Source organism: Hyphomicrobium sulfonivorans (genome assembly GCF_013306565.1).
Taxonomy (GTDB): domain Bacteria; phylum Pseudomonadota; class Alphaproteobacteria; order Rhizobiales; family Hyphomicrobiaceae; genus Hyphomicrobium_A; species Hyphomicrobium_A sulfonivorans.
The window spans coordinates 1-115,343 of sequence record NZ_PZPO01000007.1 but is presented as its reverse complement, the minus strand read 5'-3'; the positions used below and the strand labels follow the sequence as shown (position 1 = coordinate 115,343).

Sequence of the window (115,343 nt, the reverse complement as noted above, 5' to 3'; positions counted from 1 at the left end):
CGCCCGCTCAAGATGAGGAGGAATAGGCTTGCGATTCTTGTCATCGAGCCCTCGTAACAACAGGGCTGCGGCATGCTCACCAATAGCACCAGCAGATTTCAACACCTCTTGGAAGGCGAGAGGGCTATCAAAATGGGCAATCGCCCACCTGCACAGCGCCCAATCTGAGCCGCTGTTGGGCTTGACGAGATTGTGGCTCCTGACGAACTCGATCCACTGAGGTGAGAAGGGGAGGTGCTCCAGCAGATCCATGCCATCCTGCTGGCTCAACATCCAGATCGCCTGGTCCCGCTCCCAGGGTTGAACTTGGTCGATCTGCATGCCGGCGAGTTCGGCAAGTCTCTCCTTGCGCCATCGGCGAGGCAGCTCAACAAGATCAGCCCAGGCGCCCATATCGGCCCAGAATTGCTGAAAGCTGACGGTGAAGAGGATCGGTTCAACGGCTATCGCGTCCCAAGCGGCCGATGGACTGGGAGTGTCGGGCTTTGCCTGATCGAGCACGTATATCGTCTTGAGATCGGGGAAACGCTCTCGATCCGCCTCAAGAATGTTGAGGATGTAGCGAACAGGTGCATCGGACGCGCTGTAGCCCACGAGCACGATCATTCGTGTCCTCGCAAGATCGTACAGGAAGCGGGCCGCCCATCCCGAGCGGAGGTAGGCGTCACCATAGTCGGCGCTCGTGAGCACCAGATCGCTTTCGTCAAGTCCAAGCTTCGTGTCGGCGAGCCTGCCATGCAGGTGGATGATGCCTTCGAAGCGCGGTCCTGCTGGAGCCGGAACTTGAGCGCTCGCGAAGCTCTTGTCGCGGACCTGCTCTTTGGTTAGCTCGTTCAAAGCCCGCTCAAGGAGCGTATCGAAATTCGTGGTCACGAGCGCGGGCCTGCCCTCGAAGTCGCGCGAGAGCCTCAAAAGCGTTGCATGCGCTTGCGTGCCAGCTGCCTTGTCCGCGTCAAGCTCAATGGAAAGTGCGTCGTACAGACTTCTCCGATCGGCAAGGCGTCTCGAAAGCGAGCCGAGGGTTTCTTCGTAGCGCTTCGTCCCGAACGAATGCTGCTCGGCGGCATCCATCGCCAAACCTAGATGAGCGAACACTCTCTTGGTCAAGTCCTCGAAGTTCGGCAGACCCGACGGCGATGAGACTCCAGCGCCGCAAAGGAAGACGACCTCCCCGCGAAGCGCTGCATCGATAAGCTTAGAAGGGATATCAGGGCCGTTTTCGGAGAATCTCATGAGGCTGCCTTAAGTGTGCTATGACCACCTGACTATAGCTATCACGTGACTATCCACTTCGATCGGGCCGCGCATTCTTGGACGCCACACTGATGACGGAGTCTCCTCTCAGCGATCTCGAGAAGCTTCGACGCCTGGTCATCGTCATACATACCGCAGCCCGCAATTTGGGCTACTTCCGCGGCGCGAGAACGATGACGCATAAGGATGTGTCAATCCACCTACAAGACATCCAGCGGCGCATCGACAACAACTTTTTGGATATTGGCGTATTCGAATGGTGCAAGCTCTTCGCGGACCGGGAAAACCAGCATTGGACGCGAACGCTTCCAACCGCGCAGCATCACGACTTTGCTTGTGGACTCTATGCCTTGGCGGGCACCGACGAGGCTGGATGGCGAGGGTACGTCGATGAGTTTCTGATCTACCGCGACAAGTTCCTCGGTCACCTCGACAATAGACGCACGATGAACATCCCGAAGCTCGACAGAGCACTCGAAGCACTGCATTACTACGCTCAGCATCTGCGGCAACATCACCCTATGGCGTCTACTATTCCGCGATCGGAGTTCGACGTCGATAGAATTGTCTCTGACGCAATGCAACAGGCGCAACAGTATCTTCCTTAGACCTTCCCAGTGCGCAGCCGTCCGTGAGCTAGGTTTACGAGCCGCCGAAAGCAGGTCAACCGCTCATCGGTGGCGTGCTCACTCCCACCGTTTCTCTGTCAGCGGTGAAGGGCGCTAGAGTATACGCGCTCGCCTCGGGCCAGCTTCAGCGCTCCAACTTTGCGCCTGTGAGAGGATTTCCTTGGACGCATCACGACAGCCGGTTGCCTTCGGTGTCCGGCATCAACACCTGTGAGACAGAATTGGCGTTTTGACGACTGGAGGATTTCGGGATCATCGCAGCGACTGAATAAAGAGCGAGAAAATCAATTTCGCCGAGACCACGTTCGATACGAATGGCCATACGATCACTCTCAATCGTCGGTTACATGGGCTCGGAGGCATAGCCCGTCGGAACGGCTCATGCGCGATATCCGGCGGGCCACGCGCAAACAGTATTCGGCCAAAGAGAAAATCTGCATTGTGCTCGATTGCCTGCGCGGCGAGGTCTCGATCGCGGAGCTGTGCCGACGCGAAGGCAACGTCACCGATACGTTGCAGCTGGCATTATCCGCATCAGGTTGCGACAGCGCCCGTGTAGATTGACCCACTTCAAAACAGCAGCATAAATCTAAACTCAAAATGACCCGGAAGCCTCCAGGCCATCAACCCGAAAACTGTCTCAAAAAATTCGACGACGAACAACCGCGACGAGAACCAAATGCCGGCAGAGGACTCCCGTGAGTTACGCAGAAGCGCCTATTCATGGCTATTGCACAGCCTGCTTGGGAGCCCGCTTCGGAGCATCCGCCTCAACGCTTCCGGTATCGAACTCTCCGGAGATAAGCGCCCTCAAATCTCCTTTGCCGAAATGGAAGGTTGCGCGCGGGATGCGGGTCGCGGGACAATTGTCTTGCTGCTCGCGGATGGTACGGAATGGCGTGCGTCCGGTTTCAAGGCAGCAGACGTTCCGCCCTTCGTGCAGGCGGCAAATGAAACCCGCAACCGTTACATAACTACACTGTTCGAACAGGCGGAGACCGAACTCCGAGCGTTGGCGCTGATAAACGAGCGGTTGAAGCAGCCAAGACGCTACCCAGCCGCTTGCTTGTTGAACCCTTTCATAGAGCGGGCTCAGGATATTTTTGAATTATTGCCTAAGTCGGCGCCAAGCGATCTGATGTCCGACGATCAGATGCGCATATTTGCCGCCGCGGCAGAAGTCCGCGACGAGCCCGCGAAGCTTCGCGAGACAGCGATAAAAACCTTTCTCGAAACAGAACTGATCGAAATGAGGGAGTTCTTCGATGCAATCGAGGCTCATCCGCTGACAGATGAACAGCGCTTGGCAGTCGTCACGGATGAGGACGCCACACTTGTTCTTGCGGGCGCCGGGTCCGGCAAAACGAGCGTCATCGTCGCCAAGGCCGCGTATCTAATCAAGCGCGGCATTCGACCTCCCAATGAGATCCTCCTGCTTGCGTTCGGCAGCGACGCTGCTGAGGAGATGGCCGGAAGGATCAGGCAGCGATGCGGAGCTCCTGTCGATGCAATGACATTCCATTCGCTTGGTTATGAGATCATTCGGCAGGTAGAACGTCAGGCGCCAGCCCTTGCAGCGCATGCAAGCGATGACGTGCAGTTTTTTGCTCTGTTGCGTGATGTCGTGATGAACGAAGTTGCGACTCAACCCAAGGCTTGCGCGCTTCTGCTGCGCTGGTTCGGAGAGTTCTATCGGCCCTGGAAGACAGAATGGGATTTTAACTCAGAAGATGAGTACGCCCGCTACGTTGACGACAACGAGCTGCGGACCCTTCAAGGTGAGCGAGTTCGCAGCTACGAGGAACTGCTGATTGCGAATTGGCTATATCTCAACGGGATCGAATACGAATACGAGCCGGACTACGAGCACGAGCTTTCCAACAACGACCGGCGCGCTTACACGCCTGATTTTCGGCTGACCGAAAGCGGCGTCTATATCGAACATTTTGGGGTTCGCAAGGAGCGTGGTCCCGGCGGCGACGTGCGCCTGACGACGGCACCCCATATTGACCGTGACATCTATCTCGAAGGTATGGCGTGGAAACGCCAAGTGCACGAGACACACGGCACCATACTGATCGAAACGTATAGTTACGAGAACGTCGAAGGGCGGTTGCTTCCCGGACTTGAGAAGAAGCTTGAACCTTACACGAAGACTGCTCCAATTCCGCCGGAGAAGACATTTGAGAGGCTGTCCCAGCTGGGACAGTTGGACGCCTTCACACAAACGATCGGCATCTTCCTGCGGCACTTCAAGAGCTGCAAATTGTCGGTGGAGGAATGCCGTCAGCAAGTCGGACCACTCTCCGATGCCCAGCGGGAGCAAGCGTTCCTCGAGATCTTCGAGCTTGTTTTCGAAGCGTATCAAAAGCGTCTTGGAGACAGGATTGACTTCGAGGACATGATCAGTCGCGCCACTGACCATGTAAGATCTGGACGGTATACCAGCCCATACAAACACCTGCTGGTCGATGAATTCCAAGACATATCGGACGGCAGAGGCGGATTACTTCTAGCTCTGAAGGCGCAACATTCAGACGCCCGCATCTTTGCCGTTGGTGATGACTGGCAATCAATTTATCGCTTCGCTGGCTCCGATCTCAGCCTGATGCAAAAGTTCGGCGACGTTTTCGGCGGGACCTTCGCAGGCTCGGGCGGCGTGCACCACGTGGTGGATCTTGGCAGAACGTTCCGCAACTCCGACCGGATCGCGCTCGCAGCGCGCAAGTTCGTACTGCAGAATCCAGCGCAGCTTAAAAAACGAATGGTTCCTGCCGCAGAAGCTCACGCCCCAGCGATCAAGATCGTGCACTATACACGAAGCACCGAAGCCAAAGCCTTGCGGGGGGCGTTGGACGAAATCCAACAGCGGTCGACTGGAAGAGCGAGCGTTCTTCTTCTCGGGCGTTATCGGTTTGTGCAGCCGGACAATCTGGCAGCCCTGGCATCGGAGTTCCCAGAACTCGACATGCGCTTCTTGACGGTCCATCGCTCGAAAGGACTTGAAGCCGATCACGTAGTCATCTTGCGGGCTGCACGCGGTCGAATGGGCTTTCCATCTCAGATCGTTGATGACTCGCTGCTCGAACTTGTACTCCCAGCGCCCGAGCGCTTTGAACATGCCGAGGAGCGAAGACTTTTCTATGTGGCCTTAACGAGGGCGCGGCATTCGGTAACGATATTGGTCGACCGAGACACGCCGTCTGCCTTTGCCACTGAGCTTCTGGCAGACAACGCTTACGGCGCCACCATTTTACGCAACAATTTGAACACCCCAAACGTCCTCAGATGAGCTGCCGCGTGGATTATGTCAGAGGAACAGAGACGCGTGCCCGCTTTCAGAGAGCGAACTGTCTTCCTGCCAAAGGCGATATCAAAAACCATCCGTTCCAACTTCGCTTTGCCGAGGAAGCGGACATCCAGTACGGATCGAGCATCGGCCATGTGCCGCCGTCAGCGAGGACTGTTGCTGTCCCTCAAGCGGACCTACCCTGCTGTGAAGCATCTGGAACTGGAGTTTCGCTGGCCCTTCAGGCGCACGCTCATGCCACTTGAAAGAATATCGTGAAGTCGCGAAGCACCTGAGGCCGCGTTGAGATCAATGAGAGTTTTCTACAGAGGCATCCGCGAGATGACCACAACAGTCAGCGCCTAAAGCCGGTCCTCGTCATCGCTGGTCTGCTCGCGCTCAATTTCGCGCTCCAGCGCACTGTGGGTCTCGCGCGCCCACATGGCCAGCTCTGGAGTCGGGTGAGAAAACCAGGACTCAAGTGGGGCGAGTATAGCGTTCAAAAACGGAACTCTCGACCCCCACCAGGAGGAAGGACGGAGTCTGGCGGCGAGGCCCACCTGAAACGCTTTCCACTTCCCGAATTCATCAGCGAGCCGCTGCATAGATGGATGCCAGTGCGCGTCGCCTGCCGCATCAGTTTCCAATATCGGATAGAAATCGCATGGGAAGCCGGAGCGGAGCCTCGGATCCCCCCGCACCCAGTCGAAAACCGCGGATTCTGGCACTCCAAACAGGACACCCGCGTTTTGATACTCCTCTGCACTCTCAGGCGCCCCGACAAGCGCATCGAGTTGATTCCGTTCGATAGGACTCGCATTCTCATAAAACCGCGCCAACTGATGCCAAATCACTAAAGGCGTCGTCCGCACGAGTAGCACGGTTACACTCCTGAACGGTCCATCGAGTGCCGAAAACACATCGTAGTCTCGGGTCTTGCACAAGGCGATGATCTGATCACACAACGCGCCCACGAACGCCTCGTCCAGGGTGCCCCTCTTACTGACAATCTCGAGTAAAGACTCAAAAACGAACCCGTCTCGATTCGTTTCCACTCCTTCTGCGACAACTACCGGAGACGCGAGCAGGTGCTTGATCGTCGTCTCAATAATCGGGTCCAGTCGATCACGACCTAGCTGATACATCTGCAGCACCTGCATCGTGCTCCAGATTCCTTCCGCGTCGTTGCGGCGGGCGAGCGCGTCCAGGAAGGGCTGAAGCTCGTTGGCTGCAAGTCCGTCAAGTCCGCGGCCATAAGAGAGCACAACACATTCGCCCGGGTTGAGACTTCCGTTATCCAACGCTTCAACGATCTCAGCAAGGCGGGCTGGTGTTATCGATACTGCTGTATATGCGCGTATCAGATCGTTCTTGAAGGTTTCGTAATCCCTCAGCACCTCTAGCGCACGGGTACCTTCATCGGGATTTCGCTTATCGATACCGTGCAAAAGTCCCCTTATGAACTGCAGACTTTTTTCGCTCGTCGAGGCTTCGTATGTCTGGACAGCTAGCTCCAGCAGTTCGACCGGATTCGCCGCCCGCAAAGCCAACTCGTTCGAGAACTCAAATCCACTATTTAGCTTCTGACCGGCCATGACTTCGACAGCACGTCTTGAGAGCGAAGCATCAACTGATATCTCTACTGCAATCTTCCGCGCCATGCGGGTAGAATAGTCGAAATCCTTAGTCCCATCCGATCCTGATCGGTAGCGAGAGTCGGGATCACGAATATCGGCGCGCCAGAACTTTGTGTAGAGCAATGCTTTATCGACGACGTCAGTAGGCATGAGGTCGTCGTATAGAGATCTTACCTTGTCGACGAATTCCTGGGGCGTGCCCTCCGCATCAAAATACAACCAGTCTCCTACAGCCTCTAGCGCCTCAAACCACTGTTCCTTGACAGTCCGAACCTCCGCGATGAATGCTTTGATGTCGTTGAATAGACCATCGGAGAGTAACCCGCGTAGATGCGTAGTGAAGATCGTCTCGCAGCGAGGCGCGCGGCCATCACCTCGCCTCCAAACGGCCGTAAGCCGAGAAAGTCCTTGACGGTGAAATTCAAAAATCTCGCCCCAGGTGGTGGGCCGCCAATCAACTAGCGCGGGCCGTGTACCGATTTTCTCAGCTCCGCTAGCTCGATTAAAGTGTGCTGTTTCGAACGTTCGAGCGAGCGCCTCAAGGCAGACATCGATCACCGCATCCTCGCTGGATGCGAGGCCTTCGTCCAAGACCACAAACCTCTCACTTGGGCCTGCCTCCGTGCCGCTCAATTGGAGCTGAAAAAGTTGCTTAAACTGACCAAGTGCGTTGTTGCCCCACGACTCATTCTCAGCGGCTGCCAATCGCATCAGAAGCCGGGCGGCAATCGCAAACGTCTGGCGACGAAAGGCTAGCTTTTCTAGAGCCCAGACTATCTGCCTGCGTCCAACACGGGACGCATTCAACTCGTCCAGGGAGGTTTGCCTAAAAACACGGTGTAGCGTGGCAGCGACCGCGTCCGGCGCGACATGGACAAGCGCGTTTAGCGATGACGAGCCTCGCTCCGAATCCAGTCCCTCAAAGGTGCCAAGCATCGATTCGGGTTGAAGTAGCCGCTGAGCTACTGTGGGCGCCAACCTGGTTTCATCGAAGTAGCGCCATTGCTCGAAGAAGAGGGCGAGAACTCTATCTGGCGCCTGTTGAACAAAACTAAGAACGGTTGTGGCGCGACTGGCGTCGAGACGCCTTCTACCAAGAAATCGTGCGATAGGTTCCGGTTGAGCGACAAAGAACCTGCCTCTGCGGTCAACAACGTGACCATTCCTAGCCGCTTCGACCAAGTACTCGTACATTCGGTCCCCATCCAAGCCAGCCAGCTTGGATGCTATGGTGTTGAATATTTCCGTGTCGTCGTCGTCCGCACCCAATCTTGCGAATAGCGACAAACATTCAACGGCCCGACGATGGTCGCGCTCAACAACGCCGGATCCCTTCAGCACGCGCTCAACAACATCTTCGATCGACTTAAGGTTTGGCGGCTTTCCTTCATTGCTCTCCGTCGCTAGGACAGCAATTCGAGGAAACCCGCCGCAGAGGTCCGCAACGTAGTCGACCGTTGCGCTGTCTGCACTGTTCAGGCGCTCCCTAATTATTGCCTCCACAAGAGCCCGATCACTCGGTCCGATGTTGAGGCTCAGGAAGTTGCTTCCTTGAAGTTCCCTCTCCTCGATATCAATCGTGACGATGCGAAGCTCAGAGCCCTCGTACGCAGCGATATCAGACAGTTCGCTCGCAACCTCGCGCGGACATTCGTCAACAACCAAGATTGCCGACGAGGAAGCATGGGCGATGGACTGCGCCACCTGAACGAGCTGATGATATCCAACAATCCTGTAGTCACAGAAGATCGCTGCATTTTCCGTAACAAGTTCCGCGATGTCAGAAGCGCCTTTGAACGCTTCGGACACGAAGCGGCTTTTTCCGACGCCCGAAGGACCGACTACTCTCACGCAGTTGCCGGATGTGAGAAGGTGGGCAAGAAGGCGTTCCCTCGCTTGCTCAGCGTTCACCGTGTTTCTAGCGGGATCTCTTCTCTCCGTCGTGCGTATCTCTCCTCCCAGTGAAAACCTTGCGCATTCATCGGCTACGTATTTCACGTTGGCGCGGTTGACCTGCTTTTCCCATCCATCGCGTGTCGTGAACCCCGCGAGAGGAATTCCGAGGACACGCGAATTCAGCCAGACCGCTACTGAAGGATGTTGCGAGGCCCAGGCCGCAATCTTGTTAGCGTCGTAGATGTCGATTCCTGACAAGACCGTGGGATCGCCGTCGGCTTCTGCGATGCCGTCTCTGATCGCTTGAATCCGCTCATCGTATGCAGGCCCCACTAGTCCCGTGGAAGTGAAGCCAATGTATGAGGCGCCGTTCTCAACCGCACTGATCAACGCCTTGGAGAGTTTTCGCTTTGCGTTTGTCTTGCGGCTCGATTTGGTCCAAGCCTCTTTCTTCCAACCCGAAGGGCCGGGGTCGCCCGCCTTTGCCTGGAAGATGCAATAGCGCGATGGAAGATAGTTGGTCTGCTCGTGGCCACCAGTCCAGTATATCCGAGCGTCCTCGCCACCGTCAGCCACAGTAATTTGCAGCGGAACCGATACTGAGCGCAGTTGGATTCCCGCCAACTGTGCTTCGGCATGCAGAAGCCTTCGAAGAACCTCGACAAGCCCGTTTGCGTCGAGTCCCTCTATGCGCTGCGGCGAGACATCGAAAATCATCGTTGGCCTCAGGTATGGATCGACAAAGGCCTCGCCTCGAAGCCGTGCGAGGAAGCTAACGGCAACAATGGCCGGGTGGACTTACGCGCGTCTAAGTCTAATTTCGCGTCACCCACACCAAAGTGCGCCTGATTGGGTGGAGATCATGCGACTGCCGCTATCGGGATCCCGCTACCCTTACTCATTCGGGCGTTAGCGGATACGCATGCCTGCCTTGTTCCAGGGCGGCTGGATCATCTTTATCAGTCCAGCCTCAAGTCCTGCTGCCGTGACGACAGGAAGGCCATTCCATTGAAGAGCAGGAGGTGTGGCGACATAAACTTCGACAACTGTTCCCGCTGCGACGTGTTCGTTGATAATTTGGTTTACACGCGCGCTAGTCCTCTGGCCTTTCTGCCCTACGCGGTAGTTTGCCATGCGGGTGCGGATGCCGGCACGGCTTACTCCCACGTACTTGATCAAGCCTTGCACCACGAAGGCGTAAACCCCCGCATCTCTAGGCGCCCCGGTGTCGAGCGCAATTCCTCCGACTCCGTCGCCCACCCAGGTACCTACCTTTTCGAACCCGGCGTCGACCAGCACCTCTATGGCGACGTCCTCCCTAACCTTCGAGATAGACTTGGCCTTCGACACCACGGCAATGCCGCGGTGAACGCCGTCTTCGATCCCGGCATCGACGGCAACCTTGCGGACGTGCTGGTATCGGATGTCGAGAAACTGAGCGATCTCAGTTCTTAAGTAGCCTTCACGAAGCAAGGCGCGAATCTTGTCGCTTGTCGTCTTCAGGTTCTCGACGACGACGGAAATTGGTCGCTTGGTCACCTCGCATCCCCCCGATCTAGCGCTGAACCACAAAAGCCGGAGAGCCCCGCGATGGCGCGCGCAATCATACCTTTGCCTTAAGGGCTGTCGGCGCTGGTCATCCGCTCGCCACCTCGATACGGACCACTACGCGGTCGGCTCCAACGGGACTCACCGGGGCCGACGTAATGAAGTGGGCTCAGCCATCCTTCCAGTATCGGCCGGCCTGATTAGAAAGTCCCACAACCTCACCAGTAAGTTGGGTCGGCGGAATGAAGAAGAACTTCGAGCGAATATCAAGTGAAGCACAATCTCTCATCGCTTCGATGACGCGCAGCGCTTCATCGATCAAGGTATCGACCGTCATTGGCCAATGCTTCAGGTCGGCCCTCCAAATGTCGGCATCCGCATCAACATGAGCCGTCACCTTGTTCCGTGTTTGCTGCCATGCACCGAGATCCGGATGCGGATTGTTCTTCAGCGCAGCAAGGCATGATGCCCCGCACCAGCCATCGCTGGTCCAATGGTCCAGTACGCAAAGATCGACCTTTCCGTGCTCATTCTGCACGCCTGAAACGAAGAGCAACTCCCACAGCGCGCAATAATCATTCAGCATCATCTCCGCGAACAAACGCTCGACCTCGCATCCTCGGCTAACGGCCTGCAACATGATCCGCACCTGCCGTAGAAACGTTGCAATGCCGGTTGCCCGGATTGTCACGTCTTGGGCTGGATGTCCTCCAGGCAGCGACGCCACGATCCCTGCCGTTCCGATCCCCGGATAAATGTTGGCGAGTCTGGGGCGATTTGGATCTCCAAGATAGGTGTCATTGCGCCATACCTCCTGCCACGTTTGCTCGACAGAAAAAGTGAACGCGCCGGGATAAGCTAGCGCAGCAGGATAGCTGTTTGCGATCCTCAACAGTTCGGCATCGATCTCCTTGAGGTCAGAAGCCAGCACGGCATAGGTCGTTTCTCCCATGCATTTCCAGGCATCGACGATCCGCATTAGGTCGAGGTGCAAGGCATGCGCTGCGAGGGCATCACGGCCGGTCGCCATGTCGCTCTTTTCGAGATCTTTGCGGAGTCGCGCAATGAGGTCCTCCAAACGCCCGATCTCCTTCTTCTGAGTGGGCGGAAGGGCGTCACGAATGCTGTTCTTTAGGCGCGCCACCAGGGTCAGGAGCGCATCCAATTTGACAAGCCCATGCCGCGCAACAATGCGCTTTTCCATCTCGTGTTCGATCAACGTCGTCAATTCGCCGATCGTTAGGAAATCCGAGATGAGACGGGCAACCTTTCCAGGAAGATGTTGGGCCATGAGGCCTAATCTACACGATGCGAATACTCATTGGAAGCTTGCCACCCAAGTGGCGCGCTCAGGTTCTTGAGCAGCGAATGCGGTCATGTGAGCACCAGCTCGGGGGATGGTGTTGGTGACTTGTCAGAATTCCCTCGGACCGCTGAACGTCACGTCTGGGTCGGTTTTTCACCGGGAGCGGCCCTGCTCTAACCCGCTTCTGGGCTGTTCAATATCGCCGCTTAAATGTCAGCTTCTGGGACGAACTCCCGTCGTCTACCCGCGCATTGTTGGCTACCGGCGCGTAGCCGCACGGCTAACGCTGTGCCAGGCCCCCCTTGGCCAGCGCTTCGATGACACGGGCCGCCAGTCGGCGTAGGTTGAGCGCCTTCATCCGAACTTTGCGGTCCAGGCGCCATGGCATCCCTACCGAAATTCGATGTCGAGCACATGCTCAGCATGTACGCGACGAGCTTCGTGATCATGCCTGCTTACGGCATCTACGACGAAGAAGTCGTTGAGCATTTCAAAAACCGTTCAAAATGTTCTCGGAGAGCGTTGCGAAGGCGCAGTATCATGAGGCCCGGTTTGAGCTGACTAATGACGCCGACCGCAAGGCATTTTTAGCTAAGCCCTAGCGGCTAAATCGAACCGATCACGGCCAGATTTTCATCGTTCGGTTCGGCGCCCCGCTCAGAAATGAGCAGCGGCATTGCGGTCGCGGGGCGACAGGGATGTGAGCGACTTCCGCGGGTGGAACCGAGCATCAGAAGCGCTCCGTCGCGCGCCATGTCAGCAGCAATCTGTGAGCGGACCTGGTCGGCGATCGCATCAGAATGTCGACCACGATTCGGCCGACTTCCGCTAATGGGACCGACCACCTACGCTGGGCTCTCGTCGCGTAACTTCGGGTTGGCCAGAACCAGTCGCCGGCCTGTCGGTGCTCACGCCATTAGCGGAAGCGATCTGCCCCAACCCAACCGACGTCATTGTGCCACTCGGGCTTTAGGGTTCCGAGAACGAGGCCCATCCAGCCGAACCGCTCATCGGAACCGAGATTGGCAAACTCTTGACGGAACGCCATGGCCTGCCACGCTACAAGATCACCAACTGTGATTGTTGGGCCATCCTTCGATGCCGTTTGCGCCATGACGCGAAAGCCACCGTCTCGACTGCATACGAGAAGAAGCGCCGTTTGAATCCCCTTCGCATCGGTTGCAACTGCCTTCTGCGTGCCGAATTCCTTCGATGCGTCAAGAACTATGGCTGGCAGGAATACTCCTTCGGCGAGATCACTTTGCATTTGATGGCAGGCGTATGCGAAAGCGGCGTCGTTCGACTTGAAAGCGAGCGGCCCAATTGGACTGACGCTTGAAGCCGCTCTCTTCTTGCCACGCAACCAGTTAAACATAATGACCTCACGTAATGTGAGTTCGATCCTACCGAGTGCCGTGAGCAGACTCAATGAGCTGCCGCGCGGCGGCCTCGATTCGCACACGCGCGAAATTATGAGCCCGCCTTTCTCGCGCATCGACTTCGCAGCTAAGCTTGCTTGTATGCTCGTGATGCTTCTTGCGGGTCAAAATGGACGGGCAGTACCAATAGTTGGAAGAAGTTGGCCGAGACAGGTCGTGAGATCAGCAGGTTAGATCGCGGAGGCGCATGCCGGTTTGTCTCTCAGCAAAGGAGACAGACCATGGAAGACCATCCTAATGCACCTACTGTCACCGAACCGGCTGCCAAGCCCGCTCGCGTCCCCTGGAACAAGGGCAAGCTCGTCGGAGCCAAGCCACCACTGCGGCCAAGTCACGTCTGGTCAATCCGGACGAAGCTCCAGATCGAGGGCAAGAAAAGGGATCTGGCCCTCTTCAACCTGGCTATCGACAGCAAGCTGCGCGGGTGCGACGTGGTCGCTGTCCGTGTCGATGATGTTGCGCCAAAGCGGCTACGCCATGGATCGCGCAACGATCCGCGAAATTCGGCACCCACTCACTACGCCGAACCAAGGCCGTGCTCATTTACCGGCGCACGGGAAATCTACGCGCAGTGCAACTGTTGCTCGGACATTCCAAGATCGAAAGCACGGTCCGTTATCTCGGCATCGAGGTCGACGACGCCATAGAGATTGCGGAGAAGATCGACATCTGACACGTCGACGCGATTCTTCAGATTCCGGACATGGTCGGCGGCGCTCGCTGCGTCGCCGACCACTGCTATGCGGATGGCAGCTATTGGGACATTTCGTATTTGCTCGACGGCCATTCCCGGCTCACTTTTTCAACGTCCTGACCACAGCGCGCCTGAGCGTTGATCTTGAAACTGAGAGTCCGGTCGCGACGTCGCGAACCGATCGGCCAGCGTGAGTGATCGACCGGCGAGCCGAAACGATGTCAGCCGTGGAAAGTTTAACCGGTCTCCCCAAGACAGCACCGCGTGACTTGGCTGCCGCCATCCCGGCTCTTGTGCGCTCGCTGATAAGAGCACGCTCGAACTCCGCCAGCGCCCCCATGATGTGGAAGAGAAGGCGGCCTCCTGCCGTTCCAGTATCAATGGCCTCCGACAGACTGCGGAAGGCGACGCCGCGCGCTTCCAGCTGCGATATTAGCGATATCAGGTGCGAGAGGCTGCGCCCGAGGCGATCGAGCTTCCATGTGACCAGCACATCTCCGGACCCCAACTCAGCGAGAACCTGATCCAGCGCAGGCCGGGTCGTGCGCACACCCGATACATAATCAGTGAAAACCCTATCGCAGCCGGCGCGTTGGAGCGCATCAAACTGCAGAGCGGGGTTTTGCTCGTCGGTGGAAACGCGGGCGTACCCGATCATCATGCACACAAACCCCAGATACCTTTCCACGCCCGGCCGAGCCAAACGCGATCGTCAGGGCTGTGCATAAGTATCAAAAAGGGTCCCTTTTGCTTCAGGCATGTCGCGCTGGTTTTCGAAAGCTCGACTGCCCGTTTTTAAAGGGTAACTCACGCTAACCACGTCGCAAACAAGGCTGCACAGAAATGCACCCTTTTTGAAACGAGGAGCTTCGGCGCCCCCATGAAGAGTGAATTGCTGGGTACACAAAACTTGGCTTACGACCTTGCGGCTGCCATCGAGAAAAACCTCGGCCCTCTACTGCGCAGCCTCAGCGAAGGGGCCCCAGGTCTGCAGGGACGATCCTTCTCGCCAGTTGGCGGGTTGTCTCGATTGCCGAAGGATCTAAGGGTTTTAGGAATGCCCAACGAGTATGAGCGCATCAACGCTACGGCCATGGCGAGAAAATCCGCTCATCAACTTCGTAAGTGGCGCGTCGAACGCGCGACAAGCGTCGAAATCTTTGCCAACGCAATCGGAGGCAACTACCTCGTGCGCGAGCTGACACTCGAACACGCCCATATTCTGCATCGCTTCTGGCAGCAGCGCGCACTCGCCGGCGAAGTTCGTATCAACTCAGCCAATCGGCTGATGAGAAATCTATCTGGTCTTTACGGAACCATCCACGCTCACTATCGGCTGGAGTTTGAAAATCCATTCGCCAAGCTGAACCTGCGTGGAGGTCGCGAGGGGAAGCGTATAGCATATCGTGCGAGCTTCGTACGCGACCAGCTATTAGCTGAGGGTGCGCTTGACAGCCTCAACCCCGAAGCTCGCCGTATCGTCTACCTCATCATTGAAACCGGCCTGCGTCCGTCCGAGGCCTGCGCGCTCGATCGCTCGACGATAAATCTCGAAGGATTGATCCCATTTGTGCAAGTGACCGACGATATGCGCCAGACGAAAACTCCCGGCTCGGTTCGTGCGGTTCCCCTCGTCGGAGTGGCCTTGGCCGCAATGCGCTTGCAGCCGGATGGATTTCCACGATACCGGGATCGCGCCAACGTTGCTTCTGCGACAATTAACAAGGCCCTCTCGGTCAGAAACCTCAGGCCGGCCGGAAAGCTGCAAACTCTTTACTCTCTCCGCCACACGCTGGTGGATCGATTGCGTACTGCCGAGGCTCCGAAAGACATTCAGGAGGACATCCTCGGCCATGTGCATATGTACGGTGAGGGAACCTCGCTAGAGCATCGCCAAACGTGGTTGCAGCGCATTGCGTTTGAGGTGCCGGCAAGGCTTTGACAGTCGAAAGCCATCCTGCCGCGAGAAGTCGGCACCGGAATTCTGAGCTCATTGAGCTTCGGCGCAATGCGCCAGCGACGCAATCATCACACATGCACCAACGCGGCAGGCTCACGAATGGTGATGGAACCAGCGCAGCAAGTACGCTCTTCCACGCTATTGCCCCCGCATCCCCGCCATTTCACGAAATCCTCTCGACTGCCCGTCATGAGTGCGTCATCACATCTGCATGCTACAGAACCTGGACGCACAGCCAATTTTGACATCCGCATCCACGCGCATAGATGCGGCGCGATGCGCTGGCCTGAACGTCGGTCTACGAAGTCTTTCGCATCTCATCGCGCTGATCGCTAGGCTGGGGCGGCGCGGGATAACTTTCAGATCACTATGCGAGGCGAACGATACGCAGAGCCCGGCAGGCCGGCTCATGTTTCACGTTCTGGGGGCGCTTGCAGAGTTTGAGCGCTCTTTGATTGTTGAGCGGACGACAGCCGGATTGGCTGCCGCCAGGGCGCAAGGAAAGGTTCTCGGCCAACCGTCCAAGCTATCGGCTGCGCAAGTTGCGATAGCCATGCGCGATCACGGCGCCCGCTCGCGGAAATCGGGAAGTGCTATCGATTTCCCAGGCGACTCCTGCGGCGAGTGCTCAAGGAACACGGGTCGAGCGTCGACCAGGAACGCGAGAAATTCGCACGTGGACAGAGACCTATTGTTCCACATGATTTCGCCGCGCCTACTGCAAGGCATTGAAATGACTTAGCAGGTTCGAATCCGCCGGCGGATTCGAACCTGCTAAGTCATTGATTTATAAGGGTTTTTGGCTCCGCGGGTAGGATTCGAACCTACGACCATCCGATTAACAGTCGGACGCTCTACCACTGAGCTACCGCGGAATACTGCCTTGAAGGGCGAGCGCGCCTATTAGCAGAAAGCTACGGGGTGGACCAGCATTTTGTGGCAGCCAGTCCCCGTCGGCACGGCCCTTGAGGTCTCACAATCGGACTTTTTAATCAAGGGGTTCTGATGAATTCTTCGATGTTATTTTGCCCGAGCCCCGCTTTTGTAGAATGAGGGGGGCAGACGCGGCACCGACAATGGGCGCGGAACGCCTTGAAACCGGCTGAGAAATGCCTGCACGGGGCAACAAACACCGCGGCTACACCGCGTCGTGATTATCCGGTGCGACCAAAATGCCCGAGTAGGAAAGCGCGCTGCTCCCTGCTTCACAATCCCCGACGCCGACCGATGTCACGCCTGAAACCATGATCGCTTCGGCCCCCTTATCAGTCCGAAGCGATGAATCATCAGCCCGTCACGAAGCTAAGGCGCGAGACTTGAAGCTAAGGTGCGAGACTGGCCGCCGGCATAGGATCGTTGGGATCACGGTCCATCTCGGCGATCTGATCGGCAGCGCCGTCACGGCCGTAGATGTCCGGCCGGAACTCCACATCGCCGTCACGCTCAGCCCAGGCCGTGATGTAAGTGAAGAAGACCGGAACCGGCCGGCTCAACGTAATATCGACCGCCTGGCCATTCTCCACGATCCGCTGAGATTCGCCCGCGCCGCCCCAATTCGGTTCGTATGCTGCCAGCCAGTCAACGAGGTTGAAAACGCCCTCCACGCGCACGCAGCCGGCGCTGAAGGCCCGCGAGCGTTGACGGAACAGTTCCTTCATCGGCGTATCGTGCAAATAGACCGTGTGCTCGTTCGGCATGTCGATGCGCACCAGTCCGAGCGCATTCTGTGGCCCGGGGTCCTGACGGAAACGCAGGCGCCGCGATTCCGGCAAATCCCAGTTGACGGAATGCGGATCGAATTCGGTCGTGCTGCTGGGATCAAGCACGCGGATCTTTTCGTTGGCCAGATAATCGGGCTCTTTCTTCAGCCGCGGAATGAGATCGGCATGCGCGATGCTGTCTGGTACGCGCCAATAGGGAAAGAAGTTCAAGCCGCGGATCGTTGCCTTCAGCGACGGTGACTCGCGCCCCGCGCGGCCAACAATAACGCGATGGCGCTGCTGCACTTCAAAGCGCTCAACGGCTTCAAGCTGGAACCCCGGCACATTGATCAGGACGTAGCGATCTTCGCCGCCCATCGACAGCAGATCGCGAATGCGATTCAGATTGAGCCGCAATTGCTGGATGCGCTCGTCGACCGAAGCGTTCAGCGCCGGATAGGTGGAACGCTCGACACGCCCCGTTGGACGCAGGCCGTGGCGGCGCTGGAAATTGCGCACTGCGTCGGCAAGATCGCCGTCGAAGCTGTACGAGTTGTAGTAGTTCGAGCGCGGCTTCAGATCGCCGGATGCAATCAGCCGCTTGCGCAGAATGGCAACGCGGTCGTCGTCCTCGCCTTCGCGCATCATGCGGCCCGGCGGAACCACCGGCCAACCGCCAGCGGCAGCAATTTGCTGATAGCGGGCGATCGCCGATTCCATGAACAGAACCATCTCGTCAGAACGCAGCGGCACGGCGTCAGGACGCAAGTCGTCCAGCACCTCCGTCGCCTGCGCCTGTCGCTGGCGCGCGCGCTCTTCCTCGCGGCGACCGGAATAATCGGGCGTGCCTGAACCGGTCAGACTTTCCCACCAGTTCGATTGCGCCTTCGCCGGTGTCGGCAACGTCGCCAGCAGAACGGCCAGCACAGCGACGACAATACCCACGCTGAGATTGAAAGCCTTCACCCCAAGCGGAGTAAAATCCAGATCGAAGTGCCGCGCACGGGCGCGATATACCTGCATAAAGTCGTCCTGCTTCTGCCCGACTGCTTCAGCCCATTCACTTTACACTGAATGAGCACAAGTAGTTGTCGATGCGCCACTGGCGTCAGCGTCGCACGAGCTGTCTCAATAGTCGCCAGGATATGGCTAAACCAAGACACCAATGTGTTGGCTAACTATTCAAGAGAAAAAGCCGCGACGCCAAACACTGGATATCTAAGCCAACGCATTGATTGGCGCTCATGCAAAATGATCCCAACCCTTATGCAGAAAACGGAGAGGCCGGTTCGTCGCATCAACCGCTGAAACGCCAGTATCAGCCGGCGTGATGTGCCCGATATGCGTCACACATACGCGATGCTTATTTGCTGCCGCCTCAAATTCAGCGGCATGCGCTTCCGGCACGCAGGCCAGCACTTCATAATCTTCGCCACCGCTGAGCAAATCGAGCAGCGTTGTTTCGCCTGCAGCCAGCAATGCGCGCGCAGGGGGAGAGAGCGGCACCGCCTCTGCCTGCAGTCTGCCGCCAACACCTGACGTCCGACACAGGCGCTCGAAGTCCTTCATCAGGCCGTCGGAGATATCCATTGACGCGGAGGCAAACCCGCGCAAAGCCGGGATGACATTCAGCGGCGGCTGCGGCTTCACAAGCCGCGCAATCAGATGCTGCGCCGTACCTGCCGGATTATCCCAGCGCGCCAGCATTGCTGCATCCCGCTTCAGCGCAAGCCCTAGGTGGGCATCACCGATCGTGCCCGTCACATAAACGCGGTCGCCGACACCGGCACCGCTGCGGCGGATCATTTGACCTGCGGGCACTGTGCCAAATGCGGTGATCGAAATGCTGAGCGGGCCGGGCGTACGGTCGGTGTCTCCCCCCGCCAGATGACAACCGAACGCCGCCTGCGCTGCGCTGAGACCATCTACGAACGCCTGCAACCACTGCGACTGCGGCCGTTCAGGGAATGCGATGTGCATGAGGTAGGCGAGCGGCGTAGCGCCCTTGGCGACGAGATCGGAAACGTTGACGGCCAGCGCCTTCCAGCCAATAGAGCCGGGATCTTCGTCGGCAAAGAAATGCACACCGGCGATCAGCGCGTCGGTACTGACGATGAGCTCTTCGCCCGGCGGCACCGCAATGGATGCCGCATCGTCCTTGAGATCGTAAGCGCCGGCATAGCACTTGGCCAGCGGCGCCCAGAATTCGGCAATCAGCGTTTCTTCATCGCTGTTGAGGTGCAACGGTCCCGCGTCGTCACTTGGGTCGGTTGTCATTGCGGTTGAACTCCGTCGCGCGCAGGGAGCGCCCCAGTTTGTCCAACACGCCGTTGACGACTTTTGGCTCGTCCTCCGAGAAGAACGAGTGCGCCACGTTGATGTACTCGTTGATCACGACGCGGCCCGGTACATCCCGGCGTTCCATTAGCTCAAACACACCGGCACGCAGAATAGCGCGCAGGATGGCGTCAACACGCACAAGCCGCCAGCCTTCGGCAAGCTGCTGATCGACCAGCGGATCGATGTCGCGCTGCCGACGCACGACACCACGGATCAGTTCGGCAAAAAACGCCGCGTCCGCACCAGCGGCTGCCTCATCGCCCGGCTCCAGCGGAAAGCGCAGGCGGACGAACTCATCGATCACGGCGTTGAGGTCGGTACCCGCCATATCCATCTGATAAAGGCCCTGCACGGCAGCCACCCGCGCCGCCGTGCGCGGCTGTAGCGCGATCTTGCCCGGTTGCGGCGTCACGTTACCGGTGGATGTCATGCACTTTCTCCCCCGGCGCGTCTCGTTTCAAACGCGCGGCCAATCTCAATCAGTTGCATGCAGGCGTTTGCAGCGTCGGCGCCCTTGCCGCCGTTGGCGCGCGCCAACGCCTGCTCCATGGTGTCCACCGTCAGGATGGCGTTGCCGACCGGCGTCGCATGCCGTGCCGCCGTTTCCATCATCCAGTGGTTGGCGTTGTTGCATACAATATCGTAGTGCGATGTCTCACCGCGAATGACACAGCCCAGCGCCACAACGCCGTCAAAACCGTTCGCCGCATCCCGGGTCAGCAGGCCCCAGTTCGCCGCCTGGATCAGCACCTGCGGAATTTCCAATGCGCCCGGCACCACAATGTGCTCATAGGCGACACCGCGCTCGGTCAGGGCCGCAACCGCATGCTCCAGCAGCAGGTCGCCGATGTCTTCGTAGTACCGGCCCTCAATGATCAGCACGCGCGCATCAAGCTTGCCGCGCGGCGCACGCTGCTTTGACTGGCTATCGGCTTTAACAATCATGTTTCACTCAATCCCGCGCGTTTCAACGACGCGCAAACCAAACCCTTCAAGCCCGACATAAACGTGCGCCGGCGAATTGGAGAGCAGGACCATGTCGCGCACGCCCAGATCGCGCAAGATCTGTGAGCCGACGCCGATCTCGACCTGCCGCCGTTCCTTCGCGCCCTGTTGTACAGCTTTCGGCTGCCCCCGCGCCTTCACCCATTCGGACAACGAATTGGAACGCAGGTCGCGGATCAACACCACAACGCCGCGGCCCGCCTGCTCCACCATGCGTAGCGAGTTCAGCACATGGCCATCGGACTGTGCGACGCCGACCACGTCACCCAGCACATTGACCGCATGCACGCGCACCAGCACCGGTTCCGGCCCCGAGATATCGCCTTTGACCAGCGCCAGATGCTCACTTGGCTCAACGGTCGTTTCATAGATGTGAAGATCGAAGCGGCCCGCCGTTGTGTCGACGCTTGTTTTGCCCGCAGCGCGCACCAGATGTTCGTTGCGCAGGCGATGGGCGATCAGTTCCTCGATCGCGCCGATCTTGAGCCCATGGCGCTGTGCAAACGGAACCAGATCCGGCAGCCGCGCCATGGTGCCGTCGTCGTTCATGATCTCGCAGATCACAGCAGCAGGATAGAGCCCGGCCAGACGCGCCAGATCCACCGACGCTTCCGTATGACCAGCACGGATCAGCACGCCGCCTTCACGGGCGACGAGCGGAAAGACGTGTCCGGGCGAAACGATATCGTCAGCGCCACGCGTCGGATCGATCGCGGTTGCAATCGTGCGCGCGCGATCGGCAGCGGAGATGCCGGTGGAGATACCTTCTCGCGCTTCGATCGATTGTGTGAACGCGGTGCGATTGCGCGAGCGATTGGTGCCGACCATTGCCTGCAACTGCAGCTCACGGGCGCGCGCGCCAGTCAGCGTCAGGCATATGAGACCGCGCCCATACCGCGCCATGAAGTTGACGGCGTCGGGCGTCGCCATTTGCGCCGGGATAACCAGATCGCCCTCGTTCTCGCGATCTTCCGCGTCAACAAGCACGACCATGCGTCCGTTGCGCATGTCCTCCAGGATCTCGGAGATCGGGGACAGGCAGCTACGGCCTTCGGAGATAGCGTGTTCGCCAGCACTGTTCGTCACGTTCTGAACTCCAGCAGGCGCGCGATATATCGCGAGAACAGATCAACTTCGAGATTGATCGATTGGCCGGCGGTTTTCGCGCCCCACGTCGTCACCGTCAAGGTGTGCGGGATGATGTTGACCCCGAAACAATTGTCGCTGACCTCGTTCACTGTCAGCGACACTCCGTCCAATGCAACGGAACCCTTGGGCGCGATGTACGGCGCCAGATGGTCCGGCGCCTCGATGACAAAGCGGCGGCTGTCGCCGTCAGCGATGATGTCGGCAATGCGCGCGACGCCATCGACATGGCCGGTGACGAGATGCCCGCCCAGTTCCTGCCCCATCGCTAAAGGCCGCTCAAGGTTGATGCGCGTGCCCGGCTGCCAGCTATCGATCGTTGTCTTGGCGCTGGTTTCGTTGGAAACGTCGGCGGTGAAGATGCTGCTGCCGGCAACAGCGCCAGCATCGTCGACGCGGATCGACGTCATGGTCAGGCAGCAGCCGTTGCACGCCATCGAGCCGCCGATTTCCAGCGTCTCCGCCGCATAGGGACAGCGGATGGTGAAGCTGCCGCCGTCCCGTCCGATCACCTCGCCGATGCCGGTGACGATACCCGTGAACATGCCGTAGCGTCCTCGCAATTTTATCTGTCTGCGCCTGCCAGCCGTGTGGCTTCACGCATCCATGGCCTGCGGAGCGTAATCATATCGTCACCGCCCAGACTTCGCCGCCCACAAATGCTGAATTCTGCCGTTGAGATGTAGGGATCGAGAGCGGCGCAAACAGCAGCGGCGGGCAAAAATACTTGCTCCGCACCGGTCGCCGCGGCTGCCGCAGCGGAACCGCGCGACTTGTATAGGACAACCTCGTCGATGAGGCGCGCCCGCGAGAAACGACGCCATGTCTCCGGGCCACCCTCCACCAGCAGGCGGGTGATGCCGGCCTCAGCCAGCGCCTCAGCGACGCCCGGCAACCACAAAGCGCCATCGACCAGCGGCAACGGGAAGATACGCGCGCCCATGGCTTCCAGCACGGAAGCATCTGCGCCGTGCGCGCAGATCACCCATAGCGGTATCCGGTCCGCCGAGCGCGCCAGTCGCGACGTTTCCAACCCTGCCGGATCGCGTGCCAGCACGACCCGCACCGGCGAGCGATCCGCCAGCCCCGGCAAACGACAATCGAGCATCGGGTCGTCATCCAGCACCGTACGGTGGCCAACCAGGATCGCGTCGGCGCGGGCGCGCAACAGATGGCCATGGGCGCGGGCAACCTCGCCCGTAACCCAGGTCGGCTGACCTGCACCGCCCCTCGGCACGTCGCCATCGGCACCCAGCGCCAGCTTTGCCGTTACCAGCGGGCGGCGCTCTGTGACACGCAGGATGTGCCCTGCGGTCAGCCAGTGGGCCTCGTCCGCCAGCACGCCGCGCGTCACCTTGATGCCCGCAGCGCGCAAGCGCTCCAGCCCCCGCCCAGCCACACGCGGATCGGGATCTTCGATCGCGCATACGACGCGGCCCAGCCCTGCCTCGACGATAGCATCGGCGCACGGCCGGGTGACGCCGTGATGGGAACAGGGCTCAAGCGTGACGTAAAGCGTAGCGCCCCTTGCCCGCCCGCCTGCCTTGGCGATGGCCGCCGGTTCAGCGTGCGGGCGCCCACCCGGAGCGGTGACACCGGTTGCGATGACTTCACCGCTTGCCTCGTCGGCAATCACCGCGCCGACGGCCGGATTGGGCGCGGTTCGCCCCAGCCCGCGCGCGGCCACCCGCAACGCAAGGCGCATCATCTGCGCGTCAAAGCGTGAGTAAGCGGCGCTCGGCATGGCGATCAATGCTTTTTCAGCGGCGCAACGCCAACAACGGCGCCCTCAAACGGAATGTGCGGAGCATCCGGGTCATCCGCCACCGGCTCGGCGATTTCGCCCAGAACCTCATGAAAATCGGCGGCCTCGCGGAAGTCGCGATAAACGGAAGCGAAGCGCACGTAGGCAACCGGATCGAGACCACGCAGCGCCTCCATTACCAGATTGCCGATGGTGTCCGAGGCGACTTCAGTTTCGCCGGAGCTTTCAAGCTGACGCACCAGCCCCGAAACCATGCGCTCCACCCGCTCGGTATCGATCGGCCGCTTGCGCAGCGCCACCATCACCGAGCGCACCAGCTTATCGCGGTCGAACGGCATCTTGCGGCCCGACCGCTTCACGACGATCAGCTCACGCAACTGCACCCGCTCGAACGTTGTGAAGCGCCCTCCGCAATCGGGGCACACGCGCCGACGCCGGATGGCCGCGTTTTCCTCGGTGGGACGGCTATCCTTCACCTGGGTATTTTCGCCAGCGCAGTACGGGCAGCGCATAGGGGCCTCCCTCGCCGCCGGTCAGGAGTGGGATGGTCTCGGCGGATCATGTTTTTAGATGGCTTCACCCGGCGAGAAAACCGCTATTCCAGCGGAAAAACGCATAAAGCCGAAGCGCAGATGACGCGCCTTCCGTTGGGCCAGCGAAATCCGCACCCGATCGCAGCGCTGAAACGAACACGGCGCGCCCGGCAGAACCGGACGCGCCGCGAATTTCAGGCTGAGAAGCCGATCAGGAGTAGATCGGGAAGCGCTGGCACAGAGCGATGGTCTCTGCCTTCACCTTCTCTTCGACGGCCTTGTTGCCCTCTTCGCCGTTGGCGGCCAGGCCTTCAAGAACCTCAGCGATCATGCGGCCGATCTGCTGGAACTCGGCAACGCCGAACCCGCGCGAAGTGCCGGCCGGTGCGCCGAGACGGATGCCCGACGTAACCATCGGCTTCTCCGGATCGAACGGAACGCCGTTCTTGTTGCAGGTGATGAACGCGCGGCCCAGGGCCTTCTCGGAGATGTTACCGGTCAGCTTCTTGGGACGCAGGTCAACCAGGATGAGGTGGGTGTCGGTGCCGCCGGAAACGAGGGCGAAACCGGAATCAACCAGCACCTGGCCCATGGCCTTGGCGTTGTCGATCACGCTCTGCGCGTAGACCTTGAAGTCCGGACGCAGTGCTTCACCGAATGCAACGGCCTTACCGGCAATCGCATGCATCAGCGGACCGCCCTGGATGCCAGGGAAGATGGCCGAGTTGACCTTCTTGGCGATTTCTTCGTCGTTCGTCAGGATCATGCCACCGCGCGGACCGCGCAGCGTCTTGTGCGTCGTGGTGGTGACGACATGCGCATGCGGGAACGGATTGGGGTGCAGACCGGCTGCGACGAGACCGGCGAAGTGGGCCATGTCTACCATCAGGTAGGCGCCGACTTCGTTGGCGATCGCGCGGAAAGCTGCGAAATCGATGTGGCGCGGATAGGCCGAACCGCCAGCGATGATGATGGTCGGCTTATGCTCGACGGCGAGCTTGTAGACCTCGTCCATGTCGATCAGGTGGGTATCGGGACGCACCTGGTAGGACACCGGGTTGAACCACTTGCCCGACTGATTGACCTTCGCGCCATGCGTTAGGTGACCACCGTGAGCCAGGTTGAGGCCCAGGATCGTGTCACCCGGCTTGGCCAGCGCATTAAAGACGCCCTGGTTGGCCTGGCTGCCAGAGTTCGGCTGCACGTTGGCGAATTCGCAACCGAAGAGCTGCTTGGCGCGGTCGATCGCGAGCTGCTCGACGATGTCGACGTACTGGCAACCACCGTAGTAACGGCGGCCCGGATAGCCTTCGGCGTACTTGTTGGTCAGTACGCTGCCAGCGGCATCAAGCACAGCCCGAGAAACGATGTTTTCGGAAGCAATCAGCTCGATCTCGTTCTGCTGACGGCCGAGCTCCTTGTTGATCGCATCGGCAATCTCGGGATCGCTCTCAGTTACGCGGGCGGTGAAAAATCCGCTGGTCATAGGTCTTTGTCCTTGGTTTTCGTAGATAACAGATATTCGCTAAGGCGCGTGGGCGCGCCCATGGGACCCATCCGGCTCAATCGGATACAGCTTATTGGACTTTTGAACTAGCCGTTTTTTGGGGGTGCGCGCAAGCGCAGCGGCCAAGCTCTACTCGGCCGCCAAGCGAACGTACTCCCCCTTCGCCAGTGGGCAGGCCTGCCACAGCGCCGAAAGCGACGCCACCAGATGATCGATCTGCTCGGGCGTGTGCACCGGCGACGGCGTCAGGCGGATGCGCTCGGTCCCGCGCGGGACCGTCGGATAGTTAATGGGCTGCGCATAGATGCCGTAATGCGTCATCAGAGCGTCCGTCACTGCCTTGCAGTGCACCGGATCGCCGACCAGCACCGGCACGATGTGGCTGGGGCACGGAATGACCGGCACATTCGCGGCCATCAAGCGACCGCGCACTTCACTGGCGCGCTGCTGAAGCTGCTCGCGCTCGATGGTGCTGGACTTCAGATGCCGGATGCTGGCGACCGCGCCAGCAGCCAGCGTGGGAGCCAGCGAGGTGGTGAAGATGAAGCCGGCGGCGTAGGAGCGGATGGCGTCGCAGCAATCGCGCGAGGCGGCGATGTAGCCGCCCATGACGCCAAAGCCCTTGGCCAGCGTGCCGTTGATGATGTCGACGCGGTCCATCACGCCGTCACGTTCGGCGATGCCGCCGCCGCGCGGGCCGTAAAGGCCGACCGCGTGCACTTCGTCCAGATAGGTCAGCGCGCCGTACTTGTCGGCCAGATCGCAGATTTCAGCGATCGGCGCGATGTGGCCGTCCATCGAGTAGACGCTCTCGAAGGCGATGATCTTCGGCGTCGCGCGGTCGTACTGCTTGAGCTGGGCTTCCAGATCCTCAAGGTCGTTGTGGCGCCAGATACGCTTGGGACCACGGCCATGGCGGATGCCGGCAATCATCGAGGCGTGGTTCTTCTCGTCCGAGAAAATCACCGCACCGGGCAGCATCTGCGCCAGCGTCGACAGCGTGGAATCATTGGCGACGTAGGCCGAAGTGAACAGCAGCGCCGCTTCCTTGCCATGCAGGTCAGCGAGCTCCTGCTCAAGCTGGACGTGATAGCGGGTGGTACCGGAGATGTTGCGCGTGCCGCCTGAGCCTGCGCCAACGGTGTCGATGGCCTCGTGCATAGCCGCCAGCACCGCCGGATGCTGACCCATGCCGAGATAATCGTTGGAGCACCAAACGGTGATCGGGCGCGAAGCCTCCGGACCGTTGTTGTAGTGCTGAGCTGCTGGGAAGGAGCCGCGTACGCGCTTCAGATCGGCAAATACACGGTAGCGTCCTTCGCGGTGGACGGCGTTGAGCGCGTCCTTAAAAATTCCAGCGTAGTCCATTCGCCGACTTCCACTCCCCAGGATCAGTGCATTACATCAGCCGTTTTCGACTTTGTTTTTCCGTTTCCCTTAGCATCGCCGGTCATTGGATGGCCAGCAACGTATCTGTTGTCGCGTGGAATTGAACATTGGCACCCGCGCGAACAACATCATGGCCAATAAATGAGGGCTAACCTTGACGTTGGTCAACCATCCAGCGCGCGATCTAATACGCCGCAGCTACTTTTCCGACGCCGTCTTTCAAATAAAGATCGGGGCGGAACTGGATAACGCCATCCGGCGTCGCCCATGCTGTAACATACGCAAAATAAAGCGGAACTGGTCTACGTAGCCGCACCGTGCGCGTCTCACCGCTTTCCCGCAGGTGTTCGACCTGATCAGCAGTTCCCTGCCCCGCCAATAGCCACGTTGCAAGATCGGCAATGTTTTGCACGCGCACACATCCCGAGCTAGCAGCTCGGAAATTGCGCCCGAATAGAGATTCTTTCGGGCTGTCGTGCATGTAAACCGACTCCGAATTGGCGAAATTAATTTTCAAGAATCCGAGCGGATTTTCTTTGCCGGCAATCTGGCGATATGTGAGCTGAAATGGCCGATTGCTGGCCCAATTGATTGCTTCAGGATCGAGCTTCTTTCCGCCCTCGTAGGCATCGATGCCGTACTTCACGAGCACGTTCTGGCCCTTGCTCTGCATGTCGCGACCCTTGGGGATCAGGTCTTCCTTGATAACCGTTGGCGGCAGCGTCCACGGCGGATTGAACGCCAGATCGGTTATGGTCGACCGCAGCAGCGGGGTAGGGCGATCTGGTTTGCCGACCACACCCGAATACCGCATCGCAACCGCGTTATTCTCGACCGCTTCAATCTGCGCGGCCGGAATGTTCACCATGACGTAGCGCTTTCGCACCATGCCCGAGAGATCATTGAGCCGCGTGAGATTGGTCTTTAGTTGAGCCAGCCGAACCTCGGACGGGACGTTCAAGGCCGCGATGGTGCGCCGGTCGACGACACCGGTCGGCGCCAGACCGTTCGATGCCTGGAAGCGCTTCACGGCCGTGACGAGATCGGAGCTATAGTGCTCAGGATAATTGGTCTCGGCCGCATCCAGATCGCCGGAACGCTGCAGACGGCGCCGCAGCACGCTGACAGCCGCGTCGGTCATGCCCGGCTCCACCTCAACCTGCGGCACCAGCGGAAAGCCGCCGGTGGCAACAATCTGCTCATAGCGCGCCACTGCTTTACGCGTCGGCTCCAGATTGGCTTTGTTGAGCGTCGGATAGCCCTTGGGCGGGTTGGCCTGCCATTCGCGGATGAAGCTACGGTCATAGCCGCCGCTGCGCGCCTGCGACGGCCCCTCACCGGTCGGTCCGAAGCGCAGAAATTCCTGAGCACCCGCATGGCTTGCCGCCAAAACGCCGCCTGCAACAAGCACTGGCGCGGCCAGCGCTGCCCATCGCTTCAAGCTCACATATCCCTCCCGCAGATCCGGCATCAACCGTCGCAGCCAGCCCTAAGACGGCAAAACACGGAAAGCCCCGGCTTTTCAAGCCTCACGGCGAAGGTAAGCCGGGCACTGAGGCAATGGCAAGGATGAGCGAGAACAGACGCGCCGCTCGGGCACGACATGACGGACGTGTGTGACGTTGGGCGCACGGATGTTGCGGCGCACGTGCCTCTAAGCATGACGCGATTTTGCGCGATCGAGGCGATGGCAGTCCCTAGTCCGCGTTGCGCTGCACCGCAATTTGTGGCGAGACCGGCCGCCAAATGAAACCGCGTAAAATGAAAAAGAAGCTGCGGGCAGATGCTCACAGCTCCTTTTAAAACCGGCGCCCGGGCTACTGCCCTGGCCTTCAGGAGGAACTACAGCCGGTAACGGATCTGATCCGACCAGAACCGCTCAAGACGAACGAGCGCCTTGTTCAAACCGCGGAAATCCTCTTCGGACACTTCGCCAACCGTCTCGATCGAACCGAGCTGACGGTTATAAAGCTTCTGCACGACTTCGCAGGCGTCCTTGCCCTTTTGCGTCAGGCTGACCCGCACGCTACGGCGATCGGTCTCCGAACGCTTGTAGTGCAGGTAGCCCATGTCGACGAGCTTCTTGAGATTGTAGGAAACGTTTGAGCCAAGATAGTAGCCGCGCGTTTTCAGTTCGCCGGCAGTCAATTCGCTATCACCGATATTGTAGAGTAGCAGCGCCTGCACGCTGTTGAGATCTGCTCCGCCGAGACGATCAAACTCATCTTTGATCACATCGAGCAACAAGCGATGGAGTCGTTCAACCAGACGCAGAGCCTGAAGATATTCGGAGCGAAAGTTCTCTTCGGCACTGTCGGTCTGCACTGGCGCGCGATGGCGCGCCACATCAAGCGCAATACTCATAACTGCCTCACACTGTTTGACGCCGGTTCCGGATGTTTTTTGTTTCTCCGGGTTGCATCGAGAGGTAAGGCATAAAACTAAAAGTCACCTAAATACCTATAGTAAAAGAATAGTAACGGGGGTGCCGCGGAACGGTTCATTCATCAATTTGGATCGCGAAGCAGCAAGAGAGATCACATCATACAAATGTTCGAAAACACGCTACTTACACCCGTGCAGCTTGCATTTGCTGACGTGTCAGCAAGATCATTTCACTATCACCAAGCGATGCAAAGTAATCATCAACCATAACGTCAGAGACATCCTCCAAACGGTGAGGATTCCAGCGTGCTCGTCCGTCTTTATCTATGAGGACAGCGCGAACGCCCTCATAAAAATCCGCTCCTTCCAGAAATCTGCACGCAAGACGGTAGTCGATTGTCAGCGTCTGTCGCAGATCGAGCGCCGTTGCATCGCGAATGTGCCGATGCGTGATCTTCAGCGACAGCGGTGAGCGCGTCGCAAGCTCATCCGCCACTTCGCCCGCCCACGCGCGATGATCGCCATCGACTGCTTGCAGGCGTGCAATGATTTCTTCAACCGTCGGCGCGGAGAAGCAGTGCGCAATCGTTGTCTGCAGCGGCGCCAGCTCCCCCGGGCCGGGATCGACATGCCGGTCATCGAGGACGGTATCGACGGGCCAGGTATCGGCGAGCGCCTGCCGGATTTCATCGAAGCGCGCAGCCGGGATACAGTGCGTCAGCAGCCCCAGCGCATAGCCGTCGGCCGCTCCGATGGTGCGCCCGGTCAGGCCGAGATACATGCCGATGGAATTGGGCATGCGCGCCAGAGCCCATGACACACCCACGTCTGGAAACAGCCCGATCGCCGTCTCCGGCATCGCGAAGCGGTAGCGCTCGCCCGCAACCCGATGGGTGCCGAACAGCGAAATGCCGACGCCCGAGCCCATGACCGCGCCGTCGATGAGCGAGATGGTGGGCTTGGAAAAGCACTCATGCAGCCAGTTGAGGGAATATTCCTCGCGGAAGGACTGCCGGGCAGCCGGCAGATCCTGGCGCGCCATGGCCACAATCTCGCGCACATCGCCGCCGGCCGAGAAGGCACGGTCGCTGGCGGACTGGATGATGCAGCAATAGACCTGTGGATCGCGGGCGAACTTCGGAAAGGCCTCCGCAAGTTTCGTGCGCATATTGAGCGAAAGTGCATTGAGCGCCCGGGGCCGATTCAGGGTTATGACTGCACACGATCCTTGGAGCTCGACCCGAAGCTCGTCAGCCGATGGGACGGCGGCCTGTTCCGGTTTTTCCTGTGCAGAGGCGGTCTCGCTCACAACTTTCTTCCTGTTCGCTGGCGACAGAGGGGCGTCGCACCATAATCGGGCCGATTTCCCTATACACTCAGGGGCAATGCGATGAAACTTGCGCGGTCGATTCGCCCATTAAGGCGCACTTTGTATCCGTGCCCCGCGCACTCCAATCCGTGGAGACACGAACGATGTTGCGACTAGGCTCCGTATTTCCGTTGGCACTGGCTGCCGCACTCGCGGGCACGGCGCCTGTCTATGCGGATTCGGCTGCTTTCACTGTGCGCCATGGAGCCACCGGCGCCGGCCAGAGCCAGAAGGCCCGGGTTCTCAAGGTTGGGACCAAAAGCGCTGCCGCCCCCTCAAGCTGGAACACCAAGACCATCAAGGCACCGCCTGCTCCGGCCCGGAAGGTTGAGCACGAATTCCCCAAGCCAGGCAAAGCCGCAGCAATAAATGCCGGCGCAGCCAGCCTTGCAGCGGATGCCGCCAAGGGCGAAAAATCCGCAGACGTTGCAGCTGCCACGCCAGCTACCGACCCGGACAACTGGAGCCCGGAAGAGGTGGCTGCCGCAAAGGCCCAGTGCACCGAGGCCATGAAGCGCCTCAACGCCTCATTCACCTATCAGGAGCCCATCAAGCAGGGCGAGTGCGGCAACCCGGCCCCGATCCTCGTATCCCGCATCGGCAATGTGGCTTTCTCTCCGGCCGCCCGCATCAATTGCGGCATGCTGGTTCCGCTCAACACCTGGATTACGCGTAATCTGCAGCCGGCAGCCTCCCGTAAGTTCGGGGCCCGCATCACCTCCATTGAAGTGATGAGCGACTACTCATGCCGCACCGCGCTTGGCCGCGTCGGCAACCGGCTGAGCCAGCACGCCTACCTTGATGCACTCGACATTCGCGGCTTCACCACCGCCAAAGGCCAGCGCATCCACGTGCTGAATGCATGGGGGCCGACCAAGCGGGAGATTGCCAAGGCCGAGGAGAAGCTGGAGAAGTTGCGCCAGACGCAGCTGGCAGAGGCAGCCATCAAGGCCCAGGCTGAGCAGGCGGAGCATAACCGCGAGATCCGCAAAGCCGCCGCCACGAACGATAACGCAGAGACCGTTACCCTGCGCGCCGGCGTTTCGCTGGGATCCGGCAAGGAAATGGTAGCCGCCCTGTTGCCCGGCACTTCGCGACAGTCGCAAGCCGCCGCCTGGCTGGGAGGCCCGGACGACGACGGCCAAATGGCCTCGGAGAAAACTGCAAAGCCCCGCCAAGCGGCGCCCACCAACCTGGCGAAAGACGCTTCTGTCGCGGCCATCGCCATTGATCACCCCGTGCCCACGCCCTCGGACACGCCCGAAGCGCGCTTCCTGCGCGAAGCCCATGCCTCGGCATGCAAGATCTTCGGTACCACGCTCGGCCCCGAGGCCAACCGAGCCCACCTCAACCATTTTCACGTCGACATGGCGCAGCGCAAAAACGTCAAGCACATCTGCCGCTGATCGCCGAGGCATCCGTGACCAAGAGCAACGGTGCTTTGATCGTCGCCCCCGGTGTACGGTCTGACGCACTTGCCAAACATGGCCTGTTGCTGTGAGTTCGGGGCCACCTCTCACCGGATATGCCGCGATGACAACATCCCGCCTGCCTCTGACGCCGCCGCAAAACGATGGGCAGCCGTCCGCCCAGCGCCGCGGCGCCGCTCCGATATCCGGTGCGGGAGCCTTTCCCAGCGTGCGCTTGCGCCGCGTGCGCAGTTCATCCTGGTCTCGCCGCCTCGTTGCTGAGCATCGCCTTGGCGTTGAGGATCTGATCTGGCCGCTGTTTGTCGTCGAGGGCGAGAACAGGCGCGTTCCGGTCGCATCGATGCCGGGCGTTGAGCGGCTCTCCATCGACAACATCGTCATTGCAGCGGAACAGGCGGCAGAGCTTGGCATCCCTGCCGTCGCGCTGTTTCCGAACACGGAAGCAAAGCTGCGCTCTGAAGATGCGCGCGAAGCCTTCAATCCTGAAAATCTGGTGTGCCGCGCCACGCGGGCCATCAAAGCGGCGGGCCTGAATGTGGGCGTCATTCTCGACGTCGCACTCGATCCCTACACCAACCACGGCCATGACGGCCTAATCCGCAATGGTGAGATCGTCAACGACGACACCATCGAAGCGCTGGTGCGCCAGTCAATGGTGCAGGCAGAAGCGGGCGCCGACATTCTCGCGCCATCGGACATGATGGACGGGCGCATCGGCGCCATCCGTTCCGCGCTGGAGGACGGCGGCCATTTCAACACACTGGTGATGGCGTACGCGGCGAAATATGCCTCGGCGTTCTATGGGCCATTTCGCGATGCGGTCGGTTCGGCAGTCACGCTCGCGTCGTCGGCCGAAAAGCGCGACAAGCGCTCCTATCAGATGGACCCGGCCAACACCGATGAAGCGCTGCGCGAGGTCGCACTCGATCTTGCTGAAGGGGCCGACCTCATCATGGTGAAGCCAGGCATGCCATATCTGGATATCGTGCGCCGCGTGAGCGAGACGTTTCGCGTGCCGACATTCGCGTATCAGGTCTCGGGTGAATACGCGATGCTGCAGGCCGCGGCGCAGGCCGGTTGGCTGGATAGCGACGCGGTGATGATGGAAAGCCTGCTTGCTTTCAAGCGCGCAGGTGCATCGGGCATTCTCACTTATTTCGCACCCCGCGCCGCCGCTGCCCTGAAAAACGAAGCGTGAAGCGCGAAACCTGATTGCGCTGACACGTAGCAGACAATCCGCAGCGCGGTGTTTTGCAAATCAGCCAATTCATAGTGTTGCAGACTTTGCGTTTTCTATGCGTGCATGCACCGTACGCGGCTGCATCTGCGCGCGACGTTGGCTATAACAGCGCTAGTTGAATCTAGAGCCTTTCAGGGTTTCGTCGAAACGCGAAACGGCTCTAGATGTTTGTTTTGTCGTGCTTCTTGTCGGAAAACCGGTTCCCACTTTTCCGGAAGCACTTTAGCAGCGCGCTGATCCAGTTTTTGCCAGTGCCAGAATGGAGCCTTCCAATGGACATGCCGCAACGCTGGAACATCGATCCCGAACCGAAGGAGATCAAGGCCGGCGGATGCGGTGGCGTGGCGCTGCGGCAGGAATGGGAACTGCCGGTCACCAAGGATTTTCTGATCGCGTTCTTCACTGATGTGTTCGAAAACCACTGGCACGAATTGCGTTACGGACCGCTCGTGCCGGGTGCAGCCTATGAGATCATGTGCGCCGCCGGGCCGAGCCGCTTTTCAGTTTCCGGCGGTTACCTGACGATCTTCTTCAGCAAGGGCGGCCACTTCCATCTGTGCGTCGATGGCCCCGAAGAACCGACCGAGCATCTGGAGCCGCGCCGTCCGTCGCGCGCCATCATCTTCCGCGCTCTGACGCGCGAGCGCCATCCGGTGACGTGGGGCTTCGAGATGTGGAACGGCAAGGGCATGTCGATGATCGCGCTGTTCTTCCCCAACCCGTTCCTGACCGATGAAGACACGAACGAGCCCGAACCCAAATGGGAGCGCCTGAACACATGGCGCGCAATTTCCAAGAAGTGGCTGGGGCGAGAACCGGAAACGCTGGACGAGCAAGGCCGCGGCTTCGCGTAAAAAGGGCGAAGTCGTCACGGCCTTTTGCAGCCGAACGGGACACGGGATTAGAGCGCTACCGGCGATCACAGTGCGGGAGCAAAACGCTCAGGGTCCGAACGCTTGGGGGCCGATAGGGTTTTGAGCGGCGCTCCGGGGTTTAGCGGCGGACACGGCGGCGTGGCTGGAAGAAATCATCTTCGGCCGGGGGCATTTCCTCGCCCGCTGCAGCGGCGCCTGCTGCCGCATCACCCGAATTGCCACGCTGCGCAAACGACCCGCGTGGCTTCTGGCATTCAGCCAGCCAGACGTCGAACACCGGATGCTCAACCGCATTGAGGCCGGGGCTTTCAGCAAACATCCAGCCGCTGAAAATGCGCTTTTCCTCGCCGTCGAGTTGTACTTCCTCAACTTCGACGAATGAAGTCGTCTTCGGCTGCTCCTCGGGCGGGCGCGAATAGCACACGCGCGGCGTCACCTTGAGGGCGCCGAACTGCACCGTGGAATTGAGCGGCACTTCGAATTTCGACGTCCGCGCCGTCACCTTGTCGAGCGCGGAGAACACCGCAACCTGATTTTCAATCCGGTCCGCGCGCGCCTCGCCCGACAGGCCAAACAGCGCCACAGCGCAAAGGGCCGTTGCGGTGAAACTGAAGCGCTGCCGAGTGCTGGCGATACTGGTCATTCCCTATCGTCGATCATATTGGCGGCTGACCGCCCCGAGTGCCTCAAATGCCTGCGCCTTGAGTGCGGCCGAAGTTTGAATAGCCCGCACCCTGTGACCCTGCCCGCACCCGATCTGACCCGATCAGCCGGCGTCAGATCTCAACCCGCATCCGGGCGCCAGGGCTTGTAATCGGCCGTGCCGGTAGGCCGCTTGGCTTCACCCAGGATCGAGCCCGGCGGCCGGTAGGCGTTGGCGGTGCCAGTCTGGTTCATCAGATGCGACCGCTGCCAAGGGCGCGGCTGGTAGTTCTGCTCCGATGGCGGCGTGTCATAAGTATAGTGAAGCCAGCCGAACCAGCCCGCCGGCACCTTCGAAGCATCAGCGAAGCCCTTATAGGTGACCCAGCGGCGTGGACGGCCCAGCGGCCCAACGCCCTTTTTCTGCTCATAGTACCGGTTGCCGAATTCGTCTGTTCCGATGTGGTGCCCCTTACGCCAGAGCGTGAGACGCGTGCCCCAGGTGTTGCCACCCCACCAGCAGAAGATCTCGCTGAAAAAGCCCATGTTCCGGACCAAGTCCCCGTGTCTTTGTTCGCGGTTGCACCATGGCCGATATCGACCGCGGCGGCAATCCAATCACGTCTTTCGGGATGCGCGGCAGATCGGCCACAGGGCACCCCGGCGGAATCACCCTAGGCTGGATGAATTGGATCCCCAATGCTGCACACCCGCCCGATGCGCCCCTTATAAGCACATCCTGACGCCGGTCTGCAGCATCTCCCACAGAAAATCCACCGGTTCTCCAGCGGTTATACCGCAGATATCTACATCTAGTAGGTTGCTGGTGCCGATGTGGCGACAACCATACTAGGGCTAGACCTACTCATCGAATCGAGCCAACTTATGGGGGTGTCGCGGCGACGTGGCGGAGCCTCCCGTATCGGGGCGCGCCATAGGGGCAGTTGCCTCTGCCGTCGGCACATTGGTTCGCGTCGGGCCTGAAGGCCCATTCCCTTTGAAAAAACAAAAGCTTAACGAGCGAGCGCACCCCTAATGCGCCCGCAAGGGATACGTCGTGCACCGAGTAACCAGCGGCGGCGCCGGGAACGGCATCGCCACCTAATTGTATCGCGCCATTTGTAGCTGCGTTGGCGCCGGCCACGGACCATTCGGGGGACACTAATGAAGATTACGCGGCGCTTCACGACAGCAGGCACCTCGCCGTACGACACCATCGAATTTCGCCGCGCGACGAGCGAAATCAAGAACCCCGACGGCTCGGTTGTCTTCCGGCTGGAAGGCTTCATGGTGCCGGCGCAGTGGAGCCAGGTCGCTGCCGACATTCTGGCGCAGAAGTATTTCCGCAAGGCCGGAGTCGCCCGCCGCCTGAAGAAGGTCGAAGAGACGCAGATTCCGTCATGGGCCTGGCGCTCGGCTCCCGATCAGGACGCGCTAGCCGAGCTTCCGAAGGAAGAGCGCTTTGGCGGCGAGGCCGATGCCCGTCAGGTGTTCGATCGCCTTGCTGGCACATGGACCTATTGGGGCCTCAAGGGTGGCTACTTCACCACCGAGGAAGACGCGCAGGCGTTCTTCGACGAGATGCGCTACATGCTCGCCATGCAGATGGCGGCGCCCAACAGCCCACAGTGGTTCAACACCGGTCTGCACTGGGCCTATGGCATCGATGGCCCCGGCCAGGGCCACATGTACGTCGACTATCAGACCGGCGAACTGACGCTCTCAGCCTCGGCCTATGAGCATCCGCAGCCGCATGCCTGCTTCATCCAGTCGGTCGAGGACGATCTCGTCAACGAGAACGGCATCATGGATCTGTGGGTGCGCGAGGCGCGCCTGTTCAAGTACGGCTCGGGCACCGGCTCCAATTTCTCCAGCCTGCGCGGCGCCAACGAAAAGCTCTCCGGCGGCGGCAAGTCGTCCGGCCTGATGAGCTTCCTCAAGATCGGCGATCGTGCTGCGGGCGCCATCAAGTCGGGCGGCACCACGCGCCGCGCCGCCAAGATGGTGGTGGTGGATGTCGACCATCCCGACATCGAGGAATACATCAACTGGAAGGTGAAGGAGGAGCAGAAGGTTGCTGCGCTCGTCACCGGTTCCAAGATCTGCCAGAAGCGCCTGCACGCGGTGATGAAGGCCTGCGTAAACTGCGACGCCGATGGCGACGCCTGCTTCGATCCAGCCAAGAACCCGGCGCTGAAGCGCGCCATCAAGGAAGCGCGTCGCGACGACGTGCCGATGAACTACGTCTACCGCGTGATCCAGTTCGCGCGGCAGGGCTACACCAACATCGACTTTGCGACCTACGATACCGACTGGGATTCAGAAGCCTATCTCACCGTCTCGGGCCAGAACTCGAACAACTCGGTGCGCGTCACCGACGAGTTCCTGCGCTGCGTCGAGGACGATGGCGAATGGAACCTGACGAGCCGCCTCAACGGTAAGCCGCACAAGACGCTGCGCGCCCGTGACCTGTGGGAGCAGATCGGCCACGCAGCCTGGGCTTCCGCCGATCCCGGCATCCAGTTCCACACCACGATCAACGACTGGCACACCTGCCCGCAGTCCGGTCCGATCCGCGCATCAAATCCGTGCTCGGAATACATGTTCCTGGACGACACGGCGTGCAACCTGGCATCGGTCAACCTGATGCTGTTCCGTCGCAAGGACGGTACGTTCGACGTCGCCGGCTTCGAGCATGCGTGCCGCCTGTGGACGATCGTGCTGGAAGTGTCGGTGCTGATGGCGCAGTTCCCGTCGCGCCAGATCGCCGAACTGTCCTATCGCTACCGTACGCTCGGCCTCGGCTTCGCCAACATCGGCGGCCTGCTGATGGCGAGTGGCATAAGCTATGACTCGGACGAAGGCCGCGCCATCTGCGGTGCCATCTCGGCTGTGATGACCGGTGTCGCCTACGCCACGTCAGCAGAAATGGCGCGCGAACTCGGGCCGTTCGCCGGCTATCACGACAACGCCGCCGACATGCTGCGCGTGATGCGCAATCATCGCCGCGCGGCCTATGGCGAAACCCAGGGCTACGAGAAACTTGCCATCGCGCCGGTGCCGCTCGATCACGATGCGTGTCCGGAAGCGGAGCTGATTAAAGCGGCCCAGCGCGCCTGGGACAGCGCTTTGTCGCTCGGTCAGCGTCACGGCTATCGCAACGCGCAGGCAACGGTTATCGCCCCCACCGGCACCATCGGTCTGGTGATGGATTGCGATACTACCGGCATCGAGCCCGACTTCGCGCTGGTGAAATTCAAGAAGCTGGCCGGCGGCGGCTACTTCAAGATCATCAACCGCGCGGTGCCCGAAGCGCTGCGCACGCTCGGCTATCGTGAAAGCGAGATCGCGGAGATCGAAGCTTACGCAGTGGGCCACGGCTCGCTGGCGCAGGCTCCGGCGATCAACCCTTCGACGCTGCGCGCCAAGGGCTTCGACGACGCCGCGCTGGCCAAGGTTGAAGGTGCACTTGAAAGCGCATTCGACATCAAGTTCGTCTTCAACAAGTGGACGCTGGGTGAAGACTTCATCGTCAGCAAGTTGAAGATCGATGCTGAACGCGTGCAGGATCCGGCATTCGATCTGCTGACCGCGCTCGGCTTCTCGAAGAAGGACATCGAGGCCGCGAACGAGCACGTCTGCGGAGCGATGACGCTTGAAGGCGCGCCGCACCTGAAGGCGGAGCACCTGCCGGTGTTCGATTGCGCCAACCCCTGCGGCCGCAAGGGCAAGCGCTATCTCTCGGTCGACAGCCACATCTACATGATGGCCGCCGCGCAGCCGTTCATCTCGGGTGCCATCTCCAAGACCATCAACATGCCGAATGAAGCGACGGTGGACGACTGCAAGGCGTCCTACATGCTGTCGTGGAAGCTGGCGCTGAAGGCCAACGCGCTCTATCGCGACTGCTCGAAGCTGTCACAGCCGCTCAACGCGCAGGTGCTGGGCGACGACGTCGACGAGCAGGACGAAGCAGCCGAGCAGATGCTGGCCGACAAGCCGCAGCTTCAGCGTGCACTTGTCGCCGCCGAAGCGCTGGCCAAGCGTGTCGCCGAGCTTGAAGCAAAGGCCAAGGAAGCTGAGCGCCGCGCGGCCATCCGCGAACGGACGAAGCTGCCCAACCGCCGCAAGAGCTACACGCAGAAGGCAACCGTTGGCGGCCACAAGGTCTACCTGCACACCGGCGAATACGAAGACGGCAAGCTGGGTGAAATCTTCATCGACATGCACAAGGAAGGCGCTGCCTTCCGGTCGCTGATGAACAACTTCGCCATCGCCATCTCGCTGGGTCTGCAATACGGCGTGCCGCTGGAAGAGTTCGTCGAGGCGTTCACGTTCACGCGCTTCGAGCCGGCGGGCCTTGTCACCGGCAACGAGACGATCAAGAACGCGACGTCGGTGCTGGACTACATCTTCCGCGAGCTGGCTGTTTCCTACCTCGGCCGTCACGATCTGGCGCACGTCGATCCGCGTGAGATCGTCGGCGAAACCGGGCTGGGGTCATCCGACGAGGAAACCGACGAGGCGCTGGCGCTCGATCTGCCGGAGCAGGTGACCAAGGTTGTTTCGAAGGGCTTCATGCGCGGCAACCTGCGGCTTGCCTCGGGCGGGCGCGCAGCCAGCGATGATGCCGGCGGTTACACCGACCTCACGGCGCGTTATCCGGCCGTCGAAACCGACACCGCAGTTTTCCCGGTGACGGATGGCGCGACGGCGCTGAAGGCCGATACATCGGTGATGTATTCGCAGACGACGCTGAAGCGCACCGAAGTTTCAGTGCGCACCCGCGACGCTGATCTGCGCGCTGAGGCACGCATCCGTGGCTATGAGGGTGAAGCCTGCCGCGAGTGCGGAAACTTCACGCTGGTGCGCAACGGCACGTGCTTGAAGTGCGACACCTGCGGCGGCACATCCGGCTGCTCGTGATCGGCATGAAATAGATAAAGGGCGCGCGAAACCATCGCGCGCCCTTTGTGTTTTACGCCTTCGCATCCGAATTCAAGTTCCGCCGCAACACGGCCGACCCTGTGGACAGATTGGGGACATACGGTGCAGCTAAGGGAGAATCACAGCACCATCCCAGCTTGGGGAATGATGTGCAGGACGTGCAATGACTGATACCAGGATCTCGCGCTACGAGGCGCCTGTCAGCGTCTATCTGCTGGCTGAGCACCTGGATGCTGCGCTGGCTGCCGGCGAAGATCTGACCAGCGTGCTTTTCATCTGGTCCGGTCCGCCGCCGCGCGAAGCAGAACGCATCGCTGAGCTGCGCGCCGGTCAGCGCGAAGCCATTGAACGCATCCGCACGTTCGAGCTGGCCTTGCTGTCACGCATCCTGAAGGGCCGCGAGTGGGCAGCCGAGGTTGCCGAAAGCGAAGAAAACTTCGCATTCATGGCCAAGCTTTACCTGTCCGGAACGGCAATCCTGCTCGACGCCGTTGCTGAATGCGCCGATGTCAGCGGCACCGATTTCGATGCCGGCGACAGCCTGATCGGCTATGTACGCAGCCGCGGCATGATCGCCCCCGATGCGCCGACGCTGTCGGATACAGCGCCGCTATGCGCCAGCGAAGATTTCCTTGTCGCCAAGCGCATTCCGCTCGGGCCGCTGCTCGATCTGGTCGCGAAGTTTCTCGACACACTCGAAGCTGAGTACGAGCTGTTCTTCCGCTTCGAGAAGCAGGGTGAAACAGCGACGTTCGATCTGCCGGCATTCCTGCTGCGCTAGAGCCTTTCAGCGTTTCGTTGGCTCGCGGAAGGACTCTAGGCGTTTGTTGGTACGCGCTCCCTGTCGGAAAATCGGTTCCAACTTTTCCGGAAGCACTCTAACCGCACTTCAGAAACGCGGAAGTTTACGCGCTCCGATGAAAATCGGAGCGTTTCCGTTTGTGAAACCGCACGCGATCACAGATGCAGCCGCCAGGCCAGGCGCGGCAACCGGCACCCCGCAAACGAGCGGAGCACTGGTAGCAGCGAAACTCCCCGTTCAACCGCCTGCGTTATAGTCGGCGCAGGTTATCGGACATGAGCTGGCCAGCGCTACGGCTCGACGTGTAACTGCGGTCCGAATAGCTGTTGCCATACGACGAGCCATAGTAGCTACCGCCACGGCTCTCGTAGTTGGCGACCTTGCTCTTCGATCCGCTGCCGCGCTTGGACTTTGCAGACTTGCGCGACTTGGTCGTCGATTTCTTCTCGACCTTCGCGTCGGACTTTTCCGCCTTGCTGCTGTCGTCCTGCTTCTTGGACGACGACGAACTCTTGCTCGCCTCAGGCTTCGGCGTGTCAGCATAGACAGCGGCTGCGATGCGCGCCTTGTCAGACTTCTTGGCAGATTTTGCAGCCGACTTTGCCTCAGCCTTGTCTGTGGTGGCCACCGACTTCACCGCTTGCGATTTGTCTGCAATCGGCGGTGTTGCGATCGACGCCGTCACGAGATCCTGCGACAGACGCACCGGGCCATCGACAACACCGTCTTCATCCCACTCAGCACGGTTGGCCTTGCCCAGGCTGTGCTCCGAACCGAGCGAGCTTGCGGCGCTGCGCACAGCACGGCTCTGGGTGCGGAAACCACCGAACGCCAGCGGCGTGTTTGGTGCTGTGTAGGCAACGGTCGTGACGCGACCGATGGCCTGCGGCGCTTCAGCAACGAGCAGACGCGCGGAACCAACCGTCTGACCTGCGAACGCATTCGCAGTCGTGACCGGCGCGAACGGCGAACCTGTCGTTGCCTTGAACGCCATCACAACAGCCATGCCGCGATGCGCATCGGTGATGCTTGCATACTGGCCAATGTCGCCGGGAACCGGATCATAGTTACGGTTCTTTTTGTAGCGCGCTTCGTGCGCTTCCGGCGCCTTGACGACTTTCATCTTGAGCTTTGCAACGCCCTGCCCGGCGAAGCCGAGTTTTTCAGCAGCGGCGCGGGAAAGATCAAGCGTGCGATTGCCCCAATAGGGCCCGGCGTTGTTCACGCGAACAACAAGCGCGCGCTTGTTGTTGGGATTCCAGACCAGCAACGTGGTGCCGTCAGGATAAACCGGGCTTGCGGTGTTATCGGGACGATCTGGATGGAAACGCTCACCCGACGATGTCAGACCGCAAGGGTTGTAGCGATCCTTCTTACAGTCGTCATAGTGAGAGGCGACAACTGATTGCTCTTTGCCGACGAGTGCTTCGGTTTCCGCGATTGTCTTCACGCGATGGCACTTGCCAACGAAGCAATAGGTCTTACCCGGCGTCTTCGCCTCGGCTGACGATATGACGGTTGCAGGAATGGCCATCGCAGTGATCGCCGGTGCGATCGAGGCGATGCACACAAGGCGAATTCGCTTCGCCCAGGTGGACGTACTCCACGCCATTGCAGAACTCCGTATCTGTTTATCCGTTCGCCGCGAGAACGGGTCGCAGAACACGTGAGTTCTACCTCCACACCCCCCGGAGCGGCACTGTCGGAACAGCAGGAAGCGGAAATACGATGGCGAATCACTAGTTAATGCGGTCAGTGCGACGCAAGGCCGCTACTCTTAAACCATTCCACGACTGTTGAGCTGCGCCATCAAACCCTGTCTGGCGCGCTCCAGCATTTCAGAATCCGTAGACCGCAGAACAAGTTGCGTGGAGATGCGTCCATCGGCAAACGATGGATAGCTGCCCATAGCAACATCGGGAAATGCTTGTTGATGCGCAGCGAACAGATCAGCAACATCACCTTCAGGTCGTGAAAGTTTGATCGTCTCCGTTAACATTTTTGCGCCCGTGCGCAGTCTCGCCGTCACGTCATCGAGCATCACCTGCATCACATCCGGCACGCCCGCGAGCACGATGACGTTGTCGATCATGAAGCCCGGAGCGACCGAAACGGGATTGGCGATAAGTTCTGCACCGTGCGGAATGCGCGCCATACGCATGCGCGCTGGCGTCGACGTAACACCGCGACGGTCGAAGTAGGCTTGCAGCAGTTCCACCGCGCGCGGGTCGTGATCGATTGGTACGCCCAGCGCCTTTGCAATTGCATCGGCTGTTATGTCGTCGTGCGTCGGACCTATGCCGCCGGTGGTGATGAGATACGTATAGCGCGCGCGCAGAGCGTTCACTGCATCGACGATATCGCGCTCATCGTCGGCTACCACACGCACTTCGCGCAGACGAATACCGATGCTGGTCATGTGGGCTGCGATGTAGTTGATATTGCGATCCGGCGTGCGGCCGGACAGAATTTCGTCGCCGATCACCAGCACCGCCGCAGTGACGGTTTCCTCGCCGCTCAAAGCTTCTCTCCGTGGCATTGCATCGGCCCGACCGGCCGCCGATAGAAGCACCATCTTAGCATTTAGGCTGCGCCCATGCGATTCACCTCTGCCCTTGTCCGCGCCCGTCTTGAGCGCCGTTACAAGCGCCTTCTGGCTGATGTTGTGTTCGATGACGGCGAGCGGGCAACCGTTGCGTGCCCCAACACCGGCTCGCTGCTCGGGTTGCAGGCGCCCGGCTCATTCGTGTGGCTGTCTCGCAGCGATGCTGCAACGCGCAAATATCCCCACACCTGGGAGATGATTGAAAACGATCTGGGCGATGGACCGACGCTGGTCGGCATCAATCCCATGCATCCCAATCGGCTCGTTGCGGAGGCGCTGGCAAATGACACCATCGAGCCCCTGAGCGGCTATGGAAAAATCCGGCCTGAAGTGAAGTACGGTGACGAAAAAAGCCGCATCGATTTTCTACTCGAGGATGACGCGAAGGGCCTGTGCTACGTTGAGGTGAAGAATGTCCACCTCATGCGAACTTCTGGGCACGCGGAGTTTCCCGACTGCACGACGGCGCGCGGCGCCAAGCATCTGCGCGAATTGTCGGCAATGGTCGCGCAAGGACACCGCGCCGTCATGCTGTATCTGATCCAGCGCGCTGACGCGCAGCGCTTTTCGATCTGCGCCGAGTTTGATCCCGCCTATGCCGAAGCATTCCGCAACGCTACGGCGGCGGGTGTGGAAGCTGTCGCCTACAACTGCAGGCTTTCGACTGAGGAAATCGTGCTGGACCGTCTCGTCCCTTTCATGGATTAAGAGATTCGGCTTCGGCCACGGCGCTACGCGAACAGAAATTCTCCAGCACGCAAACGGATGCAGCGTGACAAAATCGAAATCCAAATTCGAAATCGAGAAAACGCCGGAGGAATGGCGGCGCGAGCTTGACCCGGAGCAGTTCCGCATTCTGCGCGAACATGGCACCGAACGCGCCGGCACAAGCCCGCTCGACGCCAACTACGATGAAGGCACTTACCAGTGCGCCGGATGCGGGCATCCGCTGTTTGCGTCCGAGACGAAGTTTAATGCCGGCTGCGGCTGGCCCAGCTTTTATCGCCCGCTCGGCAACGCCGTCGGCGACAGCGTAGACCGCCGTTACTTCATGGTGCGCACCGAGATCCATTGCCGCCGCTGCGGTGGCCATCTTGGACATGTGTTCCGCGACGGTCCTGCACCTACCGGACTGCGCTTCTGCATCAACGGTGTCGCGCTGAAGTTCATCCCGGCTGGATCGACCCCCGATACGGAATAGGCATAGGCCCGGCAGCGCATACTGCCGAGCCCGCCGTTGTTTCATTCGGGATTTTCTACTGACGGCGTCCGAATGACACCGCATAGCTTTCAGTCCGCATCGGCAGAATCTTATCGTTAGGCGATGGTTCAATGCCATCAGCCACAACGTTGGGATCAAACACGCCCGCATCGCACGTTGCTGCCGGCTCAAGCCCGCTGATCGTAATCGTGCCCATCTTCACGCTCTTGCGGTCGGCGGGCCATTCCGCGGTCGGATCGTCGTCCTGATCGCCTGGCTGCCCGATAACTGCAAAGAGTTCATAGCTGGCGGCGCCCTTCGCAAGCCGCTGCTCCAGCTCCTTGCGATAGAAATCTGTGCCGCTCTTTTCCGCTGCTTCATCGTCAAGCCCGACAAAGCCGCCAACCGGCACGGCCTTCCATTTCACCGCCTGGCGCTGCCCATCACTGTTGGTGAGATAGAAGGTGTGCACGCCGAAGTAATCGGCCGTCGCGTAGCTGGCCGGCACCTGCCGCGCCATCAGATATTTCTTCTGCCCTGTCGATTCCGGATTTGCCGCGAAGTAGGCCGCAACTTTCTCTTTGTCCTTAGACGCGACAGCCGTCAGCAGCTCAAGAAACTGATCCGGATTTTTGGCCGGGAACACAGGCGCGGTGATCATCAGCAGATCGCTGACGCTGCCGTCCGGCAAATTGAAATGCAGCGCGATGGCCCGGACGTTATCTTTCTGGCCGTCCGATGCAGCAGGATTGCCGCCGCCGAGGGAATACCGGCCGATGAGCGGCACAGGCGCAGAAAACTGCGGCGCCTTGCTGAGCATTGCGGCATCGGTTGTCGGCTTGAAGTCTCCTTTGACGCAAATGCCCTTGGCGTGAGAAGCGCGCGTTTTTTCGTGCGCGCCGAATATTTTGTTCAAAACATCAACGAGTTGTTCGCCCGTAGCCGGCTCCGCTACAGCAGCATTCCCCAGCAGCGCCAGCGCCGCAACGCCCGCACCCAGCACCCGAAAAGCACTCATCGTATGGCTCCATCACTTGGCTGCACCCCAGCACAGCCTCCCCTGAATGAGAGCTCTTCGTCGCGAACATGCGGTTTGTAACACCGCACAAATCAAAGCGGTATACAAAATGCCTCTTTAAAGGCAGTATGACCCCCGGTTCATTCGCGACGCTGGCTCACATTCGAGCCATACGCCCTTCTTCAGCGCGCGGATAGTAACAACCGTGTAACCCGAACGGAATTGTGTGCGGGCATTGTGCGCGCGCTATATCGGAAAGCGATATTGAATCCATGATTTGCAAAAATGATGTTCCTCGGTGTGCATCAAGCACGACTGAAATTATGACGCCGTCGCCTTCGTCGGTGCTTCCCGGACGCGGAACAAATACCGGCTCGCCGGGGTAGCACCCGTCCACGAACCAGCGCGCCACCGCACCGGTTTCCAGATCGACGCGAACAATGCTGTCGAGAAAAAGGCCATCGGGCGTACGGCCATTGCCCCAGACATAACGGTAAGGCTTGCCCGCACAGCGGCCATAATCGATGCGGGGCAGTTCTAGCATGCCACTTGCAAGTGATGCGGCTGTGACAGTTCCATGATCCGCCAGCGGCACCGTGAATCGCGTTGGCTGGCCGGTTGCAGTCACCGGCTCGCCTGCACGCAGTCGCGAGAGATAAAGCTGATCGATGATGGCAGCGTCCGGATAGACAACCGCATCGATCTTTAGCTCACCATCGGCTTCAAACGCATTGATGTGATGGAACGCGAACGCGGCTTCAGTCGTATGCGAAACAACATGGCGTCCGCTGTCCTTCTCGAATACGTGGAAGCGCAGCCCGCGCTCCGGCAGCCAACGATAGTTGCGGATGAACGGCGACAGGTTCAGCATCATGCGCAGTGGATCGACCACCAACGGAAATTCCGTCAAGATCAGATACCGCTCGGTCATCGCGAACGAGTGCATGTAGGACGGCTTATCGACCTCCATCGTCGCCACCACGCGCTGTGCCGAACCATCATCGGGGATGGCGAACAGGCGATACTGCGATCGACGGCCAAACTCGACCACGTAGCTGTAGCGGCACTGGCGCGTTGCATCGTGATGGGGATGAGCGATCGAAATCATGCCGCCCACTTCGGCGCTCATCGGATGATGGCCAAGCACCGCCAGCGTTTCAGGATCAAACCGCACCGGCAGCAGTGTTTCGGTCAACGCCACCGGCTCGCCGCCGAAACTGTCAATGTTGACGTTGCCGTTGTCAGTGAACCGCGGCGAGAACACCGAAGCCACGCGTTGGAACAACGTGCGGCACGGGTCGGTTGCAAAGCCGCCGTCGGCCAGGCCGCCCCGATCCATTGAGCGCTGGAAAGTATCTGAGCGCAAAAAACGATTGGAATAGGCGACCTCGCCATCGGCGAAGCTGAAACGATGCAGCATCGCCAGACCATCAAACCAATGATTGACGCTTGTGCCGCCAATGTCGAATTTCGCTGGCCCTGTTCGCAGCAGAGTGCCGCGCAGCCACGGCGGGAATGCTCCCTTTACGGGCAGCCGCGGGACGTTCGTCTCGACATCGAGATCGGAAAATCCGCGAACAAATGATGTGCGATCTGAGCCAGCCATGCGGCAACCCTGACACACAAAGGCAAAGGAATGCTCAAAACCGTGCGAAACAGGCGCACTATAGCGGGTTAAGTTGCATGGCAATTGCGTAGCCGGCCCAGACAGCGAGCAGGCACAACAGCACCGAAGCGGCGATGTAGCCGCCCGCTGCCAGCCACTGGCCCTCCTGCATCAGCACCATGGTCTGCAGACTGAAAGCGGAAAACGTCGTGAAGCCGCCGCACAGCCCCACCGTAACGAAAGCGCGAAAATCCGGCTCAACGACGAAGCGCCCTTCCGGCACCGTCATCGCAACGAACAGTCCGATCACAAACGAACCGATGATGTTGATCAGCAGCGTGCCCCACGGAAACGTCTCGCCGAACAACCTCGCGCCTACGCCGGTCAGCCAGAAACGCGCCATGCCGCCCAGCGCACTGCCCAAAGCTACCCAAAAATATGCCTGCACCAACATCTCCTGTTCCATGCCATGGCGACATGGAGTTACGCGCAAATGGCAACGTGCGCGGATCGGTGTCCGAGATGCTCGCCGATGATCATCCGGTCAAGAGGGGATTGTGCGTTCTAGAGTGCTTCCGGAAAAGTGGGAACCGATTTTCCGCTCGCGTATCAGCGCCGGAGCGCAACCACCAATGCCGCGCGCTCCGACACCGTCTGTTTTGGCACCTGCCCTATGCTGCCACGCTCCGCTGATGCGCCAGCACCTGATCGGCCAGCCTGCCGGTCAACTCCGCCATGTGATCGAAACGGGCCGTGTAGGTGCCGACGCCCGACGTTGCCGAGCGCAGATCGACAATCAATCCCTCCATTTCAGACGCCGGCATCTGCGCCTGCACGACATCCCAGCCGGTCCAGCCTTCGCGACTGTCGAAACCGAGTATCTGGCCGCGCCGTTGTGAGATTATGCCATTGACGCGCGCCGTCGCCTCGTTGGGCACCGTGATGTTCACCGCCATCACCGGCTCGAGCAACACCGGCGTGCACCTTGGCAAGCCCTCGTCCATGCCCAGTCGCGCGGCCTGCCTGAAAGCCATATCGGAAGAATCAACTGAATGGTACGAGCCGTCGAGCAGCGTGACCGCGACATCGACCACCGGGAAACCCAACGGACCATGCTGCAGGTAATCCTTCACGCCGATCTCCACTGAAGGAATGAACTGGCGCGGGACGACACCGCCGGTGATCTTTTCCGTGAATGCGAAGCCAGTGCCCCGCGGCAGCGGTGATATTTCCAGCACCACATCACCGAACTGACCATGACCGCCTGACTGCTTCTTGTGCCTGCCGCGCACCTGCGTGGCGACGCGGATCGTCTCCTTGTAAGGAATTTGCCGCTGCTGACGTTCGACCGCGATGCCATACTTGCGCTGCAGCCGTTCCAGCGTCACGCGCAAGTGCATCTCACCCTGCCCCAACAGCAACATCTGATGCGTGTCACCGTTGCTCTCGACGACGAGCGACGGATCTTCTTCCTGCAGTTTTGCAAGCGCGGCGGTAAGCTTCACTTCGTCCTTGCGGTCCTTCAAACCCAAGCCGACCGCAAACACGGCTTCCGGTGCAACTGAACTGGCCACCTGCGCACCGGCAATCCTGTCAGCACCGATCGTCTGACCGGTTTGCACGCTCTCCAGGCGGCCGAACGCCACCGTATCGCCAGCTGAAGCGGCGCCGCGCTTCACTGCCTCTTCACCGCGCATCGAAAACACACCGGCGATGCGGTCGCTGCCATCAGGCCCCGTCACCACGGTGCCATCGGCAAACTCGCCCTTTAACACGCGGGCCACGGACAGCTTGCCGCCGTGCTGCGTGTGCAGCGTCTTGAAAACGTGAGCTGCGGACGTCGCGTCTCCAATTCCAAGCCGCTGCGCAGTGGTCGCAACGTCGGGCACCTCGTGGCGCAACGCTTTCAGCAACCGGAAAATGCCATGCTGATCCTTCGCCGATCCAAGGAAAACCGGACAAATTACACCGTCGCGGAATTCCTGCGTCAGATCGGTGAATACGCGATCGCGCGACGTCGGAACATCGGACAGCAACTGCTCCATCAACTCATCATCGTGATCAGCAAGCTGCTCCAGCATCTGAAAACGCGCCTGCTGTTCGCGCTCGCTCATAGTGGCCGGCAACTCCACGATCTCAGAGGGCGCATCGACCCGATAGACAAACGCGCGTTCGGAAGCCAGATCGACAAAGCCGTTCACCGCGCCGTTTTCCCAGATCGGAATCTGCCGCAACACCAACGGCCTCGTACTGGCAGGCTGCAGCATGGGAATGAGATCACGCAGCGGAACTGTCGTCTCATCGATTTTATTGAGAAACAGAAAGTGCGGAATGCCGCGATCCTCGAGCTGCTTCATGATGATCTGAAGCGCCGGAACGCGCCGTACGTCAGCCTCGCAAACGACAACGGCCGCGTCGCACACTGTCAGCGCAGCGCAGCCTTCGTGCTGAAACTCAACTGATCCGGGGCAATCGAGAAATGTGAAACTGTCACCGAGGAAAGTGGTGTCAGCGACATTCAGCGACACGCTCATTCCATGTTCGCGCGCCTCCGGACTGCCATCACCGACCGACGTCTGCGCCGTGACGCTTCCGGCGCGTGGGATGGCTCCGGTTCGCGCCAATATCGCTTCCAGAAGGGACGTCTTGCCGCTGAGGTAGGGGCCGATCAATGCGATGCAGCGGGTGCCAGCTTCACCATGCGATTTCGCATGACCGTTGGCCACACCGCCACGACTGGAAACTTCGGACTGTGCCATTCGCTTCCTCCTTCGGTTGGAGGCGCACGCAACCGCTCTCGGCCGCACGCCTCGCGCCTCTCGGAGGAGCGCGACAGAACTCGATGTTGATCCTTCGTTGTCGCCAGCGCAAGCCTTGGATAGCGGGCGCCTCGGTTTCATCCAGCGTCGAAAAACGTTGACGGATGACAGTCATGTTTTTGCAATGCAGCGCTTGCAGCGCGAAAAACTGAATGCGTTTTCATTCGCATCAGCACAACCGAAATTGCTTGCTCTGCCCGATATTTGGGCCATTATAAATATATCGGTTCGATAGTTTATTATCGAAATGAACCGGATCTGAGCGACACGCGTTAAACGTGTCGAAGCTGAAGTCGGAATGAGGCGTGCGATGGGTATGAAATCGCTGATGTCTGCAGCCCACGCGGCGGGATACGCAATGGCCGCTGAAGACATGGCAACCGATGATCTGAACCGCACACAGGCAAAGGTTGCCCGTGTACCTTCAACTGCACTTGTTGTGGTGCCAGCAACGCAGCGCAGCTTGCTGGCCAGCACCCAGCGTTCGCTGCGTCGTCTATGGCTTCGCGCTCTTACGGTCGATCTCGTTGGACACCGGGGCGCCGCCGCCTAACGTGTGCATTGCACAAACCCGGTCGTCATGACGGTGTGACGCTGGGAAGTGACGAAGGTGAAAATGGCAACGGCGCATCCGCAGGGACGCGCCGTTTTTTAATATCCGCTGTTTGAAGCGCGCCCAGTGAGTGGCAATGGGCGTGCCCGTCACAGCTTGCCGACAACCCAGCTCACTGCAAGAGCGACGAGAGCAAGCAAAAGACCGGCGCGCCAGAACCAGCAGGATGAGCACTTAGGAGCGGCCTTCGCCCCGCTGGAGCGATCGAGCCGGGGCGCGGCGGAACATTTCTTGTCCATTGCCTCGCCCCGTCCCCTTCAAACCTCGCCCAATATCCATCTGGCAGTGTGCAACCTCGGCCGCATCGCAATACGATAGAAAAGCGATCCTAGCGCAGGTTACCGCAGAAGCGCTGGATACGGCGGCAGGCTTCCTCAAGCACATCCCTGGATGTTGCATAGGAAATGCGGAACGCCGGCGAAAACGCGAATGCGGCGCCGTGCACCACAGCAACGCCTTCCTCTTCCAGCAGCGCGGTGGCGAAGTCTTCGTCGGTTTCGATCTTCTTGCCCGACGCGCTCGTCTTGCCGATCACGCCGGCGCAGCTCGGATAAACGTAGAACGCGCCTTCCGGCTTCGGACAGGTGATGCCCGACGCCTGATTGAGCATCGACACCACCAGATCGCGGCGCTCGACGAACTTGGCGTTGTTGGCGGCGATGAAGTCCTGCGGACCGTCCAGCGCTTCAACGGCGGCGGCCTGGGTGATCGAGCACGGGTTCGACGTGGACTGCGACTGCAGCTTGCGCATCGCATTGATGAGCTGCACCGGACCGCCTGCATAACCCAGACGCCAGCCGGTCATGCAATAGGCCTTCGACAGACCGTTGATGGTCAGCGTGCGGTCGAACAGTTGTGGCTCGACAGCGGCAATGGTGTGAAACTCCAGGCCGTCATAGAGCAGGTGCTCATAGATATCGTCGGTCATGATCCAGACGTGCGGATGCTTGAGCAGCACATCCGTCAGTGCCTTGATCTCATCGCGCGAGTAAGCGGCACCCGATGGATTAGAGGGCGAGTTGAAGATCAGCCACTTCGTCTTGGGAGTGATCGCAGCTTCCAGCGCAGCGGCCGCCAGGCGATAGCCGTCTTCCAGCTTCGTCTCGACGAACACCGGCTTGGCGTCGGCCAGCATGACGATGTCGGCATACGAAACCCAGCACGGCGCCGGCAGGATCACTTCATCGCCCGGATTGAGCGTCGCCATCAGCGCATTATAGATGACCTGCTTGCCGCCGGTGCCAACGGAGATCTGCTCTGGCTTGTATTCCAGGCCGTTCTCGCGCTTGAACTTGCGCACGATCGCGCCCTTCAGCGCCGGTGTGCCGTCAACGTCGGTATACTTCGTCTGCCCATCGGCCAGCGCCTTGACGGCTGCCTGCTTGATGTTCTCAGGCGTATCGAAATCCGGCTCACCCGCTGAAAGAGAGATGACGTCGCGGCCAGCGGCTTTCAGTTCCCGGGCCTTCGTCGTCACCGCAATGGTCGCCGATGGCTGGATGCGATTCAAACTGTCGGCGATGAAGCCCATGGTCGGAAGCCTTTCGGATGATCGTTTGGATGCTCGATATGTTGCAATGCGGCGCGGACACTATCCGCACGCCGCGGCGACTTCAATACATCCCCTTGGCCTATACGGGCCCGAAAGCCGCGACCAAAACGATGGGTCTTGAAGGTCGGCAGGGGGAGGAGCGGAGACCGGGACCGCCGTGGTCGGCGCGCCACACCGCACCTGCGAACGCCCGTTGAGAAGAAATACACCTCAATCGCCATAATGTGACCCCAACGCTGCCATGAACGGGGCTAGCATTGGTGGGCATTGCAGATGCAGGGTGGCTACGTGAGCCTGCAAAGGGCGGGAAGCTGAGATGTCCGGAGCTGGAACGTTCAGACTTTTGGGGCGCACCGTGGCCGACATTGGCTTCGGCCTTGTACTATTTGCCACCCTCGCCTTCGCAGTCGCCACCTACAATCACGATCGGCAACATCAATACAGCCTCTCCGGGCTGCTGGCGGCGGCGCCCAGCACGGGCGACCTCATGAAATTCTCCCTGGACGACAACTCACTGATTGCGGCCGCGGTTGTCGCGACCGCAATCCCTGTTCCTCAGCAGGCTATGTCGTCCGGACCCCGCCCGATCCCGCAGGGATTGGCCATCGGCCTTCTGGCCGGGATCGTTTCGTTAATCGTTGCCCTCAACCTGGCATTCTTCCGTCACCTGCGGCGGGCCTACGTTAACCTAGGTTCGGTAGCAGAGCCGGTTGCGGCAGTATCAAATACCCCATTTCCGGCAGGGGACTTGAAGACCGGCACTCCACCCCTAACATTTCGGTAATGGTGGGTTGGTCTACTAATCTTGCGCACGGGGCAGGAGAGGCTAATCTGTCTGCTTCGGCCTCGTACCCGAGTTAGGCGCGAAATGCAGATAAAGCTGAACACGGAACAGCGGAGCTGACCATGGGCACTGGCGCAATCCGAAAGGCGCTTCCGATCGCGGTTTTGGCTTCCGCCGCCACCGGCCTTGGTGCCGCGGCGGTGTCGATAGGCAATGGTGAAGGCGTGGTGGCCCGTGGCTTCCAGAACGCCATCGCGGATATGGATGTGCAAACGGCTTCTGCCGCACGGGTCAGCCCGGTAGTGGCGGGCACGGAAGACTTTTGGCTGTCGAATGTTGCGCATGTCAGCGCTCTCGATGCCAAGCCGGTATCGATTGGCGATCGCATCACCATCTCGGCCAACGGGCGCGACCGCGTGCTGAACGTCGTGAACGTCGACCGCGTCATAGACAACAACGTGGTGCCTGTTTCTTCGGCTGGCCGCCCCATGCCGCTTCTACTGGTGACTTGCCGGGATGAAAGCAACCCCCGTGCGCTCCCCGTCCGCTTCGTGATCGAGGCAGGCCAGGAGATGCCGGACGTGTCTTCAACGGCCAAAACCGTTCGCACGCTTTGATCGGCAGGGGTCAACCCCCGCCAATTGCAGCCCATTTTACGCCGGCCTAGAGCCGGCGTTTTGTTTTGCTGACCGCAGTTCGCACCGGCGCCTCCCCTTCGCGGAGCCAGCCGACGGTGATTGTTCTCTCGCACCGGCGAATCCGTCCCGGGAGCCGGCCGCCCGTGCCGGGGCCCGGCTTCAATCAGCCTGCCTTCCGGTCGCAAGAAACTCCGGCTTCAAAGCATATTCGACCGATTTAGGGTTCCGGCCGATCAAATCCGTGCCATGACCGGAGTTTATAGCGTGGGCTAAACCGCGCAAATCGCGATCCAAGGGGAGGACACCAGACCCATGCGCCTCAATCCGCCAACCATCACCATCTTCCTTATTTCGCTCACCCTCGCCCTGCTGGCTCTGGTGACGAAACTGGGCTTTATCGGCGTGCCGCGTTACCTGCCGCATCAGGAGTTCTGGCTCGCGATCAGCGCCTACATCATGCTGATGATCGGCAACCTAGTTCGCGGCGTGTAAGCAAAGCGGCTGCCGCCCCCCAGCGCTCGATCTGTGCCCCACACCAACGCTGATCACCTTGAAATTTACCAGGGTATCGGCGTCTTATCGCGGAAGAAACCGCCGGTCGGTCCGGTATCGGGCAGCGTGGCCAGCCAGATCGCCGTTTCCGCGCCCTGCTCCACCGAGCGTGTCGCGTCCGGTCCGCCCATATCGGTACGCACCCAGCCCGGGCACATGGCATTGACCTTGATCGGCGATGGCCCCAGCTCCGCAGCCGTCACTTTCGTCAGCGCGTTCAGCGCCGCCTTCGACATCCGATAGGACGGAAACCCGGCCGCCATTTCAGCGAGCTGGCCCGCGCCGGAGGAAATATTGACGATCCGGCCATAGCCACCCTGGCGCATGATCGGCACCACGGCTTTGGTCAGGCGCAACGGCCCCAGCGTGTTGGCATTGAACACTTCCAGCGCGAGTTCCGGCGCAACATCGAGAACGCTCGCCTGCTCAGCCGTCATCCCTTCCCGCTGGATCGCAGCATTGTTCACCAGCACATCGATGCGCCCGAAAAGGTTCATCACGTCGGCCACAGCGTTCGCGACGCTGGCATCATCGGTCACGTCCAGGGCAACCACCGGCGGCTCAAGCCCTTCCGATGCCAGCTTCGACGCCGCCTGCCTGCCCTTTTCAACGTCGCGCGAACAGAGCACCGCCAGCATACCGCCGCGCGACAGCTGCTTTACGATTTCCAGCCCGATCCCACGGTTGGCACCCGTGACCATTGCAATGCGTGTCTCAGCCATTTCCCCTCGCGCCGCGGAGCGGTCTTTGTTTCCGTGCGACCTTAACTGCTTCAGGGGCGCCCAGAGAAGATAAAGAATGCACCAACCGCTATAAACCCGAACCCAATGATCTGATGCACGCCAAACGGTTGCTTGAGATAGAGCACCGAGAACACTGCAAAGACGATCAGGGTAATCACTTCCTGGATCGTCTTGAGCTGAGCGGCGGAATAGACATCGCTGCCGTAGCGGTTCGCCGGGATGACCAGACAGTACTCAAAGAACGCGATCATCCACGACACAAGAATGACCAGCAGGATTGGCTGCTCCTTGAACCGAAGGTGGCCATACCAGGCGAACGTCATGAAGACGTTGGAGAAAACCAGAAGTACGATTGGCAGGATGTAGGGCATGGAAAAGGATGGGAGTGGCATGCTGCGCGGGCTCCAAAGGTGAACGCCCGACTTAGCCCTATGGCCGATCGGCAGACAAGCTCAGACCTGGCATCGCCAACCGCGGTCGACGTAAAGACCGGGAAAAGCGGCGGCACGCTTATCACTCGGCAGGCATTAGAACCCTGCGGTGATACGTTGATCCATTCAACCTACCCGGCGGTAAAGCCAGGCAATGCCCGCGATATTGCTGAAATAACGCTCGATATTCTCGACCCGGATCAAACCCCGGTTTCATGTTTCAATGCGTCAATGCAGGAGCGCAGACAGCCACACGATCTTCGGCTCGATACGCATGAGAGCTTGTCGTGTGCGGATCCGCCGAAGCCTGCAGCGGCGTCCTGCGCGACATCCCCGGCCAGCCACCGCCGGGCGCAAAGAGAGGTTGCCACGCCCCCCGGTGCCTCTCTTTGCTTCTCTCAGCTCGGTCTGGAACGCGTTTTCACGGTGAGGCGCCGGATCGCGGGCGTCACCGATGCAGCACAGGCCGGGCACGATTGCGCTGCAGGCGGCTATCGAAGCCGGAAACGGTATGCCATTCAGGCCGAAGCGCACTATCCTTTACGCCGGGTTAAACGCATCGATGCAATGCTCCGCCGCCGTGGTCGGAGCGACCAAGCCTGTTTCGCGTGGGGCAACTGGTTGGGGAGAACGGAAATGAAGAAGCTGCTTCTGGTTGCCGCGCTGATGCTGCCGGCGCTTGTTGCCCGCGCAGAAACCGAAGCAGCGCGGATCGCCGCCGCATCGGAAGAAGTGATCGCCACAGCGACCGATAACGCTGTCACCGACCAATCGATCAATTGCAGCGACGGGCTCGGCGTCACCCGTGTTGCAGAGGTCGATACTGCTGGCGGCGGCGAATATGGCGAGCAGTATCGCCCGACACCGCTGTTGCAGGACAAGGAAGTCGTTCTGACCTTCGACGACGGACCGCACCCGGTCCACACCCGCGAAATTCTCGACGCGCTAGCCGCTGAATGCACCAAGGCCACATTCTTTTATGTCGGCCGGATGCTGAAGAACTTCCCCGAGATCGCCAAGCAGGTGCAGGCTGAAGGGCATACGGTTGGCACGCACACCTATTCCCACCGCAACCTTGGCGCCACATCTCTGGGCAGCGCCGAGCAGCAGATCGAAAGTACCTTCAATATTGCGGACGAAGTGCTGCCCGATGGCGTCGCGCCGTTCTTCCGCTTCCCATATCTCAGCGATCCAAAGCGCGTGCGGGATTATCTGGCCAAGCGCAATATCGCCGTGTTCGGTATTGACGTCGATTCATGGGACTGGCGCGTTCGCTCGCCCGAGATGGTGATCCGCAACGTGCTGACCGGCCTCGACCGCAAGGGCAAGGGCATCATCCTGTTCCACGACATCCAGGCTCGCACGGCGGCAGCGATGCCGACCCTGCTCGCGGAGCTGAAAAAGCGCGGGTATAAGGTCGTGCATATCGTGCCGAAGTCGAAGCTTGAGGCTGTCGCCGCTGTCGAGCCTGCTTCGCCGACTCCGCGCAAACGTGCACGCCAGCGTAAAACCGCGAACCATTAACCCGTCGCTCACGGCAGTTGCATCGCACGTAGTGGCGCTGCCGTTGCAGTGCCTGCGGCTGCCATCCGCCGTGCGCGCTATCCCGTCTGCGTTTTAATTCGCTGCCCCTTCGGTCTTGCAACCGAAGGTTTCTTTCGCACAATGCATGCTGTAGTTTGCCGCATCACGCACCGCTATGTCGCTTTGCGCAGAGGTTTTGTCCGACCGGAAGCATCGCCGGAAAGCATCCCATGGATCGCACGTGGAGTTGCTTGGAGTGCCAATTTTCACAGGCTGCGCCGCTGTGTACGACACCGGACGGCGCCACGGATTTTCGACGCCTGGCTCGCCTGCTGCTGGACACGACAGACAACCCCGATGAATCGAGCGGTCAGGGTCGCATTCGCGCCTATTCCTGTATCACCGAGATGGTGCAATACGCGCCCGATGCCGGAGTCGCTTTCCTGTTGGTCGCCATCAACGAGTGCCGCACCGTGGCGCACGTCGAGTTGCTGACCGTCAGCGCGCTGGAGCCACTGCTGAAAATGCATGGCGTGCGCGTGATCGCGCCACTTGAGGAAGCCGCCCGCATGCACGCCAAGTTCCGTTACCTGCTGTCAGCGGCGCGCGACCGGCCGTCGATGCCGAATGCATTGTGGGATCGGCTGGTGGCCATTGTCACGCCCGGTCCGGTGATGGATGCCGACACAGCAACGCCGGGCGCCGGCATGCACGATCGCGTAGCGGACGCCGTTACAATCGAGGCCTTGCTTGCCGAGCCGATGTAACGCCGCTTTGCATTGCGTGCGCCGGCCGCTACAAACATCGGGTGACGACAGCCGCGCCATCTTCATCCCCCGCCATCTTCATCGACGCCGACGCGTGCCCGGTGAAGGACGAAGCCGTGCGCGTTGCCGAACGCCACGGATTGCCGGTGCATTTCGTTTCCAATGCCTGGATGCGCCTGCCCGAAGGCCCTCTGATCAAGCGCGTGATTGTGCCGGAAGGCCCTGACATTGCTGATGACTGGATCGCAGAGCATATCGGCCCCAACGATGTTGCAGTGACTGCCGACATCCCGCTCGCAGCCCGCTGCCTCAAGAAGGGCGCTCAGGCGATCGGCCCCACCGGCAAGCCATTTACCGAATCCAGTATCGGCATGGCGCTCGCAATGCGCGAGCTGTCTGCTCATTTGCGCGAAACTGGCGAAAGCAAGGGTTATAACGCATCCTTCACCCGCCAGGACCGCTCGCGCTTTCTGGAAGCGCTTGAACTTGCTGTCCGTCGCGCAATGGGTGCCAGCCGTTAATCATGGTGGTGAATGTCCGTGTGACGCATCCCCATGAGAGAGAGTGACGCCTCGCTATCCCGGATATAAAAAAGCAGTCACTCGACCACGACCATTATAGCAGCATCCCAGGGGGCCGCGTGAGCCAGACAGTCCAACGCAACCGGCTGGACCGGGCAGTAGGCCCGGACGACCACACACTTGGACCCGACAACGCCCCTATCACGCTGGTGGAATACGGCAGCTATGCCTGCCCTTCGTGCCGCGCCGCCAACGAGCGTGTTGCGGAAGCGCGCGACGAATTCGGACAGCGTCTGCGCTATGTGTTTCGCCACCGACCGCTGCGCAACAACGACTTGGCCCGTCGCGCCGCCGAACTGGTGGAAATGGCGCCCGACGATGACAGTTTCTGGCGGGCGCACGTTACGTTGATGACCCGGTCGGATGTGTTGACCGAGCAGGACATCATCGCCGTTGCGCAGGATCTGGGCGTCGACGTCTCTGAACCCGAAACGCTGGATCCTGCCCGCGCCCGCGTTGAAGCCGACGAGCGCAGCGCCGCAGCCAGCGGCGTGCTCATCACACCGACGTTCTTCATCAACCGGCGCCGCTATGATGGCGCGTGGGATGAAAGCTCGTTCTCCGATGCAATGCGCGGCACGCTCGGTCACCGCGTACGCTCTGCTGCAGTCGATTTTGCAAGCTGGGGGCCATCGGCCGGCATTCTGCTGCTGCTCGCGACCGTGCTTGCCATCGTGCTCACCAATTCGGTCTGGGCGACGAGCTTCGAAGCATTCTGGCACCAGCATCTGGGCTTTACGCTTGGACCGCTGAGCTTCGACATGTCGTTGCGGCACTGGGTCAACGACGGCCTTCTGACTGTATTCTTCCTTGTTGTCGGGCTGGAAATAAAACGCGAGTTCACCGTTGGCCAACTTTCTGACGTGAAGGCGGCCGCGCTGCCGATTGCTGCTGCGATTGGCGGTATGGCCGTGCCCGCATTGCTCTACATGCTGGTGCTGCCGACAGGTCCATGGGCGCACGGCTGGGGCATTCCGATGGCGACGGACACGGCCTTTGCCATCGCGCTGATCGTCATGATGGGATCGCGCGTGCCGGTGGAGCTGCGTATCTTTCTCACTGCGGCCGCTATCGTCGACGACATCGGTGCCATCATCGTTGTGGCCATATTCTACTCCAGCGCCATTCAATGGATGTATCTGCTCGGCGCCGTTGGCGTACTGATTGCACTGGCTGCCCTCAGCTACTCGCGCGTTTATCGTCTCGCGCCTTACCTGCTGCTTGGCATCGTGTTGTGGGCGTTCGTGCATGCCGGCGGCCTGCACGCCACCCTGGCCGGTGTGCTGCTGGCGCTGTTCATTCCCACGCGGCCACCCGCCAATCTCAACGCACTCACGGCGCAGTTCTCAAGCATCGTCGCGGAAGAAGCGCGCCACGGCAGCGAGGTGCTGCACCATGGTCCCTCGCTGCCGGCGATACGCGCAATCGACGCCATTTACGATCGCATCCAGTCGCCGGCCGATCGCCTGCTGCGCCATGCCGGTGCTGAGTCGAGCTACATCATCCTGCCGCTATTCGCGTTGGCGAATGCCGGTGTGCCGCTATCGCTTGGCGTGATCGAAAATCACGAGCCGCTGATGCTCGCCATCATCGTCGGTCTTGTGATCGGCAAACCGTTTGGCCTATTGCTGGCATCGTTACTGGCGGTGGCATGCAAACTCGCCATCAAGCCTGCCGCCTATTCTTGGCGCCAACTTGCTGGAGCGGGCGCAATGGCTGGTATCGGTTTCACCATGTCGCTGTTCATCGCCGGGCAGTCTTTCCCGCAGGCATCAGATTTTGCTGCGGCCAAGATCGCCGTGTTCGTCGCGTCGATAGCCTCCGCCGTTATTGGCGTTGCGCTGCTGTGGGGCGCGAGAGCACCAGTGGTTGCTGATCAGGCCGAACGCATCGACGACGAAAACGCGGCTGTGTCTTCTGCCTCCGCTGCCTGAGCGCGCACGGCACCCGGTCAATGTGGCCTTCGGACAAGCGAAGTGTCCATGCAGACCTGGGGCGGTCAACGGTTGCGTTTGCGATCGAACACCGGAATGGGAAACTGCGCCGTATAACGCCGACTGCCGTCAACGTCCGCGCGACGAACATCGCGCACATAAAGTACCCACTGCACACCTGTTCCGTCAGCGCCAAGTCCGCTCGGCGTATATCCCCGCGGCAACCGCACCGCTATCGGGATGCTGACCACACCTTTGCGAGCTAGCATCAGGTCGCCCGCTTCAATTCTGGCGGTGTGTGACCACACCGTTGTGGTTTTCCAGATCTTGCGGCTGAGCCCTTTGCCATCGATTGACTTGCTATAGCTCAAGCGCTCACAGGCCAGTTCAATCTCCAGCGACACCGGCTCGGGCATGCGTACGCTAACAACACCGCGAAAGGTTTCACCCATGTATCCGGGCAGCGTATCGATGCGCAGCGTGGACGGGCCATAGCGAAACCAGATCCGCGTAGCGCCGATGGCCGCGAGAATGCCCAGCAATCCTAAAACCGGAAACAGTGGCGCAATGAGCGTCTCGATCCAGCTATCGCGTGCCGATGCCAGTATCCGGTGACCGTTCGCATTCCAGATCAGCCACAGTCCGGCGCACCATCCAAGCGACCAGAGCCATAAGAAGATTGTCAGCCCGAAGTTGGCGCGGTCCGTAACCGTGCGCTTGGCCCACATCTCATTCTGCATCCACGGTTCACCCGGGTGCAGCCCAGCCATACGTGCAGCGTAAGCTTGCCTGCGCGGCTCGATGAAAAACAGCAGATACCAGATGGCGCCGATCACGCAGGCAAATACGCCGCCAACCGCCAGCGCAACGACACCGGCCGTGATCGACTTTTCAGTGGGCGCGTGACGAATGGAATTTACGCCGCCAAGCGCGACCATGACGGCAAGGTACATCAGCGCCGCAAACAGGATATGCACGGCTGCGGTCGCTATTGGACCACGTTTGCCCTGCGCAGGGTCGGAGCCAGTTGCCGGTTTGCTGCTCTTGCTGCTCAATGCCGACCCTCAACATCCATCCGTGACCGCAGTGACGCCATTAGTCGGCGCCGCACGCACACCGGCCCTGGATTGACGTGCTACCCGATGGCCAATACGCCGCGCTCGTCTTTCGGGAAGAACGGATTGTGCGCCACCTCCCATAGATGACCGTCCGGATCGGCGAAGTAACCTGAATAACCGCCCCAGAATACCGTCTGCCCCGGCTTCACCAGGCTGCCACCAGCGGACACCGCGCGATCGAGCATCGCATCCACGTCCTCAGGGCTGTCGAGATTGCACGCGAGCGCCACGCGGGAAAAACCGCTGCCCTGCGCGTCGACCGTTGCATCCTCCGCCAGCAGCGTGCGCGGATACAGACCAAGCACGCCACCCGGCATCTGGAAGAAGACGACATTCTCGCCGCTCTGTGGCGATATCACCAACCCCATCTGCTCGTAGAACCTACGCGCGCGAGCGAGATCATCGACCCCGAGCGTGAGCAACGACAGTGAAAGGAAAGGCGAGCCCATGAGCACGCTCCATCGCAATTGTTTGCGCGCGTTGTATTCGCTTCAGCACCATGCGCCCAGCAAAAATTACAACGCGATACCGGCGACGGAGCAGGCAGGCCGACACCCAAACGCAAGCAATCAGGAACGGTCCGACTTCGCAAACTCGATGCGTGTCGCTCCGATGATTGCGCCAGGACGCTCGTTGGTTCCGGCCTGCAGCAGCACGACAATGCCATCGTACTTGGCAAAATCCTGCCGCAACAGGCGCGCCTTGAACGGCTCGCCGTTCCAGGTGTCAACGGGAATGACATCGCGCACCAGATTGGCGTAATGCGCGCTGCGGCCGCCACGCAGCGGCTCGGTGTGATCGCGCATGAACGGCAGCACGGTGATGACCCCGGTTTTGGCCGCCGCCTTGCCCGCGCCACCGACGGAAAGATTGATGTGCTTGCCGGCTGCCTTGGCATCAACGGGAACCGTCAGCACGTTCAGCGTCTGGGCGATCCCCTCGCGGATCTCGTCAGCGTCGGAGCCTTGCGCCTCAGCGGCGCCATTGATCACCGCCTGCGGCGTGAACAGCATGTCGGAGTTGCGCCGCTCGGCGTAGGCCGCCTGACGGTCAGTGAAGGCAGGCTTGGCGAGCGGGTCGGTGCGGCCCGGCCGATCCATCGAATCCACCGGCATCACCAGCGTGATGAGGTCCGGACTGCGGGCCAGCTCGGTGAACAGCGCATCCGCGGGTGGGCATGCCGAGCAGAATGGGCTGGTGAACAGCTCCAGCACCGCGCGCGGGCCGGCCGTGGCGGACACCGAAAAGGCCAGCGGCGCGATCGCCAGAACGCTGGTCACTGCCGCTAAAATCTTCACACGCATAGAAAACCTCTCGCCAACTTGCATAGGCAGTGTTCCCGCCAAATCACGGCGCCGATGGGGCAAACCTTCCCCGCCGGGCGGCGGCGTTCTCCCGTTATAAGGTCGCGCCCCATGCCCGACGGTTAAGGAAGGGACGGCGGCAGATGGCGGCTTGAGCGGCGCGACGCCCGGGGCCATATTCACGCCCATGACGCCACCCCCCAAAGATCCCGCACCGTCGAAGAAGCCCAGACCTGCTGGCGCCGATGCCGAGCGCATCCCCAAGCCGCGCCCTTCGCGCGTCAGATCCGGCAAACCGACGCCCCCGCCGGCCGAAACCGCTGCGGGCACGCCCGAAGTCAGCGCGCGCCGTAAATCGCCCCGCCGACCCTTGCCTTCGGAGGGCAGCAATCACGAATTGACAGCGCCGGAAGATACACCGGGGTTGGCCGAGCGACCCCAGGCCGTGTTCGAAGCGCTGAAAGAGCTGGGTGGCGTTCCGGCCGCGACAACCGATCCCGATCGTCCGGCCTACGACAGTGAAGCCAGCCACATTCCGCTGCCCGCCCTGCGGCAACAGGGACCGCGCCCGCCGTTTGGAGGCGAAGCGCCCGGCAAGTATCTCGACGCATTGCTCGCCAAACCGGAGCAGCGCTCCGCCCACGCGAAGGAAATTCTGCTCAGCCAACCGATGATGGCCTCGCATCCGCTGGTCTCCGGCGAACAGGCCGCCTTTACGCCGCACCGCCCGCCCCGCCCCGATAAGTCCGAGGGCGGCGTTCACTTCAATATCGTGTCTGAGTATGAGCCGCGCGGCGACCAGCCGACCGCCATCGCCGAACTGGTGGAGGGCGTCAGCAAGCACGACCGCAGTCAGGTTCTGCTAGGCGTTACCGGCTCGGGCAAGACCTTCACCATGGCGCAGGTGATCGAACGCACGCAGCGTCCCGCGCTTGTCCTGGCGCCCAACAAGACGCTGGCGGCGCAGCTCTATGGCGAGTTCAAGAGCTTCTTTCCCGACAACGCGGTCGAATATTTCGTATCGTACTACGACTATTATCAGCCCGAAGCGTACGTGCCGCGCACCGATACCTATATCGAGAAAGAATCGTCGATCAACGAGCAGATCGACCGCATGCGCCATGCCGCAACGCGCGCTCTGCTTGAGCGGGATGACGTGATCATCGTCGCGTCCGTCTCGTGCATCTACGGTATCGGATCGGTCGAAACTTATACCGCCATGACCTTCACCGTGCAGGTTGGCGAGCGGCTTTCGCGTGATCAGCTCATCGCCGACCTTGTGGCGCTGCACTATCGGCGCAACGATATCAACTTCGTGCGCGGCAGCTTTCGCGTGCGCGGCGACACCATCGAACTGTTTCCGGCCCACTTGGAGGATCGCGCCTGGCGTATCTCGCTGTTCGGCGATGATGTTGAAAGCATCGTCGAGTTCGATCCGCTAACCGGACAGAAATCCGATGAGCTGTCGCTGGTCAAGATCTACTCCAACTCGCACTACGTGACGCCCAAGCCCACTTTGCAGCAGGCCATCAAGCTCATCAAAAGCGAGTTGAAGCTGCGTCTCGACGAGTTGTACGACAACGGCAAGCTGCTGGAAGCGCAGCGGCTGGAGCAGCGCACGCTGTTCGACATGGAGATGATGGAAGCGACCGGCTCGTGCGCGGGCATCGAGAACTATTCGCGCTATCTCACCGGCCGCAAGCCTGGCGATCCGCCGCCGACACTGTTCGAGTATCTGCCCGATAACGCGCTCGTGTTCATCGACGAAAGTCACGTTACCGTGCCGCAGATCGGCGCCATGTTCCGGGGCGACTACCGGCGCAAGGCGACGCTGGCTGAATATGGTTTCCGCCTGCCATCGTGCCTGGACAATCGCCCGCTACGCTTCGAAGAGTGGGACGCAATGCGCCCGCAAACGCTGTTCGTTTCCGCAACCCCCGGCGGTTGGGAGATGGATGAAACCGGCGGTTCGTTCGTTGAGCAGGTCATTCGGCCAACGGGCCTTATCGACCCCGAAGTCATCATCCGACCGGCAAAGTCGCAGGTCGACGATCTGCTGTTTGAAGCGCGTGAGAACGCCAACCGCGGTTATCGCACGCTCGTCACCACGCTGACCAAGCGCATGGCAGAAGACCTTACCGAATATATGCACGAAGCCGGCATCCGCGTGCGCTACATGCATTCGGACATCGAAACGCTGGAGCGCATCGAGATCATCCGCGACCTGCGGCTGGGCGCATTCGACGTTCTCATCGGCATCAACCTGCTGCGCGAAGGCCTCGACATTCCCGAGTGCGGACTCGTCGCCATCCTCGATGCCGACAAGGAAGGTTTCCTGCGTTCTGAAACATCGTTGATCCAGACCATAGGCCGCGCAGCGCGTAACGTCGACGGACGCGTCATTCTCTATGCTGATACGATGACGGGATCGATGGAGCGCGCGATTGCTGAAACCAACCGCCGGCGCGAGAAGCAGGTCGCTTACAACACTGAACATGGCATCACGCCCGCAAGTGTAAAGAAGAACATCGCCGACGTGCTTAGCTCCGTTTACGAGCAGGACCACGTCACCGTCGATACCGGTCTCGCGGATGCGCCCGCGGTTGGGCACAACCTCACCGCGATCATCGAAGACATGGAACGGCGCATGCATGCGGCCGCCGCCGATCTCGAATTTGAAACCGCCGCACGCCTGCGCGACGAGGTCAAGCGGTTGCGTGAAACCGAACTCGCCGTTTCCGACGATCCACTGGCGCGCCAGTCCGACATCGAAGATCGCGCCGGCGCCTATAAAGGCGAGCGCAAATACGGTGGCGCACCTTCTGTTTCTGCGCCCGGCGGCTCCCGACAGGAAGGACCTTCGTCCCCCGCGCCCGGCGGCCGGCTGCTCGGAGTGCGGTCGCCGGGCGCAACCAAAATAAGGAAGCCTTCGCTGGATGACATGGGGCCCGGAACCGACCGCGCGATCCCGCGCCGCGATCCCGACAGCATCCCGACGGCTCGCGCGCCGAATGTCGATCCGCGCACAAAAGCGGGTGCATTTGGCGAAGGCGTGCGCGGCCCGCACAAGCCGACTCTGGATGAGATGGGACCGCATGCAATGCTCCCGCCTCGGAGCGGAACAGCGCCGCAGCGCACCGCGCGCACAGTAGACGTGCCATCAGATACTGAGAAGAAAAGTCGCCGAGGCCGCGCGCGCAAAACCGGCCGACCGGGTAAGTAGCGTCAGCGCCTCTGTCGGCAAGACATTGTCGGTTCAGCTCAGCGCGAACGGGTGCTGATTTCGGCTTGGCTGGAACCTTGACCGGGCAAACTTTCAGCCGTTGCGAATTCTATGCAGCACGCAGCACTGACAATAGACGCTGCGCTTTCCATGAGCGTGCCTTTTATTCAACAGCAATTGCAATTCACTGCGTACACTACTTCAGCGCGTAGCAACCCAGCACTCACATCCTTCGAATCAGACACAGTCACGACACTGTTTTTCAGCCTACGTCATTTTTGCCTGCTTGTTTCTTTTCTACTGCATCACTGGCGATAGAACTTCCGTGCGTTTCATAAACTGCATTTTTCCCGGATTTTAGCCGGCACACATATCTCCGTCATTCCATGACACTTTCTTTCAAGGAGGTGGTTGATGCATCGTGCGCGCCCTTTCCGAAAGAGCTGCCTGCCTGAGCATCTGACGCTGTTCATAACAGCAGCATGCGTCGTGACGTTATTGTCGTTGCTTGCTTCGCCCGCCGGCGCGCAACAGGTTTTCGCGGACGGGACCACCGAAACCGCAACAGGCACCATCGACACAAGTCCCGATCCCGCACCAACGGGCATCGCCCTATACGCAATTAATGGCGGCATTATTCAAAGCAACACGCCGCTGACAATTATCACTGATGGCATCCTCGCAGACGGCGCGTTTGCTGACAGCAGCACCATTACGATTGCCGGCGGGTCATCCATCACCGTCACCGGCGCCTCAGCTTCCGGGTTCCGGATTCAGGGCGCAACGGCCAACATCAACGCGACAGGCACAACAGTCAACGTCGCGGATGGGTTTGGTGCGTATGTCGACAACGGCGCCACACTGACGATGTCCGGCGGCTCCATAACTTCCATGTCAGAGCGCGCGCTCCGCGCCGTAAGTGGCAGCTCCGTCACAATCAGCGGCGTCGCGCTGGATACTTTAGGCGTCGCATCGACTGTGCACGCCAGTGGTTTTGGGACTCTCGTTACACTCATAAACTCAACTGTCAGCGGAACAGGCGATGGCATTGTCATTGACGCCGATGCAAACATTGATCTGCGCGGAACACTGGTGAACGCTTCGGAAATGGGGCTCATATTTGGTGGCAGCAGCGCAACCATCCGCGATGGCTCGAACATCATCAGCAACACGCCAGGCGATCATGCCATTCTGCTCAACAGCATTGGCAGCTCCACCCTAAACATTCTGGAAAGCACCGTTACTTCCAACGGCATCAGCGCTGCGACCATCGCCAACGCGGGTGGCGCCAATTTTGCGACCATAACTCTGAGCACCTTGACGGCGACGAGCGGAGCGGTGCTCCAATCATTTGGTGGCAGCCTGGACGCTACGCTGTTCGACGTCGATGCCTCCGGAACACAAAATCTTCTTGACGTGTTCGCCGGCACACTAAACGTCACAGCATTCGGATCGACACTCACCGGATCAGCTGTGACGGCTGCGGGCGGCGTTTCCAATCTGGATTTACAATCGACTGACTGGACCGTTACCGGCGACTCCAACGTCACCAGTCTGACGAACGGAGCAGGCAGCCTGGTGCACTTTACGCCGCCAGCTTCAAGTGCGGGACCGTTCAAGGCGCTGACGACGGTGAACTACGTCGGCCAGGGCGGTACGTTGGGCATCAACACTGTGCTGGGGGCTGATGGGTCTCCGTCGGATCAATTGATCATCGACGGTGGGATGGGCTCCGGCACGTCTCAGCTCGCAGTGAACGACGTTGGCGGTGGCGGCGACCTTACCCAACTCAACGGTATCCTTGTCGTCGATGCGATCAACGGCGGAACGACGGTGCCGGGCCTGTTCGCGCTGGCAGCGCCGGTGGTTGCTGGACCCTATGAATATTCGCTCTATCGCGGCAGTGTTGATGCCACCAACCCCGACGCTTGGTTCCTGCGCTCGGTGCTGGATTGCGCGCTCGATCCTTCCGCACCGATCTGCGCCCCCGACACCCCCGATTACCGCCAGGAAACCTCGCTTTATGCCGCGGTGCCAGCGATGACGCTGCTGTATGGCCGCCTGATGCTCGACACGCTACATGAGCGGCGCGGCACGGCTGTCAGCGCATACGCTGAAGGCGCACCGAATGCAGCATGGGCACGTGTCATCGGTCGGCACGGCGATCGCGATGGTGGCAAGGGCGGCATCTACGGCGCCGGCCCCAAGTACGATTACGACTTCTGGGCCTTCCAGGGCGGTATCGACCTTTATCGCGATGGCGATGTCGGCACGTCACGCAATCACGCCGGTGCGTTCTTTGCCATCGGCCACGGCTCGGGCGATGTGCAACACATTGGCGATGGCAAAGCCGGTGAGAACAGCTTCATGGCGTACTCATGGGGCGCCTACTGGACGCACTACACGCCGGAGAACGCTTACGTCGACGCGCTGCTGTTGGGCTCGTGGTACGATATTGATGCCAAGTCCAACCGCATCCCGAAGATGAAAACCGATGGCGGCGCCTTCGGTGCATCGCTTGAAGGTGGTTATCCGGTTTACACCGGCCCCGATGGCTTCAGCATCGAACCGCAGGCGCAGCTCGCCTATCAGACCGTCAATCTCAACAACGGTTCGGATGCCGCCGCGCAGGTGCACTTCGACAACGTCAACTCACTCGTTGGACGTGTTGGCGTTCGTTTCACGCAGGACTTCGGCACGCCGACCTGGCTGAGTGGAGCACCGTCAACCTTCACCGCGTGGATACGGCCGAACTTCTGGTACGAGTTCCTCGGCGATCCGAAGACGAAGTTCTCGTCAGCAACTAGTTTCATCCCGTTCGCGGCCGACATGGGTGGCACGACGTTCGAGATCAACACCGGGTTCAGCACCGACATCGGCGACGGCGCAGCGATCTACGCCAATGCCTCATACCTCGTCGGCATCGGCGAACACGCTGACGGCAACGCCTACGACGGCAAGCTGGGCGTCAAAGTCGCTTGGTGATGTGACTAGGCAGACAAGCCGGCAGCGGCTCTGCCGACATTACTTGCAAATGAATGGCGCGGTGGCGGGAAATTACTGCTTCGCCATCACTCCGATAACAACACTATTTCTCACATTGCATCACGATTGTATCAGCGACGCGGGCCGGAAGCCGTAAGCGTTGCATCGGCGTCGCCGAACTCCCTATAGTCGGGCCAACCGACAATGAAAATCCGGGAGAAACTTAATGTCACTCGCTCCGCGCCTACGCTCCGCGGCCTTCGCTACGCTCGCGCTGATCTCCATTCCGCTGGCGGCGGCAAGCGCGTTTGTGCTGACCACAACGGACTCCGGATTGGGCATTGCTGACGTCGAAGTTGGCACCGGCAAGGAAGTTCAGGCCGGCAAAACCGTCGAGGTGCACTACACCGGCTGGCTTTACATCAAAAACACCAAGGGCCGGCAGGTGGACACATCGCGCGAGGGCAAGCCCTTCACCTTCACCGTTGGCAAGGGCGAGGTCATGCCGGCATGGGACGAAGGCATCGTCGGCATGAAGGTTGGCGGACGGCGCACGCTGCTGATCCCGGCAGAGCTCGGCTATGGCGAAAAGGGCTTCGGCAAAGATGTACCGCCAAATTCGCCGGTGATTTTCGATCTCGAAATCATCGACGTAAAGGACTGACCATCAGAAGGTCGCAAGCACTGAAGAACAGCGCATTTGTACATGCATACAGTTACGTCGGCGCGTTCTTCAGTGCGCCTGCCCTTTTCCCCGGCTGCAGCTTGGGCAGCTGGTTACACAACCATCTTGCGGCGCCTTACTGCGTCGGTTCGCTTTGCAACGATCCAACACTCGCCAGACTGGATGCATCGGGCCTGATGTCATAGGCGCTGTCGAGCGTCGCGTGATCCGATGATTTCTTGCGCAACGACATCAGGTAGGTGTCTTCGAACGGGCGCAGCATGCGCAGCGGCCCCTCGCCGTTCACGTCGGCTCGTGCGCGCATGTCAGCAAGCCCCGCAGACAGCTGCTCCATGCAGGTAATGCGCGAAAACACCATGTGCTTGATATCGCCACGCGGCCGGCACACCTCACCGTAGCCGTTGTGCACCTTGCCGCCTTCGCGCGCTGGAAAATACAGCGGCTGGCGGCGTCCGTTACGTTTGCGCGTCCCCTGCTTCTGGCTGCCCCAGAAACAGATCATTTCACCGCCGCCAACCTGGCGCCGCCCGGTGTACACCACCTGATGGCCCTGCTCCGATGCGCCGACATTGCCGTTCCAGAATATTTTCAGGAAGTCGCCGGGCCGGGCTTCCGCCATCTTGTCATCACGAAAGCTGACGCCAATGCCCGTGTGCTTGATGAGCGCCGCGGCACCCGCACCGTTGGCATTGAATATCCACCAGGGATCCTGGCCGTCGACAAGCGCCGCTCCGTCCGGCGTGCGCCAACTCACCTCAAGCCAACGCAACTGATCAGCAGTCAGAGCGATCTTGCCGCCGTTATGCAGCAGCGCAACCAGATGGCCGAACAGTGCGTACGTCGCACTCGTGCAGTGCGATGGGAAACCGTCATACACCCGCAGCTCCCAATTGCCGCCGCCGATGTTGTGGGTCTGGAATTTTGGTGAAACGAAAGAATTGCCGCGACTGTATCCGCCGCCGGTCGGCAGTGCGCGGATGATCTCCATGACCTTGGCGTTGTAGTCAATGCCCGCGCAGCGGGGCTCAGCGATTGCATGGGAAGACGCCAGTGCAGGTGCCAGCACCAGCGCCGTTATCGCTGCCAGCACGGACCGTGCACGCGGAACGAAACCGCGGACGCTCGCTGCCGTGCTGCATCGAATTCCTGGCGATGCCACCATCCCCATCAAAAATGTCCCCCAAAGGCGCTTCAGCCATCTCTTCAGTTGTGGCTGCATAATCGCTATGCAGGGCAGGATAACGGTCAACCGAAGCGACGTGTCGTCTCGCATATCTCGACACTGACATTTCGCACTGCGGTGTGACCTAGAAGCGCCACGCAGGACCGTAAACCGCGGCAAAATGGACATGCAGAGGGCAAACAATGCGGCGACTAAGCACCCTGTTGAAGCAATTGCTGCCCCGGCGGAATAAGGCTGAAGCGCCTGCGATGCTCTTCATCCACGAGGATGACTGGGGCCAGATCGAGGTGCTTCCCGCCTCGTGTATGGAGCGGTGCAGGCGAGAGATCGCTCGCATCACGGAGCAGGCGGAACGAAGCGTGCTGCCGCTGGACGCCGGGTGGAGTGAGCTTGCGGTTCGAAATTCACCGCCGGAGCAGATCAGCAATTTGAATATCGCGATTGCCGACGTCGTCGCCTTATTCTCACAACTGTTGCCGCAGCTCGATGGCGTGACCACAGGATCGTTCTCGTCGGCGCAACGGGTGCCGCGACTATTGGCATTCGGATTTGGGCAGGGCGCCGCGATCGTTATCGCACCCGACCGCAGCAGCATGTACGTCGACGCGCTTACGCTATCGCTCGATACATCGGAACACGATGCACGGCGCCGCATACTTGCGGCGCTCGCGGCACTGTCGCCAGCAGCCCCAGAGCCACTGATGCTTGTTGACTGGCCACAAGGATGCAGCCTGATGCTATCCGATCGGGCTGCAATCGATCGCTATGTCGTCGGCTCACCGGACGACCTGGGCGGCGGACGCTAATCAGCGCTGAACTGCGGCTTGGCCGAAGGCGCATCGATGATGCGCGTATTCCAGAGCGCGACGTCGAAACCGTCATCGCGCTCGACGAGATAAACCTCAATGAACCCTGCGATCATCAGCGCTTCAAGCGGTGTCCAGATTGCAGCCCCGACCGGAACCTTGGCGTTTGCGCGGTAGCACGCAACGCCAAAACTGAGCGCCGTGCCAAGCGGCAACCGTCCCGTTTCGTCCTTGAAGGTTTCGATCACTTTGCCGGCCACCAGACATCGACCAAGCGCCGTTTCAGGCGGCGTCATCTTTTCAATAGCGACCTGCACATGAAACGGCGCCTCCTGGCGCGCGCTGCGGTAATACTCCGGCGCCATCATTGCATGCACGCCGCCGCATAGCAGCGCCAGCAGAACAGCCGCCCACACACCGCGCAGCACCATGATGTCCTCCCGTATCCAATCCGTCGCTCGGAGCTGCTGGCTTGCGTCTGACGGACTGCACAAGCCCCACTTGCATTGTTTGCCTGTAGCGCACACGCGAACGCATTACGTATTCCTGCGCAAACACCAGTTGCCCTAGCCACTTGCGCTTTACAAAAACCAGCCGTGCCGATGCATAATCCCGGGCACGCCGATGGGATCCTGATTGTGTGACCTCAGCGGCGACATGAAGCCAATATCCGCAACGCCCTGCAACTCAACTTCCGTGTCCGTGCCATGGACGCTGGTGCGCTCGCGGCGGTGAATATTGGATTTTCGCCTGCGCCTGCTGCAAAAACTGCCTGCCGCACACATCATGCATAGTCAGTTGCGCATCATGCATGCGCCAGGCTTGCGACTATCCCGGCCTGGCTTGGCCAGCCGCCTGGGCGAACGCCGCAAGCACCACTATTGCCATAGTTGTCAGCAAGGTGATCGGTGGCGCCAAGTTTTTTGTAACGCTGTATGTGCCCACCCGCTGGCTGCACCGAGCCAAACGTGTTTAGACAACGGGCGACGATAAAAATCACCCTTCCAGGGAGGAACGGATGTCAGGTTTCACGCGCAGGGGTGCCTTAGCAGCACTGGCGCTCATGGTCTCGCTCGGCGCTTTCGGCAGCGCCCTTTCCACCCCCGCACTCGCACAAGGATCAAGCATGACGACACCTTCCGGCCTCACCATCACCGATACCGTGGTGGGCACAGGCGCAGAGGCTAAGCCCGGCAACACCTGCGTGATGCATTACACCGGCTGGCTCTACGAGAATGGCGAAAAGGGCAAGAAATTCGACTCTTCCGTCGATCGCGGCGATCCATTCCAGTTCCCGCTCGGCCAGGGCCGCGTCATCGAAGGTTGGGATGAAGGCGTTCAGGGCATGAAGGTCGGCGGCAAGCGCACACTGATCATCCCGCCGAATCTCGGCTACGGAGCACGCGGCGCTGGCGGTGTCATTCCGCCAAATGCGACGCTGATCTTCGACGTCGAGCTGCTCGACGTGAAGTGATCAAGACGCGGGTTGCGTCGGGCACTCGGCCCCACCGCCCTGCCCATCACAATGAAAGACGCCGGTGCGATAATGAAATCGCACCGGCGTCTTTTTTGTATCTGATGGAACCGACGCTGATCTGCTCGGCCGCGGCCAGCCAGAAGCGTCCAGCACCTTGCGCGATCCTCGCGCACCAGCTCTGCCGGAAAAGCCTCAGACCGGAAAGCCAATCACTTCAGCGGTGCGGACTCGCAGTCTTGCTGACAACCGACCGGATAGCCCCATGCCGGATAATAAGCCGGCTGGTTATAGTAGGGGCGCGGCTTGCGCATCTCAGATGCCGGGCGCCACTGTCCGGAGTTGTAATAGGGATAATAACGCGGCGGATCAAATACATAGGGGTACCGATCCGGCGCGTCCGGATCCCGATCCCGATGGAACCAACCGGCGTCGGCGGGTGCGGGCATGGTGAGACCGGCCACGATGGCCAGACCAAGAGCAGCGATTGCTGGCTTCAGTTGCATGGAGCACTCCTAAACCTCGCCCGAGGCTAGGCGATTCCTGCAGACAGCGACAATGCCCTGACGGCCTCACTGCCGCACAAAAATATATCTGCGGCGCGTTGAATGGTCGCCGTCGCGATGCCGGCGCCAGCTGTAACCGCAGCATTGCACGCGGATATGTCGGTCACTCTGCAGCCACTACAGTATCAAGAGCGCAGCTACGACCGCAGCGACACCAAGAATGACCAGCGGCTCGGTCAAGTTTGCCAACGCGCCTGCGTAGAGCGCAGCGTGGCTCAAGCCTTCCCGTTCAATGGCGAGCAGCGCGCGATCGCGATCATCCAGCGCCGCCATTATCGCCTCCACCTGCGCCACAGAACACGCGCCGCTGAAATGCGGCCGCAGCGGCACGAACACATACCGCGTGCCCTTGAGTTGAGTGTCGAGATCGAACCCCTGCTCACACGCAGCACTGCGGAATTGGTGCTCCAGCTCCGGCGAAGGAATCCGGGTATGGTGCGCAGTCACGAATGCTTGATAAAGCTCGATAAATGACGGCTTTTCCGTCCGAGCAATATCAGCCGCTATACGTTCGCACCCACCATTCCAGAGGTGTGACTCAGGATCGGCTTCGCACACCATGCGCACCGCATAGCCCTGTGGGATGTCCATGCGGCCCTGCTGATCGCTGATGTCAATCGCCAGCAAAACAGCCCCGACCGCCAGAACGGCAGCCGTCAGCAGCCGCCAGTTGCGACGCAGCTCACGCAGCGTATTTGTGACGACCACCCTCGATCGTTCAACAAGGCCCTGCACCGATCCCATTTCCCCCGAAAGCGCAGGCGAACCAACGCGTCTTTACTCCCTCGTCGATACAATAGGGACGCGTGGCCAGCTAGCGATTCGTATTTTGGACAGTATTCCGAGGACTTAGTTCCCCTCGACAATAGTACTGTCAGATGCAGGACGTTTTTTGCTGGATGTCAGGCAGCGAATGTTGCACAAATCGCCGCATACTGATTGATCATGGGGGTGTCATCGCGCCTGATTTTCGTCGGCGCGCCCCTCGCGACAACAAAGAAATGAGGCAGCACTGCTGGTTGACGTGGGGTTTGGGACCCCATGTGAACTGGCTTTGAGTGCTGAGTGCATATGGCCGCTGATAGCACCATTAATAATGCATCGCTGGTTCATGATATCTGTCGCTGCTTTCGCGAAAAGCAGCTCGCTGAGATCGTCAGCCTGTTGAGCGACGACTTCAAACTGCGCGTCCTGTTGCCGACTGATACCGACGGCGAGATCCGGCCGCGAAGCCGCGCGGAAGTCGCCCTGCTCGCCCACGCTTCCATGGGCGAATTCGATATTCTCCGTTTCGAACCCGACGACATAACGCTCAATGGAGAGATGATCTCATCGGTGGCGCACGTGAAGTTTCGGCATAAGAGGACCGGCAAGGAGCTGGAGACTCAATTCCGGCATGCATGGCAGACTGCGGACGGCAAAATATGCGCCCTGGAGCAGACGCACGATCTCCAGCTTCTGTCTGACTATATCGACAGTATCCAAGCCGTCGCTTCGGGCCTGAACCAAGATGACGAGGCCGGAGCAGCGCCGCGGACGGCCTCAGGCAGATCGTAGGCCTGCCTCGTACGGTGTTTAGCTGCGACCCGGATCAACTTCCTGGCGAGCAGGCCGCCCTTTCAAATACGAAGCTGCATCCATTCCCGCCTGAGTTGGCGGGTTGCATGCGCCGCCCTCCCGTTCGCACCAAAAACGCCAGCCAGCCGCGACAGTTCGCGGCCACCCCCATGAAATGACCCGGAAACACTTGGCGCGGACCTGCGCTCAAGCTATTGGCCTCTTGCGGGAAATCGAGGCACATTCAAACGGTGGGGAAGTCTGGGGCATCGCTATGGTCCAGCTCCTGCCGGGCGGACAGGTGACGCCATACCCCGGCGCAAACGGCTTATAACCTGCTATGATTAGTTTCACCGGGCTGAAATCCGGCTTTTTTTGACGCGAAGACACAAGAATAACTGCGTCAATACAATAGGATAGTGGCGGCTGCGCGATCGTGTCCTGCGCGGACCGTCACAGCGAGAAACGAAGGCGAAGGAATGACTGGGCTTCCCGACTTTACCAAAATTGCCCTCAGCAGCGGCGCGGCGAGCTCCGCACCGGCAATGGCCAGCACATCCGTTGCCTGGGAGGCCCCCGAAGGCATTCCCATCAAGCCCGTCTATACGGCCGCCGACACCGCCAATCTCGACTTTCTGGACACCCTGCCGGGCGTGGAGCCGTTCCTGCGCGGCCCCTATCCGGCCATGTATGCCTTGCAGCCGTGGACGGTGCGCCAGTACGCCGGCTTCTCGACCGCTGAGGATTCCAACGCCTTTTATCGCCGCAACATCCGCGCTGGTCAGAAGGGCCTCTCGGTCGCGTTCGACCTTGCCACCCACCGCGGCTACGACAGCGACCATCCGCGCGTACGCGGCGACGTCGGCATGGCGGGCGTCGCCATCGACAGCATTTACGACATGCGGACGCTGTTCTCCGGCATCCCGCTGGAGCAGATGTCCGTTTCGATGACCATGAACGGCGCCGTGCTGCCCATTCTCGCGCTGTTCATCGTTGCCGGTGAAGAGCAGGGCGTGCCACCAGAAAAGCTCGCCGGCACGATTCAGAACGACATTCTCAAAGAATTCATGGTGCGGAACACCTACATTTATCCGCCCGCACCTTCGATGCGCATCGTGTCGGACATCTTCGGCTACACCTCGAAATACATGCCGAAGTTCAACTCGATTTCGATTTCCGGCTATCACATGCAGGAAGCCGGTGCGACCGCCGACCTGGAACTCGGCTACACGCTGGCCGACGGCATCGAATATGCACGCGCCGGTGTTGCCGCTGGGCTGGACATTGACGCCTTCGCGCCGCGCCTGTCGTTCTTCTGGGCCATCGGCATGAACTTCTACATGGAGATCGCCAAGATGCGCGCCGCGCGTCTGCTGTGGGCGAAGCTCATCAAGGAAGAGTTCAAGCCCAAGAGCGCGAAATCGCTGTCGCTGCGCACGCACAGCCAAACCTCCGGCTGGTCGCTGACCGCGCAGGACGTGTTCAATAACGTCACCCGCACCTGCATCGAAGCTATGGCCGCCACCCAGGGCCACACGCAGTCGCTGCACACCAACGCGCTCGATGAAGCCATCGCTCTGCCGACGGACTTCTCCGCCCGTATCGCCCGCAACACGCAGCTTCTGCTGCAACAGGAAACCGGCACCTGCCGTGTCATCGATCCGTGGGGCGGCAGTTATTACGTCGAGCGGCTCACCTATGAGCTGGCGCGCAAGGCCCTCGCCCACATCGAGGAAGTTGAAGAGCTTGGCGGCATGGCCAAGGCCATCGCAGCCGGCATTCCGAAGATGCGCATCGAGGAAGCTGCAGCCCGCACGCAGGCGCGTATCGACAGCGGCAAGCAGACCATCGTCGGCGTCAACAAGTATCGCGTGACGGACGAAGCCGAGATCGAAATCCTGAAGGTCGACAACAAGGCCGTGCGCGAACAGCAGATCGCCAAGCTTGAGCGCCTGCGCGCCGAGCGCAACGAGCAGGAAGTACAGGCCGCCCTCACCGCCCTTACCGAAGGCGCGGCTGGCGATGCCAACCTGCTCGATCTGGCGGTGAAGGCCGCGCGTGCGAAAGCCAGCGTCGGCGAAATTTCCGACGCGATGGAAAAGGTATTCGGCCGTCACCGCGCCGAGATCCGCGCCATTTCGGGTGTCTACAGGTCAGAGGCTGGAGCCATGAACGAGAACGTCAACAAGGTTCAGCAGCTCGTCGAGGCGTTCGACAAGAACGAGGGCCGTCGTCCGCGTATTCTGATCGCCAAGATGGGCCAGGATGGACATGATCGCGGCCAGAAAGTTATTGCCTCAGCATTCGCCGACCTTGGCTTCGACGTCGACATCGGCCCGCTGTTCGCCACTCCGGATGAAGCTGCGCGTCAGGCGGTTGAGAACGACGTTCACATCATCGGTGTGTCGTCGCTGGCTGCCGGCCATCTCACGCTGGTTCCCGACCTCAAGGAAGCCTTGGGCAAGGAAGGCCGCGAAGACATCATGGTTGTGGTCGGCGGCGTTATTCCGCCAGCCGACTATCCAGCCCTCTTTGAAGCCGGCGCTGAGGCCGTGTTTGGTCCCGGCACCAACATTCCCGAGGCTGCAGCTGATCTGATCAACAAGCTCAACGTAAAGCTTGGTCACACCAGCCAGGCCGCCGCCGAGTAATCGCTCACGGCACGCCAAACGTATTTCATGGCCCGGGCGCCTGATGGCCCCGGGCCATTTTGTTTGGCGTCTCCTGCGACGGCACCATCCACTAAACATCTGTCACATTTGGGCATTAGGGTGGCGATCCCCGGCCTAGGCAGCCTCCGACCTGCATCTGCGCACTCGGCAACGCACGCTTAAGGGCTGCGGCGCATGATCATCCCCGTACCGACGATCGGATATCGGCATCGGAAGCCGGATTTGGATCCGGGAGTGGCGTCGCCGCGTCACCGGAATGGAGCTGCACGGTTGTGTATGGGCGAACGTCCCGCCCAAGGAGGAAGCATGAACGAGCCAATCGAAATCGGCTTCATGGCGTTTCTTGCCGAGGGCCGCGAAGGCATTGGGGCCGTGCGCGCCGTTGCTGATGGCCACATCGTGATTTACGTCGAGAACGGCGGCGAGTTCAGCGTTCCCAGTTCGGCTATACGCAGCGTGCACGACGATAAGGTGATCCTGGACGCGCGCCATCTGGATCGGCGCCTTCTGGATGCCATCGGCCACGCCCATGATCGCGAAGATCCGAAGCTGGTTGGCTGAACCCCGATCCGTTTCCTGCCAACACAACGTCCGCGCCGTACCAACCGGCCGATGACGCCGAAATCCTGACACCCCGTCACGGTTCAGCCGTGCGGTCTCCACCGATTGCTTCCTCCGCTACGGCGGCGTACGAAGCTTGCAAAAATCAACGATGCCATCTGACACGCGTCGGCCTGCGCTGGAGCGCTAAACCCATGATGACAATCTACGACACCGACGGCAAAAACCTTTCAACGCTGGAGCCGGGCACACCGCTCAGCGGCAACAGCGTCTGGATCGACCTGCTGCAGCCGACATCGGATGAAGACCGTTTCGCCGAGGAAGCACTCGGTGTCGACATCCCGTCGCGCGCCGAGATGCGCGAGATTGAGCCATCAAACCGCTTCTATTATGAGCGCGGCGCTTACTTCATGACCGCTTCGATCGTCTACGCGGTTGAATCGCCGATGCCGAAGACGACGCCGGTCACGTTCATTCTGTCGGGCGACCGCCTCGTTACCGTGCGCTATGCCGAACCGCGTGCGTTTCCGATCTATCGCCAGCGCGTGGAAAAGGGCGATGCCCCTTGCGGCAACGGTTCTTCGATCATGACCGGCCTGATCGACGCCATCATTCATCGCATGGCCGATCTCATCGAGCGCATTCAGGACGAAGTGGAGCGGCTTGCGCAATCCGTATTCGATCTGCGCGGCGGCATTCAGACCCGCAACCGCCGACTGGATGTTGTGCTCAAGCGCATCGGCAAGGCTGGCGATATCACTGCGCGCGCCGAGGACAGTGCGGCATCGCTAAGCCGCATGTTGCTTTATTTCACTCAGGCGGCGCAGGATCGTGGCGATGACCCGCGCATCCGCCAACGCATCAAAGCCGCATTGCGCGACATCAACTCGCTGCTCGACCACACCAAGTTCCTGTCCCAGCGCATCTCGTTCATTCTCGACGCGACGCTCGGCATGATTTCCAACGAGCAGAACCAGATCATCAAGCTGTTCTCGGTGATGGCGGTGATCCTGCTGCCGCCAACGCTGGTTGCATCGGTCTACGGCATGAACTTCAAGCACATGCCGGAGCTGGAATGGACCTATGGCTACCCGTGGGCATTGGGCCTGATGGTTCTGGCGGCGCTTGGGCCAATCATCTATTTCCGCCGCAAGGGTTGGATCTAGCGCCGCAAGCGGCGCAGCAACGTGTTCGCGTTCCGTCAGCGGGAAACATCACGCGATCAGTTGCAGCCAGACAAACGAAGCCGCAGCGCACAGCGATAGCGTGGCAACAATACCGAGCCGCAGCACGAAGACGCTGACAAGGCCAAGCACTGTCAGCGCGACCGCAAACCGGTCGACAGTAGCGATGTCCGGCACATAAAGGCGCAGCGGCCCCAAATGCCGCTCGTCGATCGTCTTGAACAGCACATGCATGGCGAACCAGACTGACAGGTTCGCGATGACACCAACGACGACGGCCGTAATTGTACGCAGCGCGGCCGACAGGCGCGGCGAATGCGTGAGAATGTCGATGTACGGCGCGCCGACAAAGATCCACAGAAAGCACGGCGCAAACGTAGCCCACAGCGCCACCATGGCACCGAGAATGCCAAGCCACACGCCGCCCTGCTTGAACGCCGCGATGTAGCCAACAAACTCCGTGACGAGGATCAGCGGCCCGTTGGTGGTTTCTGCCAGCGCCAGGCCATCCAGCATTTCACCCGCGCTTAGCCAACCGTAACCGCTCACCGCTTCCTGCGCCATGTAGGCAAGCACGGCGTAGGCGCCACCGAATGTCACCACGGCAAGGCGCGAGAAGAACAACGCAAGCTGCGCCAGCACATGGCTGTCGCCGAAGACCGCAACGATAAACAGCAGCGGCGCGATCCACACCGTCAGCCAGACGACAAGAGTTTTCAGCGTGGCGCGCAACGCGACCGGCGCAGGCCGTTCGCTTGCAGGATTGTGTGATGCAGCCGGTCGAAACAGAAAGCCCGCGAACCCGGCCAATGCGATGACCAGCGGAAACGGCAGATCAAAAAAGTAGATAGCGACGAAGCCCGCGATGGCGGCGGCCCAATCCATCGCGCCTTCCATCGCACGCTGCGCGATGCGGATCAGCGCCTGCAGCACGATTGCAAGGACGGCGGCTTTCAAGCCGACGAACAGCGTCGCGATGGCCGGAGCGGCGCTGTAAAATCCGTAGAGAATGCTAAGCGCCAGCACGAGAGCAGCGCCGGGAAGAACAAACAGAAGCCCGGCGAGCAGGCCACCCGCCACACCGCGCAGACGCCAACCGGCGTAGGTGGCGAGCTGCATTGCCTCCGGCCCCGGCAGCAACATGCAGAAACTCAGCGCACCCAGAAAGCGCCGCTCATCCAGCCAGCGCCGCTGCTCCACCAGCACCTGATGCATCAGCGCAATCTGCGCCGCCGGCCCGCCGAACGACAGCACGCCAACCTTGCCGAAGGTCATGGCAAGATCTCGCATCGCGATATGCATGATCGGTGTTGAGCGTTCGCTGGTCAGCGGCTGCGTTCCGTCTGAGCCGCCATTGGATATATTCATCGGGCGCCCCAACCCATTGCCGCTAACCGCGCTACGCGGCGACGCTGTGCATTGTGCGTCACGCCCGGAACAGTTTGCGCCATCGCGTAACAAATGCGGCACCGAGCATAACACTGATACCGTGCGCCGATGTTGTGTTTACGCGCCAAGCGCGCGCTCCAGTGCGGCGTGCGGTCGCGGACGAACAGATGAACGCGATCCCTAACCCATTACTCCTGCGTAACTTCTTCAATTGTTACGTAAACGCATCGTAAATTGATGCATTGACCGCCACAATTAGAGGTGGCCCATTTCGCGCGCCAGAACGGGGGCATCCCCAATAACGTCTATGGCGGCGCGAACAGGTTCTGGTGTTCTGCTCCGGACGCGGCGGCAGCGCTGGTGAAGCGCGCGCCGACATCATGCGCCCAGGCATTCGCGTATCTCGCGAGTGCTGGACATGCGATTTCGCATTATTGCGCATCGTCTCGAGTACTGCCGCCCTTTGAGGGAGTATCGAATGCGGACGTTTGTTCTTTCCGCGCTGACGGTTGTTGGCTTTGGCCTGACCGCACTGACGCCTGCAGCCGCCGCTAACGTGCCGTGGTCCTGCATGAGCCCGGCCTTTGCTTGCGGCGAAGCCACCGTTTCCAAATTCTCTGGCCAGAAGGCCCATAAGCGCACCGCCAAGCACAAGAAGCACGCGTCGCGCCAGCACTCCAAGAGCAACAGCGCACAGCAGCAGGCCGCGAATGTCGCCAAGCCCGAGCGCAAGGTCGCCGCTTCGAATGAGAGCGCCAAGGCCAAGTCTGCAACCGTGAAGAAGCCGCAGCAGCAGGCCAAAACAAAGCAGCATCCGCTGTCGCCGCCGAACATCGGCGTCAAGCCGAAGGCTGACGCGAAGCCCGACACCACAAAGGCAAACATCGCGCAGGTTGACACGACCAAGTCTACGCACCGCGTAGTCGGCAGCCAGGCAGGCATGGCTTCCTATTATTGGCAGCCGCAGATGACTGCGTCAGGCGTGCGCTTCAACCCCAACGCCATGACGGCCGCACACCGCTCGCTGCCATTCGGCACCAAGGTGCGCGTCACCAACAAGCGCAACGGCAAGTCCGTCGTGGTGACGATCAATGACCGCGGTCCGTTTATCAAGGGGCGCATCATCGACCTGTCCAACGCTGCTGCCGGTGTTATCGGCATGCGCGCTTCGGGCGTTGCTCCGGTTGTTGTCGAGCGCCTGACGCGCTGATCGGCTGTGTGTCGCTGCATTTGATTGAATGCCGCTACGCGTAACCTGACCATCGATGGCCGCTTCGCATTGGCAACAACGTGAAGCGGCCTTTATTACCTGCGGCGGCGAATGCCAGGGCATCCCGTATCGTCGCTGCAAACGACCCGCACAGAGGAGTAATCGCATGCGGACCATCCTGATTGCCGCGCTGAGCGCCGCCGGTTTCGCCCTGCTGGGTACTGCGGCTGCAATCGCCGCCGACAACAGCGCTGAGGCCAGCGCAAAATCGGCCCCTCTTTCGCCACCAAACATTGGCGCCAAAGCGAAGCCTGAAGCTGAAACCAATGCTGCTGTATCCGCGACTGCAAACGACGCAAGCGCAGCCGCCGCCGAACCTGCTCCGCGCGTCATCGCACGTCGGCAGGGCATCGCTTCCTATTATGGATATGGCAAGCGCCGCCCGCGCACTGCGTCCGGCCAGCGCTTCGACCCCAACAAGATGACCGCCGCGCACATGACGTACCCGTTCGGCACCAAGGTGCGCGTCACCAACAAGCGCAACGGCAAGTCGGTCATCGTCACCATCAACGACCGCGGCCCCAACACGCCCGGCCGCATCATCGACGTCTCGACCGGAGCCGCCAACGTGCTCGGCATGCGTCGCGACGGCCTTGTGCCGGTGGTTATCGAGCGCCTCGAACGGCACGGCGGCTAAGCGCTTCTTTTAAAGCCCACCGGCTTTCACAGAAAAGGCGGCACCCGTCACCGGGTAGCCGCCTTTTTCTATGGGAGAGTCAGGAGCAGCCTCGACGCGTTGCTCCGCAGTGCAGATCCCGCAGTTGGATCAACCGATGATCATACTCTGCAGCACGGCAAAGTCGGGAACGTAGCTTGCAAGCCTGAGATCATCGCTAAAACCGACGACGAGCATGGCGCCCGCCACCACAACCGCGCCGCCCAGCGCAACGAACATCGATGCGAACGGACTGGCAATGGCATTGTGATCGCTGAGAAAATCATTCGGGGCCTTCATGGCGCGAACTCCCTATCCACCCGGCGCTTCACCCCTGCGAAGCGCTACCAAAATCGCAGTGACTGTGCCCCCACCCCGCTGGAAAGACGAGGCGACCAACCCCCAACAATCAGGAAACGCTTTTGACGCATGGTTCCGTTTGCCCACCGGGGACAATTGCCGGTAAATTCCGGTAAGTTCGCGATGGCGTCTTGAGTGCTTCCGGAAAAGTGGGAACCGGTTTTCCGACAAGAAGCACGACAAAACAAACATCTAGAGCCTTTCAGCGTTTCGTTGAATCGCGGAACGGCTCTAGTCAGGGGCAGTGGCAGCCATGAAGGCTTCAGTTTCAAGGTCAGCGCGTGACGGTGCGATCAATCAGATCAAAACCGCCATGATCGAAAAAAAGCTGACGCAGGCTGAACTTGCCGACGCATCGGACTGCCACGAAAAGACCATCCAGAACCTGCTGGGCGGCCGTTCGGTGCGTGATCAGACGCTGTTCGACGTGTGCATGGTGCTGGGGTTGGATTTCGATCAGCTCAAGCACGCATGGAACGGCGGCGGCAATTCTCCCAATACTCCGCCCGAGTTGCTGGGCGAAGGCGGCGGCGTGGTCGCGCCACTGTACATGGGTGCCTATACGCGCGCTGCGGTAGATCATTACATCGGCAGCTACCTGACATTGCGCAGCGCCTTTTCACGCCCGGACCTCATCATCGCCTATCGCACCGACATCGTGTGGGACCCGGACTGGCCCAGCCTGCTGTTCCAGGAAACCGACCGCCCCGACGCGCCCTATTCCCATCGCGGCCGGCTCTACATCCCGTCGTCATCGATGTTCATCCATCTGGTGTCGCTGACCAAGGGCGCGATGCGCATGATCGTCGTTTCGCAGGTGGACCGCTTCGGCGAAATGCGCGGCATCATCACCACCATTCACAAGCAGGGTGCGTTGCTGGTGCCGGTGGCGACGCCGATCGTCTATGCCAAGCGCGAAAATTTCGACAGCGACCTGGGCAACATCACGCCCGAAAGTCCGTTCTATGAAGAGTATCGCAAGATGCTGGACGAAACCATTTCCGAGGGCTACGCGCGGCTGATGACGTGAGCGCGTGCATGCATATCCGCCGTTGGCTCCGCTCGATCGATCTGCGCACATTGGTGATCGCGATAGGAGCTATGGTAGCTATGACGGTCGTTACGCAAAGCGCAACAGCGGACGCGCCAGCATCGAACGCACCGACATTTAAAAGCGAAACCTTGGAAGCGCCCGGCCCGAATGGGCCGCTTCAGGGTAGGCTGCTCATCCCGCAACCGGCCGCCGCAATGACGGCCGGTGTGCGCGCGTCGGCGCCCGTTGTGCTCATCGTACCCGGCTCCGGTCCAACCGATCGGGATGGCAATAATCCACTTGGCGTCAAGGCAGCGTCGTATCGTTTGCTGGCCGAATATCTGGCGACGCGCGGCATTGCATCGGTGCGCGTCGACAAGCGCGGCATGTTCGGCAGCGCGCAGGCTGTCAGCGATCCCAACGCCGTCACTATCGGCGACTATGCCGATGACGTGCGGACATGGGTACAAAGCATCATAGCGCGCACGGGCGCACCATGCGTCTGGGTGCTGGGGCACAGCGAAGGCGGCTTGGTCGCGCTCGCCTCGGATGACGCCACTGCAAAAGCGTCGGATGGCGATATTTGTGGGCTGATTCTGGTTTCAGCACCCGGCAGGCGGTTGGGGGACGTGCTGCGCGCTCAACTCAAGGCCAATCCGGCCAACGCGCCGGTGCTGGGGCAGGCCTTGGATGCGATCTCAGCGCTTGAAGCTGGCCGCCGGGTCGATGCTGACAAACTCGATCCCGCACTGCTGTCCCTGTTCCATCCGGCTGTGCAGGGATTCTTGATTGATGCGCTGGCGCGCGATCCGGCGGAACTGATCGCTAGCTATCGCAAGCCGATGCTGATCGTGCAGGGCCGCGCCGATCTGCAAACGGACGTCAAAGACGCCGAGCGACTGAAAGAGGCCAACGCTGAGGCCCATTTAGTTCTGCTCGACAACGTCAATCACGTTTTGAAGCGCGTGCCGACCGATGACCAAGCAGCAAACCTAGCAAGTTATGCCGATCCCGGCTTGCCCCTTGCATCCGAGGTCGGCGAAGCCATCGCCGATTTCATCGCGCGACACAAACCGCACTGAGCATGCCGCTCCCGTTGAACAGGAATTATTCGGCGCGCATCAGATGAACGCCTTCCGGATCTAGCGCGACGGCGATCTTGGCATCGACAGCCAGATTGCGCTGCGCCGCTTCCCGCGCCGTTACCTTCAATCGCAAAGCAAGGCCGTCAAAATCCATCAGTAGCGTCTTGAAATCGCCGGTGGCGACGATTTCAACAATGCGACCGTGCAGATAGTTTGTAAGCGATGCGAGTTCCGCACCCACATCAGAAATGGAAATGCAGTCAGCGGGGAACAGCACCGTAACCTTCGCACCCGCTTTATGGTCGCCGACCGATCCAACTTCCAGGATATGACTACCGCAGCGGATGTGCGTTGCGTCCAACACTTCGGCTGCGGCTATGTTGTCCTGCCCCATCAACCGGGCAACACCAACCGTGCGCGGACGCAGGCGCAGATCATCCGGCGCGCCACTCTGCATCACGTTGCCATTGTTCAGAACGCAAATGCGATCTGCCAGCGCCTGCGCTTCCTCAATGTCGTGCGTGACCAGAACGATGGGAATATCGAGCGCGCGGTGCAGGCTGGCGAGCTCCTGTTTCAATGGCTCGCGCGTCATACGGTCGACGGCCGAAAAAGGCTCATCGAGCAGCAGCACCTTGGGATCGCGCGCCAATGCCCGGGCAAGCGCGACGCGCTGGCGCTCGCCACCTGACAGTTGCGACGGCCTGCGGTGCGCAAGCCCGTTGAGATGCACACGGGCGAGCAATTCCTCCGCCCGGCGTTGGCGCGTCACCTTATCGGCGTCGAGCATGGCCAGCGCCACGTTGTCGACCGCCGACAAATGCGGAAATAGTGCGTAATCCTGAAACACCAGCCCGACGCGACGCTGCTGCGGGCTCATGTCGATGTTTTTGTCAGTATCAAGCCAGCTCTCGCCGCCAACGCTGATGCGGCCGTGCCGCGGTTTGTACAATCCCGCAACCGAGCGCAGCACAGTGGTCTTGCCGCTGCCCGATGGGCCAATCAGCGCCAGCAGTTCACCCGCAAGCGTTGAGATCGATACATCCAGCGGGATCGGCGCATCCTGCCGACATTCGATCGATAGCGCCGTACAGCCGTCGTCACTGGAAACCATGCGCACCCGTTCCCCTGCGACGCGCAAGTGTGTGCACGATTGCAATCGACAACAACGAAAAGCCCAGCAACGCCGCTGACATGACACCCGCGCCCGCGATGTCGAACGCCTGCACGCGATCATAAATCGCAATCGACAGCACGCGGGTTTCGCCGGGAATACTGCCGCCGATGAGCAGGATCACGCCGAACTCGCCGAGCGTGTGTGCAAACGTGAGCGCAATGGCTGAAACGATGCCGGGCCACGCCAGCGGCAGTTCGATGTGGCGCATCGTCTGCCATGGTGACAACCCGCTGACGAACGCGGCTTCGCGCACGTTACGCGGGATGCCTTCAAACGCGCGCTGGATCGGCTGCACGGCGAACGGCAAATTGACAATCAGCGATGCGATCAGAATGCCGGTGAACGAGAACACCGGCGCGCTGCCGAAAATCGATTTGATCGTGCCACCGATTGCCGACTGCGGTGAGAACGCCACCAGCAGATAGAACCCCAGCACCGTCGGCGGCAGCACCAGCGGCAACATGATCAGCGCTTCGATGCCGCTTTTCATCGGCACCCGCCCCCACGCGAGCGCGCGCGCGATCAGCATGGCGCACGGCAACAAGAGCAGCACCGTCCATGCCGCCAGTTGCAGCGTCAAACTGAAGGCTTGCCAATCCATCGCGGGTCTCTTGCGCGCGTTACGTCACGTTATGACTTGGGCACGCTAAAGCCATTAGCCTCGAGAACTTCGCGCCCTTCAGGGCCGCGAACGAAGCCGGCGAACGCCTTTGCGTCGGGCGAAGCACCTTTCACAACCGCCATACCGTGATTGATTGGCTTATACCATTCCGGGTTTACCGACGCTGAATTGATCAGCGGTTCAAGCTCCTTCGACACCGCCAGCGAACGCGCGATGAAGCCAACATCCGCAGCGCCCGTGGAAACGAACGTTGCCGTCTGACCGATGTTCTCACCCGTAACGATCAGCGGATCGGCTTCCTTCAGCAGGCCGGAAGCCTCGAGTGCCTCGCGACCGGCACGGCCATAGGGCGCCGTTTCCGGATTGGCGATAGCAATGCTCTTCACCTTGCCGGCGGCCAGTGCCTCTCGCAGACCTTTCAGCTCGCTGTCGATTGCGACCGGCGAAGCTTTCGCCGCGGCAACGCTCAACTCTCCCTGAGCGAAGACGACCGGCTCGCCATCGGTATTGCCTCCGGCAGCAAGCTTCTTGACGCTCTTGTCATCGGCGGCGAACAGCACCTGGAACGGCGCCCCCGCTTCGATCTGGTGCACGAGGTTGCCGGTGGCGCCAAATGTCAATTTGACATGCTTGCCTGTGGCCTTTGTGTATCGTGCTGCGATCTCTTCCAGCGCATAACGTAGGCTGGCAGCTGCAGCCACCGTGGGCACAACCTGCTGCTGCGTTTCAGCACTTGGCGATGTAGCGGCTTTGTCATCGCGCGCAATAGCTGCGGTCGAGACGCTCACAAATGCCAGCAGCGACACCAGCGCAGGGCGCAGCAGCGCGCCATAAAAACTCAACGCCGGGTTCGATAAAAAAGCGCTCATCGTGGTCGGGCTCCAATGCCTACTTCGGCGGCATGATAGTGAAACTGGAGCGGCCTCGTCGAGCGTTATATTCCTTCAGGAATATCGCGTGCAGCTTTACCATTCGCGTTAACGGATGGGCGTTCGCTAACGCCACCTTCGGAGAAGACGCCATTATCGGAGCGCCCATTCGGGTTGAGAAAATGCTCTTTCAGATCGACGCTGGACCGCCGTCCGATGCTGTTACGATTGGCCTGCAGCCATCGGTCGGCCTCGGTTTTTCCCGCCTCGAACAGATGCGCCAGCATCTCCCGGTCCGGCTTCATGGTGCTTTCGGGGCTTAGCGCGCTGGTGTATCGGCCCGCATCGATCAGGTGGAAGCGATGCGTCGCGAGTTTGCTGAGCCGGCCACGCGGACCGCCCAGACGCCCGTGCCAGCATTCGCGCACGGCCTCGATCAACTCCACTTCGCGGATCAGCGGCGCATCGAATGCCAGCCGATAGGCGTGCAGCGAGATATCGCGCATGCCCGTCGGCAGATCCAGACGATCCGTAGCGTTGAGCTGTACGATCAGCGTGTCTTCCACCGGGCTGTCAATTGCTAGTGTCTTCAGATCGGGATTGGCTGAAAAGCCGCCATCCCAATAGGCAACGCCATCGATCTCAACCGCATGATGCACCATCGGCAGACACGCCGACGCCAGCACCACATCGACACTCATTTCCTGGCGGCGGAACAGGCGCGCGCGCCCGGAAGAAACTTCTGTTGCAGCGATGAGCAACTCAATGGGCGACTGCTTGCGCAGCAGCTCGAAATCGATGCGCTCCGACAGCAGTCGGCGCAGCGGATCGAAACCCAGCGGATTGAACTCATACGGCGACCACATGCTCGCCATCTGCGCGAGTTGGGGCGTGCGTGTCAGACCATAAAGAAACGGGTTGAGGCGCATCAGGTCCGGCACGCCTGCCTGCTGCACCGCTTCCCATATCTCGCGCAGCTTGGCGCGCGCTGCAGCCTTGCCGCCATCAGCCAACCCGGCCGCCGTTGCAACCGCATTGACGGCACCAGCGCTCGTCGCACTCACCCAGCTTATTTCGAGTTCGTCATCTTCGAGCAGCCGGTCGAGCACGCCCCAGGTGAACGCGCCATGCGCACCGCCACCCTGCAAGGCAAGGTTCAGCCGAACGTTCCGCCGGAATAGCCGCCGCACTTCTGTCACCCTTGCCCATCCATTCGTGCACACCAAACCCAGCGCTATGCTCTAGCCCTATATAGTGTCACGACCGCCATTAAACTGAGAACGCATGTTTGTACGCAGCTGGCCGGGTATGCGTGGCCGTAGCGCAATACAGTTAGTGTGCGGTGGCATCTTCGCAGCGCATTTGCGCAGTCATTGTGCAATCTGCGACCATCTTCACTGCGAAATTGACGCGTGCGACAACTGCGCACGCGGTCCATAGCGGCGCGTGCGTGCCTAACCGGACGCAATCTCCCGATGCGCAATCGGAACAACACGACCGCCTTCATCCAGCCCGCGCGTCGTATACGCGATGCGCGCGCGTCGATCCTCATCGCGTCCGATGCGCACAAGGTTGTAACGGCCCGGCGGCTCATTTTTGTGCGCATGTGCCATCGATGACGAGCCCACGCCCAGCACAGGCACACCGCCCAGTTCCGGTTCAAAACTCGGCAACAGAACCTCGCTATCGACATGGTTGTGACCATGCAGCACGAGCTCAGCACCGTGGCGCGCGAGTATCCGCGACAGCTCCGGCGCATCGCGCAGGCCTCTGCGCACCGGTGCAAGCTGGGACAGCGGCGGATGATGGATCAACACAACACGGATCAATCCTTCAGCGCCAAGCTTCGGCAGCAGAGTTTCAAGCGCTTCACGCTGACGGCCACCAAGCTCACCGGCAGCAACGAATGGCGGTGTCTCAACCGCTGAATTCAGGCCAATCAGCGCCACGGGACCGACGCGCCGCACGAACGGAAACAACAGCGACCGCGCGACCTCTCGCGTTGTGCGATGGGTGACACGATCGCATTGTACGACGTCCGGAGCGAACGCCTTGCCCCAGACATCAGACGCCATGTAATCGGCCCAACGCGCAACGCCAGCGTCATTGCGCAATGTCGTGTAGATGTCGTGGTTGCCCGGAACCAGCGAAACCCGCTCCGGTGCTCCGATCGATTGCAGCCAGTCATGGGCGGCAGCGTATTCGCCCGGCAGCCCGAGATTTATCAGATCGCCCGTGATGGCAATGTGATCGGGGTTCTGCGCCTGCATGTCGGCGACGATGGCATCCAGAGCGTCGCGGCGATGCGTCCCCTGACGATTACGTCGCCAGTTCAGGTAACCAAGGCCGCGCTTGAGATTGAGATGCCGCAAGCCAATAGCCGGAACCGGCGCAATATGCGCGTCGGAAAGATGGGCTAGTGTGATTGCGTCGTCCATTCGTTTGGTGGCCCTTTAAATACCGCTCTGACATCCATGGCATCGTGGCGAAGCAGCGGTTAGCATGCTGTTGGCCGGTTTTTAACATGCGACCCATAAATAACCGGCAGGAAACCGCTCCTGAGGGGATCGCCATTTTGAACGATGCAGCAAAGTACGTGCTCAAGAAGGCGCTGCAGCGTTATTGGCGGCTGACCCGTGGCATGACACTTGGCGCTCAAGGCGTGCTGATCGATCCGCAGGGCCGCATCGTTCTGATCCGCCACACGTACGTTCAGGGTTGGCGCTTTCCCGGCGGTGGTGTCGAGCACGGCGAGACGATCGTCGAGGCGCTGAGGCGGGAACTGCGCGAAGAAACCGGCGCTGAAATCACCGCCGAGCCGGAGTTGTTCGGCATCTATTCCAGCGCTCCGGTGTTTCCAAACGATCATGTCGCGCTGTACATCGTGCGGAACTGGCAGCGAGATCGCGTTCCCGCCCCCAACCACGAAATCGCCGAGCATGGGCTATTCGCGCCGGACGATCTGCCCGCCGACATCTCCGATGGCACAGCGCGGCGCATAGCTGAAATCTTCGCCGGCGCGCCCAAGTCTACCCGCTGGTAAGCCCGGGTAGGGGGATCTGCCACGTGCTGGCTCTTTCGCCACAAAATCAAATACCAACGCCGCGATTAAGCCGTGCTTTGTCACATGACCGTCAGGATGGCCCTGCCCGCTCCTGGCAGGCCAGATTTTTTCTGCGGTTCTGCCGTGGGTTAGCCAAGTCCGCTCGTGGACCTGACGCCTCCCGGCATAAGCCGTGAAACTGTCACAAAACATCGGACGTTACCGGCTATTGTGCTCTGGCAACGTCTGCACTAATTGCACTGTCCCGCTCGCATCCAGTCATCGGCGGGTTATAGACGTTCGAGACGTTCATCCTTTGCTTCAGGAGATGCGATTTGGAAGGTGTCCTCATCATTGGCGCCGGTGCCGCTGGCTCTGTCACCGCGCAGAAGTGCGCGATGAACCGTGACGTGTTCAAGCGCATCCATCTGGCCTCGCGCCGCCTGGCGAGCTGCGAAGCGGTGGCCAAGCGCTGTGTGACGCCTATCGAGATCAGCCAGGTTGACGCCGACAACGTCGCCGAGACGGTGGCGCTGATCAACCGCGTCAAGCCCGACCTCGTCATCAACATGGCCCTGCCCTATCAGGACCTGCCGATCATGGACGCATGCCTGGAAGCGGGCGTGCATTATATGGACACGGCCAATTACGAGCCGCGCGACGTCGCAAAGTTCGAATACTCCTGGCAGTGGAAGTATCAGGACCGTTTTGCCGACAAGGGCATTATGGCGATCCTCGGCTGCGGCTTCGATCCCGGCCAGTCGAACATCTATTGCGCCTATGCGCAGGAATTCCTGTTCGACACCATCGAGACGATCGACATCATCGACTGCAACGACGGCAGCCACGGCAAGGCGTTCGCCACCAACTTCAATCCGGAGATCAATCTCCGCGAGGTGACGCAGCGCGGCAAATACTGGAAGAACGGCGAGTGGATCGACATCGACCCGCTGTCGATCTCGGCCATGATCGATTACCCGGAAGTCGGCCCGCGCAAGAGCTATCTGATCTATCACGAGGAAGAAGAGAGCCTCGTCGAGAACATCAAGGGCCTGAAGCAGATCCGCTTCTGGATGACCTTCTCCGACAACTACATCAAGCACCTGGAAGTGCTGCAGAATGTCGGCATGACACGCATCGATCCGGTCATGTACAAGGGCAACCCGGTGATCCCGATGGAGTTCCTGAAGGAGCTGCTGCCGCCGCCGTCGTCGCTCGGCGAAGGCTACACCGGCCGCACGTCCATCGGTTGCATCTTCACCGGCACCAAGGACGGCAAACCCAAGCGCGCCATGATCTATAACGTCTGCCACCATGAGCATGCGTTCAAGGAAACCGGCGCGCAGGCTGTTTCCTACACAACGGGCGTGCCGCCGGTCGTCGGCGCGATGATGCTGTTTGACGGCTCATGGAAGAAGCCGGGCGGCGTTTACAACGTCGAGCAGCTTCCGCCCAAGCCGTTCATGGACGAGATCGGCAAGCAGGGCCTGCCGTGGCACGTGCGCGAACTGGAGACGGACGAGCAGGCCGAGCTGTTCGCAGTCGAAACCTGATCGGGGTTCCCGCGCATCTCCTCCAGCGCCAGGTGAACCTCAGTGACTTCAGCGAAAGGGTGGCGCAAGCCGCCCTTTTGCACGTCATAGTTTAGACGCCGCCGAGTGTATGGTAGGCGGCGCCTGAACAGCGGGCAGACAACCGGGGGAGACCATGACCGTCGAGGCCGCGCCGCCGGAAACTGCGCCATCGCCCGCCAAGGACGCCGGTGCCGGCCATCCCCATGCCGACAGCACGGCGGCCACGCTGCTCACCCCGACACCAGACGCTTCCCCGCGTCATGTCATTGTCACCGTACACGGCACCAACAGCCAGCACCCGGACGACAACGGCGAGCGCTGGTGGCAGACCGGTTCGCCGTTCGCCGGTCAACTCGCAACCGCGCTGGCCAAGCGTGGCATCTCCACCGCCGAAATACTGCCGTTGCACTGGAGCGGCCAGAACTCCGATTTCGATCGTCTGCGCGCCGCCGCCGAGCTGGCGAAGACGCTGCGCAAGCTGGAAAAATCAGGCACATCCTATTCCATCATCGCCCACAGCCACGGCGGCAACGTCACCGCTGAAGCGCTTGCCCTGCTGCCGCCCTCCGAGCTGCGTGGCGGTGTCGTGACATTCGGCACACCGTTCTTCACGCGCAAACTCAAATCGGTGCCGTGGCTGATCGCGCTGTTTCAGGCCGCGATGGGCATCATCATCGCGCCGATCATGCTCTGGTATCTGGTTACGATACTTGGCGCCGGCACCACCAAATGGATCGAGACCATCGTATTCTTCGGTGGCCTGCTGTTGCTATCGATCTGGAGCGCGCAGCGCGGTCTGCGCACCCTGCTGTGGCGTCGGCGCGCGCGCTATCGGTGCGCCCGCGGGATAAAGCCCGGCCAATGGCTGGTGATCCACAGCCCGCGCGATGAAGCCATGCGGCTGTTGGAAACCGCCGCCGCCATATCTCCGCAATACGTCACTGTTGCCGCTGCCAGACGATCACTCACAGCGTTCGCGCGGCTTGCCGGGGTTGTCGGCACGCTCGCGTTCTTCACTGCAACCGCCAGCTACTTTTTCACCCCGGTGTTCGAAAAGGTGAAGGCCGGAAACTATGGCCTCGGCGCAGCGGCTGACCTGACATTCCTGCTGCTAGTGCCGGTCGTTTACCTGGCAATTTACGGCGCCGTCTGGCTGATCGCTCGGCTCGGCGGCGCGTGGGCATGGGCGAAAACCCTGACCGCCGCCATTCACGGAGGTGTCGTCGGCGCGGCGTATGGTGGCGACGCCGCCTTTGCGCTCAAGGGCGTCAGCCAGTTTCCACCCTACGTGAAGGAGCTCAATGAGGCGCGGATCGAAGCCATCAACCTGGGTGGCATTGACGACGACGCGATCTTCGTCGCCGCGCGCAAACTGTACGCTTCAGTGCTCGCCACCGATGCGATTGAAGGGGGCCTCGCTGATCCGGACACGATGTGGAAACACCTGAGCGATGCGCTCTATCACAACGCCTACATGCGCGACGAACGGGTTATCAATACCGTCTGCGACCACCTCCGCCGCTTTCAGGGAACAGGCAACCCCGGCAGCGCGCGCTAACGGCGCAACCGCCGCAACTTCCGCCACTTTCAACCAACCTTCCGCAATGCCATATACGGGCACCCGACGACTGGGTGAACGCTGCAAGGACTGCCAATGACGACGCCCAACCTGCCCACCTCGATGGCCACGCCCGCCTATGTGCTCGACGTCGCGGCGCTGAAGCGCAACCTTGAAACCGTTGCGCGGCTGAAGCGGGAATCCGGCGCCAAGGTGCTGCTCGCCACCAAGGCCTGGGCGATGCCCGACGCCTTCCCGCTGATGCGCGATACGTTCGATGGCTCTACGGCCAGCGGCGAATATGAAGCGCGCATGGGCTTTGAGGACTTCGGCAAGGAGGTGCACGTCTATGCGCCGGCCTACGCTCCGGGCGAGGTCGAGCGCCTGATCGCACACGCCCATCACATCTACTTTAATTCGCCCGAGCAGATCGCGCAGTTCGGCCCCATCGCCAAGGCGGCCGGTGCAAAGATCGGCGTACGCATCAACCCCGGATATTCCAACGCGACGCTGGGCGGCGCGCTGTATGATCCGTGCGCGCCGTGCTCTCGCTTCGGCACCACCCGCGCCGACATCGACAAGCTGCCGTGGGACGAGATCGACATCTTCCATGCGCACACGCTGTGCGAAAGCCTTGCCGATGGTTCGGTCGGGCTGATCGAGCACGTCGCGCGTGAGTTCGCGCCGTACATCCGCAAGGTGAAGGCGGTGAACTTCGGCGGCGGCCATTTCATCAACAAGCCGGGCTACGACCTCGACAGGCTGATCGCCGCCATCAGGGCGTTCCGCGAGCAGTTCAACGTCGAGGTGTTCCTTGAGCCCGGCGGCGGCATCGTGGTCAACACCGGTTATCTCGTTGCCACCGTCATCGGCCTGCACTGGAACGAGAAGAACCTCGCCATCCTCGATACCTCGGCGAGCTGCCACATGCCCGACGTGCTGGAAGTGCCGTACACGCCGGACATCATCGGCGCCGGCAAGCCCGGTGAGCACGCGCATGACTATGTGCTGGGCGGCAAGACCTGCATGACCGGCGACGTGATCGGCGAATACTCGTTTCCCGAGCCATTGCAGGTGGGCAGCCGCATCGTCTTCACCGACATGATGCAGTATTCGTTCGTGAAGAACACGACCTTCAACGGCACGCCACGGCCCGACCTCGCCATCCTCGACGAGGACGGCACATATCGCGTCGTGCGCTCGTTCGGCTATGAGGACTATCGCCAGCAGCTCGGCAGCTGACTTCCATCAATGCGGGAGCGGCAGGTCGCAGCAAAAAGCCAAAGCGGCATCGCGATTCAGCAGAAAAGCGATGCCGCGTTAACGTGACCGCCGGGGCTGCCCCCTACCGTATTGTTGAATTTTGTCGCTTGGGATATTGATCCGGGCATCGGATTAACACTCACCTGCACGGCAGCGGGCAATCTGCCCGACAACACGCCGCCGTGCTCCCATCCAAGCCTCACCAGAATAGCCGAATAAAGCCATGAATATTCATTTTCTCTACGGCACGGTCAGCGGTACGGCCGAGATGCTCTGCGACAGTCTCAAGGACGGCGTGGGCGATGCCCACGACTGCCAGATCTCGTCGCTGGATGAAGTCGAGCCCGGCGAGTTTGATGCCGATACGCTTTATATTCTGGTGAGCGCCACTTACGGCAGCGGGCAATTGCCCGACAATGCGCAGCCGTTCCTGGATACGCTAGAGCGTGAGAAGCCGGATCTCAGCGCGGTGCGCTTTGCTATTTTCGGTCTTGGCGACCGCTCATTCGGGCCGACGTTCGCTAACGGATCGCAGACGCTGTTGACTGGAATGCTGGCCTGCAATGCGCAGCAGATTGGCGAGCGCGGCATTCACGATGCATCGTCGGATGATTTTCCGCAGGATATCGCGCTGCCATGGCTGAAGGACATTCTGGTCAAGGCAGCAGCTTGAAGCGCTGAACGGCTACGTCGCGACGTTCATGGCCTAGCTCGGCGGCGAGCGACGCTGCCATGCAGGAAACTCGCGCGCGTTATCAGTGCCGCGCTGTGGTGGGCAGACTGATATAAAGGAAGCTGGGCAGCCCCAGACGATAGGGCTGGTCGGGGCGAATGAGGTTGGTTCTGGTCTTCTCGTCCAGCCATTCGCGCTGACGTTCCAGCGCCGCCGTGCGGTTGGCCCCAGCGCTTAGCATTTCCCGCGTGTAGAGCGTCGCCGCTTCAAAGCCAATCGCAGCACCAACACCCGCAGCCACAACAGCGACAGCAACGGCGACACCGTTTGCATAGCCATTTGTGCTGCGCGAACCGGGCGCAAAGCGCGTCAACAGCTCCGCGCATTGGCGGGCGAGAAATCTGCCGGCGAAAACCGCGCATGCGCCGATAACGGCATGAGCAGCGAGCTCAGCATATTTGGAGTCGAACACCAGCTGGTTGTTGAACAGAAAGCTGAAGCCACAGCACACAACGAACCACGCCCACGGCGATGTCAGCGTTGATGGAAGCAGCAGGCCCGATCTGCTACCGGACGCAGCGATACCGTCGGCGCGTTCGTCCGGCAACCTTGCGACAAGCTCTTCTGTCGTATGCGCCAAAGTCTCTCCATCGCGGTGCGGCGAGTGACGTTGGCTGAAATGCTAACCGTCGAAGGCTTAACGGTCGCTTCGTCGGAATGTCGCGCTCCACAACAAAGTTGTCGCACCAATAGGTCATGACGGCGCGCAATACACCACAAGATATGCGTTGGATGTTTTCTTCGCGGTCGACGGGACAAATCTTGCCACAGGCAAATTGCTCAAGCCCATTTAATGCAAGAGCACTTCCATTCTGCGGATATAAAGCAACGCCAGTCGCGTGATGTCAGCGAAGCGTCTTGCGCACCGGGATCAAGCCTTCAGCCGCCATGCGTGCAGCCTCAGCCCGATACGGACTAGCCAGGTATGTGCCGAGCACCCGCTTTTCCGACGAGAAGAATGACAGCTCTTCCAGAGCAAGGCGAACCATGCGGTCGGACGGATGGCCTTCAATGTCAGCGTAGAACATTGTGGCGTTGAACGTGCCTTCGAGCTGATAGCTCTCCAGCTTCGTCATGTTGACGCCGTTGGTGGCGAAACCGCCGAGCGCCTTGTAAAGCGCGGCGGGAACGTTGCGCACGCGGAAGATGAACGTGGTGATGACGGGGCCGTCCTCCGGCAACGCGTCATCGGCTTCGGATGCCAGCACGACGAAGCGCGTCGTGTTGTGCATCTCGTCCTCAACATCGTTCATCAGAATGTCGAGGCCGTAGATCTCAGCCGCCAGCGTCGAGGCAATCGCCGCCAGACCGGAATCCTTCATCTCGCTGACGATGCGTGCCGAACCGGCCGTGTCGGCTTCCGGCACCGGCTTCAGACCGAGTTCGATCAGCTTGCGGCGGCACTGGCCCAGCGCCTGCGTGTGCGATAGCACCTTTTTCACCGACTGCAGGCTGGCGCCGGGAATGGCCATCAGCTGATGGCGCACGCGCAGGAAGTGTTCGCCAACGATATAAAGCTCGGCCTGCGGCAACAGATGATGGATATCAGCGACACGCCCGGCGACCGAGTTCTCGATCGGGATCATGGCCAGACGCGCCTCGCCATTCTTCACCGCCAGCAGCGCATCCTCGAACGTCGGGCACGCAACCGCTTCCATATCCGGAAACGCCTCGCGGCAGGCCAGATGCGAGTTCGCGCCCGGCTCGCCCTGATAGGCGATACGTCCGGAAGCTGGCACGCTGGCAGAAGATTTGGCACCCGCAGGTGCACCGCTCGTTGATTGGGACATGATCGCTGGGATGACGCTTTGGCGGCAAACAGATGCCTGCGGTTTGAAAAAACCGTCAGACGTCGGCTCGCGGAGGGTTCAGACGGCCCCCAGGAGGCGGCGCGCCCGCTCGAGGTCGGCCGGAGTATCGACACCGAGCGGAACAGTGTCAACGACGGTCACATCGATGCGCATGCCGGCTTCCAGCGCCCGCAACTGCTCCAGCTTTTCGCGCTGTTCGAGCGGTGAAGGTTGCAGCGACACGAAGCGCGACAGTGCCGGGCGGCGATAGGCGTAAATGCCGATGTGATGGTACAGCGGCCCCTCCCCGTGGGGGGCGGTGGCGCGCGTAAAATAGAGTGCGCGCAGATGCGTGGCGGATGCATCGACAGGTGAGCCGACCACCTTCACCACGTTGGGATTGGTGCGTTCCTCAGGCTCAGTGATCTCAGCTGCCAGCGTGGCAATATCGACTGAAGCATTGGTCAGCGGCGCCACGCAGGCCGAGATCAGATGCGGCTCCAGCGTCGGCAGGTCGCCCTGCAGGTTGACGATGGTGTCGATGCGGCCGGCAGGATCAATGCTCTCCACCGCCTCGTGGATACGATCAGAGCCGGAGGCGTGATCGGTCCTGGTCATCACGGCTTCTCCACCCGCAGCCTGCACTGCCCGCAGGATTTCGTCGGCGTCGGTGGCCACCACCACGCGCCCCGTGTTGGCCGCCATGGCCCGGCGCCAGACCTGCACGATCATGGGCGCCCCGGCGATATCCAGCATCGGTTTGCCGGGCAGCCGGGTGGCCTGCATACGGGCCGGAATGACAATAAGCGTATTGGCCGGGGTGCCGGATGGGCTGCTAGACGACATATTAGGCAATGGAACACCTGATCGGGTTAGGCTGCCCATGGGGACGGCTTATGTACCCAAAAGAACAATGGCCGAAGGGTACCGGGCGAGGCAATTGGTCCCGGCGCGATGCACATAGAACAACGCCCACTGCGGTTGCAAGCCGATGTGGAATTTCTATAGTCGCGCACACGCTTCGGCAGCGAGCCGAAAGCGGCCGCGGAGCGAACAATGCAAGTTGATACTTTCGAACTTTCGAAGATCGCCGGCGCTTTTATCTGCGCCCTTCTGGTGATCGTCGCCTCCCGCGTAGCCATCGAAATCGGCCAGCACCACAGCACGCCGCAGGCGCCGGGCTACGTGTTGCCGATGCCGAGCGCCGATGGTGCTGCGGCGGGCGGTGGTGGTGCTGCTCCGGCGACTGAAGCGCCAGCCGCATTTGATCCGGCAGCGGTTGCTCAGGCCGCAGAAAGCGCCAGCGTCGATGGCGGCGCCAAGGTATTCAAAAAGTGCAGCGCCTGCCACACCGCTGAAGCGGGCGGCGCCAACAAGGTTGGACCCAATCTTGGCGGGCTTGTCGGCCGTGGCAAGGGTTCGCACGAAGGATTCGCCTATTCCGACGCCATGAAGGCCAAGGGTGGCGACTGGTCGATGGCTGATCTCGCCTCGTTCCTGCACAACCCCAAGGAATTTGTGCCGGGCACGAAGATGATGTTCCCCGGCATCAAGGACTCTACCGAGTTGGCGGATCTGATCGCTTACCTCAACAGCAACAAGTAGTTGCATGGGCGGCGGAGCGGGCGCTTCGCGTCGGACAGTTCGCGCGAACAGAGACAATTGCGGCTCCGCTCTCCAGCGGGGCCGTTTTCGTATCCGCAATGTTGTGCTCCGTCACGGCCCCGCGATGCGACCACCCCAAGGCCGCAAACAGTTAACTGGCATCGAACAGTGGCGGTTAAGCTGTCCATGAGGCCAAAAATGACAGCAAGTTAACTCGCCCCCGCCGCCGTATTTTGCGACTCTGGCGCCTGTTGGCATATCTGTTGTTCTTTTGCGGCGCCCTGCCGTCGGTTTTCCGCGCAGCGGCGTCTTCCAGCTCTCGTCGTGATCATCAAGGGAATTCACCTGGTGCACCTGCGTCTTGACGCCCCCGCCGCCTGCCTCGCAGCACTTCTTTGCCTGACGATGGCCACCGCCACCTTTGCCCAGGAGCCGGCATCGCCGTCGGCACAGGCAGAGCAATCCGCGCCGGTTGCAGATCCTGCCGTCCCCGCTGCAGCGCCGCCAGCCAACGAAGCATCGGAACCGGCCAGCCCTCCTCCCGCAGCTGCGGAAGCACCGGCTGCACCTGATGGCCAGACTGCTGCACCTGCGGAAGCCGCAGCACAGGAAGCACAGCCGACCGCGCCGGAAGCACCGGCCGCACAAGCTCCAGCCGCCGCTGTCGAGCAGCACCCGCGCCACCATGCACTTTCGCTGATGGGCGATCCGGCCTTCCCCGAAGGCTTCAGCCATTTCGATTGGGTCAACCCGGATGCACCGAAGGGCGGCACCCTGCGCGCCTTCGCTCAAGGTTCGTTCGACAGCCTCAACCCGTTCTCGGTGAAAGGCGATCCGGCCGGTGGCCTCGGACTGATCTACGACTCGCTGATGTCGAGCAGCCCTGACGAGCCCTCGACCGAATACGGGCTGATCGCAGAATGGGTTTCCTATCCGCCGGATTTCTCGTCCGTCACCTTCGGCATCAATCCCAAAGCGCGCTTCCATGATGGCACGCCGGTTACACCCGAAGACGTGATCTTCTCGTTCGAAGGCCAGAAGGCCGCCCATCCGCGCTCGGCGTTCTATTACAAGAACGTGGTCAAGGCGGAGAAGACCGGCGATAATGAGGTGACCTTCACCTTCGACGTCACCGGCAATCGCGAGTTGCCGCTGATTCTCGGTCAGCTCAACGTTGTGCCGAAGGCCTTCTGGGAGGCAGCAGGTCCCGACGGCGAGAAGCGCGACATCACCAAATCGACGCTGGAAATGCCGGTGGGCTCCGGCCCCTATCGCATCAAGAGCTTTGACCCCGGCCGCGGCATCACCTTCGAGCGCGTGAAAGATTATTGGGCGCAGGATCTGCCGGTCGCCAAGGGCCAGTGGAACTTTGACGAGTTCAAGCTGACGTACTTCCTCGACCGCACGCCGGGCTTTGAGGAATTCAAGTCGGGCAAGATTGACTACTGGCAGGAGTCGACGGCGAGCCAGTGGGCCACCGGTTATGACTTCCCCGCGATCCGCAACGGTCAGGTGAAGAAGGAAGCTATTCCGGTGCGTCGCGTCGCGCCGATGCAGTCGTTCGTGTTCAATCAGCGCCGCAAGCAGTTCCAGGACCCGCGCGTGCGCCAGGCGTTTAATCTCGCCTTCAACTTTGAGGAGGCGAACAAGAAGCTGTTCTACGATTCCTATGTGCGCGTGGGCAGCTTCTTCGACAATTCCGAGCTCGCTGCGAAGGGGCTGCCGGAAGGGCGCGAGCTGGAAATCCTGCAGGAAGTGAAAGACGAAGTTCCGCCGGAGGTCTTCACCACCGAATGGAAGAACCCGGTGAACAAGACGCCGGAAGATTTCCGCAACAACATGCGCGAAGCCTCAAAGCTGCTGCAGGAAGCAGGCTGGAAGCTGCAGGAAGTTGAAGTGGACGACGGCGAATGCGGCACGTTCTGCTCGATCATGCGCAGCGTCGGTCTTTCGTCGGCCAACACCACGAACCTTCTGCGTAACGACAAGGGCGAAACGCTGAACGCAGAGTTCCTGGTCCAGTCGCCCGACTTCCAGAAAATCGTGCTGCCGTATGTGCAGGATCTGAAGAAGCTCGGCGTCAATGCTTCGATCCGCATGGTCGACAGCGCCCAGTACAAGCGCCGCGAAGACTCACGCGATTACGACATCATCATCGACAACTTCGCGCAGTCGGAATCGCCTGGCAACGAGCAGCGCGATTTCTGGGGCTCAGCTGCCGCCGACCGTGAGGGTTCAACCAACACCGCTGGCATTCGCAATCCGGCCATCGACAAGCTGATCGACAAGGTCGTGTTCGCCACGACACGCGAAGAGCTGGTTGCCGCCACCCACGCACTCGATCGCGTGCTGCTGTGGAACCACTACGTCGTGCCGCAGTGGCATTATCCCTATGAGCGGATCGCCTATTGGGACATCTTCGGCCGTCCGGACAAGCTACCCTCGCAAACGTCATCGCTGTCGCGCGTCTGGTGGATGGACGCCGACAAGCAGAAAGCTCTCAACGCTGTGCAGGGACGCTGATCATCATGCTGCATTCGTTCTCAGCCCAGCGGCACGGGCCAAGCCGACGCCGGAACTTTGCAGCGGCTTTAGCACTTGCAGGAGCGGCGATGTCATTCGTCGCCGCTCCGCTCAGCGCCGAACCTCGGCACGGCATTTCCACGTTCGGCGAGCTGAAATACGGACCGGACTTCAAGCACTTTGAATATGCCAACCCGGACGCGCCAAAGGGCGGACGCTTTTCCTCCACCGGCACCGGCGGCACAAAGACATTCGACAGCTTCAACGCCTTTATCCTGAAGGGCGACTCTGCGCAGGGCCTTGAGTATCTGTTCGACAGCCTGATGACGCGGGCGATGGACGAGCCCGACGCCGCCTATGGTCTGGTAGCTGAAAGCGCCGACGTTGCCGAAGACGGCCGCTCCGTCGTTTTCAAGCTGCGCCCCGAAGCGAAATTCTCTGACGGCACGCCGGTAACCGCCGACGACGTGGTGTTCTCGCTCGAAGTGCTGAAGGAAAAGGGCCACCCCAATTATTCGCTATCGCTGCGCGATGTGGCGAAGGCCGAGGCGCTCGATCCGCACACGGTGCGCTACGAGTTCAAAGGCAACCTGATCCGCGATCTGCCGCTGACGGTCGCCGGACTGCCGATCCTGTCGAAGGCGTTTTACACCAAGCATCCGTTCGATCAGTCGTCGCTGGAAAAGCCCGTTGCCTCCGGTCCATACGAGATCGGCAACTTCAAGCCGGGCACGTTTGTTTCCTATAAGCGGCGGCCGGATTACTGGGCCAAGGATCTTGCGGTCAATCGCGGGCGCTTCAACTTCGATGAGATCCGCTACGAATATTTCCGCGATCGCACGCTTGAACTGGAAGGCCTGAAGTCGGGCACGTTCGACTATCGCGAGGAGTTCACCTCGATTGACTGGGCGACCGCGTATGACATTCCCGCGGTGAAGGAAGGCCGGTTGCAGCGGCTCATCATGCCGGACGGCCGCCCATCTGGCGCGCAGGGCTTCTTCATCAACACGCGCAAGGACCAGTTCAAGGACAAGCGCGTGCGCGAGGCGCTTGATCTGGCGTTCGATTTCGAATGGTCGAACAAGAACCTCTTCTTCGATCTCTATTCTCGCACACAAAGCTTCTTTGAAAATTCGGAGCTGAAGGCATCCGGTCTGCCCAGCGCTGCGGAGCTGGCGTTGCTGGAGCCGTTCAAGGATAAGCTGCCGCCTGAAGTGTTCGGCGAGCCCTATGTGCCGCCAGCTACCGATGGGTCGGGCCGCAATCGCGATAACCTGCGCAAGGCGCATCAGCTGCTGGCCGAGGCCGGCTATGGCCAGGGCGGCAAACCGCTGAACGTCGAAATCCTTTCGTTCGAAGAAGGCTTCGACCGCATCATCATTCCGTACATCGAGAACCTGAAGCGCATCGGCGTCAACGCATCGCTGCGCCGTGTAGATCCCGCCCAGTATGAGCGGCGCATCAAGTCGTTCGACTTCGATCTCGCGATCCAGCGCTATGCGCTGCGGCTGACGCCGGGCATTGAGGTGAAAACCTACTGGGGGTCGGATGCCGCCAAGATCGACGGCAGCTTCAATCTGCCCGGCATCGCTGATCCTGTTGTCGATGCATTGATCGACAAGATGGTGGAAGCAAAATCACGCGAAGAACTCACCGTTGCGGCGCGTGCGCTGGACCGTGTGCTGCGGGCCGGAAATTATTGGGTTCCTCAGTGGTACAAGGCATCACATAATGTCGCTTTCTGGGATATGTACGGGCGTCCCGCTGTGAAGCCGAAGTACGACGACGGCGTGATCGACACGTGGTGGTTCGACGCCGACAAAGCCGCCAAACTGAAAAGACCGTAAGCCCGAGCGGAGCCCGATGGCAGCATATCTCCTGAAACGACTGTTGCTGATCATCCCGACGCTGTTCGGGATCATGCTGATCAGCTTCACGATCATCCAGTTTGCGCCGGGTGGTCCGGTTGAACGGATCATCGCCCAGCTGCAGGGGCGCGACTCCTCCATCGTCTCGCGCATCGGCGGCGGCGGCTCCGATACGCTCTCCAGTGGCAGTCAGGCACAGCTTGGCCAGGGCTCGGTGGATTCCAACACCTCGAAATATCGTGGTGCGCAGGGCCTCGATCCGGAATTCATCAAAAGCCTTGAGAAGCAGTTCGGTTTCGACAAGCCGGCCTACGAGCGCTTCTTCATCATGATGAAGAGCTACCTCACCTTCGATTTCGGCAAGAGCTACTTCCGCGATGTCTCCGTGTTGCAGCTCATCAAGGAGAAGCTGCCGGTTTCGATATCGCTGGGTCTGTGGATGATGCTGATCAGCTATCTGATCTCCATCCCGCTCGGCATCCGCAAGGCAATGAAGGACGGCGAGCCATTCGACGGCTGGACCAGCACCGTGCTGGTTGTCGCCTATGCCATTCCGGGCTTCCTGTTCGCGGTGTTGCTGCTCATCCTGTTTGCGGGCTCATCGTTCCTGCAGATCTTCCCCTCGCGCGGGCTGACATCAGACAACTGGGAGCAGCTCTCGTTTTTCGGCCGCATCACCGATTATTTCTGGCACCTGACCCTACCGCTGATCGCCATGTCGCTGACCGCGTTCACGACGATGACGTTCCTGACCAAGAATTCGTTTCTGGACGAAATCCGCAAGCAGTATGTGACGACTGCGCGCGCCAAGGGCCTGTCGGAAAATCAGGTGCTATACGGCCACGTGTTCCGCAACGCGATGCTGCTGATCATCGCCGGCTTTCCCGGCGCGTTCATCGGCGCATTCTTCGCCGGCTCGCTGCTGATAGAAACGATATTCTCGCTGGACGGCATCGGCTTGCTGTCATTTGAATCCATCGAGAAGCGGGACTATCCGGTGATTTTCGCCACGCTGTGGATTTTCTCGCTGGTCGGCCTGCTGCTGAACATCGTTGCCGACTTCGTCTACACGACAGTCGATCCACGGATCGACTTCGAAAGCCGGGAGGTCTGAGCCGATGACCGACCTGCGCGCCCTTGAAACGCCACTGCCACAATCGCAGCCGCCGCCCCGCGAAGAGCACAAGCGCCTGCCGGAATGGATTTCGCGCCGCTTGCCATCCGGCGACAAGCTAAGCCCGATCAATCAGCGTCGCTGGACCAACTTCAAGGCCAACCGCCGCGGCTTCTGGAGCCTGAGAATTTTTCTGGCGCTGTTTCTGGTGTCGCTGTTCGCGGAGTTCATCGCCAACGATCGTCCGCTGCTGATCAGCTACAAGGGCGAAATCCTGTCGCCAGTGCTGTTCAACTATCCGGAATCGAAATTCGGCGGCTTCCTCGCCATCACCGACTACAAAGATCCGGTGATCCTCGACGAGATCAAGAGCAACGGCTGGGTGCTGTGGCCGCCGATCCGCTATTCCTACGACACGATCAACAAGGATTACCCCGGCCGCAAAGGTCCGGACGGATTGTGCCTTGGCTATCCCGCGCCGCCGCCGTGGGCCTCAAGTGCGCCGCTGTGTGAAGCGCCACCCGAGCAGCTTGCGCGCTTCAATGCGCTCGGCAACACCAACTGGCTGGGCCTCGACAATCAGGGCCGCGATGTCGTCGCGCGCGTGATTTACGGCTTCCGAATATCAGTGCTGTTCGGCCTGATCCTGGCGCTTCTGTCGGCCACGGTTGGCGTGACGGCTGGCGCGATACAGGGATACTTCGGCGGCAAGACCGATCTAATCTTCCAGCGCTTCCTAGAGATATGGTCGTCGATACCGTCGCTGTTCGTGCTGATCATCATCTCGTCGGTGCTGATCCCCGGCTTCTGGACGCTGCTGGGCGTGCTGTTGCTGTTCGAGTGGGTGAACCTCGTTGGCGTCGTGCGCGCCGAATTCCTGCGCGCGCGCAACTTCGAATACGTGAACGCCGCGCGCGCGCTCGGCCTTTCCCATCGCAAGATCATGGTCAAGCACCTGCTGCCCAACGCGATGGTGGCAACGCTCACCTTCCTGCCGTTCCAGCTCTCGGGCAGCATCGCGGCGCTGACCGCGCTGGACTTCCTGGGCCTCGGCCTGCCGCCCGGCTCGCCGTCGCTGGGCGAGTTGCTGTTGCAGGGCAAGCGCCACCTTGAAGCGCCATGGCTGGGTCTCACCGGCTTCTTCACCGTAGCGATCATGCTGTCGCTGCTGATCTTCATCGGCGAGGCGGTGCGCGACGCACTCGATCCCCGCAAGACTTTCCGGTGAGGCTGGCAATGTCGGACAAACCTTCCCGCGCGCTGCTCGATGTCAGGGATCTTTCGGTCGCCTTCAACGGTGGCAAGGTGATTGCCGCCGATAAGGTGAGCTTCCGCATCGGCAAGGGCGAGACGGTGGCGCTGGTCGGCGAGTCCGGATCGGGCAAGACCGTGTCAGCGCTATCTATCCTGCGCCTGCTGCCGTATCCGGCTGCGTCGCATCCTTCGGGCGAGATCTGGTTCGAGGGCCGTGATCTCCTGAAGCTGAAGCCATCGCAGCTGCAGAGCGTGCGCGGCGATCGCATCTCGATGATCTTTCAGGAGCCGATGACGTCGCTCAATCCGCTGCACACCATTCAGCGGCAGGTGGGCGAAGTGCTGCGCGTGCACCGGCGCATGAACGACGTCGCCGTGCGCGCACGCGTGGTGGAACTGCTGCAGAAGGTCGGCATCCGCGATCCCGAGAAGCGCCTTGATGCTTATCCGCATCAGCTCTCCGGCGGTCAGCGTCAGCGCGTGATGATCGCCATGGCGCTTGCCAACGAACCCGACCTGCTGATCGCCGACGAGCCGACAACTGCGCTCGACGTGACCATTCAGGCCCAAATTCTGCAGCTGCTGCGGGATCTGCAGCGCGAGATGGGCATGGCCATGCTGCTCATCACCCACGATCTGGGCATCGTGCGAAAAATGGCCGAGCGCGTTTACATCATGCGTCGCGGCAACATCGTCGAGGAAGGCCCGACAGAGCGCATCTTCACCGATCCGCACCACGCCTACACCAAGCAGCTTCTGGCCGCCGAGCCGAAGGGTCTGCCGCCGCCTGCCGATGAAACCGCGCCGGTGGTGGTGGAGACCGACGATCTGAAAGTCTGGTTCCCGATCAAGGCCGGGCTGCTGCGGCGTACGGTGGATTATGTGAAAGCCGTCGACGGGCTGTCGCTGAAACTGCGCAAGGGCCAGACCCTGGGCGTCGTCGGCGAATCCGGTTCCGGCAAGACGACGCTCGGCCTCGCCATTCTGCGGCTGATCTCGTCGGAAGGGCCGATCGTCTACATGGGCAACCGCATCGATGGCCTGAGCACCGCCGAGATGCGTCCGCTGCGGAAGGAAATGCAGATCGTTTTTCAAGACCCATACGGATCGCTGTCGCCGCGTCTTTCTGTTGGGCAGATCATCGAGGAAGGCCTGCTGATCCAGAATCCGGAACTGACCTACGACGAACGCCGCGCACGCGTATCCAAGGCATTGCATGAAGTGGGCCTCGATCCGGAAGCGCAGGACCGCTATCCACATGAGTTCTCCGGCGGACAACGCCAGCGCATCGCCATTGCCCGCGCGATGGTATTGCAGCCGAAGTTCGTCATGCTCGATGAACCGACGAGCGCGCTCGATATGTCGGTGCAGGCGCAGATTGTCGATCTGCTGCGCGACCTGCAAAAACAGCGCGACCTTTCCTACCTGTTCATCAGCCACGACCTGAAGGTTGTGCGCGCGTTGTGCAACTATGTGATCGTAATGCGCAACGGCAAGGTTGTAGAGGAAGGCCCGGCTGCCAATGTGTTCGCGCACCCGCGCGAGGACTACACCAAGGCGCTGCTCGCCGCCGCGTTCGATCTGAAGGTGGAACACGAGGGTGCGCTCGCCGGTTGATGCTGGTGCATCGGCATCCGGCGCAGCGCTAGGCCATTACATGTAAGGATTGCGGCGATGACAGATGCTCGGACCCAGAGCGTGAAGTTCTACTATTCGCCCGGCAGCCGATCGAGCACCGTGTTGTGGATGCTGGAAGAGGTTGGCGCGCCGTACGATATCGAGCTGATAAATCTGAAAGCGGGCGCGCAACGTTCGCCGGAATATCTGGCGATCAATCCCATGGGCAAGGTGCCGACCATTTCCCACAACGGCGCCGTTGTTACCGAATCCGCAGCAATCTGCTGCTATCTGGCCGACGCATTCCCGCACGCCGGGCTGGCTCCCGCAATTGGCGATCCGCTCCGCGGCCCATACCTCAAATGGCTGTTCTACGCGCCGAGCTGCATCGAACCGGCCATGATCGAGAACGCCGCAAACATCGAACTGACACCGCGTGGCATGACCGGCTGGGGCAGCTACGACCGCGTGATGGCAACGCTGCGCGGCGCGGTCGGCAAGGCATCGCCATACCTGCTAGGTGAGCGCTTCACGACGGCGGATGTTGTTATCGGGGCCACCCTGCGCTTCGGCATGAGCTTCAAGACCATTCCCGAGCTGCCCGAGTTTGTCGCTTATGCCAAACGGCTTGAAGAACGCCCCGCGCTGCAACGGCAAATCGCAATCGAAGCCGACTATGCACGGCAGATAACCGGCTGACAGACTTTCCGCTTTGAATAATCGCCACGAAGCAGCATCGTAGTCGCATCGTCCATCAGCCAGCGATCAGAAGATGCTCCCCGACGACGTCTTTCGCACACGGCTTCAGGCAACGATCACGGCGCTGCGCTACTGGGCGCCCACCGTGGCAAGCACCGCACGCGTGGAAGAAACATCTTCGGGCGACTACTGGCGGTTAGCCATCACCCCGATCACGCCAAGCGCGTGCCCGCTGGAGCTGATCCTGCACTCGGACCAGCACTATGACATTTCGATTGCGGGCGAGACCTATGAAGGCAGGCCGATCGATTCCTTCGACTGGTTCCTGCCGCTTGCGGAAGCGGTGGCCGAAGGACAGGTGGTGCAACGCCAGCGCATCAGCCGCCTGACCGGACTGCAGCGCTCCACAGAAACGCTGGTCGCATTGGCCAACGGTGAAGTGTGGTTCGACGGTCGCGATACGCTGCATGCGGCGCCGCCAATCGAGGACGACGGCACCGAAATTCGCGAACGCCGGTTCCTGCCCTACGATCGATGACGCTACCGGATAGCCAACTTCGCGGCCCAACTTTTGCAGCGGATGCCAAACGGCTGTTGCGGCGCAATGCCGCCTGTCGCGTCACCGCCAGATTTCTGCTAGAAGCACCGCCATGCAGGTGTGTCTTTGGCGCACATTTACGTGGATTTACTGCCACCTAACACTTGCACTAAGGCACGACGCACATGTTGGCCGCAATTTGCTAGGATTGTCCGGCGCGAGATACATGGGCGCTCGAATCCTGCCACCCCTGCCTGGCACAGCAACCGCTGCTCGCCAGCGGCCAGTGCAGCCAATATGATCTATAGGCGGCTTAGATCTGACCGCCGATCGAATGAAACTGGAGGCAATGAGAGTGTTGAAAGGCGTCGCCGAGGCAACCCCATCCAATCCAGTTTCCGCCTATTTCGAAGAACTCAGCCAAGTCCTGTCATCGATGCGCGTCAGTGACGCCGAGGGCAAGCCGATCGAGCTGCAACGCGGTTTCGAATGGGTTGCCGAGACCGCGCGCAAAACGCAGGACGCCGGCAACAAGCTGATCCTGATCGGCAACGGCGGCAGCGCTGCGGTGGCCAGTCATCTGGCGATCGAGTTTGTGAAGAACGGCGGCATTCGCGCCCTGTCGCTCAACGATCCCGCCGCCATCACCGCGATGAGCAACGACTTCGGCTACGCCAACGTCTATTCGGAGCAGCTCAAGATCCAGGGCCAGCCCGGCGATATGCTGATCGCGATCTCCAGCTCGGGCCAGTCGGTCAATATTCTGAAATCAGTGCAAACGGCGCGTGCCAAGGGCATGACCATCGCCACGCTTAGCGGCTTCCAGCCCGACAACCTGCTGCGCAACCGTGGTGACGTAAATTTCTATGTGAATTCGACACAGTATGGCTTTGTCGAATTAGCACATCACGCACTGGCGCAGGCCATCCTCGATATCTACGTGTTCCCTCAGCAGGCCGCGAAATAACCTCAGCCTGAGCGCTGATGCAGAAAAGTTCGGCAGCTATGGAAAACCAATGCCGCAGACGGAGAGCTGCGTGCATTCGGCTGCAAATTGAAGCACTATCCCATCTGGCATGAATACTTTTTACGATTCCTGATACAGTTGGACGCCATTAGCGTCACTCGCAACGGATCGTGACCGGATGCACAGCGATAGATCTGCGCTGACAATCGAACGTCGGTCGTTGGCGGTCGGCGTTATTGATGCCGCCGATGTCGATGGCGAAGCGACGTTGCGGCTGACTATCCAGATCGAAAGCGCGGGCGCGCATCTGGTGGCCCCGTTCGCCTCCGATGCCCTGATCATTATCACCACCACCCGCGTCGGCCTGACAGCGCAAGTGCGCAAAATCGCCATGCTCGCGCACGCCGCCGGTGTATCGCATCTGGTGCTCGCGGTTGTGCGCAGTTCTGCAGATGATCTGCAGCCAAACGCTTTCGATACCCTGACGCGCGGGTTCGATACGATGATGCGGCGGCTGAATTTCGTTTCAGCAGCCATCATTCCGATAGATAACGCTTCCGACAAAACTGCTGCGATTTCCGGCGCGCATATCCTGCGTCGCGATCAGGCGCTGGCGAACTACCTCGTCACGCTTCCCCGGCCTTCTCCCCTGCATACGTCGCAACTCGATCCCTCGCCGCCGAGCGAGCACTTCGCGGCCCATGTGGCCTGCCTGACTTCGCGCGAGGAACTGCTGCCCGGTCGCGAATACCGCTTGCGGATTGGATCGCTCGAGCAACCGGCGACGATAACGGCGATCAAGCATCGGCTCGACACCGAAACACTGCAGCGGTTGCCGGCGCGCACCCTCAGCCATGGCGAGATCGGCGTTTGTACGGTTGCAACCCATCCGGCAATTCACCTAGCGCCGGATTCGCTCGGGGCGGCGCGGTTTGAAATCTGGGGCGAACAAACAGATGAACCCATAGCTGCCGGCACGGTCGATTTCGCGCTTCGGCGTGGACAGAACGTTCATTGGCAGGAACTGAGCGTCGCCAAACCGCTACGTTCATCCATGAAGGCGCAGCGGCCCTGCATCGTCTGGTTCACCGGGCTTTCCGGCGCGGGCAAATCAACCATTGCCAATCTGGTGGAAAGCGCCCTGGCGGCGAACGGCAGCCACACCTATCTGCTCGACGGCGATAATGTCCGCCACGGCCTCAACAAAGATCTCGGCTTCACCGCCGCCGACCGGGTTGAAAACATCCGCCGCGTCGGAGAAGTGGCGCGCCTGTTTGTCGACGCCGGCCTGATTGTGCTGTGCTCGTTCATCTCACCGTTTCGCGCTGAACGTGCAGCGGTGCGCGGTCTGCTTGACGATGGCGAGTTCATTGAGATCCACGTTACCGCCCCGTTGGAAGTGTGCGAGCAGCGCGATCCCAAGGGGCTCTATGCCAAGTGCCGTGCCGGTAAGCTGCCAAACTTCACTGGCATCGATTCACCCTATGAAGCGCCTGAAAATCCGGATCTCATTCTCGAGACGGCCATGGCACCGGCAGATGAACTCGCCCAGAGGGTCATTGCCCTGCTTGCCGCCCGCGGAATGATTGCAGCGCGCGATTGACCACAATCGCAGCGTGAACTCCTACAACATCTGTCAGATAACCCGGCGTTGCTGGCTGGCAACGTTCATAGGATTATTCCGGCCGACCAATGGTTTTTGCGGCGCAGCGTGCATAAATTTCCCGCTGTGTGGGGGATTCGAATTTGATGCCAATGCCGTGGCTCTTCATCCGGACTGTGGGCAAGCTGTGCATGGTCGGTGCGCTGACCATCAGCGGCGCCGGATGTGCTGCCGTGCATGACCTCAGCGGTGCACCCCGGGCTGGCTATCAGACAAATGGCTCATACGTTTTGAGCGCCCAGGATCAAGGGCTTGGTTGCCGCGAACTGACGGAACGCAAGGCAAGCCTGCAGACCCAGCTCAACGAACTTCCAGCCAAAGCCATGCAGCAAATGCAGGAGCTGCCCAAAACCGTGGTGAGCGCGTGGGCACGCCTGACAGGCTCAACGGATCAGGGCGTGCCGGCGCTGGCCCAATACAATGAAGCCAAGGCTGAAGCGGCGGCGGTAAACGCAAGCCTGGAGCAGAAGGGCTGCGAAGCCGGATACTACGGCATCGAGACGGCTGGAATTCAGCCGCACAATGCCGAATAGCACCGCAGAACCTTGTCCGCAGATTGCGTGGCACCCAGTCGGATTAGTCGCGCTCCCTCCGCCGCACTGAATCACCCCCGGCACTGCCTTCGAGAGACACAAACTCACGTGCGGCGGGCTGCGCGATCCGCAAACCTGCCGGACAGGTTGACCATGGCGGCGTGTCGTCATGGTGGGATGACCGAATTGGGGGATGCTGGGAGCGACAGAGGCGGCAGTGATGGCGTCGTGTGGTCTTCACCAGCTCGCTTTAGGTGGGCTCATCGCGGTACTTGGAAGGGGTGTTTCATTGGCTGAAACATTGGTGCGTTTCGCGCTACGAGCAGCTAACCCGTTGTTTTGATTGGTCGGAGCGGGGAGATTCGAACTCCCGACCCCTTGCTCCCGAAGCAAGTGCGCTACCAGGCTGCGCTACGCTCCGCCCGACCTATCAAAGTCCCTTTAAGGACAATCGCCGCGCTCCTTGGTGGAAGCAGCGGCGAGGCCGGCTTTATAGCTCCCGATTTGCAGGGCTGCAAGCCACCCGGCGCCTCCTGATGTCATTTCTTTTCACCCCCGGCATGAAGGTGATGGGGATGCGGCGTCGAAGCCGGCGGATACGGATTGCCGGCCCTTTCTCCACCGACTATATGGGGCTGTCGGTTGGGCTGATTTGCCTGTTTCCGCGGGCAGAAATGGCCGGGCCGATGATGGGGCGTAGCCAAGTGGTAAGGCAGTGGATTTTGATTCCGCCATTCCCAGGTTCGAATCCTGGCGCCCCAGCCAACATTTGCAGTGCATGAATTAGCGTTAGAAAATCAATATCTTAGAGAAGTCGCTCCGACGCAAGGTACACCACGGAGTACCCCACGCGGCGGCCTGAACTACACCCGCATCATCACCACGGCATCCGCCGTTGCCCTTGTCGCCGCTTCGGCAGGCTTCGGCGCGTTCTACGCATGGACCACCGGCAACCATCACGGCCCGGTCATTGGCGTTCTGTCCGTCTGCATGGCGCTTGCTGCGAAGCCGTTCGCGATTGAAGGTATCTTCGCCGCGCTGCGCTCTTGGTCGCCGGTCCACGCCGTTGCCCTTGCTGCCCTTGGTACGGTCGCCGTCGCCTACAGCCTTACCGCCGAGCTTTCTCTGATGGCGGCGACACGCGCCGACGCATTCGCACAACGGTCTCAGGCTGCCGATGCCGCCACCGCCGCAAAGGCCCGCTATGCCACCGCTCAACGTGAGCTTGAGGCGCTGCCGGCAACACGGCCCGTCGCGACCATCGACGCCGAGATTGTCCGTCTCAGGACGACGCCGAAGCTTGCGCCCTGCGATGACACCACCACCAAGGCATTCGGCCCGGTGTCTCGGCGGGTTTGTGCAGAGATTGCCGCGCTGACCGCAGAGGCCGCGACGACCACGCGCCGCACTGAGCTTCAATCCGCCCTTGCTGCTGCTGAGACAGACATTGCAACGGCACCACCGGCCGCCAACGCCGATCCCGCCGCCGCTGCATTGGCGACGTATCTCGCCGCTGTCGGCATTGAGGCTGACGCCGCCGAGTTGTCCCGATGGCTGGCACTCGCGCCAGTACTGGCGCTTGAGATCGGCAGCGCCCTCGCCGTCATCCTAGCCGGTGGGACGGCACCCGCACGAGCGACGCTAGTCGCGTCTCGGCACAGTTCCAAGGGTGTTTCAAAGGCTGACGGGGAAGCGCATCACTACATGCACTCGCCGCTGCCGGAGTGATCTCACTCAACACCGCGCCGACTGGGACTGAGCTTCACCTAGCGTCTTGATCTTTGACGCGCGACTCAGGTCACCAGCGAAGCGACTAGTAGATGAATGGGGCGCCGAGCTATCAGATCGCCGCTTTTTGATTGAGACCGAACACACACGAGGCTCGACCAAGAGAGCTTCGCCATGCACCAGCGTACAAATCTATCGGATGAGGTGGTCCGACTTTTCCTGCGGCAAGCCGCCAGCATGAGTGAGACGATGGATCTCGAGCTGCCATACAATCGGCTTTGCTGGAAAGTCGGCGGGTCCGCAGAACGCGAGCAAATTACGTCAGCGTACGATCAGACGGCATAGCGGAAGCTTGCGGGTTTGCTTGCTGCAGATGCCCCCCATCGCCCAAGCTTATATCGTTTCACTGCGGGGTGGGTTTCATTGTCTCGTCAGACGCCATCGTCGGCCGAGCGCTAACAAGATTGGCCTGCCGACATTCTCCGCCCAGATTGAAGAACACGGGACTTCTGATGCCCGCTTCGACCGGCCAGACACCGGCAAGCCCCATCCTGAGACCATAGAGAAGTATGCGAGTAGCATCGTTTTGCGATGTAATTGTTGCCCTGCCGTCCGCGTCCACCGCGTAGTCCCAAACAGGGCGATCATCACCCTCATAGGCTCTACGGGTCCCATCGCCGAACACGACTGCTCGCTCAAAGAAGCGCGGTTCGACTCCTTCGTTTACCACCACATCAAAATAAAAATAGATGCTGTTGTGGTTGGCCGGTCGAAACGCGCAATCAAGTGAGGAACGTAGCTCTCTCTCTGCCGGATTGCTGTCCACTTGAGCGGTGTCCAACACCGGAGACGCCGAATGGTCGCTTAGCAGCCGGGCAGCGACGGCAATAAAAACTACCGTCACCGCCACTACAGCTACCAGCGTCAAGACTCTTTGATGCTCTGCCATGAGCATTCTTATTGCTAATGGGTCCACGGCCTGGCCCTTCCCCCAACCTGCCCAACGGAGGCATGATTGCTAAAGACCTACGACCATGTCGTCCATAATGGCAACCGTCAACGGGCCTTCATCCGGCCGATTGATCCGGCAGATCACCACCATGTTAGAGGTCGAGACGTCGTGCGACCGGCGCTCCAATCTATTCCCAATCACCACGCAACCTTGACGCCGAGTTTGCCGTCGTAAGCGTTGCCGTCAGCGTGTTCGCCGATGCCGACGAGGTACGATGCGTTGGCATAGATCGCTGCGCCGTCGCCGATGTCGGTGCTGAAACCGGTGTTGATCTCGAACGTGGTGCCGCCCATGTCGGCCGCGAACGGAATGAAGCCGGTGGCGGATGAGAACTTCGTCTTCGGATCGCCGAGAAACTCGTACCAGAAGTTCGGCCGCACCCACGCGG

100 protein-coding genes and 3 tRNA genes (1 of these 103 running past the window's edge) are annotated in these 115,343 nt (G+C 60.5%); 51 read left to right on the top strand and 52 right to left on the bottom strand.

The window, feature by feature from the left end; all coding sequences use genetic code 11:
• A protein-coding gene (locus tag C6Y62_RS15605; protein WP_173954707.1) for an SIR2 family protein crosses the window boundary here: on the bottom strand, positions 1-1,233 show its beginning. The gene continues 2,373 nt to the left of window position 1, outside the view; 1,233 of the gene's 3,606 nt are visible here — the first part of the coding sequence; it begins with the start codon at positions 1,231-1,233; the stop codon falls past the left edge of the window.
• 92 nt (positions 1,234-1,325) lie between these two features.
• Here C6Y62_RS15605 and C6Y62_RS15600 point away from each other — a divergent pair, with 92 nt between their 5' ends.
• Positions 1,326-1,862, top strand: a complete 537-nt coding sequence (locus C6Y62_RS15600) for a hypothetical protein (protein ID WP_173954706.1) — start codon at positions 1,326-1,328, stop codon at positions 1,860-1,862.
• Between the two features lie 190 nt (positions 1,863-2,052).
• On the opposite strand, the gene C6Y62_RS15595 is transcribed toward C6Y62_RS15600, so the two are convergent.
• Complete coding sequence (locus C6Y62_RS15595; RefSeq protein ID WP_173954705.1) at positions 2,053-2,205, bottom strand: hypothetical protein; 153 nt, start codon at positions 2,203-2,205, stop codon at positions 2,053-2,055.
• 59 nt (positions 2,206-2,264) lie between these two features.
• Between C6Y62_RS15595 and C6Y62_RS15590 the strand changes: the two genes are divergently transcribed.
• A complete protein-coding gene (locus C6Y62_RS15590) occupies positions 2,265-2,447 on the top strand; it encodes a hypothetical protein (RefSeq protein ID WP_173954632.1) in 183 nt (60 codons plus the stop codon).
• Between the two features lie 115 nt (positions 2,448-2,562).
• Entirely contained in the window at positions 2,563-5,175 is a 2,613-nt protein-coding gene (locus C6Y62_RS15585; protein WP_173954704.1) for a UvrD-helicase domain-containing protein, read from the top strand.
• A 359-nt stretch (positions 5,176-5,534) separates the two neighbouring features.
• On the opposite strand, the gene C6Y62_RS15580 is transcribed toward C6Y62_RS15585, so the two are convergent.
• The 5 genes from C6Y62_RS15580 to C6Y62_RS15555 form a co-directional block, all read right to left on the bottom strand.
• The gene (locus C6Y62_RS15580; protein ID WP_173954703.1) at positions 5,535-9,422 is read right to left on the bottom strand and encodes an ATP-binding protein; all 3,888 of its coding nucleotides are present in this window, start codon (positions 9,420-9,422) and stop codon (positions 5,535-5,537) included.
• Positions 9,423-9,614: 192 nt separating this feature from the next.
• On the bottom strand, positions 9,615-10,244 hold the full coding sequence (locus C6Y62_RS15575) for a GIY-YIG nuclease family protein (protein WP_173954702.1): 630 nt from the start codon (positions 10,242-10,244) through the stop codon (positions 9,615-9,617).
• 178 nt (positions 10,245-10,422) lie between these two features.
• Positions 10,423-11,544, bottom strand: a complete 1,122-nt coding sequence (locus tag C6Y62_RS15570) for a hypothetical protein (protein WP_173954701.1) — start codon at positions 11,542-11,544, stop codon at positions 10,423-10,425.
• A gap of 931 nt (positions 11,545-12,475) precedes the next feature.
• Positions 12,476-13,054, bottom strand: a complete 579-nt coding sequence (locus tag C6Y62_RS15565) for a hypothetical protein (protein ID WP_173954700.1) — start codon at positions 13,052-13,054, stop codon at positions 12,476-12,478.
• Between the two features lie 738 nt (positions 13,055-13,792).
• Positions 13,793-14,353 (bottom strand): recombinase family protein, encoded by a 561-nt coding sequence (locus tag C6Y62_RS15555; RefSeq protein ID WP_173954699.1) that lies wholly within the window; start codon positions 14,351-14,353, stop codon positions 13,793-13,795.
• A 219-nt stretch (positions 14,354-14,572) separates the two neighbouring features.
• Between C6Y62_RS15555 and C6Y62_RS15550 the strand changes: the two genes are divergently transcribed.
• Positions 14,573-15,634, top strand: coding sequence for a site-specific integrase (locus C6Y62_RS15550; protein WP_173954698.1), 1,062 nt, complete (start codon positions 14,573-14,575; stop codon positions 15,632-15,634).
• 229 nt (positions 15,635-15,863) lie between these two features.
• Positions 15,864-16,394 (top strand): recombinase family protein, encoded by a 531-nt coding sequence (locus C6Y62_RS15545; RefSeq protein WP_173954697.1) that lies wholly within the window; start codon positions 15,864-15,866, stop codon positions 16,392-16,394.
• Between the two features lie 58 nt (positions 16,395-16,452).
• On the opposite strand, the gene C6Y62_RS15540 is transcribed toward C6Y62_RS15545, so the two are convergent.
• The 14 genes from C6Y62_RS15540 to C6Y62_RS15475 form a co-directional block, all read right to left on the bottom strand.
• Positions 16,453-16,527: transfer RNA gene (locus C6Y62_RS15540), tRNA-Asn, on the bottom strand.
• Positions 16,528-16,974: 447 nt separating this feature from the next.
• Positions 16,975-18,375, bottom strand: a complete 1,401-nt coding sequence (locus C6Y62_RS15535; protein WP_173954696.1) for a L,D-transpeptidase family protein — start codon at positions 18,373-18,375, stop codon at positions 16,975-16,977.
• Between the two features lie 219 nt (positions 18,376-18,594).
• Entirely contained in the window at positions 18,595-19,629 is a 1,035-nt protein-coding gene (gene thiL / locus C6Y62_RS15530) for a thiamine-phosphate kinase (protein WP_173954695.1), read from the bottom strand.
• Positions 19,610-20,122 (bottom strand): transcription antitermination factor NusB, encoded by a 513-nt coding sequence (gene nusB, locus C6Y62_RS15525; protein ID WP_068465363.1) that lies wholly within the window; start codon positions 20,120-20,122, stop codon positions 19,610-19,612. The genes thiL and nusB overlap by 20 nt, the downstream gene beginning before the upstream one ends.
• Entirely contained in the window at positions 20,119-20,637 is a 519-nt protein-coding gene (gene ribH, locus C6Y62_RS15520; RefSeq protein WP_173954694.1) for a 6,7-dimethyl-8-ribityllumazine synthase, read from the bottom strand. Before ribH ends, nusB begins: the two co-directional genes overlap by 4 nt.
• 3 nt (positions 20,638-20,640) lie before the next feature.
• Entirely contained in the window at positions 20,641-21,783 is a 1,143-nt protein-coding gene (gene ribB / locus C6Y62_RS15515) for a 3,4-dihydroxy-2-butanone-4-phosphate synthase (protein WP_338074378.1), read from the bottom strand.
• Positions 21,780-22,388, bottom strand: a complete 609-nt coding sequence (locus C6Y62_RS15510; protein ID WP_173954307.1) for a riboflavin synthase — start codon at positions 22,386-22,388, stop codon at positions 21,780-21,782. Before C6Y62_RS15510 ends, ribB begins: the two co-directional genes overlap by 4 nt.
• Before the next feature lie 20 nt (positions 22,389-22,408).
• The gene (gene ribD, locus C6Y62_RS15505) at positions 22,409-23,587 is read right to left on the bottom strand and encodes a bifunctional diaminohydroxyphosphoribosylaminopyrimidine deaminase/5-amino-6-(5-phosphoribosylamino)uracil reductase RibD (protein WP_198491412.1); all 1,179 of its coding nucleotides are present in this window, start codon (positions 23,585-23,587) and stop codon (positions 22,409-22,411) included.
• A 5-nt stretch (positions 23,588-23,592) separates the two neighbouring features.
• Positions 23,593-24,120 carry a transcriptional regulator NrdR gene (nrdR, locus tag C6Y62_RS15500; RefSeq protein ID WP_068458840.1) on the bottom strand — a complete coding sequence of 176 codons (528 nt, stop codon included), beginning with the start codon at positions 24,118-24,120 and terminating at the stop codon, positions 23,593-23,595.
• A gap of 232 nt (positions 24,121-24,352) precedes the next feature.
• Positions 24,353-25,627 (bottom strand): serine hydroxymethyltransferase, encoded by a 1,275-nt coding sequence (gene glyA / locus C6Y62_RS15495; protein ID WP_173954693.1) that lies wholly within the window; start codon positions 25,625-25,627, stop codon positions 24,353-24,355.
• 150 nt (positions 25,628-25,777) lie between these two features.
• A complete protein-coding gene (gene hemA, locus C6Y62_RS15490) occupies positions 25,778-27,016 on the bottom strand; it encodes a 5-aminolevulinate synthase (RefSeq protein ID WP_068458838.1) in 1,239 nt (412 codons plus the stop codon).
• A 205-nt stretch (positions 27,017-27,221) separates the two neighbouring features.
• Entirely contained in the window at positions 27,222-28,484 is a 1,263-nt protein-coding gene (locus C6Y62_RS15485) for a L,D-transpeptidase family protein (protein WP_338074371.1), read from the bottom strand.
• Positions 28,485-28,879: 395 nt separating this feature from the next.
• Entirely contained in the window at positions 28,880-29,401 is a 522-nt protein-coding gene (ldtR, locus tag C6Y62_RS15480; protein WP_173954691.1) for a transcriptional regulator LdtR, read from the bottom strand.
• Between the two features lie 205 nt (positions 29,402-29,606).
• Positions 29,607-30,731, bottom strand: a complete 1,125-nt coding sequence (locus tag C6Y62_RS15475; RefSeq protein WP_173954690.1) for a 3-hydroxyisobutyryl-CoA hydrolase — start codon at positions 30,729-30,731, stop codon at positions 29,607-29,609.
• 164 nt (positions 30,732-30,895) lie between these two features.
• Here C6Y62_RS15475 and C6Y62_RS15470 point away from each other — a divergent pair, with 164 nt between their 5' ends.
• The 3 genes from C6Y62_RS15470 (at position 30,896) to C6Y62_RS15460 (ending at position 34,315) form a co-directional block, all read left to right on the top strand.
• Positions 30,896-32,197 (top strand): extensin-like domain-containing protein, encoded by a 1,302-nt coding sequence (locus C6Y62_RS15470; protein WP_173954689.1) that lies wholly within the window; start codon positions 30,896-30,898, stop codon positions 32,195-32,197.
• 127 nt (positions 32,198-32,324) lie between these two features.
• Positions 32,325-33,419, top strand: coding sequence for a porphobilinogen synthase (gene hemB / locus C6Y62_RS15465; protein ID WP_173954688.1), 1,095 nt, complete (start codon positions 32,325-32,327; stop codon positions 33,417-33,419).
• A gap of 314 nt (positions 33,420-33,733) precedes the next feature.
• A complete protein-coding gene (locus C6Y62_RS15460) occupies positions 33,734-34,315 on the top strand; it encodes a DUF7676 family protein (protein WP_173954687.1) in 582 nt (193 codons plus the stop codon).
• A gap of 139 nt (positions 34,316-34,454) precedes the next feature.
• Here the strand turns inward: C6Y62_RS15460 and C6Y62_RS15455 are convergent, their stop codons facing one another.
• Positions 34,455-34,979, bottom strand: a complete 525-nt coding sequence (locus C6Y62_RS15455) for a DUF2155 domain-containing protein (protein WP_173954686.1) — start codon at positions 34,977-34,979, stop codon at positions 34,455-34,457.
• A 140-nt stretch (positions 34,980-35,119) separates the two neighbouring features.
• Complete coding sequence (locus C6Y62_RS15450; protein ID WP_068461781.1) at positions 35,120-35,524, bottom strand: NADH:ubiquinone oxidoreductase subunit NDUFA12; 405 nt, start codon at positions 35,522-35,524, stop codon at positions 35,120-35,122.
• 618 nt (positions 35,525-36,142) lie between these two features.
• Here C6Y62_RS15450 and C6Y62_RS15445 point away from each other — a divergent pair.
• Together C6Y62_RS15445 and C6Y62_RS15440 are read left to right on the top strand one after the other, a co-directional pair.
• Entirely contained in the window at positions 36,143-39,904 is a 3,762-nt protein-coding gene (locus C6Y62_RS15445) for a vitamin B12-dependent ribonucleotide reductase (RefSeq protein WP_173954685.1), read from the top strand.
• 184 nt (positions 39,905-40,088) lie between these two features.
• Complete coding sequence (locus C6Y62_RS15440) at positions 40,089-40,706, top strand: hypothetical protein (protein WP_210258091.1); 618 nt, start codon at positions 40,089-40,091, stop codon at positions 40,704-40,706.
• A gap of 271 nt (positions 40,707-40,977) precedes the next feature.
• On the opposite strand, the gene C6Y62_RS15435 is transcribed toward C6Y62_RS15440, so the two are convergent.
• Both C6Y62_RS15435 and C6Y62_RS15430 read right to left on the bottom strand, forming a co-directional pair.
• Complete coding sequence (locus C6Y62_RS15435; RefSeq protein WP_173954684.1) at positions 40,978-42,339, bottom strand: septal ring lytic transglycosylase RlpA family protein; 1,362 nt, start codon at positions 42,337-42,339, stop codon at positions 40,978-40,980.
• 165 nt (positions 42,340-42,504) lie between these two features.
• Entirely contained in the window at positions 42,505-43,266 is a 762-nt protein-coding gene (locus C6Y62_RS15430; protein ID WP_173954714.1) for a competence/damage-inducible protein A, read from the bottom strand.
• Between the two features lie 57 nt (positions 43,267-43,323).
• Between C6Y62_RS15430 and sfsA the strand changes: the two genes are divergently transcribed.
• Positions 43,324-44,040, top strand: coding sequence for a DNA/RNA nuclease SfsA (gene sfsA, locus C6Y62_RS15425; protein WP_173954683.1), 717 nt, complete (start codon positions 43,324-43,326; stop codon positions 44,038-44,040).
• A 37-nt stretch (positions 44,041-44,077) separates the two neighbouring features.
• Positions 44,078-44,533, top strand: coding sequence for a peptide-methionine (R)-S-oxide reductase MsrB (msrB, locus tag C6Y62_RS15420; RefSeq protein ID WP_420844173.1), 456 nt, complete (start codon positions 44,078-44,080; stop codon positions 44,531-44,533).
• 55 nt (positions 44,534-44,588) lie between these two features.
• On the opposite strand, the gene C6Y62_RS15415 is transcribed toward msrB, so the two are convergent.
• The 4 genes from C6Y62_RS15415 to C6Y62_RS15400 form a co-directional block, all read right to left on the bottom strand.
• Positions 44,589-45,551 carry a catalase family peroxidase gene (locus C6Y62_RS15415; protein WP_173954681.1) on the bottom strand — a complete coding sequence of 321 codons (963 nt, stop codon included), beginning with the start codon at positions 45,549-45,551 and terminating at the stop codon, positions 44,589-44,591.
• Between the two features lie 157 nt (positions 45,552-45,708).
• Entirely contained in the window at positions 45,709-47,157 is a 1,449-nt protein-coding gene (locus C6Y62_RS15410; protein WP_173954680.1) for a carotenoid oxygenase family protein, read from the bottom strand.
• A gap of 58 nt (positions 47,158-47,215) precedes the next feature.
• Positions 47,216-47,611 (bottom strand): fluoride efflux transporter CrcB, encoded by a 396-nt coding sequence (gene crcB, locus C6Y62_RS15405; protein ID WP_173954679.1) that lies wholly within the window; start codon positions 47,609-47,611, stop codon positions 47,216-47,218.
• A gap of 217 nt (positions 47,612-47,828) precedes the next feature.
• Positions 47,829-49,916 (bottom strand): elongation factor G, encoded by a 2,088-nt coding sequence (locus C6Y62_RS15400; protein WP_173954678.1) that lies wholly within the window; start codon positions 49,914-49,916, stop codon positions 47,829-47,831.
• 388 nt (positions 49,917-50,304) lie between these two features.
• Between C6Y62_RS15400 and C6Y62_RS15395 the strand changes: the two genes are divergently transcribed.
• Positions 50,305-50,529: a hypothetical protein gene (locus C6Y62_RS15395; RefSeq protein ID WP_173954677.1), complete on the top strand. Its 225-nt coding sequence runs from the start codon at positions 50,305-50,307 to the stop codon at positions 50,527-50,529.
• 388 nt (positions 50,530-50,917) lie between these two features.
• Here C6Y62_RS15395 and C6Y62_RS15390 read toward each other — a convergent pair whose 3' ends face one another.
• A complete protein-coding gene (locus C6Y62_RS15390) occupies positions 50,918-52,120 on the bottom strand; it encodes a pyridoxal phosphate-dependent aminotransferase (RefSeq protein WP_173954676.1) in 1,203 nt (400 codons plus the stop codon).
• A gap of 376 nt (positions 52,121-52,496) precedes the next feature.
• Between C6Y62_RS15390 and C6Y62_RS15385 the strand changes: the two genes are divergently transcribed.
• From C6Y62_RS15385 to C6Y62_RS15375, 3 genes are all read left to right on the top strand, one after another.
• Entirely contained in the window at positions 52,497-52,925 is a 429-nt protein-coding gene (locus C6Y62_RS15385; RefSeq protein ID WP_173954675.1) for a hypothetical protein, read from the top strand.
• Between the two features lie 122 nt (positions 52,926-53,047).
• On the top strand, positions 53,048-53,542 hold the full coding sequence (locus C6Y62_RS15380) for a hypothetical protein (RefSeq protein WP_173954674.1): 495 nt from the start codon (positions 53,048-53,050) through the stop codon (positions 53,540-53,542).
• Between the two features lie 333 nt (positions 53,543-53,875).
• Positions 53,876-54,055, top strand: a complete 180-nt coding sequence (locus tag C6Y62_RS15375; RefSeq protein WP_173954673.1) for a hypothetical protein — start codon at positions 53,876-53,878, stop codon at positions 54,053-54,055.
• Positions 54,056-54,120: 65 nt separating this feature from the next.
• Here the strand turns inward: C6Y62_RS15375 and C6Y62_RS15370 are convergent, their stop codons facing one another.
• Both C6Y62_RS15370 and C6Y62_RS15365 read right to left on the bottom strand, forming a co-directional pair.
• Positions 54,121-54,837: an SDR family oxidoreductase gene (locus C6Y62_RS15370; protein WP_173954672.1), complete on the bottom strand. Its 717-nt coding sequence runs from the start codon at positions 54,835-54,837 to the stop codon at positions 54,121-54,123.
• 50 nt (positions 54,838-54,887) lie between these two features.
• Positions 54,888-55,250: a DMT family protein gene (locus tag C6Y62_RS15365; protein WP_173954671.1), complete on the bottom strand. Its 363-nt coding sequence runs from the start codon at positions 55,248-55,250 to the stop codon at positions 54,888-54,890.
• Between the two features lie 675 nt (positions 55,251-55,925).
• Here C6Y62_RS15365 and C6Y62_RS15360 point away from each other — a divergent pair.
• The 4 genes from C6Y62_RS15360 to nhaA all read left to right on the top strand — a co-directional run bounded on the left by C6Y62_RS15360 (position 55,926) and on the right by nhaA (position 60,095).
• Positions 55,926-56,813: a polysaccharide deacetylase family protein gene (locus tag C6Y62_RS15360; protein ID WP_173954670.1), complete on the top strand. Its 888-nt coding sequence runs from the start codon at positions 55,926-55,928 to the stop codon at positions 56,811-56,813.
• 230 nt (positions 56,814-57,043) lie between these two features.
• A complete protein-coding gene (locus C6Y62_RS15355) occupies positions 57,044-57,580 on the top strand; it encodes a DUF6869 domain-containing protein (RefSeq protein ID WP_173954669.1) in 537 nt (178 codons plus the stop codon).
• Between the two features lie 41 nt (positions 57,581-57,621).
• Positions 57,622-58,101, top strand: coding sequence for a YaiI/YqxD family protein (locus tag C6Y62_RS15350; protein ID WP_198491416.1), 480 nt, complete (start codon positions 57,622-57,624; stop codon positions 58,099-58,101).
• Positions 58,102-58,220: 119 nt separating this feature from the next.
• Positions 58,221-60,095, top strand: a complete 1,875-nt coding sequence (gene nhaA / locus C6Y62_RS15345) for a Na+/H+ antiporter NhaA (protein ID WP_173954668.1) — start codon at positions 58,221-58,223, stop codon at positions 60,093-60,095.
• Positions 60,096-60,160: 65 nt separating this feature from the next.
• On the opposite strand, the gene C6Y62_RS15340 is transcribed toward nhaA, so the two are convergent.
• From C6Y62_RS15340 to C6Y62_RS15330, 3 genes are all read right to left on the bottom strand, one after another.
• Complete coding sequence (locus tag C6Y62_RS15340; protein WP_173954667.1) at positions 60,161-61,150, bottom strand: hypothetical protein; 990 nt, start codon at positions 61,148-61,150, stop codon at positions 60,161-60,163.
• Between the two features lie 80 nt (positions 61,151-61,230).
• On the bottom strand, positions 61,231-61,662 hold the full coding sequence (locus tag C6Y62_RS15335; RefSeq protein WP_173954666.1) for a VOC family protein: 432 nt from the start codon (positions 61,660-61,662) through the stop codon (positions 61,231-61,233).
• Positions 61,663-61,782: 120 nt separating this feature from the next.
• Entirely contained in the window at positions 61,783-62,517 is a 735-nt protein-coding gene (locus C6Y62_RS15330; protein ID WP_173954665.1) for a DUF1223 domain-containing protein, read from the bottom strand.
• A 187-nt stretch (positions 62,518-62,704) separates the two neighbouring features.
• On the opposite strand from C6Y62_RS15330, the gene uvrB reads away from it, so the two are divergent.
• From uvrB to C6Y62_RS15315, 3 genes are all read left to right on the top strand, one after another.
• On the top strand, positions 62,705-65,740 hold the full coding sequence (gene uvrB / locus C6Y62_RS15325) for an excinuclease ABC subunit UvrB (RefSeq protein ID WP_173954664.1): 3,036 nt from the start codon (positions 62,705-62,707) through the stop codon (positions 65,738-65,740).
• Positions 65,741-66,229: 489 nt separating this feature from the next.
• On the top strand, positions 66,230-68,725 hold the full coding sequence (locus tag C6Y62_RS15320) for an autotransporter outer membrane beta-barrel domain-containing protein (RefSeq protein WP_173954663.1): 2,496 nt from the start codon (positions 66,230-66,232) through the stop codon (positions 68,723-68,725).
• A 226-nt stretch (positions 68,726-68,951) separates the two neighbouring features.
• A complete protein-coding gene (locus C6Y62_RS15315; protein WP_198151011.1) occupies positions 68,952-69,389 on the top strand; it encodes an FKBP-type peptidyl-prolyl cis-trans isomerase in 438 nt (145 codons plus the stop codon).
• 136 nt (positions 69,390-69,525) lie between these two features.
• Here the strand turns inward: C6Y62_RS15315 and C6Y62_RS15310 are convergent, their stop codons facing one another.
• Positions 69,526-70,500, bottom strand: a complete 975-nt coding sequence (locus C6Y62_RS15310) for a hypothetical protein (RefSeq protein WP_173954662.1) — start codon at positions 70,498-70,500, stop codon at positions 69,526-69,528.
• 341 nt (positions 70,501-70,841) lie between these two features.
• On the opposite strand from C6Y62_RS15310, the gene C6Y62_RS15305 reads away from it, so the two are divergent.
• Positions 70,842-71,399 carry a hypothetical protein gene (locus C6Y62_RS15305; protein WP_173954661.1) on the top strand — a complete coding sequence of 186 codons (558 nt, stop codon included), beginning with the start codon at positions 70,842-70,844 and terminating at the stop codon, positions 71,397-71,399.
• Here C6Y62_RS15305 and C6Y62_RS15300 read toward each other — a convergent pair.
• Positions 71,396-71,830, bottom strand: coding sequence for a hypothetical protein (locus C6Y62_RS15300; RefSeq protein ID WP_173954660.1), 435 nt, complete (start codon positions 71,828-71,830; stop codon positions 71,396-71,398). The genes C6Y62_RS15305 and C6Y62_RS15300 overlap by 4 nt on opposite strands.
• A 587-nt stretch (positions 71,831-72,417) precedes the next feature.
• Here C6Y62_RS15300 and C6Y62_RS15295 point away from each other — a divergent pair.
• Positions 72,418-72,873: an FKBP-type peptidyl-prolyl cis-trans isomerase gene (locus C6Y62_RS15295; protein ID WP_173954659.1), complete on the top strand. Its 456-nt coding sequence runs from the start codon at positions 72,418-72,420 to the stop codon at positions 72,871-72,873.
• Positions 72,874-73,085: 212 nt separating this feature from the next.
• Here the strand turns inward: C6Y62_RS15295 and C6Y62_RS15290 are convergent, their stop codons facing one another.
• On the bottom strand, positions 73,086-73,379 hold the full coding sequence (locus C6Y62_RS15290; protein WP_068459341.1) for a hypothetical protein: 294 nt from the start codon (positions 73,377-73,379) through the stop codon (positions 73,086-73,088).
• A gap of 177 nt (positions 73,380-73,556) precedes the next feature.
• Positions 73,557-74,147: a hypothetical protein gene (locus tag C6Y62_RS15285; RefSeq protein WP_173954658.1), complete on the bottom strand. Its 591-nt coding sequence runs from the start codon at positions 74,145-74,147 to the stop codon at positions 73,557-73,559.
• A gap of 363 nt (positions 74,148-74,510) precedes the next feature.
• Between C6Y62_RS15285 and C6Y62_RS15280 the strand changes: the two genes are divergently transcribed.
• From C6Y62_RS15280 to C6Y62_RS15265, 4 genes are all read left to right on the top strand, one after another.
• Positions 74,511-74,996 carry a nuclear transport factor 2 family protein gene (locus tag C6Y62_RS15280; RefSeq protein ID WP_173954657.1) on the top strand — a complete coding sequence of 162 codons (486 nt, stop codon included), beginning with the start codon at positions 74,511-74,513 and terminating at the stop codon, positions 74,994-74,996.
• Positions 74,997-75,475: 479 nt separating this feature from the next.
• Positions 75,476-77,647 (top strand): methylmalonyl-CoA mutase, encoded by a 2,172-nt coding sequence (gene scpA, locus C6Y62_RS15275; protein ID WP_173954656.1) that lies wholly within the window; start codon positions 75,476-75,478, stop codon positions 77,645-77,647.
• Between the two features lie 327 nt (positions 77,648-77,974).
• Positions 77,975-78,229, top strand: a complete 255-nt coding sequence (locus C6Y62_RS15270) for a hypothetical protein (RefSeq protein ID WP_173954655.1) — start codon at positions 77,975-77,977, stop codon at positions 78,227-78,229.
• Between the two features lie 194 nt (positions 78,230-78,423).
• On the top strand, positions 78,424-79,395 hold the full coding sequence (locus tag C6Y62_RS15265) for a magnesium transporter CorA family protein (RefSeq protein ID WP_173954654.1): 972 nt from the start codon (positions 78,424-78,426) through the stop codon (positions 79,393-79,395).
• Positions 79,396-79,443: 48 nt separating this feature from the next.
• Here C6Y62_RS15265 and chrA read toward each other — a convergent pair whose 3' ends face one another.
• A complete protein-coding gene (gene chrA / locus C6Y62_RS15260; protein WP_246274822.1) occupies positions 79,444-80,781 on the bottom strand; it encodes a chromate efflux transporter in 1,338 nt (445 codons plus the stop codon).
• A gap of 499 nt (positions 80,782-81,280) precedes the next feature.
• On the opposite strand from chrA, the gene C6Y62_RS16530 reads away from it, so the two are divergent.
• Both C6Y62_RS16530 and C6Y62_RS15250 read left to right on the top strand, forming a co-directional pair.
• Positions 81,281-82,012, top strand: coding sequence for a septal ring lytic transglycosylase RlpA family protein (locus tag C6Y62_RS16530; protein ID WP_173954653.1), 732 nt, complete (start codon positions 81,281-81,283; stop codon positions 82,010-82,012).
• Between the two features lie 166 nt (positions 82,013-82,178).
• Positions 82,179-82,709: a septal ring lytic transglycosylase RlpA family protein gene (locus C6Y62_RS15250; protein WP_198491417.1), complete on the top strand. Its 531-nt coding sequence runs from the start codon at positions 82,179-82,181 to the stop codon at positions 82,707-82,709.
• A 129-nt stretch (positions 82,710-82,838) separates the two neighbouring features.
• On the opposite strand, the gene C6Y62_RS15245 is transcribed toward C6Y62_RS15250, so the two are convergent.
• Entirely contained in the window at positions 82,839-83,027 is a 189-nt protein-coding gene (locus C6Y62_RS15245; RefSeq protein ID WP_068459329.1) for a hypothetical protein, read from the bottom strand.
• Between the two features lie 313 nt (positions 83,028-83,340).
• Between C6Y62_RS15245 and C6Y62_RS15240 the strand changes: the two genes are divergently transcribed.
• Together C6Y62_RS15240 and C6Y62_RS15235 are read left to right on the top strand one after the other, a co-directional pair.
• The gene (locus C6Y62_RS15240; protein WP_068460364.1) at positions 83,341-84,117 is read left to right on the top strand and encodes a helix-turn-helix domain-containing protein; all 777 of its coding nucleotides are present in this window, start codon (positions 83,341-83,343) and stop codon (positions 84,115-84,117) included.
• An 80-nt stretch (positions 84,118-84,197) separates the two neighbouring features.
• Positions 84,198-85,202: an alpha/beta hydrolase gene (locus tag C6Y62_RS15235; protein WP_246274820.1), complete on the top strand. Its 1,005-nt coding sequence runs from the start codon at positions 84,198-84,200 to the stop codon at positions 85,200-85,202.
• Positions 85,203-85,227: 25 nt separating this feature from the next.
• Here C6Y62_RS15235 and C6Y62_RS15230 read toward each other — a convergent pair whose 3' ends face one another.
• The 5 genes from C6Y62_RS15230 to C6Y62_RS15210 form a co-directional block, all read right to left on the bottom strand.
• Positions 85,228-86,319: an ABC transporter ATP-binding protein gene (locus tag C6Y62_RS15230; RefSeq protein ID WP_173954651.1), complete on the bottom strand. Its 1,092-nt coding sequence runs from the start codon at positions 86,317-86,319 to the stop codon at positions 85,228-85,230.
• Positions 86,306-86,983, bottom strand: coding sequence for a molybdate ABC transporter permease subunit (modB, locus tag C6Y62_RS15225; RefSeq protein ID WP_173954650.1), 678 nt, complete (start codon positions 86,981-86,983; stop codon positions 86,306-86,308). The genes C6Y62_RS15230 and modB overlap by 14 nt, the downstream gene beginning before the upstream one ends.
• 29 nt (positions 86,984-87,012) lie before the next feature.
• Positions 87,013-87,873 (bottom strand): molybdate ABC transporter substrate-binding protein, encoded by an 861-nt coding sequence (gene modA, locus C6Y62_RS15220; RefSeq protein ID WP_173954649.1) that lies wholly within the window; start codon positions 87,871-87,873, stop codon positions 87,013-87,015.
• A 65-nt stretch (positions 87,874-87,938) separates the two neighbouring features.
• On the bottom strand, positions 87,939-89,072 hold the full coding sequence (locus tag C6Y62_RS15215) for a patatin-like phospholipase family protein (protein ID WP_338074373.1): 1,134 nt from the start codon (positions 89,070-89,072) through the stop codon (positions 87,939-87,941).
• A gap of 255 nt (positions 89,073-89,327) precedes the next feature.
• The gene (locus C6Y62_RS15210) at positions 89,328-90,311 is read right to left on the bottom strand and encodes a metallophosphoesterase family protein (RefSeq protein ID WP_173954648.1); all 984 of its coding nucleotides are present in this window, start codon (positions 90,309-90,311) and stop codon (positions 89,328-89,330) included.
• Between the two features lie 86 nt (positions 90,312-90,397).
• Between C6Y62_RS15210 and C6Y62_RS15205 the strand changes: the two genes are divergently transcribed.
• The 5 genes from C6Y62_RS15205 to C6Y62_RS15185 all read left to right on the top strand — a co-directional run bounded on the left by C6Y62_RS15205 (position 90,398) and on the right by C6Y62_RS15185 (position 95,984).
• Positions 90,398-90,916, top strand: a complete 519-nt coding sequence (locus C6Y62_RS15205) for an NUDIX domain-containing protein (RefSeq protein ID WP_173954647.1) — start codon at positions 90,398-90,400, stop codon at positions 90,914-90,916.
• A 335-nt stretch (positions 90,917-91,251) separates the two neighbouring features.
• A complete protein-coding gene (locus C6Y62_RS15200) occupies positions 91,252-92,469 on the top strand; it encodes a saccharopine dehydrogenase family protein (RefSeq protein ID WP_173954646.1) in 1,218 nt (405 codons plus the stop codon).
• Between the two features lie 154 nt (positions 92,470-92,623).
• Positions 92,624-94,048: an esterase/lipase family protein gene (locus C6Y62_RS15195; RefSeq protein WP_246274818.1), complete on the top strand. Its 1,425-nt coding sequence runs from the start codon at positions 92,624-92,626 to the stop codon at positions 94,046-94,048.
• A 96-nt stretch (positions 94,049-94,144) separates the two neighbouring features.
• Positions 94,145-95,290 (top strand): carboxynorspermidine decarboxylase, encoded by a 1,146-nt coding sequence (gene nspC, locus C6Y62_RS15190; RefSeq protein ID WP_173954645.1) that lies wholly within the window; start codon positions 94,145-94,147, stop codon positions 95,288-95,290.
• A gap of 244 nt (positions 95,291-95,534) precedes the next feature.
• Complete coding sequence (locus C6Y62_RS15185; protein ID WP_173954644.1) at positions 95,535-95,984, top strand: flavodoxin domain-containing protein; 450 nt, start codon at positions 95,535-95,537, stop codon at positions 95,982-95,984.
• Between the two features lie 82 nt (positions 95,985-96,066).
• On the opposite strand, the gene C6Y62_RS15180 is transcribed toward C6Y62_RS15185, so the two are convergent.
• The 3 genes from C6Y62_RS15180 to C6Y62_RS15170 all read right to left on the bottom strand — a co-directional run bounded on the left by C6Y62_RS15180 (position 96,067) and on the right by C6Y62_RS15170 (position 98,680).
• Positions 96,067-96,624 (bottom strand): hypothetical protein, encoded by a 558-nt coding sequence (locus tag C6Y62_RS15180; protein WP_173954643.1) that lies wholly within the window; start codon positions 96,622-96,624, stop codon positions 96,067-96,069.
• A gap of 265 nt (positions 96,625-96,889) precedes the next feature.
• Positions 96,890-97,834, bottom strand: coding sequence for a prephenate dehydratase (locus C6Y62_RS15175; protein ID WP_173954642.1), 945 nt, complete (start codon positions 97,832-97,834; stop codon positions 96,890-96,892).
• A 78-nt stretch (positions 97,835-97,912) separates the two neighbouring features.
• Positions 97,913-98,680 (bottom strand): 3-deoxy-manno-octulosonate cytidylyltransferase, encoded by a 768-nt coding sequence (locus C6Y62_RS15170; protein ID WP_173954641.1) that lies wholly within the window; start codon positions 98,678-98,680, stop codon positions 97,913-97,915.
• A 210-nt stretch (positions 98,681-98,890) separates the two neighbouring features.
• Between C6Y62_RS15170 and C6Y62_RS15165 the strand changes: the two genes are divergently transcribed.
• From C6Y62_RS15165 to C6Y62_RS15115, 11 genes are all read left to right on the top strand, one after another.
• Positions 98,891-99,439 (top strand): c-type cytochrome, encoded by a 549-nt coding sequence (locus C6Y62_RS15165; RefSeq protein ID WP_173954640.1) that lies wholly within the window; start codon positions 98,891-98,893, stop codon positions 99,437-99,439.
• A gap of 348 nt (positions 99,440-99,787) precedes the next feature.
• A complete protein-coding gene (locus C6Y62_RS15160) occupies positions 99,788-101,962 on the top strand; it encodes an extracellular solute-binding protein (protein WP_338074374.1) in 2,175 nt (724 codons plus the stop codon).
• Between the two features lie 89 nt (positions 101,963-102,051).
• The gene (locus C6Y62_RS15155) at positions 102,052-103,809 is read left to right on the top strand and encodes an extracellular solute-binding protein (RefSeq protein WP_246274817.1); all 1,758 of its coding nucleotides are present in this window, start codon (positions 102,052-102,054) and stop codon (positions 103,807-103,809) included.
• A gap of 16 nt (positions 103,810-103,825) precedes the next feature.
• A complete protein-coding gene (locus tag C6Y62_RS15150; protein WP_068460393.1) occupies positions 103,826-104,944 on the top strand; it encodes a microcin C ABC transporter permease YejB in 1,119 nt (372 codons plus the stop codon).
• A 4-nt stretch (positions 104,945-104,948) separates the two neighbouring features.
• Entirely contained in the window at positions 104,949-106,172 is a 1,224-nt protein-coding gene (locus C6Y62_RS15145) for an ABC transporter permease (protein ID WP_173954638.1), read from the top strand.
• Between the two features lie 8 nt (positions 106,173-106,180).
• Positions 106,181-107,815 carry an ABC transporter ATP-binding protein gene (locus tag C6Y62_RS15140; protein ID WP_068460395.1) on the top strand — a complete coding sequence of 545 codons (1,635 nt, stop codon included), beginning with the start codon at positions 106,181-106,183 and terminating at the stop codon, positions 107,813-107,815.
• Positions 107,816-107,872: 57 nt separating this feature from the next.
• On the top strand, positions 107,873-108,514 hold the full coding sequence (locus C6Y62_RS15135; protein ID WP_173954637.1) for a glutathione S-transferase family protein: 642 nt from the start codon (positions 107,873-107,875) through the stop codon (positions 108,512-108,514).
• Positions 108,515-108,587: 73 nt separating this feature from the next.
• Entirely contained in the window at positions 108,588-109,052 is a 465-nt protein-coding gene (locus C6Y62_RS15130; protein ID WP_068460400.1) for a hypothetical protein, read from the top strand.
• A 349-nt stretch (positions 109,053-109,401) separates the two neighbouring features.
• Positions 109,402-110,019, top strand: coding sequence for an SIS domain-containing protein (locus tag C6Y62_RS15125; protein WP_173954636.1), 618 nt, complete (start codon positions 109,402-109,404; stop codon positions 110,017-110,019).
• 178 nt (positions 110,020-110,197) lie between these two features.
• Positions 110,198-111,622, top strand: a complete 1,425-nt coding sequence (gene cysC, locus C6Y62_RS15120; RefSeq protein ID WP_173954635.1) for an adenylyl-sulfate kinase — start codon at positions 110,198-110,200, stop codon at positions 111,620-111,622.
• Positions 111,623-111,768: 146 nt separating this feature from the next.
• A complete protein-coding gene (locus C6Y62_RS15115; RefSeq protein WP_157066627.1) occupies positions 111,769-112,215 on the top strand; it encodes a hypothetical protein in 447 nt (148 codons plus the stop codon).
• Between the two features lie 344 nt (positions 112,216-112,559).
• On the opposite strand, the gene C6Y62_RS15110 is transcribed toward C6Y62_RS15115, so the two are convergent.
• Positions 112,560-112,636: transfer RNA gene (locus tag C6Y62_RS15110), tRNA-Pro, on the bottom strand.
• A 269-nt stretch (positions 112,637-112,905) separates the two neighbouring features.
• Here C6Y62_RS15110 and C6Y62_RS15105 point away from each other — a divergent pair.
• Both C6Y62_RS15105 and C6Y62_RS15100 read left to right on the top strand, forming a co-directional pair.
• A tRNA-Gln gene (locus tag C6Y62_RS15105) sits at positions 112,906-112,980 on the top strand.
• A 9-nt stretch (positions 112,981-112,989) separates the two neighbouring features.
• Entirely contained in the window at positions 112,990-113,943 is a 954-nt protein-coding gene (locus C6Y62_RS15100; protein ID WP_173954634.1) for a hypothetical protein, read from the top strand.
• A 403-nt stretch (positions 113,944-114,346) separates the two neighbouring features.
• Here C6Y62_RS15100 and C6Y62_RS15095 read toward each other — a convergent pair whose 3' ends face one another.
• Positions 114,347-114,892: a hypothetical protein gene (locus C6Y62_RS15095; RefSeq protein WP_173954633.1), complete on the bottom strand. Its 546-nt coding sequence runs from the start codon at positions 114,890-114,892 to the stop codon at positions 114,347-114,349.
• A 200-nt stretch (positions 114,893-115,092) separates the two neighbouring features.
• The coding region (locus C6Y62_RS15090; protein WP_173953988.1) for an autotransporter outer membrane beta-barrel domain-containing protein at positions 115,093-115,343 on the bottom strand (251 nt) is incomplete at its 5' end.

Excerpts from the sequence above, each read along its gene's own strand:
- C6Y62_RS15600 (WP_173954706.1), top strand. The coding sequence starts at position 1,326 with ATGACGGAGTCTCCTCTCAGCGATCTCGAGAAGCTTCGACGCCTGGTC.
- C6Y62_RS15595 (WP_173954705.1), bottom strand. The coding sequence starts at position 2,205 with ATGGCCATTCGTATCGAACGTGGTCTCGGCGAAATTGATTTTCTCGCT.
- C6Y62_RS15590 (WP_173954632.1), top strand. The coding sequence starts at position 2,265 with ATGCGCGATATCCGGCGGGCCACGCGCAAACAGTATTCGGCCAAAGAG.
- C6Y62_RS15585 (WP_173954704.1), top strand. The coding sequence starts at position 2,563 with ATGCCGGCAGAGGACTCCCGTGAGTTACGCAGAAGCGCCTATTCATGG.
- C6Y62_RS15580 (WP_173954703.1), bottom strand. The coding sequence starts at position 9,422 with ATGATTTTCGATGTCTCGCCGCAGCGCATAGAGGGACTCGACGCAAAC.
- C6Y62_RS15570 (WP_173954701.1), bottom strand. The coding sequence starts at position 11,544 with ATGGCCCAACATCTTCCTGGAAAGGTTGCCCGTCTCATCTCGGATTTC.
- C6Y62_RS15565 (WP_173954700.1), bottom strand. The coding sequence starts at position 13,054 with ATGCGCGAGAAAGGCGGGCTCATAATTTCGCGCGTGTGCGAATCGAGG.
- C6Y62_RS15555 (WP_173954699.1), bottom strand. The coding sequence starts at position 14,353 with ATGATGATCGGGTACGCCCGCGTTTCCACCGACGAGCAAAACCCCGCT.
- C6Y62_RS15550 (WP_173954698.1), top strand. The coding sequence starts at position 14,573 with ATGAAGAGTGAATTGCTGGGTACACAAAACTTGGCTTACGACCTTGCG.
- C6Y62_RS15545 (WP_173954697.1), top strand. The coding sequence starts at position 15,864 with ATGCTACAGAACCTGGACGCACAGCCAATTTTGACATCCGCATCCACG.
- C6Y62_RS15535 (WP_173954696.1), bottom strand. The coding sequence starts at position 18,375 with ATGCAGGTATATCGCGCCCGTGCGCGGCACTTCGATCTGGATTTTACT.
- thiL (WP_173954695.1), bottom strand. The coding sequence starts at position 19,629 with ATGACAACCGACCCAAGTGACGACGCGGGACCGTTGCACCTCAACAGC.
- nusB (WP_068465363.1), bottom strand. The coding sequence starts at position 20,122 with ATGACATCCACCGGTAACGTGACGCCGCAACCGGGCAAGATCGCGCTA.
- ribH (WP_173954694.1), bottom strand. The coding sequence starts at position 20,637 with ATGATTGTTAAAGCCGATAGCCAGTCAAAGCAGCGTGCGCCGCGCGGC.
- C6Y62_RS15510 (WP_173954307.1), bottom strand. The coding sequence starts at position 22,388 with ATGTTCACGGGTATCGTCACCGGCATCGGCGAGGTGATCGGACGGGAC.
- ribD (WP_198491412.1), bottom strand. The coding sequence starts at position 23,587 with ATGCCGAGCGCCGCTTACTCACGCTTTGACGCGCAGATGATGCGCCTT.
- nrdR (WP_068458840.1), bottom strand. The coding sequence starts at position 24,120 with ATGCGCTGCCCGTACTGCGCTGGCGAAAATACCCAGGTGAAGGATAGC.
- glyA (WP_173954693.1), bottom strand. The coding sequence starts at position 25,627 with ATGACCAGCGGATTTTTCACCGCCCGCGTAACTGAGAGCGATCCCGAG.
- hemA (WP_068458838.1), bottom strand. The coding sequence starts at position 27,016 with ATGGACTACGCTGGAATTTTTAAGGACGCGCTCAACGCCGTCCACCGC.
- ldtR (WP_173954691.1), bottom strand. The coding sequence starts at position 29,401 with ATGAGTATTGCGCTTGATGTGGCGCGCCATCGCGCGCCAGTGCAGACC.
- C6Y62_RS15470 (WP_173954689.1), top strand. The coding sequence starts at position 30,896 with ATGTTGCGACTAGGCTCCGTATTTCCGTTGGCACTGGCTGCCGCACTC.
- hemB (WP_173954688.1), top strand. The coding sequence starts at position 32,325 with ATGACAACATCCCGCCTGCCTCTGACGCCGCCGCAAAACGATGGGCAG.
- C6Y62_RS15460 (WP_173954687.1), top strand. The coding sequence starts at position 33,734 with ATGGACATGCCGCAACGCTGGAACATCGATCCCGAACCGAAGGAGATC.
- C6Y62_RS15455 (WP_173954686.1), bottom strand. The coding sequence starts at position 34,979 with ATGACCAGTATCGCCAGCACTCGGCAGCGCTTCAGTTTCACCGCAACG.
- C6Y62_RS15450 (WP_068461781.1), bottom strand. The coding sequence starts at position 35,524 with ATGGGCTTTTTCAGCGAGATCTTCTGCTGGTGGGGTGGCAACACCTGG.
- C6Y62_RS15445 (WP_173954685.1), top strand. The coding sequence starts at position 36,143 with ATGAAGATTACGCGGCGCTTCACGACAGCAGGCACCTCGCCGTACGAC.
- C6Y62_RS15440 (WP_210258091.1), top strand. The coding sequence starts at position 40,089 with ATGACTGATACCAGGATCTCGCGCTACGAGGCGCCTGTCAGCGTCTAT.
- C6Y62_RS15435 (WP_173954684.1), bottom strand. The coding sequence starts at position 42,339 with ATGGCGTGGAGTACGTCCACCTGGGCGAAGCGAATTCGCCTTGTGTGC.
- C6Y62_RS15430 (WP_173954714.1), bottom strand. The coding sequence starts at position 43,266 with ATGCCACGGAGAGAAGCTTTGAGCGGCGAGGAAACCGTCACTGCGGCG.
- sfsA (WP_173954683.1), top strand. The coding sequence starts at position 43,324 with ATGCGATTCACCTCTGCCCTTGTCCGCGCCCGTCTTGAGCGCCGTTAC.
- C6Y62_RS15415 (WP_173954681.1), bottom strand. The coding sequence starts at position 45,551 with ATGAGTGCTTTTCGGGTGCTGGGTGCGGGCGTTGCGGCGCTGGCGCTG.
- C6Y62_RS15410 (WP_173954680.1), bottom strand. The coding sequence starts at position 47,157 with ATGGCTGGCTCAGATCGCACATCATTTGTTCGCGGATTTTCCGATCTC.
- crcB (WP_173954679.1), bottom strand. The coding sequence starts at position 47,611 with ATGTTGGTGCAGGCATATTTTTGGGTAGCTTTGGGCAGTGCGCTGGGC.
- C6Y62_RS15400 (WP_173954678.1), bottom strand. The coding sequence starts at position 49,916 with ATGGCACAGTCCGAAGTTTCCAGTCGTGGCGGTGTGGCCAACGGTCAT.
- C6Y62_RS15395 (WP_173954677.1), top strand. The coding sequence starts at position 50,305 with ATGTCTGCAGCCCACGCGGCGGGATACGCAATGGCCGCTGAAGACATG.
- C6Y62_RS15390 (WP_173954676.1), bottom strand. The coding sequence starts at position 52,120 with ATGGGCTTCATCGCCGACAGTTTGAATCGCATCCAGCCATCGGCGACC.
- C6Y62_RS15380 (WP_173954674.1), top strand. The coding sequence starts at position 53,048 with ATGGGCACTGGCGCAATCCGAAAGGCGCTTCCGATCGCGGTTTTGGCT.
- C6Y62_RS15375 (WP_173954673.1), top strand. The coding sequence starts at position 53,876 with ATGCGCCTCAATCCGCCAACCATCACCATCTTCCTTATTTCGCTCACC.
- C6Y62_RS15370 (WP_173954672.1), bottom strand. The coding sequence starts at position 54,837 with ATGGCTGAGACACGCATTGCAATGGTCACGGGTGCCAACCGTGGGATC.
- C6Y62_RS15365 (WP_173954671.1), bottom strand. The coding sequence starts at position 55,250 with ATGCCACTCCCATCCTTTTCCATGCCCTACATCCTGCCAATCGTACTT.
- C6Y62_RS15360 (WP_173954670.1), top strand. The coding sequence starts at position 55,926 with ATGAAGAAGCTGCTTCTGGTTGCCGCGCTGATGCTGCCGGCGCTTGTT.
- C6Y62_RS15355 (WP_173954669.1), top strand. The coding sequence starts at position 57,044 with ATGGATCGCACGTGGAGTTGCTTGGAGTGCCAATTTTCACAGGCTGCG.
- C6Y62_RS15335 (WP_173954666.1), bottom strand. The coding sequence starts at position 61,662 with ATGGGCTCGCCTTTCCTTTCACTGTCGTTGCTCACGCTCGGGGTCGAT.
- C6Y62_RS15330 (WP_173954665.1), bottom strand. The coding sequence starts at position 62,517 with ATGCGTGTGAAGATTTTAGCGGCAGTGACCAGCGTTCTGGCGATCGCG.
- uvrB (WP_173954664.1), top strand. The coding sequence starts at position 62,705 with ATGACGCCACCCCCCAAAGATCCCGCACCGTCGAAGAAGCCCAGACCT.
- C6Y62_RS15315 (WP_198151011.1), top strand. The coding sequence starts at position 68,952 with ATGTCACTCGCTCCGCGCCTACGCTCCGCGGCCTTCGCTACGCTCGCG.
- C6Y62_RS15305 (WP_173954661.1), top strand. The coding sequence starts at position 70,842 with ATGCTCTTCATCCACGAGGATGACTGGGGCCAGATCGAGGTGCTTCCC.
- C6Y62_RS15300 (WP_173954660.1), bottom strand. The coding sequence starts at position 71,830 with ATGGTGCTGCGCGGTGTGTGGGCGGCTGTTCTGCTGGCGCTGCTATGC.
- C6Y62_RS15295 (WP_173954659.1), top strand. The coding sequence starts at position 72,418 with ATGTCAGGTTTCACGCGCAGGGGTGCCTTAGCAGCACTGGCGCTCATG.
- C6Y62_RS15290 (WP_068459341.1), bottom strand. The coding sequence starts at position 73,379 with ATGCAACTGAAGCCAGCAATCGCTGCTCTTGGTCTGGCCATCGTGGCC.
- C6Y62_RS15280 (WP_173954657.1), top strand. The coding sequence starts at position 74,511 with ATGGCCGCTGATAGCACCATTAATAATGCATCGCTGGTTCATGATATC.
- scpA (WP_173954656.1), top strand. The coding sequence starts at position 75,476 with ATGACTGGGCTTCCCGACTTTACCAAAATTGCCCTCAGCAGCGGCGCG.
- C6Y62_RS15270 (WP_173954655.1), top strand. The coding sequence starts at position 77,975 with ATGAACGAGCCAATCGAAATCGGCTTCATGGCGTTTCTTGCCGAGGGC.
- C6Y62_RS15265 (WP_173954654.1), top strand. The coding sequence starts at position 78,424 with ATGATGACAATCTACGACACCGACGGCAAAAACCTTTCAACGCTGGAG.
- chrA (WP_246274822.1), bottom strand. The coding sequence starts at position 80,781 with ATGAATATATCCAATGGCGGCTCAGACGGAACGCAGCCGCTGACCAGC.
- C6Y62_RS16530 (WP_173954653.1), top strand. The coding sequence starts at position 81,281 with ATGCGGACGTTTGTTCTTTCCGCGCTGACGGTTGTTGGCTTTGGCCTG.
- C6Y62_RS15250 (WP_198491417.1), top strand. The coding sequence starts at position 82,179 with ATGCGGACCATCCTGATTGCCGCGCTGAGCGCCGCCGGTTTCGCCCTG.
- C6Y62_RS15245 (WP_068459329.1), bottom strand. The coding sequence starts at position 83,027 with ATGAAGGCCCCGAATGATTTTCTCAGCGATCACAATGCCATTGCCAGT.
- C6Y62_RS15240 (WP_068460364.1), top strand. The coding sequence starts at position 83,341 with ATGAAGGCTTCAGTTTCAAGGTCAGCGCGTGACGGTGCGATCAATCAG.
- C6Y62_RS15235 (WP_246274820.1), top strand. The coding sequence starts at position 84,198 with ATGACGGTCGTTACGCAAAGCGCAACAGCGGACGCGCCAGCATCGAAC.
- C6Y62_RS15230 (WP_173954651.1), bottom strand. The coding sequence starts at position 86,319 with ATGGTTTCCAGTGACGACGGCTGTACGGCGCTATCGATCGAATGTCGG.
- modB (WP_173954650.1), bottom strand. The coding sequence starts at position 86,983 with ATGGATTGGCAAGCCTTCAGTTTGACGCTGCAACTGGCGGCATGGACG.
- modA (WP_173954649.1), bottom strand. The coding sequence starts at position 87,873 with ATGAGCGCTTTTTTATCGAACCCGGCGTTGAGTTTTTATGGCGCGCTG.
- C6Y62_RS15210 (WP_173954648.1), bottom strand. The coding sequence starts at position 90,311 with ATGGACGACGCAATCACACTAGCCCATCTTTCCGACGCGCATATTGCG.
- C6Y62_RS15205 (WP_173954647.1), top strand. The coding sequence starts at position 90,398 with ATGCGACCCATAAATAACCGGCAGGAAACCGCTCCTGAGGGGATCGCC.
- C6Y62_RS15195 (WP_246274818.1), top strand. The coding sequence starts at position 92,624 with ATGACCGTCGAGGCCGCGCCGCCGGAAACTGCGCCATCGCCCGCCAAG.
- nspC (WP_173954645.1), top strand. The coding sequence starts at position 94,145 with ATGACGACGCCCAACCTGCCCACCTCGATGGCCACGCCCGCCTATGTG.
- C6Y62_RS15185 (WP_173954644.1), top strand. The coding sequence starts at position 95,535 with ATGAATATTCATTTTCTCTACGGCACGGTCAGCGGTACGGCCGAGATG.
- C6Y62_RS15175 (WP_173954642.1), bottom strand. The coding sequence starts at position 97,834 with ATGTCCCAATCAACGAGCGGTGCACCTGCGGGTGCCAAATCTTCTGCC.
- C6Y62_RS15170 (WP_173954641.1), bottom strand. The coding sequence starts at position 98,680 with ATGTCGTCTAGCAGCCCATCCGGCACCCCGGCCAATACGCTTATTGTC.
- C6Y62_RS15165 (WP_173954640.1), top strand. The coding sequence starts at position 98,891 with ATGCAAGTTGATACTTTCGAACTTTCGAAGATCGCCGGCGCTTTTATC.
- C6Y62_RS15155 (WP_246274817.1), top strand. The coding sequence starts at position 102,052 with ATGTCATTCGTCGCCGCTCCGCTCAGCGCCGAACCTCGGCACGGCATT.
- C6Y62_RS15150 (WP_068460393.1), top strand. The coding sequence starts at position 103,826 with ATGGCAGCATATCTCCTGAAACGACTGTTGCTGATCATCCCGACGCTG.
- C6Y62_RS15145 (WP_173954638.1), top strand. The coding sequence starts at position 104,949 with ATGACCGACCTGCGCGCCCTTGAAACGCCACTGCCACAATCGCAGCCG.
- C6Y62_RS15140 (WP_068460395.1), top strand. The coding sequence starts at position 106,181 with ATGTCGGACAAACCTTCCCGCGCGCTGCTCGATGTCAGGGATCTTTCG.
- C6Y62_RS15135 (WP_173954637.1), top strand. The coding sequence starts at position 107,873 with ATGACAGATGCTCGGACCCAGAGCGTGAAGTTCTACTATTCGCCCGGC.
- C6Y62_RS15130 (WP_068460400.1), top strand. The coding sequence starts at position 108,588 with ATGCTCCCCGACGACGTCTTTCGCACACGGCTTCAGGCAACGATCACG.
- C6Y62_RS15125 (WP_173954636.1), top strand. The coding sequence starts at position 109,402 with ATGAGAGTGTTGAAAGGCGTCGCCGAGGCAACCCCATCCAATCCAGTT.
- cysC (WP_173954635.1), top strand. The coding sequence starts at position 110,198 with ATGCACAGCGATAGATCTGCGCTGACAATCGAACGTCGGTCGTTGGCG.
- C6Y62_RS15115 (WP_157066627.1), top strand. The coding sequence starts at position 111,769 with ATGCCAATGCCGTGGCTCTTCATCCGGACTGTGGGCAAGCTGTGCATG.
- C6Y62_RS15095 (WP_173954633.1), bottom strand. The coding sequence starts at position 114,892 with ATGGCAGAGCATCAAAGAGTCTTGACGCTGGTAGCTGTAGTGGCGGTG.